This is a genomic window from Solitalea agri (assembly GCF_023914155.1).
In the GTDB taxonomy this organism is placed as follows: domain Bacteria; phylum Bacteroidota; class Bacteroidia; order Sphingobacteriales; family Sphingobacteriaceae; genus Solitalea; species Solitalea agri.
Map to the genome: position 1 here is coordinate 1 of NZ_JAMWYS010000053.1, position 115,343 is coordinate 115,343.

110 protein-coding genes, 5 tRNA genes and 1 pseudogene (1 of these 116 running past the window's edge) are annotated in these 115,343 nt (G+C 37.9%); 50 read left to right on the forward strand and 66 right to left on the reverse strand.

Going from position 1 to position 115,343, the window contains the following annotated elements:
- Positions 1 to 99 precede the first annotated feature (99 nt).
- The 8 genes from NF867_RS14535 to NF867_RS14570 all read right to left on the reverse strand — a co-directional run bounded on the left by NF867_RS14535 (position 100) and on the right by NF867_RS14570 (position 10,972).
- Positions 100 to 600, reverse strand: a complete 501-nt coding sequence (locus tag NF867_RS14535; protein ID WP_252588962.1) for a PEGA domain-containing protein — start codon at positions 598 to 600, stop codon at positions 100 to 102.
- Between the two features lie 691 nt (positions 601 to 1,291).
- Complete coding sequence (locus NF867_RS14540) at positions 1,292 to 2,026, reverse strand: polyprenol monophosphomannose synthase (protein WP_341870051.1); 735 nt, start codon at positions 2,024 to 2,026, stop codon at positions 1,292 to 1,294.
- Between the two features lie 163 nt (positions 2,027 to 2,189).
- Positions 2,190 to 3,602 (reverse strand): peptide MFS transporter, encoded by a 1,413-nt coding sequence (locus NF867_RS14545; protein ID WP_252588965.1) that lies wholly within the window; start codon positions 3,600 to 3,602, stop codon positions 2,190 to 2,192.
- 29 nt (positions 3,603 to 3,631) lie between these two features.
- Entirely contained in the window at positions 3,632 to 5,269 is a 1,638-nt protein-coding gene (locus NF867_RS14550) for a peptide MFS transporter (protein WP_256471428.1), read from the reverse strand.
- A gap of 337 nt (positions 5,270 to 5,606) precedes the next feature.
- A complete protein-coding gene (locus NF867_RS14555; protein ID WP_252588969.1) occupies positions 5,607 to 7,778 on the reverse strand; it encodes a S9 family peptidase in 2,172 nt (723 codons plus the stop codon).
- 33 nt (positions 7,779 to 7,811) lie between these two features.
- Positions 7,812 to 8,720 carry a hypothetical protein gene (locus NF867_RS14560; protein WP_252588971.1) on the reverse strand — a complete coding sequence of 303 codons (909 nt, stop codon included), beginning with the start codon at positions 8,718 to 8,720 and terminating at the stop codon, positions 7,812 to 7,814.
- A 143-nt stretch (positions 8,721 to 8,863) separates the two neighbouring features.
- A complete protein-coding gene (locus NF867_RS14565) occupies positions 8,864 to 9,532 on the reverse strand; it encodes a DUF4136 domain-containing protein (RefSeq protein ID WP_252588973.1) in 669 nt (222 codons plus the stop codon).
- A gap of 264 nt (positions 9,533 to 9,796) precedes the next feature.
- Positions 9,797 to 10,972: an acetyl-CoA C-acyltransferase gene (locus NF867_RS14570; protein WP_252588975.1), complete on the reverse strand. Its 1,176-nt coding sequence runs from the start codon at positions 10,970 to 10,972 to the stop codon at positions 9,797 to 9,799.
- Positions 10,973 to 11,190: 218 nt separating this feature from the next.
- Here NF867_RS14570 and NF867_RS14575 point away from each other — a divergent pair, with 218 nt between their 5' ends.
- From NF867_RS14575 to NF867_RS14590, 4 genes are all read left to right on the forward strand, one after another.
- Positions 11,191 to 13,236, forward strand: coding sequence for an HD family phosphohydrolase (locus tag NF867_RS14575; protein ID WP_252589358.1), 2,046 nt, complete (start codon positions 11,191 to 11,193; stop codon positions 13,234 to 13,236).
- 153 nt (positions 13,237 to 13,389) lie between these two features.
- Positions 13,390 to 13,477: transfer RNA gene (locus NF867_RS14580), tRNA-Ser, on the forward strand.
- Positions 13,478 to 13,488: 11 nt separating this feature from the next.
- Positions 13,489 to 13,565 (forward strand) — tRNA-Pro (locus tag NF867_RS14585).
- Positions 13,566 to 13,595: 30 nt separating this feature from the next.
- Positions 13,596 to 13,669: transfer RNA gene (locus NF867_RS14590), tRNA-Pro, on the forward strand.
- 220 nt (positions 13,670 to 13,889) lie between these two features.
- Here NF867_RS14590 and NF867_RS14595 read toward each other — a convergent pair.
- From NF867_RS14595 to NF867_RS14620, 6 genes are all read right to left on the reverse strand, one after another.
- Positions 13,890 to 14,285 (reverse strand): hypothetical protein, encoded by a 396-nt coding sequence (locus NF867_RS14595; RefSeq protein WP_252588977.1) that lies wholly within the window; start codon positions 14,283 to 14,285, stop codon positions 13,890 to 13,892.
- A gap of 150 nt (positions 14,286 to 14,435) precedes the next feature.
- The gene (locus NF867_RS14600; protein WP_252588979.1) at positions 14,436 to 14,987 is read right to left on the reverse strand and encodes a cupin domain-containing protein; all 552 of its coding nucleotides are present in this window, start codon (positions 14,985 to 14,987) and stop codon (positions 14,436 to 14,438) included.
- Positions 14,988 to 15,374: 387 nt separating this feature from the next.
- Complete coding sequence (locus NF867_RS14605; protein ID WP_252588981.1) at positions 15,375 to 15,842, reverse strand: GNAT family N-acetyltransferase; 468 nt, start codon at positions 15,840 to 15,842, stop codon at positions 15,375 to 15,377.
- A gap of 115 nt (positions 15,843 to 15,957) precedes the next feature.
- Positions 15,958 to 16,428: a GNAT family N-acetyltransferase gene (locus NF867_RS14610; protein WP_252588984.1), complete on the reverse strand. Its 471-nt coding sequence runs from the start codon at positions 16,426 to 16,428 to the stop codon at positions 15,958 to 15,960.
- A 305-nt stretch (positions 16,429 to 16,733) separates the two neighbouring features.
- On the reverse strand, positions 16,734 to 17,507 hold the full coding sequence (locus NF867_RS14615) for a leucine-rich repeat domain-containing protein (RefSeq protein WP_252588986.1): 774 nt from the start codon (positions 17,505 to 17,507) through the stop codon (positions 16,734 to 16,736).
- A gap of 209 nt (positions 17,508 to 17,716) precedes the next feature.
- Positions 17,717 to 18,688, reverse strand: a complete 972-nt coding sequence (locus NF867_RS14620) for a GlxA family transcriptional regulator (RefSeq protein WP_252588989.1) — start codon at positions 18,686 to 18,688, stop codon at positions 17,717 to 17,719.
- A 126-nt stretch (positions 18,689 to 18,814) separates the two neighbouring features.
- On the opposite strand from NF867_RS14620, the gene NF867_RS14625 reads away from it, so the two are divergent.
- The 5 genes from NF867_RS14625 (at position 18,815) to NF867_RS14645 (ending at position 21,498) form a co-directional block, all read left to right on the forward strand.
- On the forward strand, positions 18,815 to 19,246 hold the full coding sequence (locus NF867_RS14625) for a VOC family protein (protein WP_252588991.1): 432 nt from the start codon (positions 18,815 to 18,817) through the stop codon (positions 19,244 to 19,246).
- A gap of 10 nt (positions 19,247 to 19,256) precedes the next feature.
- Entirely contained in the window at positions 19,257 to 19,652 is a 396-nt protein-coding gene (locus NF867_RS14630) for a DoxX family protein (protein ID WP_252588992.1), read from the forward strand.
- A 4-nt stretch (positions 19,653 to 19,656) separates the two neighbouring features.
- Complete coding sequence (locus NF867_RS14635) at positions 19,657 to 20,199, forward strand: SRPBCC family protein (RefSeq protein WP_252588995.1); 543 nt, start codon at positions 19,657 to 19,659, stop codon at positions 20,197 to 20,199.
- A 4-nt stretch (positions 20,200 to 20,203) separates the two neighbouring features.
- The gene (locus NF867_RS14640; protein ID WP_252588996.1) at positions 20,204 to 20,791 is read left to right on the forward strand and encodes a DUF4287 domain-containing protein; all 588 of its coding nucleotides are present in this window, start codon (positions 20,204 to 20,206) and stop codon (positions 20,789 to 20,791) included.
- A 317-nt stretch (positions 20,792 to 21,108) separates the two neighbouring features.
- Positions 21,109 to 21,498 (forward strand): MFS transporter, encoded by a 390-nt coding sequence (locus NF867_RS14645; protein ID WP_252588997.1) that lies wholly within the window; start codon positions 21,109 to 21,111, stop codon positions 21,496 to 21,498.
- 377 nt (positions 21,499 to 21,875) lie between these two features.
- Here the strand turns inward: NF867_RS14645 and NF867_RS14650 are convergent, their stop codons facing one another.
- The 8 genes from NF867_RS14650 to cobA all read right to left on the reverse strand — a co-directional run bounded on the left by NF867_RS14650 (position 21,876) and on the right by cobA (position 31,461).
- Positions 21,876 to 23,312, reverse strand: coding sequence for a TolC family protein (locus NF867_RS14650; protein WP_252588999.1), 1,437 nt, complete (start codon positions 23,310 to 23,312; stop codon positions 21,876 to 21,878).
- A gap of 10 nt (positions 23,313 to 23,322) precedes the next feature.
- Complete coding sequence (locus NF867_RS14655) at positions 23,323 to 26,535, reverse strand: efflux RND transporter permease subunit (protein ID WP_252589001.1); 3,213 nt, start codon at positions 26,533 to 26,535, stop codon at positions 23,323 to 23,325.
- 25 nt (positions 26,536 to 26,560) lie between these two features.
- A complete protein-coding gene (locus NF867_RS14660) occupies positions 26,561 to 27,646 on the reverse strand; it encodes an efflux RND transporter periplasmic adaptor subunit (RefSeq protein ID WP_252589003.1) in 1,086 nt (361 codons plus the stop codon).
- A gap of 865 nt (positions 27,647 to 28,511) precedes the next feature.
- Positions 28,512 to 28,760 carry a hypothetical protein gene (locus tag NF867_RS14665; protein WP_252589006.1) on the reverse strand — a complete coding sequence of 83 codons (249 nt, stop codon included), beginning with the start codon at positions 28,758 to 28,760 and terminating at the stop codon, positions 28,512 to 28,514.
- A 147-nt stretch (positions 28,761 to 28,907) separates the two neighbouring features.
- Entirely contained in the window at positions 28,908 to 29,507 is a 600-nt protein-coding gene (locus NF867_RS14670) for an NTP transferase domain-containing protein (RefSeq protein ID WP_252589007.1), read from the reverse strand.
- Positions 29,488 to 29,967 (reverse strand): cyclic pyranopterin monophosphate synthase MoaC, encoded by a 480-nt coding sequence (gene moaC, locus NF867_RS14675; protein WP_252589010.1) that lies wholly within the window; start codon positions 29,965 to 29,967, stop codon positions 29,488 to 29,490. The genes NF867_RS14670 and moaC overlap by 20 nt, the downstream gene beginning before the upstream one ends.
- 17 nt (positions 29,968 to 29,984) lie before the next feature.
- The gene (locus NF867_RS14680) at positions 29,985 to 30,680 is read right to left on the reverse strand and encodes a Crp/Fnr family transcriptional regulator (RefSeq protein WP_252589012.1); all 696 of its coding nucleotides are present in this window, start codon (positions 30,678 to 30,680) and stop codon (positions 29,985 to 29,987) included.
- A 49-nt stretch (positions 30,681 to 30,729) separates the two neighbouring features.
- Entirely contained in the window at positions 30,730 to 31,461 is a 732-nt protein-coding gene (cobA, locus tag NF867_RS14685; RefSeq protein WP_252589016.1) for a uroporphyrinogen-III C-methyltransferase, read from the reverse strand.
- Positions 31,462 to 31,777: 316 nt separating this feature from the next.
- Between cobA and nirB the strand changes: the two genes are divergently transcribed.
- The 7 genes from nirB (at position 31,778) to NF867_RS14720 (ending at position 43,445) form a co-directional block, all read left to right on the forward strand.
- Positions 31,778 to 34,282 carry a nitrite reductase large subunit NirB gene (gene nirB, locus NF867_RS14690; protein ID WP_252589018.1) on the forward strand — a complete coding sequence of 835 codons (2,505 nt, stop codon included), beginning with the start codon at positions 31,778 to 31,780 and terminating at the stop codon, positions 34,280 to 34,282.
- A 30-nt stretch (positions 34,283 to 34,312) separates the two neighbouring features.
- A complete protein-coding gene (gene nirD / locus NF867_RS14695; protein ID WP_252589020.1) occupies positions 34,313 to 34,669 on the forward strand; it encodes a nitrite reductase small subunit NirD in 357 nt (118 codons plus the stop codon).
- Between the two features lie 94 nt (positions 34,670 to 34,763).
- Positions 34,764 to 36,305, forward strand: a complete 1,542-nt coding sequence (locus NF867_RS14700) for an alginate export family protein (protein ID WP_252589023.1) — start codon at positions 34,764 to 34,766, stop codon at positions 36,303 to 36,305.
- 33 nt (positions 36,306 to 36,338) lie between these two features.
- The gene (locus NF867_RS14705) at positions 36,339 to 37,655 is read left to right on the forward strand and encodes an MFS transporter (protein ID WP_252589026.1); all 1,317 of its coding nucleotides are present in this window, start codon (positions 36,339 to 36,341) and stop codon (positions 37,653 to 37,655) included.
- A gap of 20 nt (positions 37,656 to 37,675) precedes the next feature.
- The gene (locus tag NF867_RS14710; protein ID WP_252589028.1) at positions 37,676 to 41,188 is read left to right on the forward strand and encodes a nitrate reductase; all 3,513 of its coding nucleotides are present in this window, start codon (positions 37,676 to 37,678) and stop codon (positions 41,186 to 41,188) included.
- A gap of 1 nt (position 41,189) precedes the next feature.
- On the forward strand, positions 41,190 to 42,662 hold the full coding sequence (locus NF867_RS14715) for a rubredoxin domain-containing protein (RefSeq protein WP_252589031.1): 1,473 nt from the start codon (positions 41,190 to 41,192) through the stop codon (positions 42,660 to 42,662).
- A 60-nt stretch (positions 42,663 to 42,722) separates the two neighbouring features.
- Positions 42,723 to 43,445, forward strand: a complete 723-nt coding sequence (locus NF867_RS14720; RefSeq protein ID WP_252589033.1) for a carboxypeptidase-like regulatory domain-containing protein — start codon at positions 42,723 to 42,725, stop codon at positions 43,443 to 43,445.
- Positions 43,446 to 43,533: 88 nt separating this feature from the next.
- Here the strand turns inward: NF867_RS14720 and NF867_RS14725 are convergent, their stop codons facing one another.
- Positions 43,534 to 44,508: a PorP/SprF family type IX secretion system membrane protein gene (locus NF867_RS14725; protein ID WP_252589035.1), complete on the reverse strand. Its 975-nt coding sequence runs from the start codon at positions 44,506 to 44,508 to the stop codon at positions 43,534 to 43,536.
- A gap of 330 nt (positions 44,509 to 44,838) precedes the next feature.
- On the opposite strand from NF867_RS14725, the gene NF867_RS14730 reads away from it, so the two are divergent.
- The 9 genes from NF867_RS14730 (at position 44,839) to NF867_RS14770 (ending at position 54,314) form a co-directional block, all read left to right on the forward strand.
- A complete protein-coding gene (locus NF867_RS14730; RefSeq protein ID WP_014679131.1) occupies positions 44,839 to 45,087 on the forward strand; it encodes a type B 50S ribosomal protein L31 in 249 nt (82 codons plus the stop codon).
- A gap of 65 nt (positions 45,088 to 45,152) precedes the next feature.
- Entirely contained in the window at positions 45,153 to 46,334 is a 1,182-nt protein-coding gene (locus tag NF867_RS14735; RefSeq protein WP_252589038.1) for a putative sugar nucleotidyl transferase, read from the forward strand.
- An 8-nt stretch (positions 46,335 to 46,342) separates the two neighbouring features.
- Positions 46,343 to 47,119 carry a triose-phosphate isomerase gene (tpiA, locus tag NF867_RS14740; protein ID WP_252589041.1) on the forward strand — a complete coding sequence of 259 codons (777 nt, stop codon included), beginning with the start codon at positions 46,343 to 46,345 and terminating at the stop codon, positions 47,117 to 47,119.
- A 125-nt stretch (positions 47,120 to 47,244) separates the two neighbouring features.
- Positions 47,245 to 48,102, forward strand: a complete 858-nt coding sequence (gene prmA, locus NF867_RS14745; RefSeq protein ID WP_252589044.1) for a 50S ribosomal protein L11 methyltransferase — start codon at positions 47,245 to 47,247, stop codon at positions 48,100 to 48,102.
- Between the two features lie 127 nt (positions 48,103 to 48,229).
- Complete coding sequence (locus NF867_RS14750) at positions 48,230 to 49,591, forward strand: UDP-N-acetylmuramate--L-alanine ligase (RefSeq protein ID WP_252589047.1); 1,362 nt, start codon at positions 48,230 to 48,232, stop codon at positions 49,589 to 49,591.
- A gap of 187 nt (positions 49,592 to 49,778) precedes the next feature.
- A complete protein-coding gene (locus NF867_RS14755) occupies positions 49,779 to 52,328 on the forward strand; it encodes an FtsK/SpoIIIE family DNA translocase (RefSeq protein WP_252589050.1) in 2,550 nt (849 codons plus the stop codon).
- Positions 52,329 to 52,407: 79 nt separating this feature from the next.
- Entirely contained in the window at positions 52,408 to 53,061 is a 654-nt protein-coding gene (gene lolA1 / locus NF867_RS14760) for an outer membrane lipoprotein periplasmic chaperone LolA1 (RefSeq protein ID WP_252589053.1), read from the forward strand.
- A gap of 133 nt (positions 53,062 to 53,194) precedes the next feature.
- Complete coding sequence (locus NF867_RS14765; RefSeq protein ID WP_252589056.1) at positions 53,195 to 53,470, forward strand: hypothetical protein; 276 nt, start codon at positions 53,195 to 53,197, stop codon at positions 53,468 to 53,470.
- 82 nt (positions 53,471 to 53,552) lie between these two features.
- The gene (locus tag NF867_RS14770; protein ID WP_252589059.1) at positions 53,553 to 54,314 is read left to right on the forward strand and encodes an MBL fold metallo-hydrolase; all 762 of its coding nucleotides are present in this window, start codon (positions 53,553 to 53,555) and stop codon (positions 54,312 to 54,314) included.
- 7 nt (positions 54,315 to 54,321) lie between these two features.
- Here NF867_RS14770 and NF867_RS14775 read toward each other — a convergent pair whose 3' ends face one another.
- The 3 genes from NF867_RS14775 to NF867_RS14785 form a co-directional block, all read right to left on the reverse strand.
- Positions 54,322 to 54,909 carry a DUF4468 domain-containing protein gene (locus NF867_RS14775; protein ID WP_252589062.1) on the reverse strand — a complete coding sequence of 196 codons (588 nt, stop codon included), beginning with the start codon at positions 54,907 to 54,909 and terminating at the stop codon, positions 54,322 to 54,324.
- A gap of 2 nt (positions 54,910 to 54,911) precedes the next feature.
- Positions 54,912 to 55,319 (reverse strand): hypothetical protein, encoded by a 408-nt coding sequence (locus NF867_RS14780; RefSeq protein WP_252589064.1) that lies wholly within the window; start codon positions 55,317 to 55,319, stop codon positions 54,912 to 54,914.
- Positions 55,320 to 55,384: 65 nt separating this feature from the next.
- Complete coding sequence (locus NF867_RS14785) at positions 55,385 to 55,681, reverse strand: cupin domain-containing protein (protein ID WP_252589067.1); 297 nt, start codon at positions 55,679 to 55,681, stop codon at positions 55,385 to 55,387.
- Between the two features lie 141 nt (positions 55,682 to 55,822).
- Between NF867_RS14785 and NF867_RS14790 the strand changes: the two genes are divergently transcribed.
- The gene (locus tag NF867_RS14790; protein WP_252589070.1) at positions 55,823 to 56,335 is read left to right on the forward strand and encodes an antitoxin Xre/MbcA/ParS toxin-binding domain-containing protein; all 513 of its coding nucleotides are present in this window, start codon (positions 55,823 to 55,825) and stop codon (positions 56,333 to 56,335) included.
- A gap of 24 nt (positions 56,336 to 56,359) precedes the next feature.
- The gene (locus NF867_RS14795) at positions 56,360 to 56,788 is read left to right on the forward strand and encodes an RES family NAD+ phosphorylase (RefSeq protein WP_252589073.1); all 429 of its coding nucleotides are present in this window, start codon (positions 56,360 to 56,362) and stop codon (positions 56,786 to 56,788) included.
- A gap of 100 nt (positions 56,789 to 56,888) precedes the next feature.
- On the opposite strand, the gene NF867_RS14800 is transcribed toward NF867_RS14795, so the two are convergent.
- The 13 genes from NF867_RS14800 to NF867_RS14860 all read right to left on the reverse strand — a co-directional run bounded on the left by NF867_RS14800 (position 56,889) and on the right by NF867_RS14860 (position 69,639).
- Complete coding sequence (locus tag NF867_RS14800) at positions 56,889 to 60,077, reverse strand: efflux RND transporter permease subunit (RefSeq protein ID WP_252589076.1); 3,189 nt, start codon at positions 60,075 to 60,077, stop codon at positions 56,889 to 56,891.
- 222 nt (positions 60,078 to 60,299) lie between these two features.
- Positions 60,300 to 61,361, reverse strand: a complete 1,062-nt coding sequence (locus NF867_RS14805) for an efflux RND transporter periplasmic adaptor subunit (RefSeq protein ID WP_252589079.1) — start codon at positions 61,359 to 61,361, stop codon at positions 60,300 to 60,302.
- A gap of 7 nt (positions 61,362 to 61,368) precedes the next feature.
- On the reverse strand, positions 61,369 to 62,724 hold the full coding sequence (locus tag NF867_RS14810) for a TolC family protein (protein WP_252589082.1): 1,356 nt from the start codon (positions 62,722 to 62,724) through the stop codon (positions 61,369 to 61,371).
- Between the two features lie 7 nt (positions 62,725 to 62,731).
- On the reverse strand, positions 62,732 to 63,334 hold the full coding sequence (locus tag NF867_RS14815; RefSeq protein ID WP_252589085.1) for a TetR/AcrR family transcriptional regulator: 603 nt from the start codon (positions 63,332 to 63,334) through the stop codon (positions 62,732 to 62,734).
- Positions 63,335 to 63,343: 9 nt separating this feature from the next.
- On the reverse strand, positions 63,344 to 63,964 hold the full coding sequence (locus tag NF867_RS14820; protein WP_252589089.1) for a TetR/AcrR family transcriptional regulator: 621 nt from the start codon (positions 63,962 to 63,964) through the stop codon (positions 63,344 to 63,346).
- Positions 63,965 to 64,434: 470 nt separating this feature from the next.
- Complete coding sequence (locus NF867_RS14825; RefSeq protein WP_252589092.1) at positions 64,435 to 64,788, reverse strand: hypothetical protein; 354 nt, start codon at positions 64,786 to 64,788, stop codon at positions 64,435 to 64,437.
- Positions 64,789 to 64,872: 84 nt separating this feature from the next.
- Entirely contained in the window at positions 64,873 to 65,478 is a 606-nt protein-coding gene (locus NF867_RS14830; RefSeq protein WP_252589095.1) for a TetR/AcrR family transcriptional regulator, read from the reverse strand.
- 91 nt (positions 65,479 to 65,569) lie between these two features.
- Positions 65,570 to 66,685 (reverse strand): threonine synthase, encoded by a 1,116-nt coding sequence (locus tag NF867_RS14835; protein WP_252589098.1) that lies wholly within the window; start codon positions 66,683 to 66,685, stop codon positions 65,570 to 65,572.
- Between the two features lie 29 nt (positions 66,686 to 66,714).
- Positions 66,715 to 67,368: an alpha/beta hydrolase family protein gene (locus NF867_RS14840; protein ID WP_252589101.1), complete on the reverse strand. Its 654-nt coding sequence runs from the start codon at positions 67,366 to 67,368 to the stop codon at positions 66,715 to 66,717.
- A 14-nt stretch (positions 67,369 to 67,382) separates the two neighbouring features.
- Positions 67,383 to 67,748, reverse strand: a complete 366-nt coding sequence (locus NF867_RS14845) for a RidA family protein (RefSeq protein ID WP_252589103.1) — start codon at positions 67,746 to 67,748, stop codon at positions 67,383 to 67,385.
- Positions 67,749 to 67,768: 20 nt separating this feature from the next.
- Positions 67,769 to 68,230 carry a pantetheine-phosphate adenylyltransferase gene (coaD, locus tag NF867_RS14850; protein ID WP_252589106.1) on the reverse strand — a complete coding sequence of 154 codons (462 nt, stop codon included), beginning with the start codon at positions 68,228 to 68,230 and terminating at the stop codon, positions 67,769 to 67,771.
- 21 nt (positions 68,231 to 68,251) lie between these two features.
- Positions 68,252 to 68,809, reverse strand: coding sequence for an RsmD family RNA methyltransferase (locus tag NF867_RS14855; RefSeq protein WP_252589109.1), 558 nt, complete (start codon positions 68,807 to 68,809; stop codon positions 68,252 to 68,254).
- Positions 68,800 to 69,639: a DUF3822 family protein gene (locus NF867_RS14860; protein ID WP_252589112.1), complete on the reverse strand. Its 840-nt coding sequence runs from the start codon at positions 69,637 to 69,639 to the stop codon at positions 68,800 to 68,802. The genes NF867_RS14855 and NF867_RS14860 overlap by 10 nt, the downstream gene beginning before the upstream one ends.
- Before the next feature lie 201 nt (positions 69,640 to 69,840).
- Here NF867_RS14860 and NF867_RS14865 point away from each other — a divergent pair, with 201 nt between their 5' ends.
- Both NF867_RS14865 and NF867_RS14870 read left to right on the forward strand, forming a co-directional pair.
- Entirely contained in the window at positions 69,841 to 71,253 is a 1,413-nt protein-coding gene (locus tag NF867_RS14865; protein WP_252589116.1) for an ATP-dependent DNA helicase, read from the forward strand.
- A gap of 26 nt (positions 71,254 to 71,279) precedes the next feature.
- Positions 71,280 to 72,119, forward strand: a complete 840-nt coding sequence (locus tag NF867_RS14870) for a cyanophycinase (protein WP_252589119.1) — start codon at positions 71,280 to 71,282, stop codon at positions 72,117 to 72,119.
- Positions 72,120 to 72,167: 48 nt separating this feature from the next.
- Here the strand turns inward: NF867_RS14870 and NF867_RS14875 are convergent, their stop codons facing one another.
- Positions 72,168 to 74,057, reverse strand: a complete 1,890-nt coding sequence (locus NF867_RS14875; protein WP_252589121.1) for a beta-N-acetylhexosaminidase — start codon at positions 74,055 to 74,057, stop codon at positions 72,168 to 72,170.
- 212 nt (positions 74,058 to 74,269) lie between these two features.
- On the opposite strand from NF867_RS14875, the gene NF867_RS14880 reads away from it, so the two are divergent.
- On the forward strand, positions 74,270 to 74,686 hold the full coding sequence (locus NF867_RS14880; protein ID WP_252589123.1) for a hypothetical protein: 417 nt from the start codon (positions 74,270 to 74,272) through the stop codon (positions 74,684 to 74,686).
- A 9-nt stretch (positions 74,687 to 74,695) separates the two neighbouring features.
- On the opposite strand, the gene NF867_RS14885 is transcribed toward NF867_RS14880, so the two are convergent.
- The gene (locus tag NF867_RS14885; RefSeq protein WP_252589125.1) at positions 74,696 to 75,253 is read right to left on the reverse strand and encodes a hypothetical protein; all 558 of its coding nucleotides are present in this window, start codon (positions 75,251 to 75,253) and stop codon (positions 74,696 to 74,698) included.
- A 64-nt stretch (positions 75,254 to 75,317) separates the two neighbouring features.
- On the opposite strand from NF867_RS14885, the gene NF867_RS14890 reads away from it, so the two are divergent.
- A complete protein-coding gene (locus NF867_RS14890) occupies positions 75,318 to 75,866 on the forward strand; it encodes a DUF937 domain-containing protein (RefSeq protein WP_252589127.1) in 549 nt (182 codons plus the stop codon).
- 58 nt (positions 75,867 to 75,924) lie between these two features.
- Here NF867_RS14890 and NF867_RS14895 read toward each other — a convergent pair whose 3' ends face one another.
- Positions 75,925 to 76,515, reverse strand: coding sequence for a DUF4230 domain-containing protein (locus NF867_RS14895; RefSeq protein ID WP_252589129.1), 591 nt, complete (start codon positions 76,513 to 76,515; stop codon positions 75,925 to 75,927).
- Positions 76,516 to 76,746: 231 nt separating this feature from the next.
- Between NF867_RS14895 and NF867_RS14900 the strand changes: the two genes are divergently transcribed.
- The 3 genes from NF867_RS14900 to NF867_RS14910 all read left to right on the forward strand — a co-directional run bounded on the left by NF867_RS14900 (position 76,747) and on the right by NF867_RS14910 (position 77,522).
- Positions 76,747 to 76,829, forward strand: a tRNA-Leu gene (locus NF867_RS14900).
- Between the two features lie 72 nt (positions 76,830 to 76,901).
- Positions 76,902 to 76,983 (forward strand) — tRNA-Leu (locus NF867_RS14905).
- Between the two features lie 122 nt (positions 76,984 to 77,105).
- On the forward strand, positions 77,106 to 77,522 hold the full coding sequence (locus tag NF867_RS14910; RefSeq protein WP_252589130.1) for an EamA family transporter: 417 nt from the start codon (positions 77,106 to 77,108) through the stop codon (positions 77,520 to 77,522).
- Positions 77,523 to 77,543: 21 nt separating this feature from the next.
- On the opposite strand, the gene NF867_RS14915 is transcribed toward NF867_RS14910, so the two are convergent.
- The 3 genes from NF867_RS14915 to NF867_RS14925 form a co-directional block, all read right to left on the reverse strand.
- Positions 77,544 to 78,266 carry a TonB family protein gene (locus NF867_RS14915; RefSeq protein ID WP_252589132.1) on the reverse strand — a complete coding sequence of 241 codons (723 nt, stop codon included), beginning with the start codon at positions 78,264 to 78,266 and terminating at the stop codon, positions 77,544 to 77,546.
- Between the two features lie 178 nt (positions 78,267 to 78,444).
- On the reverse strand, positions 78,445 to 78,630 hold the full coding sequence (locus NF867_RS14920; RefSeq protein ID WP_252589134.1) for a CsbD family protein: 186 nt from the start codon (positions 78,628 to 78,630) through the stop codon (positions 78,445 to 78,447).
- Positions 78,631 to 78,827: 197 nt separating this feature from the next.
- Complete coding sequence (locus NF867_RS14925; protein ID WP_252589136.1) at positions 78,828 to 79,433, reverse strand: NUDIX hydrolase; 606 nt, start codon at positions 79,431 to 79,433, stop codon at positions 78,828 to 78,830.
- Between NF867_RS14925 and pyrE the strand changes: the two genes are divergently transcribed.
- On the forward strand, positions 79,432 to 80,073 hold the full coding sequence (gene pyrE / locus NF867_RS14930) for an orotate phosphoribosyltransferase (RefSeq protein ID WP_252589138.1): 642 nt from the start codon (positions 79,432 to 79,434) through the stop codon (positions 80,071 to 80,073). The two genes, NF867_RS14925 and pyrE, sit on opposite strands and share 2 nt — an antisense overlap.
- Before the next feature lie 77 nt (positions 80,074 to 80,150).
- Here the strand turns inward: pyrE and NF867_RS14935 are convergent, their stop codons facing one another.
- The gene (locus NF867_RS14935) at positions 80,151 to 81,641 is read right to left on the reverse strand and encodes a S8 family peptidase (RefSeq protein WP_252589140.1); all 1,491 of its coding nucleotides are present in this window, start codon (positions 81,639 to 81,641) and stop codon (positions 80,151 to 80,153) included.
- Positions 81,642 to 81,913: 272 nt separating this feature from the next.
- Between NF867_RS14935 and clpB the strand changes: the two genes are divergently transcribed.
- Positions 81,914 to 84,529, forward strand: coding sequence for an ATP-dependent chaperone ClpB (gene clpB / locus NF867_RS14940; RefSeq protein WP_252589142.1), 2,616 nt, complete (start codon positions 81,914 to 81,916; stop codon positions 84,527 to 84,529).
- A 74-nt stretch (positions 84,530 to 84,603) separates the two neighbouring features.
- Here clpB and NF867_RS14945 read toward each other — a convergent pair whose 3' ends face one another.
- A complete protein-coding gene (locus tag NF867_RS14945) occupies positions 84,604 to 85,734 on the reverse strand; it encodes a hypothetical protein (protein ID WP_252589143.1) in 1,131 nt (376 codons plus the stop codon).
- Positions 85,735 to 85,859: 125 nt separating this feature from the next.
- On the opposite strand from NF867_RS14945, the gene NF867_RS14950 reads away from it, so the two are divergent.
- The 11 genes from NF867_RS14950 to NF867_RS15000 all read left to right on the forward strand — a co-directional run bounded on the left by NF867_RS14950 (position 85,860) and on the right by NF867_RS15000 (position 95,312).
- Positions 85,860 to 86,519 (forward strand): heme exporter protein CcmB, encoded by a 660-nt coding sequence (locus NF867_RS14950; protein WP_252589144.1) that lies wholly within the window; start codon positions 85,860 to 85,862, stop codon positions 86,517 to 86,519.
- 62 nt (positions 86,520 to 86,581) lie between these two features.
- Positions 86,582 to 87,244 carry a cytochrome c biogenesis protein CcsA gene (gene ccsA / locus NF867_RS14955; RefSeq protein WP_252589145.1) on the forward strand — a complete coding sequence of 221 codons (663 nt, stop codon included), beginning with the start codon at positions 86,582 to 86,584 and terminating at the stop codon, positions 87,242 to 87,244.
- 41 nt (positions 87,245 to 87,285) lie between these two features.
- Positions 87,286 to 87,510, forward strand: coding sequence for a CcmD family protein (locus tag NF867_RS14960; protein WP_252589147.1), 225 nt, complete (start codon positions 87,286 to 87,288; stop codon positions 87,508 to 87,510).
- Between the two features lie 291 nt (positions 87,511 to 87,801).
- A complete protein-coding gene (locus NF867_RS14965) occupies positions 87,802 to 89,238 on the forward strand; it encodes a Glu/Leu/Phe/Val family dehydrogenase (protein ID WP_252589149.1) in 1,437 nt (478 codons plus the stop codon).
- Positions 89,239 to 89,456: 218 nt separating this feature from the next.
- Complete coding sequence (locus NF867_RS14970; RefSeq protein ID WP_252589151.1) at positions 89,457 to 89,873, forward strand: cytochrome c maturation protein CcmE domain-containing protein; 417 nt, start codon at positions 89,457 to 89,459, stop codon at positions 89,871 to 89,873.
- Positions 89,874 to 89,947: 74 nt separating this feature from the next.
- Positions 89,948 to 92,479: a heme lyase CcmF/NrfE family subunit gene (locus NF867_RS14975; RefSeq protein WP_252589157.1), complete on the forward strand. Its 2,532-nt coding sequence runs from the start codon at positions 89,948 to 89,950 to the stop codon at positions 92,477 to 92,479.
- A 107-nt stretch (positions 92,480 to 92,586) separates the two neighbouring features.
- The gene (locus NF867_RS14980) at positions 92,587 to 93,354 is read left to right on the forward strand and encodes a Rossmann-like and DUF2520 domain-containing protein (RefSeq protein WP_252589159.1); all 768 of its coding nucleotides are present in this window, start codon (positions 92,587 to 92,589) and stop codon (positions 93,352 to 93,354) included.
- A 34-nt stretch (positions 93,355 to 93,388) separates the two neighbouring features.
- The gene (locus NF867_RS14985; protein WP_252589161.1) at positions 93,389 to 93,721 is read left to right on the forward strand and encodes a 2Fe-2S iron-sulfur cluster-binding protein; all 333 of its coding nucleotides are present in this window, start codon (positions 93,389 to 93,391) and stop codon (positions 93,719 to 93,721) included.
- Positions 93,722 to 93,760: 39 nt separating this feature from the next.
- On the forward strand, positions 93,761 to 94,003 hold the full coding sequence (gene iscX, locus NF867_RS14990) for a Fe-S cluster assembly protein IscX (protein ID WP_252589163.1): 243 nt from the start codon (positions 93,761 to 93,763) through the stop codon (positions 94,001 to 94,003).
- A 123-nt stretch (positions 94,004 to 94,126) separates the two neighbouring features.
- Positions 94,127 to 94,648, forward strand: coding sequence for a KdsC family phosphatase (locus NF867_RS14995; protein WP_252589165.1), 522 nt, complete (start codon positions 94,127 to 94,129; stop codon positions 94,646 to 94,648).
- A 94-nt stretch (positions 94,649 to 94,742) separates the two neighbouring features.
- Positions 94,743 to 95,312, forward strand: a complete 570-nt coding sequence (locus tag NF867_RS15000) for a Maf family protein (RefSeq protein ID WP_252589167.1) — start codon at positions 94,743 to 94,745, stop codon at positions 95,310 to 95,312.
- On the opposite strand, the gene NF867_RS15005 is transcribed toward NF867_RS15000, so the two are convergent.
- From NF867_RS15005 to NF867_RS15025, 5 genes are all read right to left on the reverse strand, one after another.
- On the reverse strand, positions 95,305 to 96,243 hold the full coding sequence (locus NF867_RS15005) for a Ppx/GppA phosphatase family protein (RefSeq protein ID WP_252589169.1): 939 nt from the start codon (positions 96,241 to 96,243) through the stop codon (positions 95,305 to 95,307). The genes NF867_RS15000 and NF867_RS15005 overlap by 8 nt on opposite strands.
- A gap of 106 nt (positions 96,244 to 96,349) precedes the next feature.
- Positions 96,350 to 96,889: a PH domain-containing protein gene (locus NF867_RS15010; RefSeq protein ID WP_252589171.1), complete on the reverse strand. Its 540-nt coding sequence runs from the start codon at positions 96,887 to 96,889 to the stop codon at positions 96,350 to 96,352.
- Positions 96,890 to 96,894: 5 nt separating this feature from the next.
- Positions 96,895 to 98,211, reverse strand: coding sequence for an ABC transporter permease (locus NF867_RS15015; RefSeq protein ID WP_252589173.1), 1,317 nt, complete (start codon positions 98,209 to 98,211; stop codon positions 96,895 to 96,897).
- A gap of 18 nt (positions 98,212 to 98,229) precedes the next feature.
- The gene (locus tag NF867_RS15020; protein WP_252589175.1) at positions 98,230 to 99,165 is read right to left on the reverse strand and encodes an ABC transporter ATP-binding protein; all 936 of its coding nucleotides are present in this window, start codon (positions 99,163 to 99,165) and stop codon (positions 98,230 to 98,232) included.
- Between the two features lie 151 nt (positions 99,166 to 99,316).
- Positions 99,317 to 100,237 carry a DUF6624 domain-containing protein gene (locus NF867_RS15025; protein WP_252589177.1) on the reverse strand — a complete coding sequence of 307 codons (921 nt, stop codon included), beginning with the start codon at positions 100,235 to 100,237 and terminating at the stop codon, positions 99,317 to 99,319.
- Between the two features lie 174 nt (positions 100,238 to 100,411).
- Here NF867_RS15025 and NF867_RS15030 point away from each other — a divergent pair, with 174 nt between their 5' ends.
- Positions 100,412 to 101,470 (forward strand): acyltransferase family protein, encoded by a 1,059-nt coding sequence (locus tag NF867_RS15030; RefSeq protein WP_252589179.1) that lies wholly within the window; start codon positions 100,412 to 100,414, stop codon positions 101,468 to 101,470.
- 70 nt (positions 101,471 to 101,540) lie between these two features.
- Here NF867_RS15030 and dnaJ read toward each other — a convergent pair whose 3' ends face one another.
- The 5 genes from dnaJ to NF867_RS15055 all read right to left on the reverse strand — a co-directional run bounded on the left by dnaJ (position 101,541) and on the right by NF867_RS15055 (position 105,437).
- Positions 101,541 to 102,704, reverse strand: coding sequence for a molecular chaperone DnaJ (gene dnaJ, locus NF867_RS15035; RefSeq protein ID WP_252589181.1), 1,164 nt, complete (start codon positions 102,702 to 102,704; stop codon positions 101,541 to 101,543).
- A 4-nt stretch (positions 102,705 to 102,708) separates the two neighbouring features.
- Positions 102,709 to 103,278 (reverse strand): nucleotide exchange factor GrpE, encoded by a 570-nt coding sequence (locus NF867_RS15040; RefSeq protein WP_252589183.1) that lies wholly within the window; start codon positions 103,276 to 103,278, stop codon positions 102,709 to 102,711.
- Positions 103,279 to 103,411: 133 nt separating this feature from the next.
- A complete protein-coding gene (locus NF867_RS15045) occupies positions 103,412 to 104,095 on the reverse strand; it encodes a cell division ATP-binding protein FtsE (protein ID WP_252589185.1) in 684 nt (227 codons plus the stop codon).
- Positions 104,095 to 104,298, reverse strand: a complete 204-nt coding sequence (locus tag NF867_RS15050; RefSeq protein ID WP_252589188.1) for a fructose-6-phosphate aldolase — start codon at positions 104,296 to 104,298, stop codon at positions 104,095 to 104,097. The genes NF867_RS15045 and NF867_RS15050 overlap by 1 nt, the downstream gene beginning before the upstream one ends.
- 113 nt (positions 104,299 to 104,411) lie before the next feature.
- Complete coding sequence (locus NF867_RS15055; RefSeq protein ID WP_252589190.1) at positions 104,412 to 105,437, reverse strand: acyl-CoA reductase; 1,026 nt, start codon at positions 105,435 to 105,437, stop codon at positions 104,412 to 104,414.
- A gap of 86 nt (positions 105,438 to 105,523) precedes the next feature.
- Here NF867_RS15055 and NF867_RS15060 point away from each other — a divergent pair, with 86 nt between their 5' ends.
- Entirely contained in the window at positions 105,524 to 105,874 is a 351-nt protein-coding gene (locus tag NF867_RS15060; RefSeq protein WP_252589192.1) for a 4Fe-4S dicluster domain-containing protein, read from the forward strand.
- A gap of 94 nt (positions 105,875 to 105,968) precedes the next feature.
- Positions 105,969 to 106,802 carry a C40 family peptidase gene (locus NF867_RS15065; protein ID WP_341870053.1) on the forward strand — a complete coding sequence of 278 codons (834 nt, stop codon included), beginning with the start codon at positions 105,969 to 105,971 and terminating at the stop codon, positions 106,800 to 106,802.
- Between the two features lie 34 nt (positions 106,803 to 106,836).
- Here the strand turns inward: NF867_RS15065 and NF867_RS15070 are convergent, their stop codons facing one another.
- The 9 genes and pseudogenes from NF867_RS15070 to hisB form a co-directional block, all read right to left on the reverse strand.
- Positions 106,837 to 107,568: a class II glutamine amidotransferase gene (locus NF867_RS15070; RefSeq protein ID WP_252589194.1), complete on the reverse strand. Its 732-nt coding sequence runs from the start codon at positions 107,566 to 107,568 to the stop codon at positions 106,837 to 106,839.
- Positions 107,569 to 107,712: 144 nt separating this feature from the next.
- On the reverse strand, positions 107,713 to 110,247 hold the full coding sequence (locus NF867_RS15075; protein WP_252589196.1) for a family 20 glycosylhydrolase: 2,535 nt from the start codon (positions 110,245 to 110,247) through the stop codon (positions 107,713 to 107,715).
- Between the two features lie 102 nt (positions 110,248 to 110,349).
- Complete coding sequence (locus tag NF867_RS15080) at positions 110,350 to 111,261, reverse strand: WD40 repeat domain-containing protein (protein ID WP_252589198.1); 912 nt, start codon at positions 111,259 to 111,261, stop codon at positions 110,350 to 110,352.
- 198 nt (positions 111,262 to 111,459) lie between these two features.
- The gene (hisIE, locus tag NF867_RS15085; protein WP_252589199.1) at positions 111,460 to 112,047 is read right to left on the reverse strand and encodes a bifunctional phosphoribosyl-AMP cyclohydrolase/phosphoribosyl-ATP diphosphatase HisIE; all 588 of its coding nucleotides are present in this window, start codon (positions 112,045 to 112,047) and stop codon (positions 111,460 to 111,462) included.
- A gap of 55 nt (positions 112,048 to 112,102) precedes the next feature.
- The gene (hisF, locus tag NF867_RS15090) at positions 112,103 to 112,885 is read right to left on the reverse strand and encodes an imidazole glycerol phosphate synthase subunit HisF (protein ID WP_252589360.1); all 783 of its coding nucleotides are present in this window, start codon (positions 112,883 to 112,885) and stop codon (positions 112,103 to 112,105) included.
- A 21-nt stretch (positions 112,886 to 112,906) separates the two neighbouring features.
- A pseudogene (locus tag NF867_RS15095) lies at positions 112,907 to 113,251 on the reverse strand (endonuclease domain-containing protein); the annotation flags it as partial.
- 42 nt (positions 113,252 to 113,293) lie between these two features.
- The gene (locus NF867_RS15100) at positions 113,294 to 114,043 is read right to left on the reverse strand and encodes a 1-(5-phosphoribosyl)-5-[(5-phosphoribosylamino)methylideneamino]imidazole-4-carboxamide isomerase (protein ID WP_252589200.1); all 750 of its coding nucleotides are present in this window, start codon (positions 114,041 to 114,043) and stop codon (positions 113,294 to 113,296) included.
- Between the two features lie 34 nt (positions 114,044 to 114,077).
- Entirely contained in the window at positions 114,078 to 114,722 is a 645-nt protein-coding gene (gene hisH, locus NF867_RS15105; protein WP_252589361.1) for an imidazole glycerol phosphate synthase subunit HisH, read from the reverse strand.
- A gap of 60 nt (positions 114,723 to 114,782) precedes the next feature.
- Positions 114,783 to 115,343, reverse strand: partial view of a bifunctional histidinol-phosphatase/imidazoleglycerol-phosphate dehydratase HisB gene (hisB, locus tag NF867_RS15110; protein ID WP_252589202.1) — the end only. It continues 636 nt past the right edge of the window; the window shows 561 of its 1,197 coding nt (coding positions 637–1,197); its start codon lies off the right edge, out of view; its stop codon occupies positions 114,783 to 114,785.

A 115,343-nucleotide genomic window follows, 5' to 3' on the forward strand; every position in this document is an offset into this window, starting at 1 on the left:
CAAATCCTGCTTTAACTTGTTGATAACCCCTGAAAATAGAAAGAGGCCGTCCTTTTGAGACAGCCTCATTTTTATTAAATCATTGGAATCAACAGATTATTATTTGTCGATTTGTACTAAATGGTTTTTCCACTCTGCAGGAATATCAGATAATGCATAAACTTTTAATTGGCTGTCTTCTGTACTTGCCAATGTTTTAATTAAAGTTTCGTTAACGAACTCTGTTTCTAACCTGTACATAGCTCCTGTTGCAGGATCGACAATTAACATACCAATTAAGCCTCCAAATACGATGTTGCCAAAATACCAACCATTAAGTTTGAATTCAACAGGAACTATTTTAGGGTCATAACCAGGTTTTTCAAGTTTCACTTGATACCGAGCTTTGCCAAAAAAGCCACTTCCTGATTTTAGTTTTAAATTTGCAGGAGTTTGTCCTGTGTAAATTTCAATACCTTTTTTGTCTGTTATTGAAACTTTGGCTTCGCTTGGAGTACTGTTAATAGAGATAGGATAGCTACTTCTACTTACTATACTTGCACAACTGGTAGAAAGAAAGATACTACCTGAAAGAATAACGTAGGTAAGATTTTTTTTCAATTTAATTGATTTTAGATTTGTGCCTACTCCTGTTTTGGTCTTTTTTCGGCATATTCCGACCTCTATGGGATTGAGTTCTCCAAAGTCGGATCGACAGTAAAAACGATAAGATTCATTTAAAGTAAATGGATTTTACCGATCTGAGATTATTCAAATTGCCCACAACGAACGACACCTATAGAAGTTGTGGTTGAAACACCACTTCTTTAGGTCATCAAGGCGTAAAGATATTGATTCCTCTTTAAGATTAAAATTAAGTATGGATTTTTAATAATTATTTGAGGTTCATGCATAGGCCAATCAAATGGCTACATTAAAAATTCAATTATCAATAGTAAAATAAAAAAGATATTAAAGGCTATTCTTAAGAATTTAAAGTTGTAACGGGATGAATAAAAAAACAATAAAATTAAAGCAGTCGAGAGTTGATTGAACAATTTTGGACGTCACTTGTAAAATTGAAACTCTGCCACAGAGCTGTGAGTGGCAGGTGTTTTTAGATTGTTTTTGAACTGGAAAATAAATATAGCGCTCATTAGCTATCTCATATAGCGCAACAAAACGACTATAAGCAAGCTGTTTATTAGTCAATAAATACTGATTTGCTAAAATCTCATGATCAATCAGATGAGTGGTTCATTTATACTTTTGTAGCAGAAATTTAAACTCGTACTTCTAAAATCTTACTTTACTAGGCTTGCTTATATTTCTTAAACCAGCTTCTTAATTTAAGTTGTATAACTCCCATAATAGCTTCCCTGAAAATCTTCGGGCTCATTTTGGAAGTTCCTGCAGTCCGATCGGTAAAAATAATGGGTACTTCTACCAGTTTAAAGCCATGTTTAACAGCTGTAAATTTCATTTCTATTTGGAAGGCGTAACCAATGAATTTGATCTTATTCAATTCAATGGTTTCTAAAACCTTTCTGCGGTAACATTTAAATCCTGCGGTATAATCATGGATCTCAACGCCGGTAATCACACGGCAATAGCGGGAAGCAAAATATGACATTAGAACACGTCCCATTGGCCAGTTAACCACATTTACTCCGGTAATGTACCTTGAGCCAACGGCCACATCAGCTCCACCAACACAAGCCTCGCGCAAACGAACCAAGTCTTCGGGATTGTGAGAGAAATCGCAGTCCATCTCAAAAATGTAATCATACTTACGTTTTAGTGCCCAGTTAAAGCCATGAATGTAAGCAGTTCCTAATCCGAGTTTACCTTTACGTTCTTCCAGGAACAGGCGCTCCGGAAACTCTTTCTGCAGCTGTTTTACAATATCTGCAGTTCCGTCAGGCGAGCCATCATCAATGATTAAAACATGAAAAGGAAAATCTAATGAGAACACTTTGCGAATCATTCGTTCTACGTTCTCTATTTCATTATAAGTTGGAATTATGACGATGCTATCTGAAAACACTGCTAATTGATTTGGAATGCGAATATACTTTTAAGAAGTATTAAAACGGAATTTCGATTTAAATATTACTGTAAGTTTTACATGATGAAGCGTCCATGGCTCAATAAAAAAGCCCTTTCTTCATTAGAAAGGGCTTCATATAAAATAAAATTCCGTATGAATATTAATGAACGCCGTGCATCATTTTGATGATCGCTTTGTAAATCAGGAATAATACACCCGCAGCACCTAATGACATAAACATTAATAACATGAAGAAGTCATTAAGGTTGTTGATAGCAAATCCAAAGAATTCGGTGACTTTGCCTGGCTCAGGATAATAACCGCTTAATACACCTGCAAATTTGTTTGCAGCTGCGTTAGCAAGGAACCAAACAGCCATCATCAACGAAGCAAATTTGGCAGGAGCTAATTTATTTACCATTGATAAACCAATAGGAGATAAGCATAACTCTCCAAAGGTGTGCATAGCATACATACCCACTAACCACATCATGCTTACTTTAGTAGTTGAAGCTACATCTTTTACACCAAATGCGATGTATAAATAACCTACAGAAAGTAATAAAAGACCGATTGCCATTTTCAAAGGAGAAGATGGTTCCATACCTTTTTTACCTAAATAAGTCCACAGCATGGCAAATAAAGGAGCACAAGAGATTACAAAGAATGCATTAACTGATTGGAACCAGCTTGCAGGAATAGTATATCCAAATAATACACGGTTGGTTTGTTCTTCAGCAAAGAAGTTCAAAGAAGCACCTGCTTGTTCAAATGCTGCCCAGAAGAATACTACGAAGAACGATAAAATGAAGATAACCGCAATTCGTTGAATTTCTATAGAAGTAAGTGGCGCATCTTTTTTTACAGTTCCATCAGCCGATTTAACAGCTTGAGTAGGTTTTCCGCCAATTGCCGCTCCATCAGGAGTAACAATGTATCTGTCTTTTAAGAAATGGAACATGATTAAGCCCAGCACCATGCCAATACCTGCAACCAGGAAGCCCCATTTAAAATCTGCAGCAGAACCAGTATCTCCAACAAAACCACAAGCTAAAGGAGCAATGAATGCACCTAAGTTGATACCCATGTAGAAAATGGTGTATGCAGAGTCTTTTCGGCTGTCCTGAGGCTCATATAATTGGCCCACCATTGTTGAAATGTTTGGCTTAAAGAAACCGTTACCTAAAATTAAAAATCCTAAACCTGCATATAAAAATGGAGTGAACATGGCTGGATCGGAGTAATAATGTCCAGAGAAGAACATCAATAACTGACCAATGGCCATTAAAATACCTCCCACCATGATGGAACGACGGTTACCCCAGTATCGGTCGGCAACATACCCCCCGATAAGAGGAGTAAGGTATACCAATGAGGTGTAGTTACCATACAATGCTGAAGCAGCCTGTTTATCAAATAATAATGCTTTTGTTAAAAATAGTGTTAGCAATGCGCGGTTACCATAATAGCTAAAGCGCTCCCACATTTCAGTGCCAAACAATACATACAAGCCTTTGGGATGCCCAGAGGTTGCTTTTTGCTCTGCTGGAGCAATTGATGGATTTTGATTCATTTCTGTATTATTAATGTGCTATATTAAGATTAAGAGTGTTGATTGATAATGTTTCGTAACCATTTGAGCATCATTGCGATAGCTAAAGCGGCTACAATACAAGATGCGAAATTTACAAAGAAATACCACGCTTTGTTGTCATATTTATCCCACATGCTTGCCAATACTCCTGATAGTTTATTGCCAATGGATGTGGCTAAAAACCATCCTCCCATCATCAATGAAGTTAAGCGTGGAGGACTTACTTTGGAAACTAATGATAAGCCAATTGGACTTAAACATAATTCTCCAATGGTAACTACAGCATAGGTGCCTATTAGCCACCATGCTGATGTTTTTTCAGTAGTTATATCAGTGCTGAGTACCGCTGCCACCATTACTAAGGTTGATAGTCCGGTAATGACCAATCCCCATCCAATCTTTGCTGGAGTTGATGGTTCTTTGCCTTTTCGTTTTAAAAATCCAAAGAATGAAATAACTACAGGTGTTAGAATAACTATAAAGAAAGGGTTAATTGATTGGAAAATCTCTGTTGAAACAAGATCTAGTTTTTGACCCTCCTGGGGCCACTTATCTTTTGATAGATTCTGAAAATAAGGGTCAGGAGATAAAACATTTTGTTTATGCCCATTCAACATTACTGGTCGGAAATAAGCATCATATTTTGGAAATGAATCAACTTTGCTGTCCAGTTCTTGAATCATTCCAAACGGTTTGGCAAGGGGCGCAACTTTCGGAGAAATTGAGCGATCTGTATGGGTTTCAGCATAGAACGTTAGAGCTGAAGCATTTTGCTTGAATACAGCCCAAAATACTATGACCACAACAAATACTGCTAACAGAGCTGAAATTTGTTGTTTATCACTTTTATCAGCTTTCCACCAGATGGTGAAATAATAAATAATTACCGGTATACATCCGAAAATAAAGGCATCTGTTGAATCTGAACCCAAAATATTACCTGGAATAGCGATCCAAGCTAAAGCTCCGACTACTATAACCGGCAAGAATACGAAAAGCAGAACTTTAGATACAGGGATGTCATTAGGGTTGGCCGGTTTAATTATATCAGCCTCCTTAATGTGTTTGGTTCCTGCTAAGAACCATGCCAAGCCAATAAACATTCCAATACCGGCAGCAGCAAAGGCATAACCCCAACCATAGGCGTTACGCATATAGGCAGCCACAAAATTGCATATAAAAGCTCCAATGTTAATACCCATATAAAACAGGTTATAACCTGCGTCCTTATTGCCTTTAAATTCTTCGGTTGAATATAAATTACCTAAGAGGGTAGAAATATTGGGTTTAAAGAAACCGTTTCCGATAATGATAAGCAAAAGGGAGCTCCACATGGCGGTATAACCAGGAATGGCTAATCCAAGGTAGCCCATACCCATTAAAGTGCCACCAATTAAAATTGATTTGCGATAACCCAGTAAACGATCAGCTAATAACCCCCCTAAAAAAGGTGTAAGATAGACTAAACCTAAATAGGTGCCTACAATATCAGAAGCTTCTGCCCGATGAAGGCCCATACCTCCTTTAGGATCCATGAGATATAGTGCCAGAATACCCAGCATTAAGTAATACCCAAATCGTTCCCACATTTCTGTAAAAAACAGAACCCTCAGCCCTTTTGGGTGGGCAGATTTATTAATCGGCATCTTTCGGTTAATTGGCTTTTATATTTTATTCTTTTATTGATTGGTTTAGAGGGAAAAGATTTTCCCAAAGCTGCTAAAGTAAAAATATTTTTCTGTTATGGAAATGATTCAAACGCAAGAAATGGTTTTGGATGGTTGTATTTTGTTTTAAGCGCTGATAATCAATGTTTTGATTTATTAAAAGGAGTCGGCTTTTGTTAGGATGGATTGTTTGTTGTGGTTGTATATCAGGTAGTTATTACACTGTTACAGAACTCTAGCTTGAATAAGTATGTTGTTACAAATCAAAAAAAGCACGCGATGAGCGTGCTTTTCTGTCGTAAAGTGTGAATATTTTCTACAAGTTTTTAAGGATGAAATCAACCATCATCGTTTGTAACTGATAGCGATATCTAACACCATGGTGTTCATTTGGATAGTAAAAGCTTTCGAACTGTTTATTCTTTTTGATCAATGCCAATGACATTTCAGCAGAATTTTGGAAATGAACGTTATCATCAAACGTACCATGAATCATCAGGAATTTACCCTTTAATTTGTCGGCGTAATTGATAGGTGAGTTATCATCATAGCCTGAAGGATTTTCTTGAGGAGTTCTTAAGAAACGTTCTGTATAAATGCTGTCATAAAATCTCCATGATGTTACCGGTGCACCGGCAATAGCCATTTTAAATACATCGGCACCGCGAGTGATCGCTAATGAAGCCATATAGCCTCCAAAGCTCCATCCATAATAACCAATGCGAGAAGCATCAACGTATGACTGGGTCCCTAACCATTTGGCCGCATCAATCTGATCCTGAATTTCAAATTTACCTAGTTGTAGATAAGTTGATTTTTTGAATGCAGCTCCACGTGCACCTGTTCCGCGGTTGTCCATACAGAAAACGATATAACCTTTATCGGCTAACATTTGGAACCAAATATCACCACTATTCCATCCATCAAGTACTTGCTGACTGCCAGGGCCTCCATAAGCGTACATAAACACAGGGTACTTTTTAGTCGCATCGAAGTTTGACGGTTTAATAACCCATGCGTTTAGTTTTATTCCATCAGGCATTGGAACTTCAATAAATTGCTTACCTGAATAGTTAAAACCTGCCAGTTGGCTATTCAACTTCGTGTTCTCTTCTAAAACACGTAGCTGTTTGCCTGTTTTATCTTTTAAGCTGAAAACTGCTGGGGTATTAGCATTACTGTATGAGTTGATGAAGTAAGAAAAATCAGCGCTAAAGGTGGCGTTGTTAGTACCTTCTGCGGTGGTTAATTTCTTTTTGCCACTTCCGTCAAGCTTAATAGAATAAATTTCTCTTTTGGTTGCCGACGTTTCTGCTGATTGGAAATAAATGGTTTTAGTTTTTTCATCAATTCCATACAACGAGGTAACTTCCCATGGTCCTTTTGTGATCTGACGAATTAGTTTTCCGGTTAAATCATATAAATAAATATGACGGTAGCCGTCTTGTTCGGTGGTAGTAATAAACGATTTATTATCACTTAAGAAGGTTAAATCATTGGTTACTTCCACGTAGCTTTTATCTGTTTCTGTAAAAATAGACTTAGTGGCTCCAGTTTGAGCATTTGCCAATAGGTACTCTAATTTATCCTGATGACGGTTCATGCGAAGCACACAAAGTGTATTTGCATCATTGGTCCATTTAATACGTGGAATGTACTGATCTTTTTCAGGACCAACATCAACAGTAGTGGTTGTTCCAGTTGCTAAGTCAAATACATGAATGCTAACAATTGAGTTTTTCTCTCCCGCTTTTGGGTATTTATAGCGATATTCTTCAGGGTATAAACCGTTATAAACCGGAATGCTAATTTCCGGTACTTCAGTTTCATCGAATTTATAATAGGCTATTTTTTTACCATCAGGCGACCAGAAGAAAGCTCTTGCAAACTCAAACTCCTCTTCATAAACCCAGTCAGTGCCCCCGTTAATGATCTTATTTTTTATACCATCGTTGGTGATTTTTTTCTCTTCTCCGCTAACAAGGTCTTTAATGAAGATGTTGTTGTCGCGAACGAATGCGATTTTTGAGGCATCAGGTGAGAAATTAGCGTATTTCTGCTTACCGCCTTCTGAAACAGCTGTTAATGTTTTGGTATTTCGATCTAAAATATAATTGTTGATCAAATTAGAACGGCGATAAACAGGTTCGGTTTCAGTTGCTATCAATACCTTGTTTTCATCGTTACTGAAGGAATAGTCATCCAACTTAAGGTCTTTGCCCTTATATTTCAGCTGACTGCTTTTCAGAACGGTATCTTTTACTAACCCTGTAGCATATTCGTATTTCAAAACATAGTTATCGTTTTTGGTTTTGTCATTAACCAATGATGAATATGTTTTTCCATCTTTCATTGAGTTGAGCCCAAAAACGCCTCCCGCAACAAAGCTGCGTTTAACGTAAATGTCCTCCAGCGTTATTGACTTTTTTTGTGCAATACCTGCTAGCGGCACTAAAAACAAGAGTACCGGTGAAATAATTTTCTTCATACTAATTATTAACAGTTTATTGGATAGGGATTGTTAGTTTTTTCCTCGTTTGGCAGGTGTGCCCTGCGGGTTGGCTAATTTTTTAGGGTCATTAAATAACTCATCGGCCACTGAGGCCTCATTGGTTAAATTAATGTTATTCATATAAACCCATTTTCCTTTTTCATATTTAAGGCCATCATATGACAGATCTGGTCCATAATATTCATAATGCCCTGTTTTGCTTTTGTCAGATGGGACAAGGTGGTCGAAAACGATCCATTTTTTTGATGGTATATATTTTAACATCATTGAGGCCGATTTGCTATACTCAAATACCATCCGGTTAAGATGTTTGCCTGTACTATCTTGTAAAACAGGAGCTCCCATTGTAATCTTTCCTTCAGAAATTGTTAACGGTTCAATAACCCGCATCGATGATTTTTGGTCATTACCTTTCCATCCCAATAATAGATACGGATCGTTGGAGTTGGATGGAGGTATAATTTGATAGTATTGAGCGCCAACCCAGTTTTCGTTTGAAGTTATAGTATCAGATAGATTGTTAATAAAATCAGTATAATCTTTTAACGGATAAAGCTCCAGCTGTTTTGGGTTGTTCATTTGGATGGCCCCATAATAGCGGTAAGTTCCATCATCATTAGCAAATAACCAACTGAATATTCTGAATTTATTTTCAGGATCTTTCGTGATAGCAATAGTTTTAAGTGAATCGAAAGGGTAATTGTACGATCCGGGGAGCTTGAGCGCTGTTACAAGGGTTTTAATAAAGTTGTAAGTAGAATTACGGCGTTCCAGTTCATTTTCTCCGTTTATTGACTGGGCATCAATCGTTCTTAATGTCTTCTCGTATTCTTTAAGTTTTTCCACTGTTTTTGATTGACCAGATACGATTGTAAAGGTTAAACAAAAACAGGCAATTAAGATTATGCTCTTTTTCATCTGGATTTAATCAGCCTCAAATATAATTAATGAGGCAAATACCAGCTTTAAACTTTCTATTGTCACAAAAATAATAACAAACTATAAGCGAAAAGGCCAATCAAACACTGATAGGCCTTTATTTATTAATTGATAAATTGGTTCTATTTAGCTTTAGCTACAGGTGATACAACTCCGTCACTACTCATTTTAGCAACAATAATATTGGCAAATTCGGTGGCTGCTTTATCCAGGTTATCTGGGTTTAGGGTTGACGATTGACCTGACCAAACCAATTTTTCTGTATTTAAATCATACAAATTGGTTTCGATATAATATGTTTTGTCGGTGGTGTAATATCCTGGATCGTACATGGCGCCCATTCCACCATAATACCCCCAAAAGTTACCATAATATGGGCCCGGGGCATAAGTTGTTCCAGGAACATAACGGTTTTCTGAATCTTGTTTTACCAAAGCAATGGAAACAATGCCATCACATCCGGCCTCTTTAAATTTTTGAATTAATTGATCTCTTGTTAAGTCTTTGTTTCTGGTCATGTCAGGCGGGAATACATTGGTACTTTGAGTAACCTTAGACCCGGTTTTTGCAAGGGCAGCTGCCATTTTGTTTTCAACAGTTGTTTTGGCGGCAAGATCTTTCCCTAAAGCAACAATGAATATGTTTTTAAAGTTTTTAGCAGTAGCGTCTTTATCTTTCCAGGTGGCGGTTACCTGTGTAGCAGGGGAACATGAATTTAACAAAACAATAGCAGAGAGGATGAGTGTTAGGCACCTTGTACCAACACTTTTGAGCGCGTAATTTTTGATCATAAGTCTATTAGTATAGATTTCTAATATTGAGCATTTAGAGTTTTAAACAAATAGCTGATAACTAAGTGTCTATATTAAATATATATAAAATCTATCAAAAGGTTAGTTATAGTTTAGAATTTTATTTTACAGTTTGATAAAATAGGTGAGAAGTGAGTTGTAGCTAGTTAAGGTACTCTGAAAGTAATTGATTGTTAAGGTTTTAAAACAATGAAAGCCGATCTTTTAGAATCAGCTTTCATTGTTTTTATCTTTTTGCAGCAATTAGCTCAAGTTTTCAATTACGATAGCAGAAGCTCCACCACCGCCATTGCAAATTCCGGCTACACCGATTTTTCCTTTTTGTTGCTTCAACACTGAAAGTAAGGTGATCACAATTCGTGCTCCCGACATACCAATAGGGTGGCCTAAAGCAACAGCGCCTCCGTTGATATTAACTTTTGCAGGATCGATATTTAGCTCGCGATTATTTGCTACTGAAACAACGGCAAAAGCCTCATTGATTTCAAATGCATCAACCGACTTGATATCAATAGTAGCTTTTGAAAGCGCACGAGGGATTGCTTTAGCAGGAGCAGTGGTAAACCATTCAGGTGCTTGCTGAGCATCTGCAAAAGAAACAATACGGGCAAGTGGTTTAATACCTAATTCTTTGGCTTTATCAGCACTCATCAATACAACGGCTGCGGCACCATCATTAATGCTCGATGCATTTGCCGCTGTAACCGTACCGTCTTTTTTGAAAACCGGGCGCAAACCAGGAATCTTATCAAATTTAACAGCCTTAGGCTCTTCGTCTTCACTAACTATGGTAACTCCTCCTTTGCCTTCAATTTCAACAGGAACGATTTCGTCTTTAAATAAGCCTTTTTCCTGCGCGTTTAATGCACGTTTGTACGATTCAATGGCAAAGTTATCCTGGTCTTCACGGGAAATATTGCATTCCGTAGCACATAGTTCAGCAGCGCTACCCATATGATAATCCTTGTAAACATCCCACAATCCGTCTTTAATCATTGAGTCAATCACCTGCTGATTTCCTAAGCGGTATCCCTGGCGAGCTTTGTCGAGGTAATAAGGTGCATTGCTCATGCTTTCCATACCGCCGGCTACCATAATATCGTTATCGCCGTTCATGATCGATTGTGCAGCCAGCATAATAGCTTTGGTACCTGATGCACAAACTTTATTTACACTGGTTGCAGGTAGGTAAGGTAGTCCTGCAAATATGGCGGCCTGTGTAGCTGGCGCTTGTCCCAGGTTAGCCGAAAGAACATTACCCATAATAACTTCCTGCACTTGTTCAGGCTTAATTCCGGCACGTTCTACTGCTGCTTTAATAGCAATGGCGCCCAGTTTGGTGGCCGATAATGATGATAAACTGCCTCCCAGGCTTCCAATAGGAGTACGGGCTACAGAAACTATAACAACTTCTTTCATGCTAATTATAAGGTTATATTGATTGTTAAGAGCTGCAATTTAGACAAATTTTGTGGATCTAAAATTGCAAATTAAAAGCCTAAAAAAGCCTTTTGGACATATATTCGCAATATTGTGTTATTTTGTACTAATTTTTATTTATTCATTCACAGGTGATCATTAATAGTAAAATACTCCGATTGTTTAGGGTTAAACATGCAGAATTGTACCATATTTTTATGTTGCTTGTTTGTGTGTTAGTGGTGGTAATTATTCTTCCCAAGGAAAAAAGATTTAAGTACGAATTTGAAAAAGGAAAGGTGTGGATGCACCCTGACCTTATCTCTCCATTTAACTATGCGATTGAGAAGTCAACAGTAGAACTGGAAAAAGATAAAAAAGAAGCTACCGAAGCAGTTTTGCCAGTTTATAAATTTGATGATAAAGTAACCGCCGTTGAACAAGAGGCTTTTAAAGTTGATTTTGATACGAAGTGGAAGTCGAAGTTTCCTGGAAATACGAATAGGGCAAAAAACTTTAAAGCAGGGATTGATCTGATTGACGAGTTTTATAAGCAAGGTATTATTCAGCTTAATAATCACTACCAGAAGAAAAAGAATGCTGATTACTATCTTACTATCGTTCAGAATAATGTAGTAATGAGTACCAGTTCATCGGCACTTTACACTGCTTCAAGGGCCCTAGATCAGGCTAAAATTGCCATTCATAAAAACAAGGACCTGGAATTTTCTTTTTTAATTGATATCATTCAGGACCACCTGCAGCCTAATGTTATTTTTGATGAAAATCTTACTCTTAAGCTGGAGCAAGAAGCCGTTGAGAGCGTTTCGCTATACAGGGGGATGGTGCAGAAAGGAGAGTTGATTATTGCTCACAGGGATGTAGTTACCGACGATGTTTATAACAAGATTGAATCGCTTCGTAAAGAATACGAACAAACAGGTTTGTTTTCAGGAAGCCGTCGAATAGTAGCACTAGGACAGTTAATTGTGGTGAGTATTACCTTGTCGTTGCTGATGGTTTTTTTATTCTTGTTTAGAAAAGACCTTTATTACGACTATCGCCAACTTTCGCTTATCCTGGTAATCGTATCAGGAATGCTCATCACCCTGTCGTGGGCCATAAAAGTTGAGTTGCCAAGCCTATATTATATCCCTTATTGTGTTGTTCCAATTATTATCAGGTTGCTATTTGATGCACGTTTAGCACTTAATATTCATATTCTGGTTGTTATGATTGCAGGCTTTTTTGTACCTAACGGGTTTGAGTTCGCCTTCTATCAAATCACTGCAGGAATGACCGCCATTTATAGTATTCAGAATCTGTTGAGACGATCACAGTACCTGGTTTCGGCATTTTTAATATTGTTGACTTATTTAGTTTGCTTTGCCGGTATATCTTTTATTCATGAAGGCAGTTTTTCTAAAATTGATTTCATGGATTTTGCTCCATTTGTGCTAAGCGTATTGCTGTCTTTATTGGCCTATCCGATGATCTATGTATTTGAGAAACTGTTTGGAGTTACTTCGGATATTACTTTAATGGAGCTTTCTAATACCAATAATCCTTTGCTGCGTGAGTTGGCCTTTAAAGCTCCCGGAACATTTCAACATTCTATGCAGGTGGCTAATTTAGCCGAAGCAGCTATTTATAAAATTGGTGGGAATGCACTACTGGTGCGTACAGGTGCCTTGTATCATGATATTGGAAAGATGCGGGCACCAAACTATTTCGTCGAAAATCAGAAGAAAACAGGTAATCCGCATGATGAGTTAACGTACGAAGAAAGTGCTCAAATCATCATTAGGCATGTTACTGATGGAGTGGAGATTGCGCAAAAGAATAATATTCCGGAGCCGATAATTGATTTTATCAGAACGCACCATGGAAATACCCGTGTCGATTATTTTTATCAGTCGTTTCTTAAAAACTTCCCTGATAGGATTTTTGATGAGCAGATCTTTCGTTATCCGGGACCTATTCCGTTTTCAAAGGAAACAGGTGTTTTAATGTTGGCAGATTCGGTAGAAGCAGCCTCACGAGCGCTGAAAGATCCTGACGCCCGGAGTATAGATAACCTGGTGGATAAAATAGTGAATTATAAACTCGACCAGCAACAATTGGTGAATACCGATATCACCTTAAAAGATATCGAAACCATTAAGCAAATGTTTAAGCAAATGCTGATGGGTATCTATCATGTAAGGGTAGAATATCAAAGTGTAGGGGTTAAAATACCCGAAAAACCCTTTGTAGAGTCATAATTGAAAGGATTTTGAAAAAAATAATTGGCTGAAAGTGAGCTAGTGAGCTCAAATGGCCGAAAATTATTTGAAAAAGTTTTTGGTGGGAATATCTTATTTCTATATTTGCAGTCCCGTTACGAAACGGAGTTCTTAAATAAGTTTTCGAAAGCAGGTGAGGTGCCTGAGAGGCCGAAAGGAACGGTTTGCTAAACCGTCGTACGCCAAAAGTGTACCGAGGGTTCGAATCCCTCCCTCACCGCTTAATGTTTTCGGGGTGTAGCGTAGCCCGGTATCGCGCCACATTTGGGATGTGGAGGTCGTAGGTTCGAATCCTGCCACCCCGACCAGAAAACTTTAAGACAACGTTAGTAACGCCTCGGGGTGTAGCGTAGCCCGGTATCGCGCCACATTTGGGATGTGGAGGTCGTAGGTTCGAATCCTGCCACCCCGACGGAAAAGAAAAGCTCAATCATGCAAATGATTGAGCTTTTTTGTTTTTTATGATTTTTGAACAATATCGCAGTCCTTTTATCCGGGGACACAGATCCTCGTAATTATTTACGGTTTGACGAGACGACGAGCTTAACTCTTTGGACAATAAATGGATGTTTTTGAGTCATAAACTCAAAGCAGTATTTCGCACGCGTTGCAAACGCGCGTAGGGGAAGGCATCATTTTATACACTTAGTCAGTCCATCTTTCCAAGCATAATAACAGCTTTGACTAAAAAGAGCTTCTAAATTCGATGTATTGATCCATGGATATTGGTCCAAAAGTGTTTTTTTTAACTTTTCTTTTAACTCGTTATTAGAAATTGTTTGGTTGACGTCATACAATTCAGTTAAAGTGTTATAAACAAAGTCGTGTCCTTTGTGCATGGCTTGTCTGCATATCGTGTCGTAATCGTTAAGTTCTTGTAATGTCAAGAATCGGTATTTCTTTTTTAATCTGTCTTGTATTGGTTGAAGCCAATTCTTACCAAATTCCATGGCTAACTTCAAGCCGTCATTTAAAATAACAGATTCTGAAGTATCTGAATTATTGAAGAGTTTGGAGAACAAATTCATCGAATTAGATTTGAATGATTCTGACTAATGTTTTTCATTTAAAGGCAATGTAATAATAAACCGATTTCTTATCTCAGAGCTTCAGTTTTTGATTTGAGGCTAAACGTTTTTCGCCTTTATCCATCAAGTTGGGTGACTTATTGTTTTAATTTAATCAAGATATTCTTTGTATGTCGGCTTATAGCCTAGCAAATAAGCAAATGGAGTGAGCAGGATAAATGCTATTTTCTGAACTACAAATGGAGGTTTTGAAAGTCGGAAAACATCTGAGTATTTATTTGCCATTAAAGCCACTTGCAAAATATTCGGCATTCCGTTTTCGTTTGTCTTCCCATTGTTCGCAAGTCCGACTCCCGTTTCAAGCAAATTGTCGGTATTCATTGCAGGCTGAACTTTCCAATTCACTATCGTTTTGTTATTGGAGTTATTCCACATCGAATGAACCTTGTTTGCAGGGATATGAAGCGAGTTACCTTCTTTCAAAACTAGTAGTTGACCATCAATGCGCACGGTTAATTCGCCTGAAAGAACAGTAAAGTCCTCAACTTGATAAGGATGATAGTGAGCAGGTGGTTCTTTGGATCGTTCATTATAGGTTGTTTCCATCTCCAAAAGTTCTCCATTGGTATCATTGCCTGATTGCAAAAATTTAATGTCTTGCCCTGTTTTTGGATTGCGAATTATTTTATCCTTAAAAGCCATGTTAAAATTGATAGATTGAGTTTGCCTAATTTAAAAAGATATCAATTGTTTTCAATAGGGGTTCTTAATTGACAAATGGATGCCAATAATAATTTTGGGTTTTGAGTTCGGGTGGGTTTCTGAGTATCCCCGTCTGAAGACCTCTGTATTATTTGCAGTCTTTTGTCTCGCTTCGCTAAGACTTGCGACAACTAAGGAGTCTCAGACTCTAAACGGAACTTCGCACGTGTTGCAAACGCGCACGAGCGGGGGGGAGTTACCCGAAGGCGGCGGTTTTGAGCCACTACACTGTCTTGTACAAAAGTTTACGGGGTATATAAATGTTTCTATTCGGACTGTTTTACGACTGCTAGCGGTAGGCATACTTTTCGTCCTGGGTTGGGTCGTTTAAAGCTCTTTTTTCATCACTACGATGTCCTTGCCGCCCAAAGCAATTCTTTCCATTGGATTCCAAGCAAGTCGCTTGTAGAGGTTCTCTGCTGTATGCGTAAATAAGTAAATGTTTTCAAGTCCAAGGTCTTTTGCCTGGTCTTGAATGTGCTTACAAATTAATGCTCCTAATCCTTTTCCTCTGACGTCTGGCTTTGTGTAAACTAATGCTAACCAATTTTTGTAAATTTTAAATCGTGGTTCTCTTTCTAGCAGTCCAACGTGGTTGTATAGTCCGCCTGTTGCAATTGGTTTGTTGTCAAGTGTCATTAAAACTTGAAACTCGTAATTGTCTGCCGAAAGTTTTTTAATTCTTTCAATTGTCGTCTGAACAGGGATGTTCCACTCATTAAAATACCAGTCTGCAATAAATTGGATGTTTTCATTATCCTCAGGTGTAATTAGTTGATATTTTATGTCATTCATAATTCAAGTGTCTGTTGAAGTTTGGTCGTTTATGTTTGCCACTAGCAGTTCGGGCTTTTGTGCTTAATATGTCATGTTTTCTTGTTGTCAATTTAATGTGTCAAAGTGAAAATACTTAAATCGGGGTTTTCTTTGTCAGAAGCTTGATTGAATGGTGATTGTCCTTGTGAGTAGAAGCAACTATTTTTGTAAACTTCAAAGTCTGAAAAACATAGTTAATGACTGTTCTTGCGGCCTCTTTCATTATTCCTTGTCTTTGAAATTTTGTCAAAAGCTCATATCCAATTTCACAGCTGGCTTTATTGTTTGAAAAGTTAAATAGACAAATTGTTCCCACAAACGTTTTAGTGTTTGTCAAGGTAATTGCCCAATAAACAGAGTTGTTCTTTTGAATATTCTCATTAACCGTTTGGATAAAATTTTTTGCGTCTTCAGTAGTTTTACTGGGTTGCCTGTTTAAATACTTATTTATTTCTGGGTCTGAACGCAAAGAAAGGATATCCTTATGATCATCAGTTGTCAACTGTCTAAGCGTTAGCCTTTCGGTTGTCAAAATTGGAAATGAAGCAAAGTCAATCATCGTCATTCTGCCGTATCTTTTTATGTTGTGAGTATCGTCGTCTTACGGCTAACGTTCCTGCTACAGGCAGAGCCGGATTGATAAGAAATGTCCGAGTCTTACAGAGTAGTTGAAACTTTGTTTCGTTAAATTAGTTAGTTCTTGTGATAAGCCAAAACAAAGTTTTGGCAGGGTAATTTATTATACTGCACCCTCTATTCAACGCACCCGGCTTTGCATGGAGTTTTGTCTGTTTATCCCAATCTTCAAAAGCTTATTAACTATTTAATGAGTTGTTGTTCCGGTTGTAACAGCTAGCTGTCGCTTTTCTTTCACCATTCCTTTCCCTCAATGAGCCCATCATTGTCCCAATCCCAATCCACAAAAAAGCCTGCAGTAAGTTTAGGATGTTCATTTATTTTTTCTCTGATTAACACAGGAATTTTAGTAGTGGTGTCAAAACGTTCTAAGTTTACCAATTCCAGCAGAATGTCATAAGAATTATCTGATACGGTGGTGTTCGTAAGGTCTAGGTGTTTTAGCTTTTTTAGGTTTATAAATGGTCTTAGTGAGTTTAATCGTAGTTTTTTAGGCGAAAATTGATTGCCATTTAAAGCAAGTCCAATTAGGTTAACGCATTGTCCTATACTTTCGTAATTACTTACTTTAAAACTATTTGAAATACTTAACAGCTCTAAGTTTTCCAAATATTGAACTGGACTGATATCTATTAATTTATTACAAGAATCCAAGTGGAGAAAGTCTAACCTTGCTAAATTTTTTAATGGAGAAATATCCGTAACTGAAGATGACCAGAGATTGAGTCTTTTCAAATTTTTCATTTCACATATTGCCTCTAAAAAATCTTGGTCAACATGGTGTCGTATTGAAATTGCTTGAACTGTATCCAACTTGGGCAAAACTTCAATCCATCTCTTTGTTAGTTCTTTTCGATAGTTAAGCTTTACTTCTTTTGAGAAGTCGACAGGAAACAGTGATATCGTTAAATTTTCGGCTAAGTATACATTTTCCGTTATTTCTTGAGCAGAAATGTATTCTGGACTTTCCTTTTTGTTGAACAAATTTAATTTGAATCGATCTTCCATAAAGTGTCAGCTAACTAGTTGATACATGCATTCCAGGTGCATGTAAATTCTGTTTGCGGAATGTTTTTTAGTTTGATAGCAATAAATTTAGGATCTCAGTCCTCCAAAATAATGGTTTTGTCCGGCTATTCAAATCTCTATGCTTATACGATTTTTTATGCGTTATTCTTTTTTAGGGAGTTTCGGGCTAAATCTAATTCATCCTAAAATCACTTTTTATATTTATCCCGGTACTCTAAAGGTGTTAGTCCGTTGATTTTTTTGAACAATTCCCTAAAGGTTTGACTGTCAAAATAGCCCACATCCAGCATAATTTCATCCACTGATTTTCGGCCTATTTCCAACGCTTTTTTACTTGCTTCAATGCGCACTTTTTGCAAGTACTCTAAAATCGAACAATGGGTGGCTTTTTTAAACCTTCTTTCGAATGTTCGCCTTGTTAAAAAGAACTTTTCCGACAAGTCATCAACCGTAATCTTTTCAGCATAGTTATTTTCAATAAATTCCTGTGCTTTTAAAACTTCCTGATCACTATGCTCCTTTAAACCATTAAACACTATAAATGGTGTTTGAACCATTTTATCGAGGTTTACCACAAAGTATTTGGCAATTAAAATGGCATATTCACGGCTAACATATTTTTCGACCAAAAAAAGCAGCAGATTCCAATAGGCATTGCTGCCACCGCTTGAATATAAACCGTTTTGCTCAACAATGATCTTCTCGTCAATAAGCGTAACATTGGGATAGTAAAACCTGAATTCGTTGGCATATTGCCAGTGTGTTGTACATTTTTTGTCCTTCAACAGCCCGGTAAAGGCCAACATAAAAGCACCCGTGCAAAGCGATGCTACTTCTGCATTCTGTTTGTATTGCTTTATGATCCAATCAACAAAAAAACGGTTGTAGTGGCTACTACTCAACATATCGCCCTTTATTGCCGGAATGATGATTAAATCTGTTTTAGTGATTTCATTGGTAGTTGCATCATTCTTAATGGTCAGTAAACCGTCTTCAAGAGTCATTTCACTTGTTTCGCCAATAATCTGTATTTCAAAAAGTTCTTTCTTATTCTCTGCCTTATACAACTCGTTTACTTTTCTAAAAACAGCCCTTGCATCCACAATAGAAGCATAATTGGCGTTCTTCAGCGATAAAATGGAAATGTGTTTTTTCTGCATCTAACTTCCTGTTTAACGTAAAGATACAAATCATACTTGTCGCAAATGCCTTTACAATTATGTCGTATTTACACATAAATAAAAAGGGAATAGCCATCTATCTTTATGTAAGCAAATAAAGCAAACATGCGTAGTACAGATATCTATTTACACTTTAATGGAAACAGTGAGATGGCTTTTTCATTTTACAGATCAATTTTCGGAGGGGAGTTTATAGCGGCACAACGATACAAAGATGTTCCGGGTGGTGATAAGATGAATGAGGATGACCAGGAGAAAATGATGCATATTTCATTAAAAATTACGCCTTACACCACTTTAATGGCATCGGATATTGTGAATAAGGATGACAGCAATTTTGTTGCTGGCAATAACTTTCACATTTGCCTGCATGCCGAAAATGAAAAGGATGCTGATAAATTATTTAATGCTTTATCCAACGAAGGCAAGATTGAAATGCCAATGAACAAGACCTTTTGGGGGGCTTATTTTGGGATGTGCCAAGACAAATTTGGCATTCAATGGATGATCAATTTTACTTATCCGCAAACAAACTAAAACTTAAAAAATGGGAACGCAACATGTAAAAACCAAAGTCAGGCTTTGGGTGGGAAGAGTATTGCAATTATTTACTTCCTTATTCCTTTTGTTTGATGCAATAATGAAAATTATCAAGCATCCTAAATATGTGGAAGGAACCCTGCAATTGGGTTTACCTGAGAGTTGCATCCAGGTACTGGGCTTTTATTTATTGCTTAGTACGATGCTCTATATTCAGTCGAGAACGAGGGTGCTTGGCGGTTTATTTTTAACTGCTTATTTAGGAGGGGCTGCCGCTATTAGCTATGCAGCTCAAAGTGGAGGGCATTCGTATTTATTCCCGATCGTTTTTACAACGATGATATGGATCGCAGAATATTTACAGGATGACCAATTGAAATCGGTTTTACCACTAAAAAAATAAGAAGATGAACACCATAGTAATTATTCTTTCATTAATCGCCACTCTGGTATTAACGCTCTTTGTGCTGGCATTGGTGGCTCCCAAAAGTTATTCGCTAAAGCGACAGGTAATTGTTGATCAGCCTGTTCATGTGGTTTTTAATTATCTAAAGCATCTGAAAAACCAGGACTATTTCAACAAATGGGTAATGATGGATGCTGACTTAAGAAAACAGTTTAGGGGCGAAGATGGGAACGTTGGGTTTGTTTACGCCTGGCAAGGAAACAAGCAGGCGGGTGTAGGAGAGCAGGAGATAAAACGAATTGAGGAAAATAAACTCGTTGAGGTGGAAGTACGCTTTGAGAAGCCGATGAAAGGTATTGCAAGAACTCCGTTCAGCACCGAAGAAGTTTCTCAAAATCAAACAAAAGTTACCTGGGAGATGAGCAGCACGATGAAGTATCCCTCAAACATCATTTTATTATTTATGAATATGGATAAAATGTTGGGCAAAGATATTCAGGCAAGCTTGGAGCTATTGAAACTCAATTTAGAACCTAAAAGTTAACTCCATGTCATTTGAAGCATATCTAGAAAATATCAAAGCCAAAACAGGCAAAACGCCGGAAGATTTTATGCAGCTTGCCGAGAAACTGGGGTTTATAGAAAATGGCGAAGTAAAACCAACTGTAAAAGCAGGGGAAATCGTTGCCTGGCTCAAAAATGATTTTAACCTGGGCCACGGACATGCAATGGCGATTTACAGTGTTTTTAAAGGTTTGAAGGAGCAACTCCAAGATACCGAGGGGACTTTAGGCAAACATTTTACCGGTGAAAAAGAAAAATGGAGGACTGTTTATGATGCGCTTATTAAAAAGATAAATGCCTTTGGGAATGACATTTCAATAGCCCCTGTAGCGAGTTATATCAGCTTGCTGAGTGGCGACCGGAAGTTTGCCATTGTTCAAATTACCAAAGACAGGATGGATATTGGTATCAAATTGAAAAATCAAGCTCCCACCGATCGCTTTGAAAATGCAGGAAATTGGAACGCAATAATGACGCATAAGGTGTCGATCATTACCTCAAAAGAACTAGACAAAGAGCTTTATTCCTGGTTGCAAAAAGCCTACGAACAGAATGTGCCTAAGAATGAGTGAAATAGATAGGATATGCGCCTGGCTTGCGCGTTTGCAACGTGCGAAATAACAGCGACCAAACAATAAAGTTCGAACATCTGTAGACTGTTCGAGCTTTATTGTTTTAAAACAAAAATTGTATTTTCGGCAACCAACTACCTATTACAGATGTCTGATAAGTATAAAATCAATAATAAAGGAAGGGTTTATTTTATTACCTGTGCTGTGATGGATCGATTTAAAAACCTAATGCAGTATTTCGCACGGATTGCAAACGCACGCGAGCGGGGAAGTAGTCTGATAATATAAAAAATATAGAATAATTAAATTTAGAATATATGGATGATTTCATGATTGCGATTGTATTGTTGCTTGTAACAACGTTTATTTCACGTACCATTAGTGAAAAAGCAACTAAAAAGTTAGATCAAATTAAAAAGGCCGAATTAATTGATCTATTTTCAAATGGTCGGATTTATGCCTTTGGTATATTGATAGGTATTGTTGTACTATTCTTTCTCAGTACAAAATTCAATTTACTTGACCCGCTTATTGCTTATATTATTTATATAGTTTCAATACTTGTTTTTCTTATTGTGACAAGCATAATTTCTTACAGAAAACTTAAAGCAAATGATTTTCCGGGCACTTATATAAAATCCTATTTGCTCTCAACTTCATTAAGATTTATAGGATTTGTGATTTTCTTTACGATGATAAAATATTAAAGAAAGGCTTAGTATAATTACCAAAACAAAACCACCTTTTATGTAGAGGGTGGTTTTGTTGCTTATAAGTACAACATAATTGGCTGTAGGAATGCGGACCTCTGTTTGCTTGAAGTATATTATAATTTCCCTCCTGATTTCCATCATTTTTAGAAGGCAAAATATTTAATTTGAAAGGATTAACATTTTTAATAGCACTTGTTATAATATTAATTTAACCATTTGGAGGTCTTTAAGACCGGGATAAAGCTGATGGAAAGGATTGGTTGATATTGTGTTATTAGAGTAATAGAATCGAATTAAAAAAATAAAAACACCAATAGCCGATCGCTCGGCTATTGGTTAACTATGTTATGTTTATAATGAAGACGATTTGGTTAGTTCCAACCACCACCCAATGCCTGATAAATATTTACCATTGCATTCATTTGTTGTTTCTTGGTTTCAATAAGCTCTAATTTAGCTTCCAGAGCATCGCGTTGGGTCATTAATACCTCCAAGTAATCGGCTCTGGCCGCGCGGAACAGGTCATTTGAAATGTCGATGGACTGTGTCAGTTCACTTACCTGCTTGGTTTTTAAATCATAACTCTTCTGCGAATTGCTGATGTTGGCCATTTGATTGGCAACTTCTACATAAGCGTTCAAGATGGTTCGCTCGTAGTTATAAACAGCCTGTATTTGCTCAGCATTAGCCTTGGTGTATTCAGCTTTTATACCGTTTCTATTGATCAAAGGAGCAACCAATTCACCTGCCAAAGAATAAAGCATTGATTCAGGGAATTTAACCAGGTAACCCGGATCAAATGCCTGCAAGCCAATAGATGCAGAGATGCCTAATGATGGATAAAACTCTGCACGTGCAGCTTTAACATCCAATTTAGCAGCTGCTAACGCCAGTTCAGCCTGTTTAACATCGGGGCGGTTAGCTAACAATTGCGATGGAACACCGGCATGGATCTCAGATGGAACCAGGTCATTGAAGTTTGTTGAACTTCTCACAATAGGTTGAGGGAAGCGTCCTAACAGGAAATTGATCTTGTTTTCTGTTTCTGTGATCTGTTGCTGGATGTTGAATTGTAAACTTTGGGTGTTTAACACTTCTGCGCTAAACTTACGAACTGCCAATTCGGTCACTCTGCTTGCTTCTTTTTGAGCTTTAACAACCTCCAATGCATTGTTTTGCAATTCGATGTTCTGTTTTACAATGGCTAACTGATTATCCAACGCCAGTAACTCATAGTACGAATTGGCAATTTCTGCAACAAGGTTGGTTACTACAAAGTTTTTGCCCTCTACACTTGACAGGTAACGGCTCACCGCTGCCTTTTTAGCATTGTGCAGCTTATGCCAAACGTCAACTTCCCAATTGCCATAAACACCTAATAAGTAATCAGGAAGCGGGTCAGGCATTTCTCTGCCGGGAGTAATTTCTGTGGAAGCATCACCTGCTCCCTGACTGGTATACCTGCCCACCTTTTCAAGGCCAACACCTGCACGAACGCCCACCGATGGCAATAACTGACCTTGTTTTAACCTGATCTCGCTTTTGGCAATCTCCAATTCCTGTAAGGTGATCTGCAATTCCTGGTTACGGGTCAGCGCTGTGTCGATTAGGTTGTTGAGATTCGGATCGGTAAAAAAGGTTTTCCAACGGATCTTTCCCGAATTCAAGGTGTCTGCCGAATTGCTGCCATAACTACCCGGCGTTTGTTTATTCTCGGTCTTTTGAATTTCCTTCGGAATATTACAGCTCACGAGGGCAACACAAAAACCGGCCAGGCTTAATCCTAAATATATTTTTTGTTTAAACATTACTTTCAATTTATCGGTCTAACAGTTGGCCTTCAATTCCAGCCATATGGCTGTCTGTTAATTTGTTTTCAATTTCTTCGGTTAAAGGCTGCTCTTCTTCAATTCTGATCAGTTTATGTCTTTCAGCTATTTTACCAAAGAGGTAGTACAAGCCCGGAATTACAATTACTCCGAAAATGGTTCCGAACAACATACCTCCGGCAGCTGCCGAACCAATTGTTCTGTTTCCTACTTTACCAGGCCCCGTTGCCATCACCAATGGAATTAGTCCGGCGATGAATGCAAACGAAGTCATTAGGATAGGTCGGAACCTTGCTTTAGCACCTTCCAAAGCTGCTTTTTTCACCGAAAATCCTTCACTGTGTTTTTGTACTGCAAACTCAACGATCAGTACGGCATTTTTACCTAACAAACCGATAAGCATTACCATGGCCACCTGTGCATAAATGTTATTTTCCAATCCGAATAATTTTAAGAATAAGAATGCTCCAAAAATCCCTGCAGGTAATGATAAGATCACTGATAATGGAAGGATGAAACTTTCGTATTGAGCCGCAAGAATCAGGTAAACGAAGCCCAAACAGATCAGGAAGATATAGATAGCTTCGTTTCCTCTTGATACCTCATCTTTAGAAATACCTGCCCAGTCGATACCGAAACCTCTTGGTAATGTTTTGGCAGCAACTTCAGTAATTGCTTTAATAGCTTCACCACTACTGTAGCCCGGTGCAGAAGAACCACTGATCTCTGACGCGTTATACATGTTATGACGGGTGATCTCTGATAATCCGTATACTTTTTCCATTTTCATGAAAGCCGAGTACGGAACCATTTCACCCTTGTCGTTTTTAACATAAAGCTTTAAGATATCTTGTGGCAATGCTCTGTATTGAGGGGATGCCTGAACAATTACTTTATACTGACGGTCGTATTTGATAAAACTGGTTTCGTAGTTACTGCCGATCAATGTAGAAAGTGTGTTCATGGCATTGTCGATGGTAACACCTTTTTGCTGTGCAATGTCATTGTCAATGCGTAACATGTATTGAGGGAAACTGGCACTGTAGAAGGTAAATACCGACGACAATTCAGGGCGCTTGTTCAATTCTTTAACAAATTCCTGACTTACGGTTTCCATTTTTTTATAGTCACCACTTCCGGCTTTATCCAATAAACGCAATTCGAAACCGCCTGCCGCTCCATAACCCGGAACTGCTGGTGGTTGGAAGAATTCTATTGTAGCTCCTGAAATATCTTTCGACTTTTCTTCCAGTTCATCGATCACATCCTTGGCGGAATTCTTACGACTGCTCCAATCTTTTAAGTTGATCAAACAGGTACCAGCGTTAGCTCCTGTACCTTCGGTCAGGATCTCATAACCCGCCAATGATGAAACAGATTGTACCCCTTCAATGCCTTCAGCAATTTTCTGTAGTTTTTCTGCAATCTGATTGGTTCTTTCCAGCGATGATCCCGGAGGTGTTTGGATAACGGCATACACCATTCCCTGGTCCTCGTTAGGGATAAAGCCTGATGGTACATCGTTATTTAAAAACCAAATACCGGCACAGAAGGCCACTAAAGCTCCTGTGGTTACCATACGACGGGTTACCACTTTGTTCAACAGGGTTTGGTAACGACCGGTAAGTCTTTCAAACCATTTGTTAAATCCGTTTAATACTTTATCAACAGGAGTTTTCTTTTTGGCTTTACCATGGTTGTTTTTCAGCATAATGGCACAAAGGGCAGGTGTTAACGTAAGCGCCACCAAACCCGAAAGGACAATTGCCGTTGACATGGTAATGGAGAACTGGCGGTAGAAAATACCCACTGGTCCCGACATGAATGCCACTGGAATAAACACTGCCGCCATTACAAAGGTGATGGCGATGATGGCTCCGCTGATCTCACGCATAGCCCGTTGTGTTGCTTTGAGCGGAGAAAGGTGGTAGGTTTCCATGTTGGCGTGTACCGCCTCAATTACTACAATCGCATTATCCACCACAATACCGATTGCGAGTACTAAGGCGAACAGCGTGATAAGGTTAAGCGTAATGCCGAAGAACTGCATGAACATGAACGTACCAATAAGTGATACAGGTACGGCAATAGCAGGGATAATGGTTGATCGCCAGTCGCCTAAGAAAATGAATACTACTAAACCCACCAAAATGAAGGCTTCAACCAGGGTATGAATTACTTTTTCAATAGAGGCATCTAAGAACTTAGAAACGTCGTAACTGATCTCATAATCCAAACCTTTAGGGAAATCATTTGCCTTAAGTTCGGCCATTTTTGCCTTAACATCTTCAATAACCTGGGTAGCGTTACTACCATAGGCTTGTTTAATAACGATAGCCGCCGATGCTTTTCCATTAAGGTTCGAGTACAAATCGTACATCGAACTGCTGAACTCAACATCAGCAACATCTTTTAATCGTAAGAGTTCACCGTTTGAACTCGCACGTACTACGATGTTTTCGTATCCTTCTTTGTTACTGTATCGGCCTGGATATTTCAATACATACTCAAAAGCCTGTGAGCGTTTACCTGAGCTTTCACCTGTTTTACCTGGAGATGCCTCAAGACTCTGCTCATCCAAGGCTTTCATCACCTCATCGGTTGAAATTTTATAAGCCAGCATGCGGTCAGGTTTCAGCCAAATACGCATTGCGTATTCGCGGTTACCCAAAATATCGGCAAAACCAACGCCGTCAACCCGTTTCAATTCCGATAAAATATTGATATCGGCATAGTTGAAAAGGAAGTTTTGGTTCATTTTAGGATCCTTGCTGTACAAGTTGATGTACATCAGCATGTTCGATTCCTCACGGCTGATCTTAACACCTTCACGAATTACCAAGGGCGGAAGCTTATTGGTAACCGCAGCTACACGATTTTGTACGTTAAGTGAAGCTTGATTGGGATCGGTACCCAAGTTGAAAATCACCTGGATAGATGCTTCACCATCGTTACCAGCGTCGGAAGTGATGTATTTCATTCCCGGTACGCCGTTTAGTGCTCTTTCCAAAGGAATTACAACCGATTTGATCAGGAGCTCGTTATTAGCACCAGGGTATTCGGCAGTGATATTCACCTTTGGTGGCGAAATAGAAGGGAACTGAGTTACCGGTAATTTGGTGATGGCCAGCCCACCAATAAATACGATAATCAGTGATATTACAATTGAAAGGACGGGCCTTTGTATGAACTTATTGAACATAAAACTAATTTTAGCGGTTAAAACACTATTCTGCTTTCAGTTTAAGTTGATTGATCACCTCTTTTGGATCTTCAAATTTTGAAGCGATCTTGTCATCATCTTTCACTTTCTGAACGCCTTCCAACAAAATTTTGTCGTCTGATTTTAATCCATCACCCACAATGTACAGGTCAGGGAGCTCTGAGGCTACCGTAATTTCTCTCGATTTTACCGTATTGTTTTTATCCACAATGAATACATATTTTTTATCCTGAATCTCATAAGTAGCCTTTTGAGGAATTACAAGCGCGTTTTTAATAGGTACCACCATTTGCACTTTTCCGGTTTCACCGTTTTTAAGCAATTGCTTAGGGTTAGCGAATCTTGCTCTGAAAGCAATGTTTCCTGTTTCGTTGTCAAACTCGCTCTCAACGGTCTCTACTTCCCCTTTTGTGCTCAACATTTCATTGTTGGCCAGAATAAGGCTAACTTTTTGTTTTTGGCCTTTGTTTACGGTGCTCTGATAGTTTAAATATTCCGGTTCAGAAACATTGAAGTAAGAAAACACCTGACTGTTATCTGATAAACTGGTCAATAATTCACCCTCATCAATAAGACTTCCCAGTTTTAATGGAATGCGGTCAATTGTTCCGTCGAATGGAGCACGGATTTCAGTGAATGAAAGATGCAGTTTGGCCAATGCTGTTTCAGCGTTTGCCTGATCTAACTTGGCCTTAGCCATAGCCAGTTCATTTTTAGAAACAATATTTTTATCAGCAAGAGCTTGGGTGTTGGCTAGTTCAATTTCAGCAGCTTTGGTTTCTGCCTGTGCCTTTTTCAACTCCGCTTCATACATTGTTGGCATGATACGGAATAATAGCTGACCGGCTTTTACTGATTGCCCTTCGTCAACATAAATGTTTTGTAAATAGCCCTTTTCCTGTGCCCTTAATTCGATATTACGTACCGATTTGATTTGCGATACATATTCTTTAGTAAAGGAAGTGTCAATCGTTAGCGGACTGGTAATGGCAAAAGTGCCTGCCTCTTCTTTTTCTTCTTCTTTCTTTTGTTTGCAACTAGTGTTGTAAAGTAAAGCACTAAAACCTGCAAGCATTACAATTCTCTTCATTATAAGTAATCTTAATTCGGGTGATAAAAAATGATTTTTTAAAGTGTTAATCAGAAAGAGGCTCGGCAGATGTACTAAACGGATTCTACGATTTCTTTCAACGGGCAAAGAAAAAGTTGCTTTATGAAGTTTTTATGAAGTAAGGGGAGTATTAGGAGTTGTTGTTTATTGATTTTTATAACAATGGGATGTGAAATTGGAGTGGGCTTAAATTGATAAGAATATTTGCTCAGGCCAACTAACTTTCATCTGTTGTGGTTAAGCAAACGATAAATACTTAAATTGGGCAGGGAAATTATTACATAATTATAAGGAGACAAACTTAGTATAGACTATTCAAATGATACATTCAACACTAAAAGAACGGCTGAAAATTTATGTAAACACTACGACCAAATGCTTGATGGGTCTAGTTTTGTTGTCCGTAATTGCAGTGTTGATTGCTTTTCTTAGTTTAAACGTAGGTATTGGCATGTTTATGCTTTCGCTAATTTTTGTTTTTGGATTCTTCCACCTACATCTTGCTAAAAGCCTAATTCCCCAAAGTAGCAAGCTTATCTTTTACATCCTTCCAGTTATTATTTTGTCTGTTTTACTGCTAACATTCAAGGTCATAGTAAATACGACAATAAACTATGGTTGTCTGAATCAAATTCCAGAAATGATGATGCTTTTGAATTATATACTCTATACAATATGGTCAGGAATTTTTTTGTGGGAGATCTATATAGCCCTAATTCAGAAATGTTTTTAATTTTCACATAATGGAATGTAGTCTCTGAAAAATGTTTGTCCTCTTGGTCGCCCACGCGTTAGCGTATGCAAGTAAGATCTGCTGGAGGAGTCGTTTTTTGATATGGAAGAGTTAATCGTAAATAAAGAAATCATCAAAGTAGAATTCCAGATCACTTTCTTCTTCATCAAACATCATTTTTCTATTTTTAATTTCTAAGAACTCGTCCTCTTCGAGCATGTTTCCCTCACCATCTAGAATTTTGTACTTAGTACAGTTCGAGACATCATTATCATCTATCGAATCCTGGGCATCTTCAAGTGTTGAATATTCAAATTGTTCAACCAGTTTTTCCCTGTTAAAATATTGAAGTTTGTACATGTCGAGATATTTTAAATTCTAGTTTTTAAGCTATCATGTTTAAAATAAATCGTTCCTTGTAACTTAGTTATTAAGAAATGGATAAGAAATTGTTTTGCAAGAGTATCTCTTGTTACAGGTCTGGATAGACTGTGATTCCCGAAGAATTTACCCTAATATTTTTAATGCATCATCGCGGTCTTCAGGGGTGTTAGCATTCATTTGTTCAAGAGGAGAGGAGCTGGTCAGTAATTCAATGGTAGTGTTTAACAAGGTTTTTCGTGGGCAATTTAATCCGGCTTCAAAATTCTCTTTCAATAGGTGCAAGGCCCTTGGCTCCCAAATAGCAATTAAAGGTTCAGGTAAATTATTTATGGGGCTGATAAAGGAAGTGGCACTTTTATGAATATTGCGACTGCTGATTAATTCACGCAGGGTTTTGTCGGTCAATAGTGGCAGATCACAGGCGATAACCAACCAGGCTGCATCCGGATGTTTTAGATGAGCGCTGATCAATCCTACGCTTGGTCCGTCACCATCAATCCCATCAATAATTATTGGATAATGTTCTTCAAACAGTGAAATCTGATCTTTTCGACATGAAAGAAAAGTGTTTTCTACAAGGGGACGCAATAAGTTGAACAAATAAAGCCACTGCGGAGTGTTATCATGGTAAGAAATTGAAAACTTGTCAGTTTTCATGCGTTTGCTATAGCCACCACAAAGTATCAGCGCATACAATGGGCTTTTATTTTCGTTTAAAGTCACTTTTGCCTCCTGTTTTGCTTAATAGTCGTGTTTCTTTAATGATCATCTCATGTGAAAAAGCCTTGCACATGTCGTAAATGGTTAGGGCGGCAATGCTTGCTCCAGTCAATGCTTCCATTTCAACGCCGGTTTTTCCGGTAGTTTTTACCGTACAATTTATTACTGCTTCGTTGTCTTCTAAAACTATATTGATCTTACAGTTTTCGATTAATAAAGTATGGCACAAGGGAATCAGATCAGGTGTTTTTTTGGCTGCCATTATTCCAGCAATTATTGCCGATTGAAAAACTGCCCCCTTTTTTGAAATAATTTCGCCGTTGGTAAAGTGAGTAAGCACCTCTTCGGGCAGATACACTCTTGCCTGTGCTGTGGCAATGCGAGTTGTTATTTGTTTGCTCTCAATATCAACAATGGTTACCTGGTTGTTCTCGTCTAAATGGGTGAAAGTTTTCGCGCTCATGCTTTTGAGAGTTTAGTTTACTTAGATTCTTGTTCAACGATTTTTTGCAGATGTACTGCATTGATTATCGCAATTCGTTTGTCTACAACATTTACGGCGTTTTCGGCAATAAGGTCATTCATAACCCTAAAGGCTGTTTCATATGTTGTTCCGGCAAAAGAGGCAATATCCTGACGGCTTAATGTGGCGTCTAAAAATTGGTCCCCATCTAAACCAAAGGTTTCCATTAAAGAAAGCAAACAACTGGCTACTCGTCCTTTTACCGACATATGCGCCAGGTTTTTCATTCTTTTTTCTGATTCCTGTAGCTCATTTGAGTAAAACATCATCAATTCGAACATTAAATTCGAATTAACCCTTAATGATGACAGAAAAAACTCTTTTTCTATGAAACACACAGTGGTAGGCTCCAGGGCAGTAGCCGAAACCGGATAATGATTTTCTTTACCGATTCCACGATGGCCAAAAATGCCTCCCGATTTGGCGAAACGGATAATTAACTCCTTGTCTTCTCCCCATTTTTGATGCACCTTTACTTTTCCTTTGTAAATAAAGTAAATCCCTTTTACCTCATCGCCTTCATTGAAAATAAGCTCACCTTTTTTATAATCCAGGTTTTTTTTATTGTTTTCAACTGCCGGAAGCCAGTCTTTTATGCATAGTGAGCACAAAAAACAGCTTTTTACATCACAAACATCCTTGCTTTTTTTCATTTATAAGCTAATTTCTTCATCCAAGCGATTAATATACAATGAAAATCGGCTATACTGCAAATTCGGTCTCTATTTTGGTTACTTCTCCAATAATAATTAATGCTGGATGTGTTATTTTATGTTCTTTGGCTAATATTTCAAGATCTTTTACAGGTCCTTTAACAATTTTAGTATAAGGTAAGGAGGCATGCTGTATTAAAGCGGCCGGCATATCGCCTTTGTCGCAATTGATACATTCTTTAATAATATTGGGAAGGTTTTTCATCCCCATATAAATGACAATGGTGGTATTGCTTTGCATGGCCAGTTGAATATCTCTGGATAATGTGCCGTCTTTTTTTGTGCCGGTAATGATCCAAATTCCTTCGCTAATCCCCCGGTGGGTTAAGGTTATATCCGATAATCCTACAGCCAGCATACTGGTAATGCCTGGGATATAACTAGTCTTAATTCCATTTTGACGGGCAAAGATGATTTCTTCCATGCCACGGCCAAAAACAAAAGGATCTCCACCTTTTAAACGTACCACTAGTTTGTTATCGACCGCCTTTTCTTTTATAAGCTCATGAATTCGCTCCTGAGGAGTGTACTCTTTATACGGAGGTTTGCCTACATAAATTTTTTCGCAGTTAGCTGAAGCATGGTCTAATAATGCCTGGTTTATGAGGTTGTCGTATAAAATTACATCTGCTTTTTTTAAAATATTCACCGCTTTTAGTGTAATTAGGTCCGGATCGCCCGGTCCTGCACCAATAATTACTAATTCTGCTCTTAAATTCATGTGTTTTTTATGTTTTTTATTGAAAATTTCGCACAATATCTCTTTTGTTTAAAGTGTTTTCGATTTTTTAGTTAAAAATTTAATCAGTTTGTTCTAATTATTTGGCTAAAATAGGATGTTAAAATATTTTATTTCATTTTTTATGATTTTAAATATAAATTATTCTATTTTTACAATATAAAACTGGTTTAAAAAATGTTTTGTGTCATAAAATGTTTAAGTTTGATACTTTATGTTGAATAAAAATTAATTATTTATGAAATAAGAGTTAATTTTTAGATAAAATTTCATTATTAACCACGAAAAACAGCTAAATATGACTGAGAATTATACTAAAAATATAGTAATTGTTGGAAATGGGATGGTTGGATATAAGTTTTGTGAGAAATTATTGGCCAAAAATGAAAAGTTTAATCTTATTGTGTTTGGTGAAGAACCTAGAGTTGCTTACGACCGGGTTCATTTAAGCGAATTTTTCTCCGGTAAGTCGGCTGATGATTTAAGCATGGCCGACGTTAATTGGTACATTGATAATAATATTACCCTCCACTTAGGTGATCCGATCAAGGAAATCAACCGGGAAACACAAACCATCTACTCTTTTAAAGGTCTCGTTCAATCCTATGATTATTTAGTGTTAGCAACCGGTTCGGCTCCATTTGTTCCAACTATTCCAGGTATCGATAAAAAAGGTGTTTTTGTATATCGTACCATAGAAGACCTGGAGGCGATGACAAGCTATGCCGAATTTGCCCAAAAAGGAGTAGTGATGGGTGGTGGGCTTTTAGGTTTAGAAGCAGCAAAAGCCTTGATCGATCTTGGTTTGAAAGAAACTCATGTGGTAGAGTTCGCTCCTCGCTTAATGCCAAGACAAATTGATCAGAACGGTAGCAAACTACTTCAACATAAATTAAAAGAAATAGGCTTACAGGTTCATCTTAATGTTAATACTTCCAAAATTTTAGGTGAAGAACAAATTACAGGGTTGCAGTTTGCCGACGATACAACCATGAGTTTCGATATGCTCGTCATTTCTGCCGGAATCCGTCCACGTGATGAACTGGCCAGACAATCTGGTTTGGAATTAGGTCCGCGAGGAGGAATTGTGGTAAATGAATGCATGCAAACATCGGATGAAAAGATTTTTGCAATCGGCGAGTGTGCATTGTTTGATGGAATGATTTATGGCTTGGTAGCGCCAGGATATGAAATGGCCGAGATCGTGGCTTCGTATTTATGTAACATCGATAAAAAGTTCAAAGGTTACGACATGAGCACCAAGCTTAAATTAATTGGTGTTGACGTGGCGAGCTTTGGCGATCCGTTTATTTGTGAGCCCGATTGTAAAACCATCTCCTTCGAAGATTCTAATAAAGGTGTTTATAAACGCATTAACATGACCCATGATGGCAAGCACCTTTTGGGTGGTGTGCTTGTAGGTGATGCCGAGGCTTATAATATGTTACTGCAGACGGTAAACAACAAAATTGTATTGCCGCCAAACCCTGAAGATTTAATTCTTGGCGCCCGTGGTGGTGCAGCTTCGGAGGGAGCTGGTGTAATGAGTTTGCCAGATGATGCATTGATTTGTTCTTGCGAAGCGGTTACCAAAGGGGCGATCTGTTCAGCGGTGATGGATCAGGATATTACGACTATTGAGGGCATGAAGAAATGCACCAAAGCAGGTACCGGTTGTGGTGGATGTGTTCCAATGGTGAAAGACCTGATCAATGGAACGCTTAAAGAAAATGGTAAATATGTTAAAAATGTTATTTGCGAACACTTTAATTTCTCACGCCAGGAGTTACTCGATCTTATCAAAATAAATAATATTAAAAGTTATGACGAAGTGCTCGATACATTTGGTAAGGGTGATGGCTGTGAAGTATGTAAGCCTGCCGTTGCGAGTATTTTAGCAAGTCTTTGGAATGACTTGATCTTAAAGCAAGCCACTATTCAAGATAGTAACGACCGCTTTTTGGCTAATATTCAAAAAGGTGGAACTTATTCGGTGGTTCCTCGTATTGCCGGCGGTGAAATAACGCCTGATAAATTAATTGTAATTGGTGAGGTAGCTAAAGAATTTGGTCTCTACACAAAAATTACAGGAGGTCAGCGTATCGATTTGTTTGGGGCTCACCTAAATGATTTGCCATTGATTTGGGAAAAGTTAACAGCTGCAGGTTTCGAAAGTGGCCATGCTTACGGCAAATCTTTGCGTACCGTGAAAAGCTGTGTTGGAAGCACTTGGTGCCGTTTTGGTTTGCATGACAGCGTTTCATTTGCTATCGAAATTGAAAACCGTTACAAAGGACTTCGTTCTCCTCATAAATTAAAAGGTGGAGTATCAGGATGTATCCGCGAATGTGCCGAAGCTCAATCAAAAGACTTTGGAATTATTGCTACCGAAAAGGGCTGGAACCTATATGTATGCGGTAACGGTGGTTCTAAACCACAGCATGCTCAATTGTTGGCAGCCGATATCGACAGTGAAACCTGTATCAAATACCTTGATAGATTCTTAATGTTCTACATTAAAACAGCCGATCCTTTAACCCGCACAGCTACCTGGCTGAATAAAATGGAGGGAGGCATGAGCTACCTGAAAAATGTTGTGGTAAACGACAGTTTGGCTATTGGCGAAGAGCTTGAAGCCGAAATGGACACGCTGATTAAAAACTACAAATGTGAGTGGCTTGAGGTGGTTGAAAATGATGAGATGAAGAAAAAGTTCAACCATTTTGTGAATGCTCCTGAAGAAAAAGATCCATCAGTTTCTTTTCAGCCAATGAGAGACCAGATCATGGCAACTCAATGGTAATTCATATTTCGCTAACTAAAAATTACTACTATGACCGAAGACGTATTAACAGCCTGTGAATGGATTATGGTGTGTGATGCCAAAGACATTCCTGAAAACGGAGGGGCTTGTGTTAAAGTTGAAGATGAACAAATAGCCATTTTCAATTTTGCCAGAAGAAACGAGTGGTATGCAACTCAAAATTTATGCCCTCACAAACAACAAATGGTGCTTTCGAGAGGAATGATCGGAAGCTCCGGCGATAGCTGCGAACCAAAAGTAGCTTGCCCGTTTCATAAAAACACTTTTTCGCTTCAAACCGGAAAATGCCTAAGTAATGATGAGTATGAGATAAAAGTGTATCCGGTGAAGGTTGAGAACGGGAAAGTGTTTGTGAGTTTAGAGTGAAGGTCTGATGAAAAGAAAATCCCCAACAAAGAATTGCAGTCTTTGCTAGGGAAATAAGTTTCAAGATCTGTTAATTACTTAAAACCAGTGTCAAATGTATTTAAAAAATAAATTATTTGCAGTCGTTTTTACACTATTCCTTATTTTTTCATTAGCAAATAGTGTTCATGCTCAATTGTCGATAAACGCACAAATTAGAGCCCGCGCCGAATACCGAAACGGCTTCTCCAATCTTCTACCTACCAGCGCTCAATCTGCCGATTTTATCTCTCAACGTACCCGTTTAGGATTTGGATATCGATGGAATTTCCTTGTATTAGGCGGATCCCTGCAGGATGTACGTGTATGGGGTCAGGACGCTTCTTCAATAAGCAATTCCGATGGTAATAAACTGATGCTGCATGAAGGTTGGGCCGAAGTGATCTTAGCTAATAAAGACGATTCAACCAACCAGTTTAAACTCATCGACTACCTGTCATTTAAAATTGGGCGTCAAGAGTTGATTTACGATGACTCACGTTTAATAGGAAACCTCGATTGGATGCAACAGGCACGTCGTTTTGATATGGCTTTGTTAAAAGCGGTTCATAAAGGTTGGCAATTGGATTTGGGTTATGCCTATAATCAAAATTCAGAGAAAACGTCAGGTAACTATTATGTTCCTGGGAATGTTCCTCAATACGTCAAAAATGATCATGGTGTGTTAGTGCCAACTCCCGAAGGGATGGTTCCCCTGACAAATAGTTTAGGCAACAGTGATGCCAGTGGAAATCCAACTTATACCAACCCGCCAACTACCAACGGTGGTTCACAGGATTATAAGAAGTTTATAAGTGTTTATCTAAGCAAGTCGGTTAAAAATACCAAGCTTTCAGCACTGTTCTTTAATGATAAGTTTGGAAAATACCGCTCATCGAGTGTTGAAACCAATGGGGGCTTAGTTTACGGGCGTTATTTTGATGTTGACGGAAACTCTAGCCGATATACCTATGGGCTGATGGCGATACAGTCAATTCCAATTGCCGCCAACAAAAGTTCTGTTAAGCTTCAGTTGAATTATTATGAGCAATCGGGGCATGACCGGGATGCGAAAAAGCTAAGTGCTTACCATTACAGTGCTTTTGCAACATACAATAAAGGCAAATTCAGTGCTGGTCCCGGTTACGATTATTTATCGGGTAATAAAACATCTATAGCGGCAGATGAAAATAGTCGGTTCGATCCATTGTACGGCACGCCTCATAAGTTCTGGGGCTATATGGATTATTTCTATGCAGGGTCAGGATCTCCTCCTCAGGGTTTAAAAAACGCTTACCTGAAAAGTAAGTTTACCAATAAGTTTTACTCACTGGCTTTAGATTACCACCACTTTGCAGTCGCCAATGAACTGGCCGCAACAACTCAAAAATCGCTAGGTGATGAGTTTGATTTTACCGCAAGTTGTACCCTGAATAAGTTTACAACCCTCGATTTCGGATACTCAATGATGTTTGCAACCAATGCCATGGCATATGCTAAAGGGCAATCGCCCGCAGTGCCGGTCACGAACTTCGATAAAACGGCGCAATGGGCCTATCTGTCGGTAACTATTAAACCTGAGTTTTTATTTACCAAACAATCTCCCTCCAAACTTTAATCCTCCCAACTACTCACCTAAAACGAAATCAACATGGAAAACTTCAACACAAAACCACTGACAAAACTGAATATATTTTCCTTCAAAGGCGTTCAAATGCGAACGTTCCATATCACCTGGTTAACCTTCTTTGTTTGTTTCTTTGGTTGGTTTGGTTTGGCTCCTTTAATGCCAACTATTCGTACCGACTTAGGTTTATCCAAAGCACAGGTTGGTAATACGATCATTGCTGCAGTATCGGCAACCATTTTTGCCCGTTTAATTATCGGAAGGCTTTGTGATACTTGGGGACCGCGAAAAACCTACACCACCTTGTTGATCATCGGCTCAATTCCGGTGACCTTGGTTGGTTTATCCGATTCATACACTACCTTTTTGCTGTTTAGATTGGCCATTGGTGTTATTGGTGCCTCATTTGTAATTACTCAATTTCACACTTCTATCATGTTCGCTCCTAAAATTAAAGGCACTGTAAATGCGGTTGCCGGTGGCTGGGGTAATTTAGGGGGAGGAATAACCAATATGTTAATGCCATTGATCTTTGCTATGATCGTTGGCTTCGGATATACTCCCTCACAATCGTGGAGGTATGCAATGATTTTTCCTGGATTGTTGCTGTTGGTGATGGCCTACGTGTATTATAATTATACTGTTGATACGCCCGAAGGTAATTTCAGTGATATAAACAGAGAACGTAAAGTAAACGCTAAAACCGATTGGAGCATTTTGGCTGATTGGAGAGTTTGGTCGTTGGCCCTGGCTTATGGTGTTTGCTTTGGGATGGAGATTACTTTCGATGGAGTGGCAGCTCTTCACTTTACTGATTCGTTTCATCTTTCACAAGCTTCAGCTGGTTTTTGGGCAGGCATATTTGGTTTTATGAATCTATTCGCCCGTGCATTGGGTGGCATTGCGGCTGATAAAGTGAATTTGAAATACGGTATCCGAGGTAAAGGTATTTTGCTTGCGGGTTTACTCCTTTTAGAAGGAACCGGAATTATCCTGTTCGCACAAGCCGGATCATTGGTAATGGCCATTGTTTCGATGTTGGGCTTTGCCATGTTCCTCAAAATGGCTAACGGGGCAACCTATTCTATTACCCCTTTTGTGAACGAAAAGAATGTGGGCTTGGTAAGCGGGATAGTTGGTGCTGGTGGAAATGTTGGAGGTATGCTGTTCGGGTTTCTGTTTAAATCAGAGTCGATTACCTACGAACAGGCCTTTGTATACATTGGTTACACGGTTATTGCGGTAGCCTGTTTAGTACTGATTACACGCTTTGCTAAACCTAAGGTTAGCGAAGATTATGTTTTGGACGGAAAAATGGCTGCTGCGCTACAAAATAATTGATCATTTAATTCGGGGGTATTATGTCGGCTAAGAAGAAAACCGCCTTTGAAACTACCTGCTGCTACTGTGGTACAGGCTGTGGGATACTTGCTCATACTGATCAAAAAGGTAAAGTGGGTGTAGAAGGAAACCCTGAACACCCGGTAAACAAAGGGATGCTTTGCAGCAAGGGAATGAATCTGCATTACACGGTAAACGATTGTTCTGATAGGTTACTTTTTCCTCAGATGCGGTTCAATAAGAATATGCCTTTGCAAAAGGTGAGCTGGGATGATGCCCTCAATCGTACCGCGGCGGTCTTTAAAACGTTTATTCAAAAATATGGTCCCGATTCGGTTGCATTTTACGTTTCCGGACAATGTTTAACCGAAGAATACTACGTAATTAACAAGCTTATTAAAGGCTTTATTGGCAGTAACAACATCGACACCAACTCCCGTTTATGCATGAGTAGTGCTGTTGTTGGTTACAAAATGGCTTTAGGAGAGGATAGCGTTCCTGTTTGTTATGATGACATTGAGCAAGCCGACTGCTTTTTTGTAACCGGCGCTAATCCGGCCTGGTGCCATCCAATTATCTGGCGCAGGGTAGAGGCGCACAAAGCAGCTAATCCACATGTGAAAATAATTGTTGTTGATCCACGCAAAACCGACAGTTGCTCGATCGCAGATATTCATTTGCAAATAAACCCGGGAACCGATGTGACCTTGAATAATGCGATCGGCCGTCTTTTAATCGAAAATGGTAAAATCGATCAGCAGTTTATTGACGATCATTCCGAGGGATTTGCCCGCTACAAAGAACAAGTGTTTATAAGGACTGTTGAAGAAGCAGCCTTAATTTGTGGTGTTGATGCAAGAGATATTATTAAAACAGCACGATACATCGGGGCTTCCAAAGGATTTTTAACCATGTGGACGATGGGCCTTAACCAAAGTTCAATTGGGGTAAATAAAAACCTTAGCCTGATCAACCTTAATCTAATAACCGGACATATTGGGAAACCAGGCTCCGGTCCGTTTTCTCTTACCGGTCAACCCAATGCAATGGGTGGACGAGAGGTAGGAGGATTATCAAACTTATTACCTGCTCATCGTAATCTGAATAATCCGTTGCACCGAAACGAAATACAAGCGTTTTGGGGAGGTACAACCATTTCGGAAAAGCCGGGTTTAACTGCTACCGAGATGTTTGAGGCCCTTGAGAAAGGTACCTTAAAAGCAATTTGGATTATCTGTACTAACCCGTTGGTAAGCTTGCCGGATGTTCGGCAAGCTGAACGGGCTTTGAAAAATGCCAAATATGTGGTTGTTCAGGAGGTAAGCAGCAAACCTGAAACGTTAAGTTATGCCGATGTAATTCTTCCGGCAGCGGCATGGCTCGAAAAGGAAGGCACGATGACCAATTCGGAACGTCGCATCAGCCATCTGGCAAAACTTATTGATCCTCCGGAAGAAGCTTTGCCTGATAGGGAAATTATCTGTCGTTTTGCACAGAAAATGGGTTTTAAAGGTTTCGACTTTGAAAACGATGCAGCAGTTTATGATGAACATGCTGCATTGACTGCCGGTACTTCAATAGATGTTTCGGGCCTTAATTATGAATTGATAAAAGGATTAAAAACGGTGCAATGGCCGTTTCCGAAAGGAGCAACACAGTCGGAGTCTAAGCGCCTATTCGAAGACCATCTTTTTTTAACGCCTTCAAAGAAAGCCATTATTCATTCGGTGGAAGACGCAATTATGAGCGAAAAACCGGATGATGATTATCCGCTTATTCTTACTACAGGCAGAACCCGTGATCAGTGGCATACCATGAGTAAAACGGGCAAGGTGAATAAGTTGAAACAGCATTTGGCAAAACCTCTGCTCGAAATTCATCCCGAAGATGCCGCTGATTTGAACATTCAAGAAGGAGATATTGTATTGGTTAACTCCCGAAGAGGGGAGGTGCGTATTGCTGCAACCCTAACCAATTCAATGAAGAAAGGCGTAGTGTTTTTGCCAATGCATTGGGGAAAAGTTTTGAATAGCGATTTAAACAGGGCCAATAATCTGACCAATAATCTGCTCGACCCTATTTCTAAAGAACCTGATTTTAAATTCTGTGCCGTTAAGGTTGTCAAATATGTTAAACCTAAACAACGTATCGTAGTTATTGGTGCAGGTGCTGGTGCTTTTGGTTTTGTTAAGTCCTATCGGGAGCTCAATAAAACGGATGAGATTGTGATTTTCAGTGCTGAGAAATTCCCTTTTTATAACCGTGTTATGCTTCCCGATTATATTTCGGGGGCGCAAAGTTGGGAGCAGCTGATAAAAATGCCAGAGCATGAAGAAGCTAACTACCTCATCGATTTCAGAAAAGGCGTTAGCGTTAAGCATATTGATAGAATTAATAAAGTTGTAACCGATTCGGAAGGAAAGGTTACTGATTATGATGTTTTGCTGGTGGCGACCGGCAGCAGAGCAACCGTTCCTAAAAATCTCCCAGATCTCGGAGGGGTATTTACCATGAGGAGCAGAACAGATGCTGATAATTTCATGAACTATCTGCCACCCGGAGGGCAGGTTGTAATTGTTGGCGGTGGTTTACTCGGATTAGAACTTGCAGCTTCTCTTAGTGAAATCAATATTAAGCCTACTGTTATTCAGCGTAGCTCACGCTTTCTTGACCGACAACTTGATGTCACTGGAAGCATGGTTTTGCATGAGGAGATGATCGATCAGGGTTGTGATATTTATTATAACGATGAGGTTCAGGTGATAAATGGACAAACCGACGTAACTGGCATCAGACTGAAAAGTGGCAGGACAATTAAATGTGATGCGATTGTGTTTGCTATTGGCACTACACCAAACATTGAGCTGATAAAAGAATGTGGATTGGAGCATAAACGCGGTGTTATTGTTAACGAACGCATGCAAACCTCGGATGAAAATATATTTGCCATTGGAGAAATTGCCGAGTTCAATAACATGCTATACGGCATTACCGCAGCAGCTGAGCAACAAGCAGAGATAGTTGCCAAATATCTGAATGGTGATATTACCAGCTTTTACGAGGGTACCCTGCTAATGAACATCATCAAAGTGCATGGGTTTGACCTGTGCAGCATGGGTATCATTGAATGTCCAAACAATAGCGATTACGAAGAAATTGTGTTTAAAGACCTTGCAAAGAGGTATTATAAAAAATGCATTATTCATGATGATAAGCTGGTCGGGGCTATTTTAATAGGTGATAAGAATGAGTTTTTAGAGTACAAAGGTTTAATCGCCAACCGTACAGAGCTTAGTGAAAAACGATTGACACTATTGAGAAGTGGCAAAACAGCAGAGCCAGTAATTGGTAAACTGGTGTGTAGTTGCAATAGCGTGGGGGCCGGTAATATTCAACAGCAAATTAAAAAGGGTTGTTTAACACTTAAGGAAATTTGTTCAGCTACCGGGGCTGGAACCGGCTGTGGTTCTTGTCGCCCGCAGGTTCAGCAAATTTTAGATGAAGAATTGTCTCAAATAGCAATGGAGGTGTAAGATGGCAAGCAAGAAAAGTACAGTGAAAATTAATTTGCCCGGTGGAATTCTTTCTGCCGGGGAATTGAAAACGATTGTCAAAGCCGCTGAAGCTGCCGGAGTAAAGGAGGTGCAGATGAGTGTGAGGCAACAGCTTTATCTCACCTTACCGCATTCACGCATTCCTGATATTGTTGCCGAGCTTGATAACTCGGGACTGTTTTATGAAATTGATTTTGACGACTATCCTAATATTGTAAGTTCTTACGTTACTGATGAGCTGTTCAACCAACCCGATTGGCTTACAGAAGGAGTGTATGCGGATGTGTTGGATTCGTTCGACTATAAGCCTCAGCTTAAGATTAACCTGGTAGACAGTACCCAAACACTTGTTCCTTTTTTTACCGGTAATATCAACTTCATTTCGAGCACAACTCCTCATTACTGGCACTTGTTTATTCGCTTTCCAAAGGTGTCAGTGAACTATCAATGGGAAGGTTTGGTATATACAGATGATATTTCGAAACTGGCCAAAACAATAGAGCTATCAATTTTAGATAATAAAGAGCTCTTTTACGAAAAAGCCAATGCCAATGGTGAACTGTTGCAATCAATGGTTGCCGATAAGAAGGAGTTTGCCTTTCGTAAAGCCAATGAAGAGCTTTATTTGCCTGAATTTGCGCTGCCCTATTACGAAGGGTTTAATGGTTACGGCAAAAAAATTTGGTTGGGCATTTATCGTCGTGATGAACTGTTTTCGGTGGAATTTTTAAAAGATGTTTGTGCCATTTGTCTTAAAACCAAAGTCGGACGGATTTACACCACACCATGGAAATCAATCATTATCAAAGGAATTGAGCGTGAAGACCAAAAGTATTGGAGTTATATTTTAGGTAAGCATCAAATTAATGTACGTCATGCCTCTAATGAATTGAATTGGCAGGTAGAAGACCTTTCGGCCGAAGGACTTACCATCAAAAAATACCTTTCACGCAGATTCGATAGTATTGATCTGAAAACCTATGGATTGTGTTTTGCCATAAAAACACAGCCACGTACAGGTTTGTTCGGCTCCATAGTAATTAAAAAACTGCATAACGTTCGGAAAACCAAAACCAAGACTTCTGACCGGTTTGATATTTTATATACACCTAACTTTAACGCTAATTCAAAGAATTATATCGGTTATAAAAGTCGTGTGCTTTTAACCGATTTGGATGAGTATTTGGCTGAATTATGCAGGCAGTATTATGAGGAAAAAGGTTTGTTTAATGAGTCTGCATATGATTTTAAACTTGAGGAGTCTAAAACGGAAGAATCGGAAGAGTTAAGAAAAGTATATCAATGCGAAAATTGCCTTACCGTTTATGACGAGGTTTATGGTGATGAATTAAACAATGTTGCCCCTGGTACAGCCTTTGATAAATTGGCTGATTCTTATTGTTGTCCAACTTGTGAGTCTTCCAAAACAGCGTTTATGCTCACATTTATTTAAGAGACAGAGTTTTACTTCGGATTTTGTATTTTAGGAGTAGCAACATATTCTCTAAATTTTATGAAGTCTCTACTCTGTTTTTTAGCTGTTTTACTGGTTTATGGTTGTGGTAAATCGGAAGATTCGAACGGCGGCGTTCTGAATAGTAATTTAAGTGCTTCCGTTAAGCTTTTTGATGAGTTAGGTAATCCACAAACCCCTCCTGATGGTGTTGTAATGACCCTTAACAACGTACATCCCAAACGTTCAGGAACTTCTGACAGAAGTGGAAATTGCCAAATTTTAAGTGTGTCACCTGGTAAATACGATATCTTCTTTAGTAAATCAGGATATGATACTTTTAGGCTTTATCAGTTTGAATACAAACAGCGTCAAAATACTATTGATGATATTAAGCTTTCTCAATTCTCTACAACCCTTGTTAGTAATCTTAAAGTAACGTTTAATTCTTCAAGTCAGAAATACGCAATAGAAGGAGTCATTGCCCCGATTACGGCTGATGACAGATGGATACGGTTGTTTTTGGGCGACAATAACGTTTCTTCACTAGATTACACCTATTCACCATCGGTTCCCGTGATTGTAAATAATGGCGCTTTTAAAATTGAAGTCAGTAAAAGTGATGTTTTATTATGGGATGTTGTGGAAAATGGGAAGTTTTATGTGATTGCCTATGGAGCACCTGCTGTTTCAACTCATTTTAGAAGTCCAAGTACCAAGAAAGAGGTCTATCTTGCACTGTCTTCAACAGGATCTAATATTGCTGAGGGAATATTGGAATAGGTTACTACTAGGTTTTACGATTTGAACTTCTTATGTACCAATGAGTTTTTCTTTCCAAACAAGTTAATAGGTACTGAATTTTTCGAGGCTAAAAATACCTAGGTGTAAGCATCCTGATTTTCTTTGGAATAAAGGAATAGCCTAAGGAAATTTCATGAGTGCCATAATTGTAGTTCTTGAACTCCGAAAGCGAAAAATCATAAGCATATCCTATTCGTAAACGATCAGTGGCATATACTTCAATTAATGCTGCAATTGCGTTGTTCATGCTTAAATCACTTTGCAAATTGTCTCTACCTAAAAACATTACACCAGTGCGGTAAGAAGCTCCGATCCATAATCTGTCATAAAGCATTAAGAATGTGTTGATGTCAAGCGTTGATGGCGCATTTTTTTCTACTTTGAATAAAGCAGATGGTTTTAAGAGCAATGATTTGTTTAATGGAATTAAACAGCCTGCAGTTAAATAAATATTCGGATATTTTGTAGGAACCAATATGGATGGGTCTTTTGTGTAGCTCATGTACTGACTGATGATATTATCGGCCGAAAGTCCACCGTAAAACCGATCGGTAGTGTAAAATAAGCCAGCTCTTAAATCCGGAACCACCACACTTTGTTTGGTTAATGGTACCGAAGGGTCGGTTGGATTGTTTGGGTCTAATAGGCTTCCGTCAATTGAATACTGTGCTATTCCTATTCCAAGTCCAAATGCGAGCCTGCCGGTTTCGCTCACTCTTAAACGATAGGCATAATTCAGATAACCGGCAAGAGTACTCTCTGCTCCAAGCTTATCACCTATAACACTCAAAGCCAAGCCCACATTGTTATTATTAGCGATAGCGTCTAAAGCAAAAGTAAACGTTTCAGGGTTTCCCTCTAAACCTCCGGTCCATTGCGAACGGAAAAACATGTGCATATTCAGCTGCTCCCGGTAGCCGGCATATGCCGGATTAATATAAATGCCATTAAACATATATTGGCTAAACTGGGCATCTGATTGTGCAAAAAGATGTACCTGAATTACTATTAGGAGGGGTAATATTAACAATCCTTTTTTCATGACAGGTGTCTGATAAATATTGTTAAGCAAGCAATAAGCAATACAGTTAATTGTATAAGGTATGGGGTGAACGGTAAATCAGCTCGAATGAAATAATGCTCGTTAATAGAAGGAAAGTATAAGCAAGCAAGCTGTTAAAGATGCAGGGAATCTTTTTTCAGTATGAATTTACTTTTTTTTATGGCAAGAATCAAGAAATCAAAGTTTAGCTTCGTGGCATTAAATAATGGTACCCAATCTATTACTATTGAAGAATATTTTATTAATTTTAATTTGCACAATAAGTAGTGAGTGCCTATATTTGCACCTCATTTAAAATTAAGTGCGAAGATGAAAGCTGATATCCACCCAAAAAATTATAGATTAGTAGTATTTAAGGATATGTCGTGCGATTACGCATTCCTTACCAAATCAACAGTTGATACTCGCGATACCATCGTTTGGGAAGATGGAAACGAATATCCTTTAGTTAAATTAGAGATCTCTGATAAATCTCACCCGTTCTATACTGGTAAGATGAAACTGGTTGATACTGCAGGTCGTATCGATAAATTCAAAAACCGTTACGCTAAAAAATAGTTTCGGTTTACACGATATAAAAAAGTCTGTTGAAGAACTCAGCAGACTTTTTTTATTTTTGGCCAATGCGAAACTACATTTTGTTCGATGATGTTGATATTCGTCGACAATTACTACCATTAACATTTACCCGTCCTATTGCCGAACTGCGCGTTGGTGTATTAACTATCCGTGAAAAGTGGGAGCATTACCTTAATCAATCCATTAGCAGTTTTACTGAGCCATATCTTCAAGAAAAGTTTCCACTTGTTGTAGCTGAAGAAAATATCCTGATAAATGCTTCAGTAATTCCTAACGCAGCTCTGATTGATCAACTTAAGCAATTAAGGAAAGGGGAGTCGATTGTTAGAAATAACATATTGGTTGCCCGATGCGTTTCAAAAGAACAGTTTTCTACTGCTAATGATATAGATGAACATAAGAATGAGATCTTATCTGATTTCGATAGCGTACAGTTCCCGGAGGATATCTTTTTGCTGAATGATAAAGAGCTTAGAAATGATTTTGTTGCTATAGCAAAAAATAGAAGTTCAGCTCCAATTCCCGCAGGAACTCAAGTATTGGGCAGTGATTTATTTATTGAGGAAGGCGCCAGGATTAATTTCGCGTTTATTAATACCCAAACTGGTCCTGTTTATATTGGTAAAGATGTTGAGATTATGGAGGGTGCGATGATTCGTGGTCCTTTTGCCGCTTGCAGTGGCTCTGTGGTTAAAATGGGCGCCAAAATTTATGGAGCAACTACTTTGGGTCCTAATACTGTAGTGGGAGGCGAGCTTAAAAATTGTGTATTTATTGCTAATTCAAATAAAGGTCATGAAGGCTATCTGGGTGATTCGGTTATTGGCGAATGGTGTAATTTGGGGGCCGATACCAATAACTCTAACCTGAAAAATAATTTCGGAAATGTAAAGGTTTGGAATTATTCCAAAGGTCAATTACGTGCCACTGATTTGCAAAAACACGGTGTGATAATGGGTGATCATGTGAAAACGGCTATTAATACAGTGTTAAATACGGGAACTGTTATTGGAATAGGTTGTAATATTGCAACAATCGGTTTTCCTCCTAAATTTGTAAGCGATTTTAGCTGGTTGCAGGGTGAAGTAAATGCTGAGTTTGATTTTGAAAAATTCTGCAAGGGGGCCTCTATGATGATGAAAACAAAAAAAAGCGAGTTCAATGCAATTGAAAGATGTATACTTGAATTCGTTTTTACGCAAACACGAACACACAAACTATTCTAATTTAAATAATGAGACAGAAAATTGTTGCCGGAAACTGGAAAATGAATAACGATTTAAAAGAATCGTTAAAATTGTTCTCGGAAGTTGCCAATATGGTTACTGATGAGGCTAACAATGATGCAGTTGTGATTGTATCAGCTCCGTTTACCAATATTTATGCACTTGATCAGTGGAGAAGCGGATCAAATATTCATGATAAAATTAAACTTGCCGGGCAAAATTGCTGCTGGGAAGAATCAGGTGCTTATACAGGTGAAGTATCTGCTAAAATGTTAAAATCAATTGGTGCCGAATATGTGATTTTGGGTCACTCTGAGCGTCGCCAGTATTTTGCTGAAAGCAATGCGCAATTAGCTAAAAAGGTTGATTTAGCATTAAAGCATGAATTAACTCCAATATTTTGTGTAGGTGAAACCTTGCAGGAACGTGAAGAGGGAATTCATTTCGACGTTATTAAAGCTCAATTAAAAGAAGGTTTGTATCATTTAATTAAAAGTGTATTTAAAACGGTTGTTATTGCTTATGAACCGGTTTGGGCTATTGGAACAGGCTTAACGGCAACTCCTGAACAGGCTCAGGAAGTACACGCTTATATCCGTCAGTTAATTGCAGAAGGTTATGATGATGAAACTGCTCAAAGCGTAAGTATCTTATATGGTGGAAGCTGTAATCCTTCAAATGCTGCAACATTGTTCTCTCAAACCGATATTGACGGCGGTTTAATTGGAGGAGCCTCATTAAAATCGAGGGACTTTACCGATATTATCAAGACATTTAATTCATAATTAATTATATAATTAAATCACTGGTTCTGACTTAAAACAACAAGTTGGAACCAGTGATTTTATTTTTGTTTATATCAGCAAGATGAATATCTTGTGAGCAATTAAACTTTGACCTCAAAATTTAAATGATGCTCTCCATATCCATGAACTACTTCGAACTAGTTTTCTCGGTTAACGATCCTGAAGGGTTTGTTAAAGATTTGTTAATAGCCGAATTGTCAGAAATAGCGTTCGACACATTCGAAGACACCGATAAAGGATTTAAGGCTTATATTCCGGCCAATAAATTTGACGAAACTGTTTTAAAAGATCAATTGGCCCATTATGCCGAGCAATTCCAGTTTTCGTACAAGATAAATGAAATTGAACACAAGAACTGGAACGAAGTGTGGGAAAGCAACTTCGAACCGGTATCGGTAGGTGATAAGCTCCACATCAGAGCAACTTTCCATCCATCTAAATCTGAAGAGTTTCCTTTAGAAATTGTTATCGACCCTAAAATGGCTTTTGGTACAGGCCACCACGAAACCACGTATTTAATGTCGGAGTTTTTACTTCAAACCGAAGTAGAAGGTAAGAAGGTGCTTGATATGGGTTGTGGCTCAGGTATATTGGCTATTCTGGCTTCTAAGTTAGGAGCCGAAGAGCTACTGGCTGTTGATATTGATCCGGTTTGTGTGTCGAGCACTGTTGAAAATGCTCAGCTAAATGAAACCGATAATATTACTGCTGAGCAGGGAGATATTGATGAGGTTAACGATTCTGGATTTGAACTGATCCTGGCAAATATTAACCGCAATATTCTGATCAAGCACATGGCCCGTTATGCCGAAATGCTGCAAGATGAAGGTGAACTGATCATGAGTGGTTTTTACGAAACCCCTGATTTGGCCATTATCCAGGAAGAAGCGGCGAAATATGACCTTAAATACATAAGTCATTATACCCGAAATAACTGGGTTGCAGCTAAGTTTGTGAAATAGGTTTTTTCCTTATATTTTATTTATTGACAAACAGAACTTGCAAGGGATCGTTGCTTGTATTTCTTCTCTTGCTTTTGTATAAATAAATCCGAATTTCGCTCGCATAAATTACAATTCCGGCAAAAACATGAACGTACATTTTATTTCAATAGGAGGGAGTGCTATGCACAACCTTGCCATTGCATTACATAAAAAAGGATACAAAGTTACGGGGACAGACGATGAGGTTTTTGAACCTTCAAAATCTCGATTGGCAAGCCATGGGTTGCTTCCAGAAAATATGGGCTGGCAACCTGATTTAATTACTTCGGAACTGGACGCGGTAATCTTGGGCATGCATGCGCGTGCTGATAATCCGGAGTTGATTAAAGCAAAAGAACTGGGACTTAAAATCTATTCCTATCCCGAATACATTTACGAGCAGTCAAAAGATAAAACACGTGTGGTTATTGGTGGTAGTCATGGTAAAACAACCATAACAGCCATGATCCTGCATGTTTTACATCAGTGTAATATAGATTGTGATTACCTGGTAGGAGCACAGTTAGCGGGCTTTGATACAATGGTGCGTATTACAGAAGCTGCTCCGATAATTATTATCGAAGGAGATGAATACTTGTCGTCACCTATTGATCGTCGTCCTAAGTTTCATTTGTATAAGGCCAATTTGGCTATTTTAAGTGGTATTGCCTGGGATCATATCAACGTTTTCCCAACTTTTGAGAATTACGTAGAGCAGTTCAAAATATTTTTAGATACCATTCAGCCTGGTGGATATTTAGCCTATTGCGAATTGGATAGTGAGCTGAAGAAATTGGTAGAAAACTATCCAAATGCGAATTTTGAAAAGGTAGGTTATGGCCTGCCTTCTTATGAAGTTGTTAACGGGCTTACTTCTTTAAATACGGATGAAGGGAAAATAGCGATTGAAGTTTTCGGGGAACATAACCTGATGAACTTAAACGGTGCCCGTTTGATTTGTAATAAACTGGGCGTAAGCAATGCGGATTTCTATCAGGCAATTTCGAGTTTTAAAGGTGCAGCAAAACGCTTAGAGTTGGTTGCTAAAAACAACGAAACAGCGGTTTATAAAGATTTTGCGCATTCACCATCAAAATTAAAAGCAACAACAGCAGCCATGAAGGCACAGTTTACTGATCGTAAACTTATTGCGGCAATGGAACTTCATACATTCAGCAGTTTGAATAAATCGTTTTTGCAAGAGTATGATGGAGCAATGGCTGCTGCTGATGTAGCCTTAGTCTACTTTAATCATCATACTATTGAACATAAAAAACTGGAACCTATTACCGAAGAACAAGTAAAAGATGCCTTTAATTCTGCTAATGTGCAGGTTTTTACTAATTCACAAAAGCTTGAAGAGTACTTACTGGCACAAAACTGGGCAAATACCAATTTGTTGTTGATGAGTTCAGGCAATTTTGATGGTATTGATTTTAAAGAGTTGGCTGATAAAGTGCTTAGCTAATTTGTTGATGATAGTATATAATGCCTTATAATTAACAGTTTATTATAAGGCATTATCTGGAATAACCAACTTTACCACATCTCTATTTCTCTTTGGTGAGCTATAAATTAAAAAGGCTGATTTCTTTACCAAAAATCTATTTGACACTTTAGGCTGGCTCGTTATCTTTGAGAGATATATTTTTCTGATGCAAGAACGTACTAATCGTTTTAGAAACGAAACCAATGAACCTCAGGCTGAGAAAATTAGCCAAAAACCAAAGATCAAGTATCCTCCAAAACAAGAGGAGGAAAAGAAGCCATTTTTTAGTTTACCTGAGGTTAATCCGAAGCTGATTAAAATAACTGGATTGTTTATGCTGATTATGTCAGTATACTTTCTGGTAGCTTTTACTTCGTATGTTTTGACATGGGGAGAGGATCAGAGCGTAGTAATGAAAATGTCGTGGAGTAAAATTTTTGCTCCTCAGGAAAATCCGGTGGAAAACTGGATGGGGTTATGGGGTGCCATGATAGCCCATCAGTTCATCTATAAATGGTTTGGCGTTGCATCTTTTGTTTTTGTCTTTGTGTTTTTTGTAGTTGGATATCGGTTGCTGTTTAAAGTTGCGGTGTTTCCAATTATCAGATCGTTAGCCTACGCGTTCTTCTTCCTGGTATTTCTTTCTTTATTTGCCGGTTATATTAATAGTTTTTTCAACCCAATGCCTCATTTTCTTGAAGGGGTTTTTGGATATCAGTTGAACGTTTGGTTAGGGGCTACCTTGGGCAAAACAGGTATTCTTGGAGTGCTGATTTTTGCAGCGTTGGTGTTTGTAATTATCGCCTTCAATCCTGATTTTTCACCGAAAAAGAAACCAGTTCTTGCTCCGGAAGCAGAACCAATCAGAAAAAATAAATTCGATGATTTAATGCAGGAGGAAGAAATCGATTTTACTCCTCGTCGTGAGTATTCTTCAACTAATGGGCCGATAAAACCAAATTTGGCTTATTTGGAAGAGGAGCTTACTCCTGAAGTTAAAACTATTGAATTCGCCACTAATAACGCTATTGAATTTGAGTCTGAACCGGTTGTTAATGAACCTGTTGAAATAGAGCTTCCTCCAATTCAAAGGCCTGAAGCTCCAGTTGAAGTTCCTGTTGATTCTGTGGAGGATGACTTGGAGTTTAGTGTTGAGCATACCGAAGAAGAAAAGTTAGCGCAAGATTTAGTAAGCCAACACGGTGAATTCGATCCTACTTTAGATCTGGCCTCTTATAAGTATCCTACCATTGAATTATTAGATAATCACGGATCCAATAAAATTCATGTTGATCAGCAAGAACTAGAGGCTAATAAAAACAAAATTGTAGATACGCTAGGTCATTATGGAATTGAGATCGATAAGATCAAAGCCACCATTGGTCCAACGGTAACTTTATATGAGATCATTCCGGCTCCCGGAGTTCGTATTTCAAAAATTAAAAACCTTGAAGACGATATTGCTTTAAGCTTGGCCGCTTTAGGTATTCGTATCATTGCGCCTATTCCAGGCAAAGGAACCATTGGTATTGAAGTGCCAAATCAACATCCTGAACTGGTTGCAATGCGTTCGGTTATGGCTACTGAAAAGTTCCAGGCATCAAATATGGATCTGCCGGTAGCTTTAGGAAAAACCATTTCAAACGAGGTGTTTATTGCCGATTTGGCAAAAATGCCTCACTTATTGATGGCCGGGGCAACAGGGCAGGGTAAATCAGTGGGTATCAACGCGCTGATTTCTTCACTGTTATATAAGAAACATCCTTCTCAATTAAAATTCGTTTTTGTAGACCCTAAAAAGGTTGAGTTAACGCTTTATAAAAAGATCGAGCGCCATTTCCTTGCTAAACTGCCAGGAGAAGGTGATGCGATTATTACCGATACGAAGAAAGTGGTAAATACGCTTAATTCGCTCTGTATTGAGATGGATAATCGATATGAGCTGCTTAAAGATGCCGGTGTTCGTAACCTAAAGGAATACAATCAGAAGTTTGTTTCAAGAAGATTAAATCCAGAAAACGGCCATCGTTATTTGCCATACATCGTTTTGGTTATTGATGAGTTTGCTGATTTGATCATGACGGCAGGTAAAGAAGTGGAAACTCCGATAGCCCGTTTGGCGCAATTAGCCCGTGCTATTGGTATTCACCTTGTTATTGCCACTCAACGTCCATCTGTAAACGTTATTACAGGTATTATAAAGGCCAATTTTCCGGCTCGTTTAGCATTTAGAGTAACTGCAAAAATCGATTCGCGGACTATTTTAGATGCAGGTGGGGCAGATCAGTTGATTGGTCGTGGTGATATGTTGTTTTCTACAGGCGCTGATTTAATTCGCTTGCAATGTGCGTTTCTTGATACTCCCGAGGTTGAAAAGATTTGTGAATACATTGGCTCACAACGTGGTTACACCAGTGCATACGAATTACCTGAGTATGTGGGTGAAGATGGTGAAGGCTCAGTTAAAGACTTTGATCCAAGTGATCGTGATGCATTGTTTGAAGATGCCGCACGTTTGGTGGTAATTCATCAACAAGGGTCAACCTCATTAATCCAACGTAAATTAAAATTGGGCTATAACCGTGCTGGTCGAATTATTGATCAATTAGAGGCTGCTGGAATTGTTGGTCCGTTTGAGGGTAGCAAGGCTAGAGAGGTGCTATATCCCGACGAATATTCTTTAGAACAATACCTCAATAATTTAAACGGAAAATAACAAGAATAGTTAAATTTGCAGTCCGTTTTAAACGGCACGACTTGTGATAAGTCTATATATCGATAGAATAAATTAAATAATGAAAAAGACATTCTTTACTTCAGCTTTGGCGATGATTATTTCGGTAGCCGCGTTCGCTCAATCGCCAGCTGAAAAACAAGCAAAAGACATTTTAACTGGTGTAAGTGCTAAATACCGCTCTTTCGATGGCATTAAAACTGATTTTTCATACACACTTGAAAATCCTTCAGAAAAAATCAATGAAACTCAGAATGGTACCTTGTACATCAAACAAAAAACCAATAAGTACAAAGTAATTTTGGGTGGAACAGAACTGTTCAGTGATGGTAAGCTTTCGTATACCTACTTAAAAGATTCGAAAGAGATGCAAATCAATAACCTGGAGAAAAATGGAGAGGGCCTAAACCCTGCTCAAATTTTTACCATTTATGAGAAAGGTTTTAAATACATTTTAAAAGGTGAAAAGAAAGAGGGTGCCAATATGCTTCAATTGATAGATCTGGTTCCTTTGGCTTCTAAGCAGTTTTCTAAAATTGAGCTTTCGGTTGATAAAAAACTTAAGCAGTTAAAGCAAATTAAGATTTTTGATAAAAACGGAAATCGCTACACGTATAAAGTAAAAACATTTGTACAAAATCCGAAAGTTGACGATTCATTCTTTGCTTTCGATAAGAAAAAATATCCGGGGGTAGATGTTGTTGATTTGCGATAATCGTAAATTGTAAATAACACGATATTTGATCCCAAATGCTATTTTAGCATTTGGGATTGTTTTTGTTTATAAGTAGTGGGCGGTGAATAGCTTGTTCACTTGATTTTGAATTCTTTTATCTTGACACTGTTTCATGCTAAGTATAACTAATCATACACTCGAAAAACTGGAAACCTTGTTGCGTGACCTCGAATATAAGGTGCGTTACGAGAAAGGAAATTTTAAATCGGGTGCGTGCTTACTACAGTCAACTAAAGTGGTGGTTGTTAATAAGTTTATCACTCTTGAGCAGAAGATCAATGCGTTGGTAGAAATTGTAAAGCAGGTGAAAGCGGATGAAAGTTTGCTTGATGACAAACAAAAGGTTTTTTATCTGAGTCTTAAACAAATTAAATTGGAATTGGATTAAGTAGATGGGTGTTGTTTGTTTCGAGTTAGATGTTTGCGGATAGAGATATATTACACCTGGCTCATAACCGAAATTTGAACGAATGAAAATAACTTTTCTCGGAACCGGAACATCGCAGGGGGTACCTGTAATTGCATGTGATTGTTCTGTATGTACCTCTACGGACAAGTATGATAAACGCTTGCGTTCTTCCGTTTTAATTGAATGGAATGATACTACTGTGGTTATAGATTGCGGTCCTGATTTTCGTTACCAAATGTTACGGGCAGGGGTTAGGAAACTGGATGCTATTGTTTTTACCCACGAACATAAAGATCACATAGCGGGTTTAGATGATGTTAGGGCATTCAATTTTAAACATAATAGGGAAATGGATGTGTTTGCTGCTCCAAGAGTTCAGGAAGCCGTGATCAGGGAGTTTGCCTATGTTTTCGCTTCTATTAAGTATCCGGGTATTCCTAAAGTTAATTTGGTAGAAATAGGAAATAAGCCTTTCAATGTTCACGGTCTTGAATTTATACCTATTGAGGTGATGCATTATAAACTACCAGTTTTTGGATTCAGAATAGGCGATTTTTCATATATAACCGATATGAAAACCATTAAGGAAGAGGAAAAGGATAAATTAAAAGGCTCAAAAGTTTTAGTGTTGAATGCATTACAGCGTGATAGTCATGTGTCGCATTTAACTTTGGATGAAGCCATTGAATTGGCAAAAGAGATCAATGCTGAACAAACCTATTTCACTCATATCAGTCATCGATTAGGTAAGCATGTTGATGTAGAAAATGAATTACCGGCAGGAATTGATCTTGCCTATGATGGCCTAGTGCTTTCGCTCTAAATTTGCCCTACTCTAAATGTGGTCCTCGTTGATATGATTCATCAGAAGTTGGTTCCATAACAGCATTAAATGAGTCGAGCTGTTGGTTTATTAATTTATAAAACTGCTTAACTCTACGGGTATAGTCGGTGCTTCGTTTGTTCTTCAAATAGTTTGAATAATCCTCTTCAATGTTGATCATGGCTGCTGAATTAGAGGTGTATTGCGATTTCTCATATAGCTTTCCTCCAAAACGATCAATTTTATAAGCATAAGCATTTTCATAAAGATCAATATGGATTTTATATTCAATAATCACCGTGTTCAGATTGTATAGATCCATTTGACTGAATTCCAAAAAGCCTTTAGCCTCTATCAGGCTATCAGTACGGTTAGTCTCACTAAAGGTTTTATTTTGAGCAGGGAAGGTCTTCAATATCCAATGCTTTGCACGTGCAAACAAGGTGTCTTTTGAAACTCCATTTACAAACACCGTATCTGAATACACCACCTTTTGATGCTGCATTGGAAGCTCCAGTTGTTGGGAATGGGCCTTTGGCGATGAAATGAAATAAAATGAACATAAAAGTAAAGAGAACAATAAGCGTGTTTTCATTTTTATTGTCTTAGTTTTTTAAATACCATTGGTCCCGAGTTACCTTGTTCATCTTTATATATTCCTCTTAGCGTATTTCCATCAGTACTGAGCTCTAAAATATGTTCGCCGGAAAGGGCCCATCCCGGAATGGCTTTGGTCACCTTAACTTTGTAATCTATTTTATTGCCTGTTATGCTTCCTTCGCCAATCTCAACCATCGGAGTTCCTTTAAACTCCAAATAATGAGCCACTTTTATTTTGTTTCCCTCTTGCGAGAAAATTGCATAACAATGTTTGAAATTACTTGAATTTGAATCAGCCCAAAGTCCGGTGATATTGGTAGTAGGAGAAGTTGGATTGGTAAATGCCACTACCGAAAATAATCCACCCAAAAACAAGAGTGGAAAAAGGACTTTAATGAACTTCATATTTCGAACGTTGAAGCTCCTAAAATAGAAATTCTTTAAAGAAATTTAAAAGAGTAGTTTTATACTCAACCTTGTGTTAAAAAGCATACTGAATCTTCTAATGCTTCAACCGAATGCATGATTTCAACCGGTATATCGGTGTAGTCATATCTCGAAAGTTCTAAGTTCTTGTCGTTTTCTTTATAAACAACTTTCCCGTTAACCACCGTTAATCGGCTGGGCAGATGTGCCTTGTGTTCTTTTAGAATCATTCCTTTTTTAAATGTGACCACCAAGACCCTGAAATTTTCACCGGCATGCAGGGCGCCTGCCATAGGGTGAGTGGATGATTCGAGTTTGTGAAGCAAATCTTTAATAATCATAGTCTTAAGTATGAATATCTGCTTCAAGATACAAACAAATAACTTAAGAATGATTCTATAAAAGGGTGAAAAAAATTGTGAAAAAATTCTTAATTTGTAAGAAAAAATGTAACTTGTTTAGGTTCTCAAATTGAAAGTCATATGGAAAGAAAGCCAAAAAGTAATGCTCCAGCTCATTATAAAACTCCTGATGAAGAAGCAATTTCTATGGTAGCCGAAGAATTGGTGGCTTATGAAATTAATGCTGAAGATTTACTGAAAACCATTCATGAGAAAATCCATGATAAAGGCTACTATGTTTTAAGGCTTTCGCAGGATGGTTTACCAATTGAACGACTTTTTGATTTGATAAGAATTGCCGGCTTAACTCAAAAGGAAACAGAGCACATTTTTGATTCTTCTTTTAGAACTTTTAATCTTTATCGTAAAGAGCAAAAGCAATTAAATGTTTCTGATTCTGAACGGCTTTTAAAGCTTATTGATTTATGGGGAAACGGCTTTGATACTTTTGGCAGCTATGAAAAGTTTAATAAATGGATGCGTCAGCCATCTTATGGTTTATACGGAGAAATTCCACTTACCATTTTAAATGCCATTTCAGGTATTGATGAAGTTAATAAAGAACTTAACCGTATTAAAACCGGCGATTTTTAATATTCATATCTATCTTCATTTTTAATGAACATTTACCGAATTAGTCGAAGTCCGGTTATAAATGATACTAGTGGAGAAGGTCGGTGGAACATAGTTGGCTCTTATGTTAAATATGCTTCTGAGAGCAGAGCTTTAGCTTGCATGGAAAACCTTGTTCATATGGGTGGAATTCTTCCGAGTGCCAACTATTATTTGCTTACCATTGAGTTGCCGGAAAATTATTCATGTAAAGAATTGAAGGAAGGTCAGCTTCCCAATAACTGGCGTAATAATCCTTATTATACTCGAAGATTAGGAAATGATTGGTATGAAGCCAACGAATCGCTTATTTTAAAGGTACCTTCATGTGGTATGCCTGAAGAATATAACTTTCTTATAAATGCTAAGCATGAACAATTTCAACAGGTAGCTTTTAAAACTATACCATTTGCTTTTGATTTCAGGGTATTTTGATCCATCTCATCAGAAGATACTCACTTCTATTTTCTTATAAAAAAAGGCCCCTCCTGAAAACAGGAGAGACCCAACTAACCACTTAAACTAAAGAAAACTATTAATGAATAACTAAATCATCCTCGTATGTATGCTTATGAAGTTGATTTTTCGTGTCTTCCTCTTCATATAACTGCTCAATGATGTGATTATTGCCTTTGTTGGCTCCAATTTTAGTCAAGAACATATCAATGATCTTATAAACCACCGGAACCACAATTAAGGTTAAGAACATAGAGCTGATCAAACCACCGATAATTACCCAAGCTAAACCATTTTTAATGGCAGCAGTACCACCCGTTGCTAAAGCTAACGGAAGCATACCAATCACCATGGCGATGGTAGTCATCAGAATTGGACGTAAACGTGCATTGTTGGCATCAATAAGAGCCTGATCGGTTGATTTACCTTCGGCTTTGGCCTGATTAGCAAAGTCGACGATAAGGATCGCGTTTTTCGCCACCAAACCAATTAACATAATAATACCCATGATCGAGAAAATGTTCAGCGTGTTATTGGTCAATGCAAGTGCTAAAAGTGCACCGATCAATGCCAAGGGAATAGAGAACATCACCACAAAAGGATAAACATAACTATCATACAAGGCAACCATGATCAGGTAAACCATCACAATAGAAATCAATAAGGCAATTCCTAAAGTACTGAATGAGTCACCCTGGTTTTCTGCATCACCACCCATGATAAAGGTTACACCCGTTGGCTTAGCCATTTTATCAAGTTTTGCTTTTAACTCGGCGATAATTGTTCCTGACGGACGACCTACTACCTGTCCCTGAACAGAAACAGAAGTACTTTTATCACGACGTTCTAAACGACTTGGGCCAGAAGCTTCGGCAATTGAAGCAAACTGCGATAGTTTTACAGGTTGCTGTTTATTATTCACAAAAGTGATGTTGGCAACATCCTCAATGCTCTTACGGTTAAAGTCGTCAAAGCGAACATTGATATCGTATTCATATTCACCCTGGCTAAATTTAGCATCTGTATTACCGCTGAAAGCCATTTGCATGGTAGCACCAACAGCATCCATTGATAATCCAAGTGAGGCCATTTTATCACGGTCTACCTGTACGTTAATCTCAGGGTTTCCTTCTTCAACCGAAAGCTTAATGTCTTTAGAACCCTTAATATTCTTCAGTTCAGCCATGGATGTTTTAGCAAAAGCCATAACGCTGTCTAGATCGGCACCCATAACCACCACTTCAACAGGAGCACGGTTCGCAGTACCCAATAATCCAACAGGAGTAGTTTTTACTTTTACACCCTGGAGCTCAGCTAAAAGTTCGTTTTTAAGTTTGGCTGCGTAAATATCAGATGGATCTTTACGTTCCTTGGCATCAACCAACATTACAGTAATTTCTGATTTATATGCGGTTGCCTGGGTTACCCCAAAACCATCTTCACTGCTTTGGCCTACCGTTGTGATCATCGACATTACTTCTTTTTTAGAAGCAATCAATTGCTCTGCCTTTGCAGTAACTTTATTCATTTGCTCAACAGAAGCATCTTTAGGTAGCTCCAATTGAACAATAAACTGACCACGGTCGCCCTGAGCGATGAACTCACCTCCGATATAGCCTTTGCTCACCAGCATAAATGAACCGATCAATAAGGCAATGGCCACACCAATAGTTCTGCGTTTATGATTTAAGGCCCACTCTAAGATACTGGTTACCCAAGCGGTAAACGTATTCAATTGATCCTCGAACCAAAGAATAAAACGTCCAAATGCAGTCTTTTTAGTTAAATGTTCCAGCTTACCGAAACGTGACGAAAGTAATGGAATAACCGTAAATGAAGTAAATAAGCTCAGCATGGTGGCAATCATTACTACCACACAAAACTCACGCAAGATCTTCGATACTAATTCATTGGTTAATGAAATAGGTAAGAACACCACCACAATTACAAGTGTGATAGAGGTAACCGTAAACCCGATTTCCTTTACACCTTCAAAAGCAGCTTTAACACGGTTTTTACCCATTTCCATATGGCGATAGATATTCTCCAACACTACAATGGCATCATCTACGAGGATACCCACTACAAGTGATAGACCCATTAACGACATGAGGTTCAATGAGAAACCCATCATCTTCATACCAATGAAAGTTGCAACTAATGATGCTGGAATTGAGATCATTACGATCAGCGCGTTACGAATGCTATGTAAGAACAACAGCATTACCGCAGCTACCAGTACAATGGCCAGAATTAAATCGTGAATAACCGAATCAGCAGCTTCCAACGTAAAGTCGGATGTATCATTGGCTATTTTGATCTTCAGGTTATCTTTTGCGTAATCTTTTTCAATTTGGGCAATTGCTTTCTTTACACCTTTACTAACGTTTACGGCGTTGGCATCTGTTTGCTTTTGAATTTGAATTGCAATGGCACCTTGACGATCAACACGGGCCAGTTTGTCGGCATCTTTTTGAGCATCCTGAACATCGGCAATATCGCTTAAACGAACCTGAGCGCCATCCGGTGAGTTATAAACCACCATATTACGCAGCTGATCAACCGTTTTAAATTTACCAGCCAGACGGATCAATACCTGGTTATCAGTGTTTTTGATCTTACCTGTAGGGAAATCAAGGTTTGCTCCTTTAATAGCCTGGGTTACTTGTAAAATTGAAAGGTTATAGGCTTTCAAACGGTCAGCGTTAATGCTTACCTGAATTTCGCGAGCCTGACCACCAATAAGGTTTACCTGGGCAACCCCTTGAATACGCGATAAAGCCGGTTGAATGCGCTTGTCCATCAAATCGTAAAGCTCAGCACCATCCATTTTAGCTGTTGCTGCTAGTGTCATGATAGGCAAATCATCCAGGGAGAACTTGTTCAAACCCGGAGTCTTGGCATCATCAGGTAATTTAGATAGAATGGCGTTTACCTTACGTTGTGCTTCTTGTAAGCCAATATCAGCATTGGCATTACTGGTCAATTCAACGGTAACAATAGATACACCTTCTACCGAACGAGAGGTGATCTTCTTAATATTTTCCATAGATGCTACCGCATCTTCAATTTTTTTGGTAACCGTATTTTCTACCTCATTAGGAGATGCTCCCGGATAAACAGTAGAAATGGTTAGTGTAGGCGAGGAGAACTTAGGCAACAATTCGTAGTTTAACGAAAAGTAGCTAAGCAAACCCATTAGGGCGAGTACGGTAAAGATTACCACCACTAAGGTTGGCCTTTTTATGGATACTTCTGTAATTTTCATCTAAAAATTAGATTTGAGATATGAGATATCTGATATAAGATATCAACAACTCGTGCTTGTTTTTTAATATGTTGTATCTGCGACAAACTCCCATGTGCTTGTCATCTTAAGAGATGCAACATTCCTGGATTTTAACCACTTTTGGGTTATGCTACGATAGCTAGCAGGATTCTGTTGCATGATAACAAGTTTATAGTCGGAGTAGGACTTGATTCTTATTCTTTATTTTTGCACCTCTACTTTGGTTCCTTCGTTTAGGTTAATCTGTCCGCTTGTAATTACGGTTTCACCTTCGTTTAAACCATTTTCTACTACCACTTTGTCGCCCATAATTTGTCCGGCAACAACTTTACGCAGTTTGGCAACACCATTTTCCTCAACAAATACCTGATTGCTGTTTACACCACCAACAAATGCACCACGAGGAATAAGAATGCCGGGTGTTGATTGTAACCCGCTGAAGTTTGCTGTGCCATACATCCCAGCTTTAATTTGTTGATCTTTTAAGTTGGTTACTTCAATCTCAACAGGGTAGTTCAAGGTGTTATCACCTTTAGCCGCAATGAATGTGATCTTTCCAGTGTAATTAGCTCCTGCAAACACTTTACATTCAACATTCACGTTAGCATTTAATTTTAAGTTCACCACTTGTGTTTCAGGAACGGTTACATTCAATTTTAAAGTTGATACGTCTACGATGTCGAACAATTTGGTTCCAGGAGAAAGGTATGAGCCTAGCTCAACGTATTTTTTATTGATAACTCCAGAAATTGGCGCTTTAATTTGGGTATCAGTCATTTTACGACGAGCAGTTACCATACGACTTTCGGCCTGTCTGATCTGGAAGTTCACATCATCTACTTGTTTTTGAGTTACACCACCGCTTTGAAGTGCGCTTTCGTAACGCTCACGGTCTTTTCTTAACTGATCTAAAGTAGTTTGAGCAGCCTGAACATCAGCATTTAAGATCTCACCGTCAATACGAGCAATCACTTGGCCTTTGCTAACGAAGCTTCCTTCGTCAACCAATAATGAGGTGATACGACCAGAGTTTTCAGATACAAATGATAATTCGCGAACTGGAGCAAAAGTGCCGTTAGCCACAAAATTGCGTGCAAATACGGTCTTAGTTACTTTTTCGGCCTGCACCGGAATTACTGCTGCTCCTTGTTGAACAATGGCAGTTTTTTCCTCGTTCGACTTTTTATTTGAGTTTAGCTTCCAGCTAATCAACGCAAATGCTGCAATAATAACAGCTCCGTATATGAAGTATTTCTTGTTCATTATATTCTTAGTTTAAAAGCGTTCTTAAATTTCCGTTTGATTTAATTAGTTCTATTTCAGCTATTTTGTAGTTGAGTAATGCTTGTGAGTAATTATTTTGAGCTTCTGTTAATGATACTTCTGCTGCTAATAAATCGGTTAAATCAGCCAAACCCAGGTTGTAATTATTTTGACTCGATTTATAAACCTCTTCTGCTAAAGCCACATTCTCTTTTTGAGAAGCAATGGTGTTAATACTGTTTTTTAACTGAATTTTAGAATTTTCGTAAGCCATGTTTAACGAAAGCTTAGTGTATTCTTTTGATTTGTCTAATTGCTTAATGCTCACATTGGTTTGATTTACTTTTGAGCGGCGGGCGAAACCATCGAAAATTGGAATACGAACCTTAAGGCCAACAGAAGACATGTCGAACCAGTTAGCACTACCACCTGATTTATAAAGATCAAATTCATTGCTCATACCATTGTATGAGTAGTTGGCAAACAATGATACTGTAGGATAGTATTCTGAAATATTAGCTTTCTTCTGAAGCTGCAATAATTCACTTTGCTTATCCAATAACTTGTACTCTGTGCGATTGTTAATGTTAAACTGATCAAGGGCCAAAGTCGCAGCCGATTGGCTTTCAATGGTTTTTAAATCGAGTTTAGGTAATGCAATTGTTTGCTCAATAGGCATTCCCATTGCATATTTCAATTGATTGGTTTGTAAAGTAATGGTATTAGTAAGTTCTACCCGTTGCGTGTTTAAGTTGGTTAGGTTTACCTTAATTCGATCGAGATCAACCTTTTTTGCCAAACCGTTTTGATATTGTGCGGTAGTAGTTTTTACCAATTGTTCAACACGTTTAATATTTGCATCAACAACATCTATTTTTTGCTGAGCCACCAAAACAGCATAGTAAAGTTTAGAAACACTTTGCAGCACTTCTTCTTCGCTCATTGCAGTACTCAAACGATAATAATCTTCACTTTTCTTAGCGGCTTTCAAGCCAGTGAACACCTGTTGGTTGAATAATTGTTGATTTAACTCAACACCTGCATTAGCATTGTAGGTGGTGCCGGCTTCAACTGCCATTACAGATCCTGGTTTGCCGATGATCTCACCAGGCAGCACCATTTGTTGCTTGATCACGTTATCGGTAAAGCTCGCATTAGCGTTAATCTGTGGAAGTGCCTGCGCTCTGATCTCATCAGTCTTGTAGCGGCCGCTTTCTTCATTTAGTTTGGTTGAAGCCAATTTTTGGTTATTGGCTAAAGCATAACTTAAGCAGTCTTTAAGACTTAGCTCAGCGTTTTGAGCATTTGCCTTAATGGTTAAAATGCTTAGGGTAAGCAGTAATATTCCTGTTAATCGTTTCATTTATTTATTATGCTTCTTTGATATAGTGTTCTATTAATTCACGTCCTTCGATGGTTGCAATGCCCAGCATAAAATGCTCGGTGTGTACCAGTGCTACTTCTCTTAATTTTTTTTGCTTTAAAACGCTGTTCTCTGGGTCAAACAAGGCATCAATTTCCAACAGCCTTAATTCGGTCATGATTTCCCGATTAATATCATCTTTGAACCAGCCCTCTTTAATTCCTCGTTCTATGTTGTCACGTATCGTGTTTTTAAGAATATAGTTTCTGAAGAACGTGGCTTCCTTCCAGCATTCGGGATGATATTTTTTGATATCGTATGTAAAGCTTGGGTTAATGGCTAGTGCCAACTGCTCAATATATTTCAGTGCGATATAGTTTTCTTCAACAGCATCATTCGCCTCAACCTTACACTTATCTAATGCGCTTTGATAATTCACCAAAATCTGACTCATTAACTGATTTACAATTGATGATTTATCCTTGTATTGCTCATAAATGGTACGTTTTGATATCCCGGCTTTCGCTGAAATATCATCCATACTAATACTCTTTACTCCATAAGCAGTAAAAAGCTTTTCGGCTGTTTGTATAATTTTCTCTTTTACCATGGTTAGGGCTTAGTTGGAGTTTTTATGCGCATTAACAAAAAGCTCGGTTAGTAATCGCGACTTTCTGTTTATTTCTTTTAAAAGAGCTTCATCGAGTATTTGCGAGCAGGTTCCCGGAGTGATGAAGCTAAATCGAATACCTTTCAGTAAATCGATATATAAATCAGCTTGTTCTTCGGGATTAGTTACCTTAAGCTCGCCGGTTTGGTTTGCTCGCTCTAAAAGAGCTGCAACGAATTTTTTTTCACGTTTAATTGCTGTGGCCGCAATTTCATCCAATGAGTTTTTGTTCCCTTCCAAAAAGTTTCTGTTCAATCCCATGTTGTAAAAAAACTTCATGAAAAAATCATGGCGAACTGCGATAAGGTTGAAGAGCGCCTTTTCAACCGTTTTGGAATGATTGGCCTCACATTCAATCTCGAGGAAGTAAGTGTTCAGGATTTTTTCCAGAACTGCTTTCAATAAACTTGCTTTATCAGGGAAATAGTAATAGATCAGCGCTTTCGATAAGCGCAAGTCATCCGCTATTTCATTCATTGTTGTTTTCGAAGGGCCAAAATGAGCAAAGCGTTTCAGCGCTGCATCAACAATCAGCTCTTGCTTATCATCATGTACTTCAATTTGACTCATTTACTTTCTGACTTTTTGAAATTATAAGTCAAAAATACAACAAGGAAACTTTATCTTCCAAAAATGTTTCCATTTGTAACGAAGTATTTACTGTTTGACTATTTAGGTTGAAAAGTCAAATGAGGTTAGATTTTAGATTGAAGATCTAATTGAAGTACAAATTAAGAAGTACAAAGTACAAAGGAAGGTTAGATTTTGGATTTTAGGTTGAAGTACAAAGTGGGATGTACAAAGTACAAAGGAAGGTTAGATTTAGGATTGAAGATTTTAGAATTAAGATTTTAGATTGAAGTACAAATTAAGAAGTACAAAGTACAAAGTACAAAGGGAGGTTAGATTTTGGAATTTAGGAGGAAGTACAAATTTTAGTAGGAAGTACAAGGACCCGCTCTGAAGTAATTTATTAATAAGGTTGAAATGAAAAAGTTGCACGTCGCGAACTTTTGGCAAGCCTGTTAGGCACAGTATTTCTATTTAGAGTTATTAAGTTCTTCGTCCAAGAAACCAAATGTTAAATACCTATTTCTTGATGCACTGTATAATCTTTCTGCAGTTTCAAGCGCGTCATCAAGTGAGTCAAAGGTCTGAATTTCCTTTCCATATAAATCATCCGGTTCAATATAGGAAAAATTATAAATACTCTCTATTTCATTACTATCATCAAAAACTTCATGAACAATCAATTTGAATTCGTCTTTGTCTCTATCAATTGAGATCCATCGAAAGCCTGAGTATTCTGGAAATTCAATTCTTCCAATAAATTGCTCAATTGTCTTGTCAGGACGTAAGTAAGAACTTAATTGACTTTCTAATAAGTATTTCATGTTTCTTTCTATGTGGTTGCCACTAAGTTGTACTAGCCGTAATAGAGCCGCGGAAATCTAAAATCGTACTTCTAAAATCTAACTTCATTCGGCTTTTAGTCCTCTGATGATCAAGTCGGAAAGAAGTTCTTGTTTTTCGAGGATAGTATTGAACAATTCATCATCAGGTTGAGGTGAATTATTGTATTCAAGTACTACAAAGCGGATTCCTAGTAAGGCATCAAAGATGAGAGCTTCGGTTTTCTCCGGATTGTCAATTTTAAACTCACCAGATTGGATTCCCTGGGATAAAATATTGGTTAAAAATGATTTTTCTTTGGCTCTGATAGCTGAAAACGAATTTTGCTTTTGAGCAAAACTTTCGCGGTTATAGCTTTTATTGAATTCAAGTAGGATGTAGTATTTTTTGATGAACTCGTGTCGTTTTCGTAAATAAAGACTTAATGCTTCGGCACTAGAGGCCGATTGCTCAATTTCATGTTTTATTTCTTCAGCGTGTGCTTCAAACAGCTGATTGATAACGGCTGAGTATAGGGCGTTTTTATCGGGGAAATAATAGTATAACAAAGCTTTCGACATGGCGAGATCGTCGGCAATTTCGTTCATAGTGGTTTTTGACAACCCGTAATGTGCAAAACGTTTTAAGGCAACTTCAAGTATACGATCTCTTTTCTTGTCGTGGTTTTCCATTTAAAGCTTTTGTAAATATGTTTTCCGGCTCGAAGATAGGATTCTTAGTTCATAGCTCATAGCAATTAGCCAATAGCTAGAAGCTAATAGGCTATTTTAAAATCTTCAATATTTTATCGGTTGATTTTAGTCCATGGCCGGTAAATAATGAAACTACCAGCTCTGTTGGTTGTTCGGCAAGGTATTTTCTCAAACCGGCAATGGTAGCTGCGGATGTTGGTTCGATGTAATAACCCATTTTTCCACAGTAGAGCAAAGCGTTTTCGATTTCATCTTCCGTTACTGAATAGAATTTTCCTTTGGTCTCTCGCACCATTTTTAACAACTGATTGCCCCTTACCGGAGTAGCAATAGCTATTCCTTCGGCTAAGGTATGTTCGGTTGGCACTTCATTGTAAGTATTCAAACTCTTATCAAATGCTTGCGAAAGGGGAGGACAGGCTTCAGCCTGTATAGCGATGATTTTAGGAAGTTTATTAATAATTCCAGCCTTTAGTAAATCATTGAACCCAATATAGCAGCCAATTAAAAGGGTCCCATTTCCGGCGGGTACCACAACCGCATCAGGGGCTGTCCAACCCAATTGTTCGCAAACTTCGTAAGCAAAGGTTTTGGTTCCCTGGTAAAAGAACGGGTTATAGCAATGGCTGGCATAAAAAGTGGAGTCAGCGGCCTTAAAGGCAGCTGCAGCTGTATCTTCTCTGCTGCCGGGTACACGTTCAATTTCGGCCCCATACATACGCATTTGAGCTATTTTGGCTTCAGCAGTATCGGCAGGGAGATAAATTCGGCAATCAACATTGGCTTTTGCAGCATAAGCAGCTATAGCGCAGCCTGCATTTCCAGAAGAATCTTGAATTACCTTTTTGATACCCAATTCTTTAACAAAACTCATTAATACGGTAGCACCACGGTCTTTGTAAGAGCCGGTGCTGAAAAGTTGTTCTTGTTTAATGTAGGCTTGTTTACCGTCAAAATCAATGGGTAATAGAGGCGTGAAACCTTCTTCAAAACTGACAATTGAATTTTCGTTGGTAATAGGTAAAGCTTCCAGATAGCGCCATAAATTCGGTTTTCGATCCTTAATTTTTTCCAGATCAAACTTTGCTTCAAACTCCAAATCCAATAAATGGCCAGCATTACTACGCCAACGCGGAATGTTAACAGGATATTTTTTGCCGGTTACAGAACAGATAAATTGAAGCATGGAATAAAGTTAGATTTTAGAGTTATGAATTACGAATTGTTGGTTAGAATTTCAGTTAGTATTGTTGTGATTTCTTCATGCTTATTAAAAACCATAAAATGACCTCCTTTTTTAATCGTAAAGTCGGCTGAAGCAGATTGATAAGGTAAAATTAAATCACTTGTTCCATGAATATGAATGATATCTTTTGATGGACTTTCATGCTGCCAGGTCAATACTTTATCAATGGCCCAACGCATAAAGTTAGTGCTTGTATCGCTTAAAATATCTTTGAACAGTTGCCGCTCTTCTAAAGATTGTAAACCGAATAATTTAAATGAAAACCAATTTGCCGATTTTAACATCGGAGTAGGGATGATTTTGTGCAATCTAAGTTTACCTGCAAATCTTAAAAGCAAAGGTAGTTCAGTATGCGTTTTAATACTTGAAATGAGAACTGCTTTTTGAGGATTGATGATTTTTAAAAGCTCCGTTAAAATAATTCCGCCAAATGACAATCCCACTAAATTAAAAGGCTGATTTTGGTCAATCTGACTGCTTAAACGTTTCGCATAATCAGCGATCGATTCTCGTTCTAACGGTTCAATCCAATTAATATGCTTGATTTGAAAATGAGCAGGGAAAGATAAATTGCTGAAAACTCTTTTGTCGGCACCTAGACCACTAATGAAATAAACATTCACGGTTTAAGGCAAAATTAAATCGCTGCAATAGCCTCAATTTCTACCTTATAACCAAAATGCAAAGCCGGAACAGGTACAATACTGCGTGCTGGTTTGTTTTCAGGTCCAAAAAACTCTGCATAAGCAGCATTTACTGCGGGCCAGTCATTTACATCCGAAATGTAAACAGTCGTTTTTACAATTTTTTCTTTGCTGCTTCCTCCAGCTTCGGCAATAGCTAAAACCCTTTCCAAGGCGATTTTTACCTGTTCTGCCAATGGTGTTTCGGATGGAAAGCCGGTTGGTAATTGACCAGAAATAAAAACGAACTGGTTTGCTGCTACACCTTGGTTGTAATGGCCACCAGGAGTGGGAACATCTGAAGAAAAAATAGGTATCATAAGATTAGTTTAATTGGAATCTATAAAAACGTCATCGCCTCCTTAGGCACAAAAGCGCTAACGTCGCCATTGTTTCTTAAAATATCACGAACAATGGTTGAACTAATCGCCGAATATTCAGGCTTGCTTAAAATGAAAATGGTTTCTATTTCAGGTTTCATGACTGCGTTAATTTGGGCGATAGCACGCTCATATTCAAAGTCGGCAACCGAACGTATACCTCTGATCATATACTGAGCGTCTAACTCCTTGCAAAAATCAACAGTTAGTCCTTGGTAGGTTCTAATTTCAATTTTCGGATCACCATTAAAAACGGCATGTAGAATTTCCTGACGCTTTTCGGGAGATAAAAATGTGGGTTTCGAACTGTTTAAACCAATGCCAATAACCACCTTGTCGAATAAAGGCATTGCTCGTTTAACAATATCGAGATGCGCAATGGTAATTGGATCAAAAGAGCCTGGAAATAAAGCTATTTTCATTGTATGTTGATTATTCGATGTTTAAGAATTCTCCTGATTTGTTTCAGATATTTCAAAAAAGCTAAAAGTCGATTGCCCGTATTTCCTGTTCCATGAAAAATTGGGTTGATTATCCAAATTTATCTGTGAAGCATGTTCTATTACCAAAAGTCCATCCGCTTTTAATAAGTTTTTTTCGAAAACTTTTGCGGCAATTCGTTCCGGGTTGGGCATATCATACGGTGGATCGGCAAAGATCAAATCGTATTGAACATTTTCTAAGTCTAAATATTTAAATACATCCGCTTTATAAGTTTTTATGGCAGAAAGCTGATGCTGGGCCGCTGTACGTTTAATGTATTCAACGCAGCCAGGGAATTTATCAACTGAAGTTACCGAAGGACAACCTCTTGAAGCCAGTTCAAACGATATATTTCCGGTACCGGCAAAAAGATCCAGTGCATTAATTTCATCGAAATTAAAACGGTTGAACAAAATATTAAAAAGCGACTCTTTCGAAATGTCGGTGGTTGGGCGAACCGGAAGATTTTTAGGTGCCTGCAACCGAATACCCTTTAGTTTGCCGCTAATTATGCGCATAATTCGATATTAAGCAATGAATAAAAACGGTGCTGCGGAATTTGCGTCATCGACTTGCTGAAATACAAGTCTTTTGAAAGCTCACCAAAGTTAACACGGCGAAAATGCTCATGTATCAGATTGTAAGTTTCATCACCAGGACGAATCGCCCCTAATAAAAACACGTGCAAATCTTTAGGATCAATTCCTAAGGTATTGCAAACATAAAGTGGGAAATAAATGAACTCCTCCACTGATTTATATTCAAAACGATTATAAAGCTGCAGTTTGCCATTATCGAAAACGGCTAGCTGAATACAGTTTTTAACAACATGTATATATAAAAGTTGTTTTTCAGTGTGATTGCTTTGTCGGATCAAGCCTTCCAGCAATGGGGTTCCTTCAAAATAAATCAATGCTCCTACAAAATACTTATTGATCGTTTGCTGAATCTGCTCATTAAGTGTAAAGATTTGTTTTGCATTTAGCGAGACGATGTCATTGGTCATTACCCGCCCTTCCATTTTGCTGAAATTCAATGAAGCATAGTCGTTAAGATTTCTCTGCTCAAAATATTCATTGGGTATAATGGTATGCTCATTTGAAGGTACAATAACCCTGATTTTTGCAAAAGGCAGTTTTAATAATTGATCGTTACTGATTTCCTGGTCATAAGTAAATGGTTTCAGGTTTTCATGATTCGCCAAGACCACATAACGTTCATTAATCGGATCATAGATACAATAATTTAACCCTGTTTCTGTAAACTTTACAGTCAGATGGTATTTGGAACTTAGTTTAACTTTAAACGATTTATCTACTATTTTAAATTGCTGAAGGTTCTGCTGCATATTTTTAGGGCAATTCTGACAAAAGTACAATTAAAGTACAAAGTAAGAAGGACAAAGTGGAAAGTGCAAAGGACAATGTATGATTTCGGATTTAAGATTTTAGATTGAAAGTACATCTACAATCTTACATCTAAAATCGTACATCATTAAATCGTCCTTCTAAAATTATACTTCTACCTTCGTACTCTAATAAAACCATTAATGCTCGATTCAGCTATTTTAGAAAAAGTATTTCCTCATCAACCAACTTTTCAACAACAGGAGTTATTCAGGGACCTTGACGAGTTTCTACGCAGACGTAGCAATAATTCAGTGTTTATTGTAAAGGGATATGCAGGAACCGGGAAAACGACGGTGGTTAGCGCCTTGGTAAAACTACTACCTATGTATAAGCTGAAATCGGTTTTACTGGCTCCAACAGGTCGTGCTGCCAAAGTAATTAGTTCATATGCTGGTAAGGAAGCATTTACCATTCATAAAAAGATCTACCGTAAACGTGATGCAACCAGTCCTGTTTCGGGCTTTGCCAGAGGGATAAATCCACATACTGATACCATTTTTATAGTTGACGAGGCTTCGATGATCTCCAACCAACAAATGGATGGTCCTGATCTTTATGGTCAAAACCTACTTACCGACTTATTAGAATATGTTTTTAATCAAAAGAACTGCAAGCTTATTCTGGTAGGGGATACCGCTCAGCTTCCGCCTGTGGGTTTAAACCACAGTCCAGCTTTAGATAAGGAATATTTGCAGCAGCAATATGACTTAGAGATCAAAGATGTTGAGCTTACCGAGGTGCTTCGTCAGCAACAACAATCTGGAATTTTAGAGAATGCCACCCGAATTCGGGAGTTGATAAGAGATGAAATCGAAACCTTTCCGCAGATAGTTACCAAAGGCTATACTGACACCTATAGAATGACAGGAGAGCGTATGGTGGAAGGACTTAATTACGCTTATGATAAGTATGGCATTGAGGATTCACTGATTATTACCCGTTCAAATAAGGGCGCCAATTTATTTAATCAACAAATAAGAGGAAGAATACTTTTCAGAGAAGAAGAGATTTCTACCGGTGATTACCTGATGGTGGTTAAGAACAATTATTTCTGGCTACCGGATGAATCTAACCATGCTTTTATAGCCAATGGAGATATTGCCCGAATTAGAAGGATTAAAGGGACCTCCGAGTTATACGGTTTCCGATTTGCCGAAGTAACGCTAGAATTTCCTGATTATCCCGATGAGCCAGAGCTTACCTGCAAAATTTTATTGGATACACTAACATCTGAAACACCCAATTTGAATTATAATGACAGTAAACGCTTGTATGAGGCCGTAAGTGAGGATTATAAGCATATAACCAACAAACGCGATAGATCTCAAAAGCTCAAGGAAGATCCGTATTACAACGCCTTACAAGTAAAATTTGCTTACGCTGTAACTTGTCATAAAGCACAAGGCGGGCAATGGAAAGCGGTTTTTGTTGATCAGGGTTATTTAACGGAGGAAATGGTCAATACAGATTTCTTAAGATGGTTATATACAGCAGTCAGCCGGTCGACACAGGAATTATTTTTTGTAAATTTTAGCGATCAGTTTTTTGAGTAAAGGTTAATAAACTTTATTTTTAGTTTATGAAGAAAGAAAGTTTATTAGTCATTGCATTATTAACCTTGTTAAGTTTTGGCGGTAACGCACAAACGACACAACCTAAAGGAAAGCTATTTATCATTGGCGGAGGTAAACGCTCCGGAGCCTTAATTGATCGGATGATCACAGAGGCAGGTCTTAGTAAAACCGACTACGTAGCTATTTTACCATTAGCCAGTGAAGAACCTGACTCGGCATATTATTTTGCCAAACAACAATTTGAAAAGGCAGGATTAAAGACGGTTAATTTCAACTTTACAGCAGTTAAATCATTAAGCAATATAGCTGTTGATTCTATTGCTAAAGCAAAACTCATTTATCTGCCAGGTGGCGATCAAATTCGGTTTATGAGTTTACTGTCTGGAACCCAAATAAAAGAGGCCATTACTGAAGCCTATTTCAATGGATCAATGGTTGCGGGAACCAGTGCAGGAGCAGCGGTAATGAGTAAAGAGATGATAACAGGCAATGAGTTGCTACATACCGATTACGAATCAACAGCCCAATCGATTGAAGGCGAGAATATAGAAATCAAAGAGGGTTTAGGGTTGTTGCCGATGGCAATTATCGATCAGCATTTTTTAATCAGAAGTCGGCATAACCGATTGTTAAGCGTGGTTGTTGAGTACCCAGCTAAAAAAGCCATTGGCATTGATGAGTCAACGGCAATTTTGGTGAAAAACGGATGGGCTGAAGTTGTTGGTGATTCACAGGTATTGGTTTATAAGAATCCAACCAAATCAAAATCACTTCAAAATCATAAATTAGGTGCCAGGGGGATATTGTTAGATATTTACCTGCCTGGTGAAAAGTTTGCATTGTAATTTCAATTTGATTGGTGATACAGTTCGGATTTATAGTTATCAATAATCTCAATTTGACTGTCTCATTCGTTTTTCAAGGTCTTTCATCTTTAAACTCACAACTCTCCCAATGGGTTTACCGTTACGGTAGGTTATAGCTTTAAATGTATCAGCTCCTTTGGGAATTTCCAAGGGCTGTGAATATAGTGGATAGAAATTATCAGGATCGGGGCCTTCAAATGAATAATAAATGGTTAATCCTTCAACCTCAGTATTTACGCTGATCAAATAATTCCCCTGATTATTTTTATTAACTTTTATGACCGGGTCGAATGAGCTGCGAGAATAATTGATTTCGGCATTGTCAAAGCGTTTGAAATGGATTTCCATCCGATGTACAAAATCATTCCAGTTTCTGCTCTCCTGTGGCGACCAAAATACTTCTGAAAGTGCAAATGCTCGTGGCCAAACCATATATTCAAGATGGCGTGTATTCGGAATGTTTTCAGTCCATACATTTGCTTGTCCACCTAAAATGAATTTTTTATCAATGCCTTCAGGAACAGGGTTTAAGCTATAGGAAGCACTAAGCCTGTTAACCGAATAAGTTTTGTATTCAACATCTGGGTCACCTTGATATAAATCCAGGTAACAATATTTATCAGGAGTCATAATGACATTATGCCCCAGATTTGCTGCATCTACACCTCCCTTTAATCCCCGCCACGACATAACGGTAGCTTCCGGAGCTAAGCCTCCTTCCAAAATTTCATCCCAGCCAATCATTCGTTTACCTTTACTAATGATCAGCTGTTCCATGCGATGAATAAAGTAACTCTGCAGGCCTTCCAAGGTTGAGATGCTATCGGTTTTCATACGAGCTTTACATTTTGGACATTTTTCCCAGAATCCTTTGTAACATTCATCGCCTCCAATGTGTATGTACTTACCCGGAAACATAGCAGCTACTTCTGTTAACACCGAATCCATTAACTCAAATGAGCACTCATTGCCAACGCAAAGTGAATTTTCAATTTTCTTGTAAAACTTGTCACCTACATTCGGTTTAAAATTGCCTCCAAAACACGATAATTCAGGGTAGGCCGCCAAAGCAGCTAATGCATGCCCCGGCACATCAATTTCGGGTAAGACCGAAATATTGCAGGCTGCGGCATAATCAACAATTTCTTTTACATCTTCCTTGGTGTAAAATCCTCCATAGGTAGATGCTTCATTATCGTCTTGCGGACTTTGCGTCCACCATTCTCCCATACGCGGAGCCCGCCAGGCACCAACACTGGTTAGCCTTGGGAAACTTTTTATTTCAATGCGCCATCCCTGATCATCAGTCAAGTGCCAATGAAAGACATTGTATTTATACCTCGCCATATTATCGAGGTATTTTTTTATATACTCTTTAGAGAAGAAGTGTCGGCAAACATCCAGCGACATTCCTCTCCATCCAAAACGTGGGTAATCAATAATTTCGGCACAAGGTATTGACAGATTTTGATTAGGCTTAGCTTTTACAGCCATAATTTCTGGAGGGAAAAGCTGAACTAAACTTTGCATCCCATAGAATAATCCGGCAGCTGTGTTAGCAGTTAATTCGATGCAGTTGGTATGTATTTGTAACCGGTAGCCTTCATTTCCAATGGTAGAATCAGGCAGTCCGGATATATAAAAACGAATTGATTTCTCTTTACCTAAAAACTGGTTTTCGTGAATGAGAATATGTTGGTTTCCGGTGGAAGTCGCAACTGTTTCTTTAAAAAATGTCGCGACAGATTTGCTGCTATCGTTATTGTAAACCAATAAAACATTAGGAGTTAGGAGAAAATTCCCCGGAAAGGTTTTAGCAGAAACTGGTTTGGGAATAATATTAATTAATGAATCCTGTGCTTTGGAAACGGCACAAATCATACCCATTAATACAATCAGCAAAAGTTTTTTGAACATCCGGAAAATCTTCTTTTGGTTTACGAGGTCCGAAAATAGCGATTTTTTGCCTTGAATCATTCTAAGGATTGTCTTTATACATGTAGCCTCTGTTTACTTATAGAGTAATCTAATAAGGATAACTAATTCGTTATTAATTAACAATCACGTATTTGTACTTATAAATAAAATACTTAACTTAAATACTTTTGACAGTACAACCATCAATAACTATGAAACTAATAAGATATCTTTCTGCAGTTATCATACTCTATTCAATATTGATTTTTGGCGGATGTTATAAAGCGAAAAGGCATGAAATAAAATTGCCCGAAACTGTTTATATAACTTCTTTGCTTTCTAAAGGAAAGGACAATTTTATTTTAAGTAATGTTAAATGGGACAATTACTCTCAAAATCATTATGTATTAAATATTGATTTGAAGAATATTCCGATCAAACTTAAGGAGAACAACCTGTCGAGTGTTTACCTGATGAAAAAGTTGGAGGATAATACTTTTTCTCGGTATAAACTCGATGACAACCTATTTGATTTCGAATTTAGGGAAGATCAACTTGTTGTGTATTGTAATATTGTAAAGGAAACAAAGATGGAGGGAGATATTTTAAGTTTTGAAGTAAACCCCTAAAAAAAATAATTATAGAAGTTTGTTTAATAGTTTTTTTCCTCTTGAATGGATCCCTGCGGATCCATTTTTCATTAAAAAAATAATTTGCGAGCTTAATTCCTCCTTGATCCAATCATATCGGCTACTTAGGTTGTACAATGCTTCCATTGAAAATGCAATAACAGCAGTACGTGTTTTGTTATTTATCAGCCATTCGAATAAAGTTTCAATGATGTGTTCAAAATCCATTGCTTCAAGCATTGTTCTTATTCTTTGATCATACTTGTTGCCCGACAAATGGCGTGTATATTCCTGGGCTATTTTCGCATAATGCCTTTTACAGCTTTCATTCTGCACTTCCTTAAACCTGCTGAAAAAATAAGGCAGCGAAGGTAAAAACATTGACTGGTGACTAAACGCAATTTGTTCAAGTATCCAGGATGCTCTGAATCCAGTTTCTTTATCGTTTGAAAAAGTTAAGTTAATGAGGTCGTTAACAGAAACGTTATTTTTTATAAGTTCTGAAGTGATTTTGAGTACTTCTTTTTTGGTAAGGGTTTTAGAAATTCTCTTTGTAAGCTCTTCCATCGTTAAATTCTGCTGTACAAAAATCGAAAACAATCCTTAACTTCATAACCCTAAATTTAAAGTTATGCTCGACAATCTTTTAAACCTTGTGAAGCAATATGCAGGAGATGCAATTGTTCAAAATCCTGACGTTCCGAACGAACATAATGAAGCCGCAATAGAGACTGCGTCAGGTTCAATATTCAGCAGCTTACAGAGTCAGGTGTCTGGCGGAGGATTATCTAATGTTTTAAGCATGTTTACTGGTGGCGGTGGACAAAATAGCTCGGTTACTAGTAATGCGATGGCAAGCGTTGCCGGTTCATTAATGGAGAAATTTAATCTTGACCCATCAAAAGCACAGGGTATAGCAGCTACATTGGTTCCACAAGTTTTAAGTGGTTTGGTAAGTAAAACAAACGACCCCAATGATTCGAGTTTTAATATCAATGGGATCTTTAGTTCGTTAAGCGGAGGTAAAACTGACGGAGTTAATTTTGATGATGTACTTACTAAGCTAAAGGGGAGTGATGGTAAGTTTTCACTCGATGATATTACCGGGCTCTTTAATCAACAAGGAGGAGATCAAGGTGGCGGTATAATGGACAAACTCAAAGGCTTGTTTGGCAGTTAATCAAGATTAGGTAGAGATACTATAATTATGATAAAGCAGAATGATTCGTTGTTCTGCTTTATTTTTTATACTGATATATTACTTTTTTATAGCCAAATGCTTCAAAAAAAGGAGTTAACACTTTTTGGGCACTTATTTTTGTTTGATCTAAAATTCCGGCTTTGAGAGCTGTTGCACCTAATTGCGCTTCAGCACTTTTGTAGGCTTCATCAACCAATTCAGCCTCTACCAAAAAAGCATAATTCGTTTGATAAACTTTGGAATTTTTATGGTCGATCTTATAATAACAAAGCTCTGGTTGGGGTAAACGGATTGTTAGAACAGTGTCTGAAACAGTAATGTCATCCTTAGTAACCTTGGTTAAATCAATGCACCCGACAGCTTCACCACTAACAATCAATAAGGCTTTTGGGTCGGGCAGCCACTGACGGATTATTTCATGTTCAACAATGTCTTTGAATTTGTAACGAACTAATTCCAGTTTTCCCAATGATTCAATTTTGTCGAGGATGACGTGATGTACAGTGGTAGAAGAGGTGTCGTTTTTTCCACAGGTTCTCATTGTAAGCACACCTAAAATCAGAACCACCACCCATGGGAAAATGCGTACAAAATCTGAACGTTGTTTTTTCTTTTCAATGTAACTCATTCTTAAATTTAAAATTTAAGATGTTTAAACGGTAATTTATGGGTGGGTTTTTTAGTGTCAAATGGTATTTTTTTCAATTATTTTGTTTTGAGGTGTTTTGACAACTAATTGATAAATAGTTTTTTGAGTTTATTTAAAAAGAAGTGAGCTGGAAATACCCGGCAAATCATAATACAGATTGCATGAAAGTGTTTTTCAAATAGCTGGGAGTTTATATATTTGCAACCCCACGCGCGGATGGCGAAATTGGTAGACGCACCATCTTGAGGGGGTGGCGCCCGCAGGGCGTGTGAGTTCGAATCTCATTCCGCGCACAATTAATTTTAGAATTTAGAATTACAATTGCAGATTTCTAAAATTTCATTCCTAAATCTAAAGTTATTACCGCCCAGGTGGCGAAATTGGTAAACGTTGCGGTCTCAGAAGCCGTTGGGAATACCCTTGCGAGTTCGAGTCTCGCCCTGGGCACAAGATTAAAACAAAAAAAAACACCTGTAAGTATATGATTTACAGGTGTTTTTTATTTCCCCTATCCTAATAATCCATTCTTTCTTTTCCTATTTTTAGTAAACTATAACCTTAATTCAGTTATGTGGATATTCTACGCCTTGTTATCGGCTTTGTTCGCTTCGCTCACTGCACTATTTGCCAAACTGGGGATTGTCAATGTGAATTCAAACCTGGCAACTGCAATCAGAACTATTGTAGTATTAATAATGATATGGTTGATCGTTTTTGCAAGGGGAGAGGTTAAAGGTATGCCAGATATCTCAAAGAAAACCCTGTTTTTTCTTGTTATTTCAGGAATTACAACAGGGTTGTCGTGGATATTTTACTTTAAAGCATTACAATTAGGTCAAGTTTCGCAGGTAACAATTATTGATAAGTCGAGCCTGGCACTTACCATATTGTTGTCGGCGTTTTTTTTAGGTGAAACGTTAACAATTAAAACATTAATCGGTGCGGCTTTAATTATTGCCGGAACACTCGTAATTGTATTAAAATAAGTTTTAAATCAATGGTTAACACTATTGTAACCTAAAAACAATTGGAAGTAAATAATTGAAATTTACCTTTTCGCCATCATGAATTCCAGGTTCCCAACTTGGAAGTGAATTAACCACCCGTAGTGCTTCTGTGTCGAGATCGGTAGTTAGTCCCTGCTTAATACGAGCATTAATGATTTGGCCATTTGGATTGACAACAAATTGAACCAAAACCTTTCCTTCAATTCCCAATCTGCGCGACACGGAAGGATATTTAAGGTTACGACTCAAAAAATTAAGTAGGGTATTAGTTCCTCCCGGAAATTCAGGTCTTTTATGAAAAACAGTATGGTTCTTTTCAGCGCCGGTAGAATCATAACAGTGGCCTTCAACCAACGAATCGAGCTTATAAATATCTTTACGTTTTAACTGCCCCCCTTTGTAATAAGTCGATACAGTTCCATCGAACTTATTCTCATAATAGTTTACAACTTCTTTAAGTTCCCCATTATCAAACCAATATTGGCATTTACCACTGAGAATCGCTTTTTTCATATTAGAAAAAGATTCTTCCATTTTAGGTTTGCCGCTGATATAGGAGATTTTTCTGATCCCGGCGATTGAGTCGCTCATAATTATTTCCTGCTTATAAGTAGCAAGAGATTCATTTTCAACTTCTTTGTAATCATTGTTCAGGTACTTAACCTGTGCAAATGCTCCAAAACTTAATAATAGAAATGAGGGCAATAACAATAAGTTTTTCACGGTATAGTATGTGTTTAAGTGATTAATTGCTGTATATACTTCAATATTAAGAAAAATAACTAACAGGAAGATTGTTGATTCATAAAAAAGCAAGTCGTTATCTGGAAAAACAGCTATAAAAACAAACAGGAATCGATTCCTATCAATTCCTGTTTGTGTGATATTAGAGTGATTGTTGTTAAAGACTCTTGATCCATTTTACAAGTTCATCACGGTTTTTACCTAGTTTTTGTTGCAGACGACCAAGAAGTTCATCTTGTTTCCCTTCTTCGTATCTTAAATCATCTTCTGTTAATTCAGCATAAGATTGTTTGATCTTTCCTTTGATTTCATTCCATTTTCCTTTTAACTCTAAGGTGTCCATAACATTAAAATTTAGTTAACATTAATTGAATTAAGTAAAATTGGTATCAAATCTTATTAATGAGTTTTTCATTAAATGGCAAATATTCATGCCAGCAAATAGCAAACGCTAGATTATAGGTGATTAAGCATTAAACGGAGACAAATAGTAAATTTAACAGCTTGATTTAGTGGAATTTTTACCTCAGGAATTATCAATTATCCCAAATTCGTCAGCAAATCTTTGATGGCAGGATATGTGTTGCTTTTAACCATGTCGAAATTATCATTGCTAACCCAAACAACCTCCATAATATCCTCTTCTGTTTGAGGAACAAGTTGCTGATTTCCATCATAGTTCATTGAAAACCAGTATGTTCTTTTTAAAACCACTTCGTCTTTCAACTTATACATATGGTAGGTAGAAGGAAGTTCCTGGCCAACAGAACTGATCGTAACACCACATTCTTCTTCAACTTCACGAATAGCACACTCAACAATCGATTCATTTTTCTCAAGTTTGCCCTTAGGTAAATCCCATTTATTTAAACGATAAATGAATAGATATTCATCATTTTTATTTTTAACCAAGCCTCCGGCCGCCTCTATATAGCGGAATTTTCTTGTTAAATTTTTCAATGCACGTTCCGGAGATTCAGTTTCTAATACTATTGCTTTTGGTGAATCACCTCGTAAAATTTTTTCTATCTCAAAGGTTATATTATCTTCATTTACAGTAAATATTATTGTATCTTTTGGTAAACCATCGGGTTGAATGATAAAAAGGGGTGTGTCCTTAATATAAATTATATACCTTTGCGCCATGTCTTTAAAGAATGAATCCGCTGTAAAGATTGCAGAGTTTCTACTGCAAATTAAAGCAATAAAATTGCAACCCGATAATCCATTCACTTGGACTTCGGGCTGGAAGTCGCCTATTTACTGTGATAACCGTGTGTCGTTATCGCATCCAAGTGTTCGTACGTACATCCGTCAGCAGCTAACAAGTCTCGTTAATGAAGAATTTGGTTCTGTTGGTGCCATTGCAGGGGTAGCCACCGCAGGTATTCCTCAAGGAGTTTTAGTAGCGCAAGATTTAGGGTTACCATTTGCGTATGTTCGCTCAGAAGCTAAAAAGCACGGAATGGGCAATATGATTGAGGGTGAGTTAAAACCTGGAGAACGCGTTGTCGTAGTTGAAGATTTGATTTCAACAGGAAAAAGCTCATTGGCTGCCGTTGAAGCTTTACGTGCCGCAGGCTGCGATGTTGCTGGTTTGGTATCTATTTTTAATTATGGTTTTGCTCAATCTGAAGAAGCATTTAAAGAAGCAAAATGTGTTTTTCATAGCTTGAGTAATTACAATGTTTTAATTGAAACCGCTTTGAAAAATGGTTTCATTGCTGAGTCGCAATTAGAAAACCTTAGCCAGTGGAGAGAAAACCCGTCACAATGGGGGCAATAATCGGTTTTAAATAATTTCAATATAAAACAAGGGCCAAAGTTTAATCTTTGGCCCTTGTTTTTAGTAAATAAACTGTTTTATAGGTCGACCGCTTTTCCGGCATTTACCCTTCCACTGCCGAAATAATCATCTTTTCCGGGTTTTCCTTTGTCATCTGCTGATCGTTTTAAGATTGATTCAACCTGCGCAGGAGAAATGTTGCCATTGTATTTGCCAACAATTAACGCTGCAACTCCTGCGGCGTGTGGCGTAGCCATACTTGTGCCTCCACTCCAATACCATGAATTGTTGCCTGTGCTAAATACCAAATCGAAGGCATAGCAAGGGGCTCCAATAACCACAGAGCAATTTCCGGTAACAGATGGATAAATATCTCCTCCCGGAGCCGCAAGGCTCACCCCCGAAGTACCAAAGTTGGTGTAAGTGGTCGGCACATCTAAATCAGTAGCAAAATTCTTAGCCCAGCCAATAGGCGATGAAGCGGAAATGCTGATCACATGCGAGCAATTGGATGGGTAATGCTCCAGATCTTTTGAATGATTAAAGTCGATAGCCTCATTTCCTGCGGCGGCAATTAGGGTTACTCCTTTTTGATAAGCATAAGTGGTTACCCGGTTCATGGCAACTAAAAGTTGTTGAATCTCATTAGTTTCATTTATAACACCATCAGCTGTTTTTTCTTGTAAATGATGAGGGATAATTACTCCAAGGCTCATGTTAATAACATTAGCGCCATTATCGGCAGCATAAATTATTCCTTGCATTAGCCATGAAAAATCACCTGAACCTGAATCTCTTAATACTTTAACAAGCATTAATTTGGCTTCGGGAGCTACTCCAATAACACCAAAAGCATTATCTGCAGCAGCAATTGTTCCGGCAACATGTGTTCCGTGGCTAAATGGACTGGCTGATGCGAATGCCAATGTTTCTCCCGGAACAAAGTTTTGGCTGATACCAAGATTGATATTTGGAGCAAGGTCCGGATGATCCAAGTCAAAACCTCCGTCTAATACTGCAACAGTGGCTCCGTTTCCTTTGTATCCTTTCGCCCAGGCTTCTTTAGCATCAATAGCTAACATTCCCCACTCTAACGGAAAGTAAAAATCATCATCGGGTGAAGGAAAACCTGTATGTGATTCGGAAGAAAGATCTTGAGAAACTACATTTTCATTAGGATCAAACCATTGGGCCCTGATATCGTGGATCACAGCCTGTACACCTTTGATCTTCGAGGCCTTGCTAATAAAATCCGAGTCATCAGAGCTTACAAAGGCAAGCCCGATTTTATTCAGCTTTCCATTAAATTTTCCTCCAGATTTTTGAATTTCACTCTCAATATCAGCGGGTAAGCTATTAGTGCTTTGCGCAATTACGATGAAATTATTTGTGAATTCATAAGCTTGAGAAGAACTTTTTCCGGCTGATAATGATTGTAGTTGATTGTTTTGCTTGGTGACATTAAGTGCATTGTTTTTCTGAACTTCATCTTGTTTAGAACATCCAAACAATAAGCTTGCAAGTAACATTCCGCTTAGAATGTGTTGAGAGAGAGCATGAATTTTCATAAAGAGAGTTTTTAGAGTTTTATAGGTAATATTTAAGGTTTATTAGGTTAATAAATCTACTTAAATACTTTAATAAAATAAACGACAGAATGAATTCTTTAATAAAAGTATTGATGTTTAGCCTTTATTTATCTGAAAAAAAATCAGGTTTTTTAAAGATTGATGCGACAATTTGTCGTATGTATTTTGTTTTTACTGAAAGTTTTTCTGATTAACTTTAATTCCCCCATTTGGATAATTCTTTGATGAAGCTTTGTTTGAGGATTTAACTTATGAATTTTAACAACTTCACAATTAAAGCACAGGAAGCGGTAAATAAAGCTTCCGAGATTGCAATGGGCTTTCAACAGCAATCCATTGAGTCAGCACATTTACTTAAAGGAATTCTTTCGGTGGATGAAAACATTGCCACTTATCTTCTTAAAAAATTAAACGTAAATATTCAGCGTCTTGAGACGGGATTGGATGAACAGATACAATCGTTTCCCAAGGTTTCCGGCAGTGGTCTTTATTTGTCAAACGACGCCACAAAGGCATTGCAAAAGGCAAATGCTTATTTAAAAGAGTTTAACGATGAGTTTGTTTCCATAGAACATATTTTGTTGGGAATTTTAAGCGGGAATGATAAAACCGCTGTTCTTTTAAAAGATCTGGGAGTAAATGAGAAGGATCTTAAAAAAGCGATTAACCAGCTTAGAGGCGGCAGTCGGGTTACTGACCAAAATGCAGAGGCAACATATAATGCGCTAAATAAATATGCCAAAAACCTGAACGAAATGGCCCAACAGGGCAAACTCGATCCGGTAATTGGTCGAGATGAAGAAATTCGTCGTGTAATACAAATCCTATCCCGCCGAACTAAAAACAATCCAATACTTATCGGGGAGCCTGGTGTGGGTAAAACCGCCATAGCCGAAGGTATTGCTCATCGGATTGTTAATGGCGATGTTCCTGAAAATCTTAAAACAAAAACGATTTTCTCTTTGGATATGGGAGCCCTGATTGCAGGTGCCAAATACAAAGGCGAGTTCGAAGAGCGCTTGAAAGCGGTGGTTAAAGAGGTGCAGGGTTCCGATGGTGAGATCATCATGTTTATTGATGAGATTCACACACTTGTGGGAGCCGGTGCTTCTGAAGGAGCAATGGATGCCGCTAATATTTTAAAACCAGCCTTGGCTCGCGGTGAACTGCGTTCTGTTGGGGCTACTACACTGAATGAATATCAGAAGTACTTTGAAAAGGATAAAGCCTTGGAACGTCGTTTTCAAAAAGTGATGGTTGAAGAACCAAATAGGGAAGATGCTATTTCAATTTTGCGTGGTATTAAGGAACGGTATGAGTCGCATCATAAAGTTCGTATCAAAGATGAAGCGATAATTGCTTCAGTTGAACTTTCGCAACGTTATATTTCTGATCGATTTTTACCTGATAAGGCTATCGACTTAATGGATGAAGCTGCGGCAAAATTAAGGTTGGAAATGGATTCAAAACCCGAAGCATTGGATGAGTTGGATCGTAAGATTATGCAGCTCGAAATTGAAAGGGAGGCTATTAAACGTGAAAACGATGAGCCTAAACTTGCTCGATTGAATGAAGAAATAGCAAATTTAAGTGAGCAACGTAATGATTTGAAGGCCAAATGGCAAGGTGAAAAAGATCTGGTAGAGGAAGTTCAAACCAAAAAGAAAGACCTTGAGAGTTATAAACTGGCGGTAGAGCAAGCCAAACGTAATGGTGATTTTGCCTATGCTTCGGAATTGCAGTATGGAAAATTACCTGAAACCGAAAAACAAATTGAAGAGCTGAATCAAAAGCTCGATGAAATGCAAAATGGCCAACGAATGCTAAAAGAAGAAGTTAATGCTGATGATATTGCAGGTGTGGTGGCTCGATGGACGGGTATTCCGGTTAATAAACTGGTTGAAAGTGAGAAGCAGAAGCTGTTAAATCTTGAAGAAGAGTTGCATAAACGTGTGGCCGGACAAGAAGAAGCAATTGAGGCAGTAGCAGATGCAATCAGGAGGAGTAGGGCCGGTTTACAGGATCGTAATCGCCCGATCGGTTCATTTATTTTCCTAGGAACCACAGGTGTTGGTAAAACAGAGTTAGCCAAAGCTTTAGCCGAAATTTTGTTCAATGACGAACATAACATGGTTCGTATAGATATGTCCGAATATCAGGAGCGTCACGCTGTTTCTCGCTTGATTGGTGCTCCTCCGGGATATGTTGGGTACGATGAAGGTGGGCAATTAACGGAAGCCGTTCGTCGTCGCCCATATTCGGTTATTTTACTTGATGAGATCGAAAAAGCTCATCCGGATGTGTTCAATATTCTATTGCAGGTGCTAGATGATGGTCGTTTAACAGACAATAAAGGCCGAGTGGTTGATTTTAAAAATGCGCTTATCATCATGACCTCAAATATTGGTTCTCAAATCATTCAGGAAAGTTTCCTGGAAATGGATGAGTTCAATAAGGACGAAATAATAGCCAGAACTAAAAATGAGGTTTTCGAACTGATGAAGAAAAGTGTTCGTCCTGAATTTTTAAACCGAATAGATGAAGTGGTGATGTTTACACCATTGGACAGAGATGAAATCGGGAAGATCGTTCGTATTCAGTTCGCAAGTGTACAACGTACTTTACGTGAAATTGGAATTGAAATGGAAGCAACAGATGATGCTTTGGATTGGTTGGCACAATTAGGTTATGATCCACAGTTTGGTGCACGTCCGTTAAAACGGGTAATGCAGAAACGGATTTTGAATGAGCTTTCCAAACAAATTTTGTCGGGAAAGGTTCAAAAGGAATCAAAAATTAAACTCGATATGTTTGATAATCAGTTTGTTTTTTATAACACCAATGAAAGTGAAACTGCAAAATCATAAGAGATTTATAAACAAAGAAGTCCGGCCATGCCGGACTTCTTTGTTTATGTAATGTTTTGTTAATTCTGATCGATTTATTCAAATGAATTCAAACGCTGTGGGGTTTGGAGCATAATCGATTGGAAACTATCCAGGATCAGTTGCATTTCGTCCTGAACTCGCTTAATGCGCCAAGCCTTAAATTGATCCTTAGTCTGGCGATTCTTTTCTTTTTCCTCGTCAATATCGGTAATTGTTTCCTCACTAATCACTTTACCGTTTTGGCTTAAGGTCGATTTTATCTTAAAATCATAAAACCGGTATTGATATACTTTACCTTTTACACGAACCTCTGTTTTATAATCCATTTTGATCTTACAGTTCTTGTTTTGCGGTAATTGGTCTTCAAACGCATTAGTACCATGTCCGTTGAAATATCCTAATGTTTGATTAATGCTATCGGCTACCGATGTTTTAAAAGTAGGATAACGATCATTCAACGGTGCAAACCAAGCCGAAAACCATTCCTCACTATTTTTTTTCAGTAATGATTCTTTTAAATCCGTTGAATCGGCACCAGAAATCTCAAACCAACCCTTTATTTCTTGAGGTTTTTCTCCTTTAGCCAATGCCTTTTTGGTAGAATCCGTGGCTTTTATATTTTTCTTAGCAGAAGCTTTTTTTAATGAATCCAGTTGCTTAGGCGAAAGCTTAAGCTTACCCTTTTTTGAAAGAGAGTCAAGAGAACCGGTTTTCTTTAAAGAAGTAGATTTCTTATTAAGAGAGTCTACAGGCTTTTTTAAACCTTTTCCAGCGACTTTCTTAGTCGAGTCTACACCAATTACTGTTTTCTTTACCGCAGTTTTTTTCGTTGAGTCAATACCTGCGAATGCTTTCTTTACAGCAGCTTTCTTTAACGAATCAGCTGGTTTGGCTGTTTTTTTTGTTGCAATAGCCTTTTTGCTTAATGAGTCCGTTACCTTTGTTGCTGAGGCCTTAGTCGTTTTTTTTGCCAATGAGTCAACGTGTTTCGATGCTTTTTGAGCAGAGGTTTTCTTTAACGAATCTTGCGCTGTTGTTTTTTTCGTAGTTTGGTTTTTTGCTGTAGAATCGGTAGTCGTTGTAGTTTTCTTTACTGTTGATTTTGGGGTTGTTTTAGTTGGTGCTTTTTGAGCCTCAACTACAATCGGTAATAGGAAACAAATAAAGAAGAGCAGTTTTTTCATTCTAAGTATGGTTCAATTTTTTTTCGCAAAATAATATAAATTCTTTGATTACGGGCATTCTCTGACATTCGTCATTTTTCAGATTGACCTTAATTCAATACTTTTGAACCGTTTTCATTTATTTAATGACTTTATACTCCCAAGTTCAATCACTTATTAAAAAAGAATTAGTGCTCGAGTGGCGCTCTAAATATGCCATTAACGGTATTTTGCTGTATATAGCGGCAACGGTCTTTATTTGTTATCAATCCTTTAAAAAGGTAGAGCCTGTAACCTGGAACGCCCTTTTTTGGATCATAATGCTCTTTGCTGCAATTAATGCCGTGGCTAAAAGCTTTATGAATGAAAGCAAGGGGCGTCAGTTGTACTATTATACTTTGGTTAGTCCGCAGGCCATAATCATATCTAAGATCATTTATAACTTTTTGCTGATGATCGTGTTGTCGGTAATTGCATTGTTCTTTTACAATGTTGTTTTTGGCAATTCAATAGGTGATGTTCCATTATACCTGGTAAGTGTATTGCTAGGAAGCTTGAGTTTTGCCACTTCATTTACAATGATTTCGGCAATTGCCTCTAAAGCGGGTAACAATGCAACCCTTATGGCCGTATTGAGTTTCCCGGTCGTAATTCCTGTTTTAATGGCAATTATCAAACTTTCTAAAAATGCCATGGATGGGCTCGATCGTTCGGTCAGTGTTGATGAAATGATGCTTTTGCTGGGTATTAATGTAATTATATCAGCCACATCTTTATTGCTCTTTCCGTATCTTTGGCGCGAATAAATTAGTTTAAATTCTACCGGAAGATGATCAATGGGTCATCTTTCATAATAAAATAATACTATATGACGAAGAATTGGTGGAAACTACTAGCTGTAGTGTTTATCATTTATACAATTATTGCAGGTTTACTTTTTAAAGTGCCGCATTTAGCCATTTTACATGAATCTATCCGTAATCTATATTTTCATGTGCCAATGTGGTTTACCATGACTATGTTATTCTTGTCCTCTGTTATTTACAGTATTAAGTATTTGAAAAGCGGTAATGAACAGGATGATCTTAGAGCTGTTGAATTTGCAAACGTAGGATTGATATTTGGGATTTTGGGCTTATTTACGGGGTCATTATGGGCAAAATTTACCTGGGGTACCTGGTGGACCACCGATCCCAAACTAAATTCAGCGTTGATAGCGATCCTTATTTATTTAGCTTATTTGGTTTTAAGAGGATCTTTAGATGAAGAACAAAAACGGGCACGGATTGGGGCTGTCTACAATATTTTTGCTTTCCCGGTTATGATCGTTCTAGTTTTTGTATTGCCGCGTATGACGGATTCTTTACATCCGGGGAATGGCGGAAACCCAGGTTTTGGTAATTATGATCTTGATTCAAATATGCGTCTGGTGTTTTATCCGGCTTGCATGGGATGGATTTTACTCGGCTTTTGGATTGCCCAGATTCGTTTCAGAATGCGGAAAATGGAAAACTATTTCCTTTCAAAATAAATTAAAACGAAGCTCTCTTAAATCTTAAATAATACACGAAAATGAAAAAATACATTTTGAGCCTGGTTTTAATATTAGTTTCTATTGCCTCATTTGCTCAAAACAATGGTACGGTTGAAATGGCCGATGAAATGCGCGGTTCGGGAAAAATTTATGTGGTTATAGGTGTAATGACTATCATTTTTATAGGCATTGCCTTTTATCTTTTCTCTATCGACAAAAAACTTACGAAACTCGAAAAAGATCACAATCAGTTAAGTAAATAAAACTGATTGTAATCTTTCGTTTCTATAATATCCTGTGCCATTTTTTAGCATCAATACCTCTACCTATTATGCAAGTTTCATATAAGGATATAAAGCGTTATTTGAAGGTCGGTTTTAAGATTGTTGATGAGAAAATTGAAAAACAAGCTGTTGTTATTTAAAATAAAGTAGTTTAAATCGCTGATTGATTATCAGGTCGTAATCCTTTGATTATAAATGAGTCAAATGCTTAAGTATTTATTGCTGAAGTGTTTGGCTTTCTTTATTTTTAATAGACCAATCAATCAGTTTATGGCAAAGCAATCTATCAAAATGCCATCTCATGAAATAAGTTTCTGGGATGATGTGTGTGCCTATTTTAATCACGCTGCCTCGTTCACCAATCATCCCAAAGATATTCTTGAAATGATTCGTAAGTGCACAAGCATTTATGCATTTCAATTTCCTATTCGAAAAGGAGATGGTTTTGAGTTGATTTCCGCCTGGCGTGTTGAACATTCGCACCATGAACTGCCTACTAAAGGAGGTATCCGCTATAGTGAATTTGTAAATGAAGATGAGGTAAAAGCTTTGGCAGCATTGATGACTTACAAATGTGCCATTGTAAATGTTCCTTTTGGCGGAGCAAAAGGAGGTGTTAAAATAAATCCAAAGAATTATACCGAGCGAGAATTGGAAAACATTACCCGTCGCTACACTTCGGAACTTATCAAAAAGAACTTTATTGGCCCTGGTATAGATGTTCCTGCCCCCGATTACGGAACAGGCGAACGTGAAATGTCATGGATTGTTGATACCTATCAGGCCTATAACCCAGGGCAAATTGACTCAAATGGCTGCGTTACCGGGAAACCCTTGGCGCAGTATGGTATCGCCGGACGGAGAGAAGCCACTGGAAGAGGCGTTTCTTTTGCAGCCCGGGAATGTGTAAATGTGGCCGAGGATATGAAGAAGTTGAAATTGTCGTCGGGGATGGAGGGTAAACGGGTGATTGTTCAGGGCTTAGGAAATGTGGGTTATTATTCGGCAAAATTCATTCAGGAATTAGGGGGGATCATCGTCGGTCTTTGCGAGTATGAAGGTGCTATTTATGATTCAAAGGGATTAGATGTGGATGAGGTTGTGAAGCATCGAAAAGAAACCGGGTCAATTTTGAACTATAAAAAAGCTAAGAATTTTAAAAACAGCAACGAAGGCTTAGAGCAGGAATGTGATATTTTAGTACCTGCAGCTTTAGAAAATCAGCTGCATGATGGAAATATTAAAGAGATAAAAGCTAAAATAATTGTAGAGGGGGCAAATGGTCCGACAACCCCGGATGCTGCCGCTGCATTTATTAAAGCAGGAGGTCTTATAGTCCCCGATATGTACGCTAATGCGGGCGGGGTAACAGTTTCCTATTTCGAATGGTTAAAGAATCTTTCACATGTTTCTTTTGGTCGAATGAACAGACGGTTTGAAGAAAATGCTGCCCGAAATATGGTTGATATGATAGAACGATTGACAGGCCAGTCTATTAGCCCTGATCAACGTAGACTTATTGTAAAGGGAGCTTCAGAGCTTGAATTAGTTAATTCAGGCTTAGAAGAAACCATGGTTGATGCTTACCATGAAATCAGGGAGATTAAAATGGCCGATAAAAAAATTAACGATCTGCGGGTAGCAGCCTTTGTTTGTGCTATCAACAAAGTGGCTACATCGTACAAGAATCTTGGCATTTTTCCATAAAAATATTATTGGTTGCTTTAATTGTAGGTAATTAAAAATCTGATTATCAGTTTATTATTTGTATATTTTAATAATCATTAGGTGATGATCAATTGCCCAAACTCATTATTTTGATCTATTGATCATCAATAAAATCTATGTAACAAAAATCCCTATTTAGTCGGTTTGGGAAGCAAAAAAGCATATCTTTGCGGAACTTTTTAAATCATTGATTATTAATGAAAAAGACACATATAGTTGGGATTGTTATCATTGCCGTTGCCATTGCGATCATTGTATCAACCTATGGCAATTCGAGTACTTATGCTACGTTTGCTGAGGCCAAAGAAACTACTAAAGAACTGCATGTAGTTAGTCATTTGGTTAAAGAAAAGCCACAACATTATGACCCGATTAAAGACGCCAATTATTTCAGTTTTTATGCTGTTGATAACAAAGGTGTTGAGTGTAAGGTGGTTTTCTTCGGAACAAAACCTCAAGATTTTGAAAAGTCGGAGCAAATTGTACTAACCGGAGGAATGGTTGGTAGCGAGTTTCATGCTTCGAAAATATTGATGAAATGTCCTTCTAAATATACCGATCAGGGTAGTGATTTGAAGGAGTTTTCTTCGGCCCCAAAATCAACTTCATTATAATTAAAAGGTAAGAATCGTGTAGACGCTGCACTCTTACATTTCTTTTTTGCAAAGTATAAGTTCTTAGATTCTAGATGGATATTCAATTCGTAGGAGAACACCTGCTTCCGGGTAAATTAGGCCAGTTTTTTATTGTCCTGGCTTTTGGAGCCTCACTTTTATCAACCATTGCATATTATTTTCAAACGGTAAAAGACAAGAATGATTTGTCATGGCGACAAATAGCTCGTTGGTCTTTCCGTATTCAATCTGTTGCGGTAATTGGTATTATCGCTTCGTTGTTTTATATCATCTACAATCATTATTTCGAATATAATTACGCTTGGTCGCATTCATCGAAAACCCTTCCGGTGGAGTATATGATCTCGTGTTTTTGGGAAGGACAGGAGGGTAGCTTCCTGCTGTGGGCATTTTGGCAGGTAGTAATAGGTAATATTATTATGCGTACCGCCAAAGACTGGGAAGATAGCGTTATGACAGTTATCGGTCTTTCTCAGGCCTTTATTATTTCGATGTTATTGGGAGTTGAGTTCTTCGGTCACCGTGTTGGAAGTTCTCCGTTCATTTTGCTACGTGAAGCAATGCATGATGCTCCAATATTTAAGGACCCTGAATACTTAGTTAAATATATTACCGACGGTAAAGGCCTGAATCCTTTGCTTCAGAATTACTGGATGGTGATTCACCCACCTACATTATTTTTTGGTTTTGCTTCAATGGTGGCTCCTTTTGCGTATGCAATCGCAGGTTTATGGACAAAACGTATTAATGAATGGACGAAACCAGCGATTCCTTGGGCGCTTGCTGCTTCAATGGTACTAGGTGCTGGTATTATTATGGGTGCTTTCTGGGCGTATGAAGCACTGAATTTTGGTGGTTTCTGGGCTTGGGATCCAGTTGAAAATGCATCATTGATTCCATGGTTAACCATGATTTCAGCGGTGCATGTACTTATTATTTTTAAAAATACGGGCCACTCATATTTCACTGCTTTATTCTTAACGCTGATCAGCTATATCCTGGTTTTATACGCTTCGTTTTTAACAAGAAGCGGTATTTTAGGAGAAACATCTGTTCATGCATTTACCGATTTAGGTATGATGGGGCAGCTGGTAACTTATCTGCTTGTATTTTTAGTAATTAGCATCGTTTTAATAATCATCCGATGGAAAAAAATGCCATTCACAGAAAAGGAAGAAAGCATTTATTCTCGTGAGTTTTGGATGTTTATTGGGGCCCTTGTAATGACATTGTCATGTCTACAGGTAATTGGTTTTACTTCTGTGCCGGTAATTAATAAAATCTTAGGAACCAATATCGCTCCACCCCTCGAGCCGGTAGCATTTTATAACCAATGGCAAATGCCATTTGCCATTTTGGTAGCTGTGCTTTTAGGCTTCTCACAATTTATGAAATACAAGAAGTCTGATACTGCCAAGTTTTGGATCAGCACCGGGGTTTCATTGGTAATGAGTATCATCATCACAGCGATTATTGCTTACTTTACCTTATTCAGCGGACTGAAAACTGTTTATGGGAACGCATTTAATGGCAGTGAAAACTTTAACTGGATGTTTGTAGTGCTCATCTTTGCTGCGGTTTTTGGTGTTCTGGCCAATTTAAATGTATTAAGTGATGCCATAAAAGGGAAGTTTAAGTTAACAGGTTCGGCAATTGCACACATTGGCTTCGGCTTAATGCTTATTGGAGCTGTTGTTGCCGCTTCTCAGAATAAAGTGATTTCAATAAATACATCGGGCTTCGACTATGGTTCACAGTTCGATGCAAAAAATAAACGCGAGAATATCCTTTTATGGAAAAATGAACCAATGAAGATCAGTAATTATACGGTTACTTATCTTGGCGATTCGACTAAAGGGGTCAATACCTATTATCGTGTAAATTATAAGGTGCTTGACGAGAAGAACAATGTAAAGGAAAGCTTTGATTTGTATCCGTTAGGACAGCAAAATCCGACTATGGGTTTAGTAGCTTCTCCTGATACCCGTCATTATTTAACGCATGATATTTACACTCACGTAAGCTCTGTACCTAAAAAAGAAACGGATGAAGAGCATATGGAACACCAAGGGCATAATGATGATGAAGAGTACGAAAAACCTGTTACCTATAAAGTAAGCATTGGCGATACCATTACTTTTGACGAAGGAAAGGTGATCGTTAAAGGAATTAACAGAAATGCTCAATTAAAAGATATTCCGCTTTCAGAAAATGATCTTGCCATTGGTATAATGCTGGATGTGGTGTCGAATGATGATCATAAAGTAACTCCTGTTGAACCGGTTTACCTGATCAAGAACAATGCTGTTTTTAGCTTTGCCAAAAAAATGGATGAATTCGGGTTGAAATTTAAGTTTGTTAATATTCTTCCAAACGAGCATAAGTTTGAAGTGGTCATGCTTAAAAAACCGGGCAAACAAAAAGATTACATCATTATGAAAGCCATTGTGTTCCCTTACATTAACTTGTTATGGAGTGGAACCATTATTATGGTTATCGGTTTTGCATTTGCTATTAGTCGCCGTGTAAAAGAACTAAGGGCAACTTCTCAAGGAAAAGATAAAAAAGATAAGCAATTGGCATAACTGAAAATATTTTCGGGGAATGAGCGGAGATAAGGGTTGACAAAACTTTTATCTCTGCTCTTTTAATTTCAAGTAGGCGCATCTCAAAATAATTATAGCATAACAGTATGAAAATAGCGTTTCTAGGTGCCGGAAATGTGGCGACAAATATGGCACTTGCGTTTAAAAATGCAGGTTTAGATCTTGTTCAGGTTTATAATCATCGTATCGAGAGTGCTAGTGAATTAGCTGCTAAGTTAGGCTGTAATGCTACCGATAGTATTGCTGATTTAAACCCAGATGCCGATTGTTATATTATTGCTATAAAAGATGATGCGATTCAAGGTCTTGCAATTCAGCTCGAATTAAGAGGTAAGTTGGTGGTGCATACTTCTGGCAGTGTTTCAATGGAGGTACTGAAACCTGCTTCCAGCAGAGTTGGTGTTTTGTATCCTTTACAAACCTTTTCTAAGCAACGCTTGCTTGACTTTACAACAATTCCTTTTTTTATTGAAGCAGGTGATTCACACTCTTTATCAATAATTGAAAGTCTGGCGAGACGTGTTTCCCAATCGGTTATCGTTACCAGTTATGAACAACGTAAAATATTGCATTTGTCTGCTGTGTTTGCTTGTAACTTCGTCAATCATTTATATGACCTTTCTGTAGGCTTATTAGCCGAGCATAATTTAAGTTTTGAGGCTTTGCAACCACTGATATTAGAAACGGCATTAAAAATACAATCCATTAGTCCGCATGAGGGGCAAACTGGTCCGGCCCGTAGAAATGACCAGGAGGTTATGACCAAACATTTACAATTATTGTCAAACAATCCGCCCCTCCAATATATTTATCAATTATTATCCGATAGTATTGTTAAATCTTTTCACAAATAACAGTGCTATAATTACATTTTTTTAATTTTGGCGTATGAACGTTTATAAAGTAAAATTTAATTTCGAAGAGAAAGGGAAAGAACCGCTAGAGCTTTCAATTGCTGAAGGTGAATCGGTTTTAGACGTTGCTCTCGATAATGATATTGAACTCCAGCATAATTGTGGTGGTGTGTGTGGTTGCAGTACCTGCCATTTGTATGTTGTTAATGGCATGGAGAATATTCAGGAAATTTCAGATAAAGAAGAAGACTTTATCGATCGTGCAGTAAATCCGCGTATTAACTCTCGCCTAGGTTGTCAGTGTGTGATAATTGATGGCAACATTGAGGTGCTTGTGCCTGATCAATCAGGCTTTATGGGTCATTAATTAAGGTTTTAAATTCATTTAAGGATATTTTAGATTAACATGAAAGACGAAAAATTTGCTTTACCAATTCATTGGAAAGATTACGAAGATATAGCAATGGGGTTATACGAAAAATTCGGCGATGACTTTGATGAGTCGAGAATTTACCGTATTCGTTTTACTGATCTAATGGAGTGGGTATTATCTATTCCACATTTCAGCGGGAAGAAAGAAGAGTGTAACGAAGGTCATTTGGAGCAAATTCAAAGTGCCTGGGTTTACGAGTGGAGAGACAATCAATAATAAATTTGAGAATTTGAAAATGTGGAAATTTGAAAATGAATGTTCACGAACAGATAACATTCATTTTAATTTCCAGCAAAGTCATTTTCAAATTTTCAAATTCCCGAATTTTAAAATTAACTAATGAGCTTTCTACCTAAACTAAAAGATATTACCACCTTTATTTTTGATGTTGATGGTGTTTTGACCGATGGGTCGGTATTAGTAACCGAAGATGGACATCACCTGCGCAGCTTTAATATTAAAGATGGTTATGCATTGCAATTGGCCATAAAAAAGGGTTATAATGTAGTGATTATATCTGGTGCAACTTCAGAAGGTGTCCGTAAACGGTTAGAAGGATTGGGCATTAAGGATATTTTTTTAGGTACAGGTAAGAAGATCGAGGTTTTTGACAAACTATTGCTGGATAAAGGGATTTCTACTGAACAGGTTTTGTACGTGGGTGATGATATACCCGACTATGTAGTAATGCAGCAGGTAGCCATCGCCGCTTGTCCTAATGACGCAGCTTCCGAAATACAGCAAATTTCAAATTACATTTCCCCACTCAATGGGGGCAAAGGCTGTGTTCGCGATGTGATTGAAAAGGTAATGAAAGTGCAGGGCAAGTGGATGGATGATCAACAGGGGTTCGTTTGGTAGGCTAAAAGCGTTTCGGTATAATTGGTGATTTTCTGATCCCAATCTTTTTCAAGAGTATAATTTATTATTCATAAGCACAAGCATTATATAATCTGTGAAATCATCTCTTAATATTATTCTGGCTTCAAAATCGCCTCGCCGTCAGGAACTGCTTAAGCTTATGGGCTTTGACTTCAAGGTAGTTTTAAAAGACGTTGATGAATCTTATCCGTCTAACCTGAAACCCGAAGATGTAGCTGTATTTATTGCAGAAAAGAAAGCTCGTGCATTTGATGATAGTATTACCAATGAAGTGGTGATTACCTCCGATACGATTGTTTGTGTTGATGGTCAGATTTTGGGAAAACCAGGCAATAGGGAAGAGGCAATCCAGATGGTTAATATGCTTTCGGGGACTACACATGATGTTATTACAGGAGTCTCTATTTTAAGAAATCATCATATCATTTCGTTTTATGATGTTACCCGCGTAAGTTTTGAGAAACTCACCGACGAAGAAGCCGCTTTTTATATCGATACTTATCAGCCCTACGATAAAGCAGGAGCTTACGGCATACAAGAATGGATCGGAATGAATAAGATCTCTCGTATAGAAGGTTCTTATACCAATGTGATGGGTTTACCCACCGAGAAATTATATAAGCATTTAATGGCGCTTAATTAACAGGTTTTACCTCTCTTGCCATTTCTGATATTACTCCTTCTTTCAAGGCATAGGTGGATAAATGCATTCTCGTGGCGCCTAATTTCCTTCGAACATAATTAGTTAGAATAGCAGCAACCACAATCATATCCACACGCATGGAAATTATGCCTGGTGTTTGCAAACGTTGTTTATGGGTAGAATGGATTAGTTGCTCATAGATCGCTTCAAATTCACTCATGTTAAACTCATATGTGGTGAGCTCGTCTATCAATGCAGGAGTATGAAAACGATGACCTATCATATCGGCAAAAGTTTCAAAAGAACCTGCTGAACCAATGATCTGATCAATTTTAATGGCATCAGCTGCGGAGAATAAGCTGGCTAGGGTTTCTTCAAAATAAGCTTCTAACTCCTGGATTTCACTACTTGTGATAGGATCACTTAAATGGAATTTTTGAATCAATCTCGAAGCGCCGATTTCGAAACTTTGCTTCCAGAACATTTGCTGATCATCACAAATAATAAACTCCACACTCCCTCCACCAATATCAATTATTAGTGATTTGTGGTTATGAAGTTCTATTGCTTCTTTTACTCCCAAATAGATGAACTCAGCCTCTCTGTCTCCATCAATAATTTCAACGTCGTAGCCTGTTATTTCTTTAACTTTTAGGGCGAAATCATTTCCATTTTTAGCATTACGCAGGGCAGAAGTGCCAATAATCTTTAATGCTTCAACCTGATGGGCAATGATCTTTTCTTCAAAATGTTTTACTGCTTTTATCCCCCTTTCAAAAGCAGAGTCAACGATCACGCGTTTATTAATACCCCCTTCGCCCAATTTAACCGGAATGTTCTCTTTATACACTTCAGCCATAAAGCCGTTTTTTAATTCAGCTATTAAAAGGTGAAAAGTATTGGTTCCCATATCGATTACGGCGAGTCTCATTGATAATAAACTATTGATGGTGATTACTGGTTTTTGAACGGTTGAACAAATATAAGTAACAAGAGAGAGAAAAAATGTTCGACTGGTTTATTTTTGGAGTTTTTTATTATCTGGACTTGCAAAGATCATGGAATCTTTCACAAGTATCATTTATAGCTATACTCTTAGCAAAGTCCATTTGTTCATCAGGTGTTACCACTATTTTGCCACTTGTACTTGTTTCAATTAAAACAAAGTTTTTCCGTTGTGTAGCATACCATCGCATGGAGCCAAATAATGAATTACTAAACCATCCGGTATAGCCAAAAAGCCCTCCGTTACCAAATGTTCTTATCGTAAAACCCATTTCAGCTTTAGTAACTAGATTGACTTTTAGAAATATTCTTCGTTCAATTTTTAGTTTTCCAATAGGCCGTTTGATGATCAAAAAAGAATCATCAACTAAATATTCCGTAGGGTGATAAAGATATAGTCCAATGAATAGGATCAATAGGCCTGACCCCATAAGTAAACCGGTGGGTTTATCTACATTGATAAACTCCTCACCGGTTAAAAGAATTAGTATAATTATGCCAATAAATAGAATTCCAGATATAGCTGTGATAATTTTAGAAGCTAAATCTAAAGAAGCCTTAAATGATTTCATTGTTATTATTTATAAAACAACCACTTTCCTAGCTCTTTCCAGCTTGCTTTTTTACCATACATCAATATTCCGGTACGATAAATGCGTGCCGCCAGCCAAACGGTACCAAAGAAACCAGCGATCAATAACGCCATTGAAAGTGCCAGTTCCCAAGGTGCTACACCATATGGAATACGAACCATCATTACTACTGGCGAAAAGAATGGGATCATCGACATCCAGAATGATATAGGGCTATCGGGATTGTTTACCACAAAATTCACCGAAAAAATAAAAGCAAAAATAAGCGGTAAGGTTACAGGTAGCATGAATTGCTGGGTTTCCGTTTCATTGTCCACAGCTGAACCTATGGCTGCAAAAATCGCACTGTACAATAAATATCCTCCAAGGAAATAAAATAAAAAGCAACCCAATATCATACCGAATGGAATGGTGTTTAATGCATCAAAAATTTTTGCAGCAGGATTATCCGGTTGTTGGGCTTTAATACTTGCACCCGGCTGTTTCTGCATTTGCTCTATTTTATGTTTTGCATCTGCAGGCATTAAGGCTTTCATTGCAACCGATCCAATGGTACTAGTAAGTATCACCCATAATAAAAACTGGGTAAGACCAACAAGTGCCACTCCGATGATTTTGCCCATCATTAATTGAAAGGGCTTAACCGATGAAATGATAACTTCAATAATACGATTGGTTTTTTCCTCAATTACCCCACGCATCACCTGAACCCCATATAAGAAAATGAACATATAGATAAGAATAGAGGCTGCCATACCTACACCAAAAGCAGCTCCTGAACTTCCGGCTTCTTCACCTTTTTCAGTTAATTTTTTGGTATCAATAGAGATATTGGTTTTTAAATTATCCAACACTTTTTGATCAATACCGGCTTCTGTGAGCTTCCGGTCTCGGATAACGTTCTCGAGCTGATTTTCAATATCAGAACTAAATCCAAGTCCTGCTTGTTTTTTTGCCATCAGCTCAATATGCAGCGGTTGATCACCTTCAAATTTTGGAATATACAACAGGTAAGTGTTATCGCCTGATTTAACAATTTTTTTGGCCTCTTCAATGGAGGCGTCCAGGTACGAAAACCTTATGGTTTTATCTTCTTTTAGCTTGTTCTTGAAAATGCCGCTATCATCAATAACAATTACATTTCTAGGCCCGCTTAATTCATCACCTTTGATCACCAGCGCAAAAATACCGGCATACATCAGCATTATTAATAAAGGAACTAAAATGGTTAAAATAATAAATGATTTTTTACGCACACGGGTTAAGTATTCGCGGCTAACAATAAGTAATATTTTGTTCATAATAGGTTCTGGGGTTAATTATTGAAGTTCTTCTGGTAAAATACCACCTGTTTCCTTTACTTTCGAAACGAAAATATCATGCATACTCGGAATAATTTCTTCCAGACCTTCAATACTAATATGCGGTATTAAAAACTGTAACAGATCATTTGCTGAATTGCCATTTTTAAGTTTAACTGTAATCTGTTGATGTAAGTCATCGGTCGAATGCCCAATCATTTCATAAACAGAATTAGCGCTTCCATTTAAATAGGGTAAATTTCCGTTGTAGGTTACTTTGTATGAATTACTACGGTAGTTATACCTGATTTCATTTACTTTCCCGTCGAGTATTTTATGTGATTTGTTGATCAGGACTATCGAATCGCAGAGCTCTTCAACAGATTCCATACGGTGGGTTGAAAAAATGATGGTGGTACCCTGCTTGTTTAATTCAAGAATTTCGCGGGTGATGATATCAACATTTATTGGGTCGAATCCTGAAAACGGTTCATCGAGAATTAACAACTCGGGTTTGTGCATTACTGTTGCCACAAACTGAACCTTTTGTTGCATTCCTTTAGAAAGCTCTTCAACCTTTTTATGCCACCAATTTTGTATTTCAAGCTTTTCGAACCAGTATTTAGCTCTGTTAAGCGCTTCGGCACGACTTAAATCTTTCAATTGAGCAAGATAAAGCACTTGTTCCCCAATCTCCATTTTTTTATACAAACCACGTTCTTCGGGCAGATAACCAATCTTGGAAATGTGTTTAGGAGATAACTTCTCTCCGTTGAAATATATTTCTCCACTATCAGGTGCGGTAATTTGATTAATAATTCGAATCAGAGATGTTTTTCCGGCACCATTCGGGCCTAAAAGCCCAAACACGCTCCCTTTTTCAATTTCTATACTAACTCCGCTTAGCGCAGTATGATTAGCATATTGTTTTACGATGTTTCGTATGCTTAACATTTAGGATGATTTAAAAGTATGAATTTAAGGAAAATAAGATAGGATAGACGATTATTTAAAGTTTTGTAAGGTAATCTATTATTAAATTTTTGTTACAAATAGAAAAGGTTGTCTATGTTACAGACAACCTTTTTTACTATTAGAAAATGCCTTAATAACTTAAGCCGTATGATTTTAAATAGTCATTCAGGGGCTGAAGACCAATTTCGGCCCTAAGCTGATTTACTTTTGACGGATCTTCTATAGGTTGTAAGAAGTAAGTTCCTTTGTTATCCAATCCTACCTGGGTTCCATAAATCTGTTTCTTGCCTTGTTTTATGGCCATAATATCATCGATGATAGCCATTTGTTCAAGGGTTGCGAAATCTTCTTTAACTGCTTTTTTAAATAAAGGGAGGTATTTTTTTTGAGTGTATAAACTCGCAAACTTCAATAAGATGAATTGAGCATCTCGTCCTTTTTTTCCAACCACATTTTGACCCACCCAGCCAAGAGATTTCCATAAGTCGGTGATGATATCTTTATAAAGTGAATCTTTAACTGCAACAGCCTTGTTCAATTTTGCAAAGGCAAGAGTGTTTTTTGGATCATGATGCTTTAAACTATCTAATTTTCCATGCCAGTAAACCAAATTGTCATGAATAGTATCTAGTTGCTTTTTTAAGGAGTGATCTAAGTTTGCCTCTGTTTTATCAGAATTCACTTTTACAATTTTAGTTAGGTTTGGCCAACGTGCGTCTAAATGAATCGGGGTAAATGCTGGGTCGTTGATCAGTTTATCATAATCGCTAAAATTGCCTTGTTTAGCCATTTTATACAAATGAAAGAAAGCCGAATCTGGAGTGAAGTTCATCGACCAGGCTTTGGCTGCGTTATAGCGGTCTTTTAATGTGCTTCGATAACTGTTTACACGAAACGCCCAGGTATAAGCATAGGTCGATTTTTTATATTCCTTGATTTTGTATAAAGAATCAGCCACTTTAAGCAATGACTGATACGTTTCTGATTGTGCGTTTACAAAAGAAACGTGGAGGATTAGGAAAGCAATTGTTGAAAAATAAAATTTCCTCATAAATCGGCCTCAAATGGGTTTATATTTAACACTACAGAGAAAGCGAAATATAATTTTGATGGTCGTCAAATATAATATATTATTCAAAAAATAAATTATGCCTATAAGAAAATAAATTTCAAGAAAGTAATTTGCAAATTAATCCATAGCACACCATGCATTATTTAATTATCGATGGGAAAACAGCGTATTTATAGTTTAGATGCAGTTAGAGGAGTATCTGCTCTTCTAATTGTTTTTTATCATGTTTCAGTATGGCAGCATCGGAGTTTAATTGATGGCGGAACCTATTTTACTCAGAAATTAGGTCTTTATATGGTCGAACTTTTTTATCTCTTGAGTGGTGTTAGTATGGGATATATTTACCTGGAAAAGTTTACCTCTCTAAAGCTTTCAGAACTTAAGATTTTTTACATTAAACGGTACTTCCGCATAGCACCATTGTACTTTTTACTTTGTTTACTATCCATATGGGTATACTCAAGAGCGTTCAATGAAGATTTGTTAATAAAACTATTAGCCAATTTCAGTCTTTTGTTTGGAGTTGTAAATCCAAGCCTTTCGTTAGTAACAGGTGGCTGGTCAATTGGAGTGGAGTTTTTCTTTTATCTGTTTTTCCCATTTATGGTTTGCTGGGCCCAGAAAAGCAAAACCGGAAACCTGTTCATTTTATTTTTGCTGATAACTTGCACTATAATAACCGCAGTAAAAGTGAGTAATTATCCAACCTTGCCATCGGCATGGAGTATTTATTCTTATCCCTTAAATCACTTTTTGTTTTTCTGGCTAGGGGTTCTGATAGCAAGAATCAAGTCGCTTAATAATCATTGGGGATACCTTGCTGTCGGTGTATTACTTTTAAGCTTTTCAGGATTTCTTGTTAACCCGATTAAGGATTATACTGTTGGGTTAGTGACAGGGTTAAATAGAGTTTTGCTTTCGGTAAGTGTATTCCTGATCGTACTTTATTTTTATTTAAAAGTTCAATTTAAAGCCGAATGGCTGAATCATTGGAGCGATTGGCTGGCCTCTGTTAGCTTTTCGGTTTATTTACTTCATCCGTTTATTTATTTGTTTCTAAATAAATATCTTATTCAACATCAGCTTAAGTTAACGTTTTGGCAAAATTTACTGATAGTTTTAATTGCCACAGTTTTACTCGGAAGGTTGGTTTATTATTACGAAAAGTATTTTGTGAAATTGGGCAATAAACTATCAGCTGGTATAAAATGAGTTTGATTATAAAAGAAAACCCTTTTGCCTAAACAAAAGGGTTTAAAGTATGTGCGAAAGACTTTAATACCTATTCAAAGAATTCTTTCATTTTTTCGAAAAAGCTCTTCTCGTTTTTGCCTGGATTCGGCTTAAAATTTGGAGATTCTTTTAGTTTCTCCAGCATAGCTTTTTCTTCTGTCGAAAGTGCTTTTGGAGTCCAAATATTTACATGTACCAATTGGTCTCCTCTGCTATAACTGTTTACTTCTTTAATACCCTTGCCTTTTAATCGTAAAATTTTACCGGCTTGGGTTCCTGGTTCAATCTTAATTCTAGCCTTACCATCAATGGTTGGAATTTCTACTGAAGTTCCCAATGCAGCATCAATAAAGCTTAAATACAGATCAAAAACAATGTTATTGCCGTCGCGTTTTAAGGTTTCGTGCTCAATTTCTTCAATCAAAATAATCAAATCACCTGGCATTCCACCACGTGGTGCAGCGTTACCTTTGCCACTTAATGATAATTGCATACCATCACTAACACCGGCCGGAATATTGATTTTTAAGGTTTCTTCGCCTCTCACAACACCCTCGCCGTGACAAGATGTACAGCGGTCAGTAATAATTTGGCCTTCTCCATGACAGGTAGGACAGGTGCTTGTAGTAGCCATTTGTCCTAAAATGGTGTTGGTTACACGACGAACGCTACCATTACCACCACAAGTAGAACAAGTTTTGAACGAAGAACCCCCTTTAGCGCCACTGCCATTACAAGTAGAACAGCTTACCTGTTTCTGTACTTTAATGGTTTTCTCAACGCCATTGGCAATCTCTTCCAGTGTAAGTTTTACTTTAATACGAAGGTTAGAGCCTCTTGGTACTCGGCGTCCACCGCTACGAGCGCCACCTCCGCCACCAAAGAAACTTTCAAAAGGATGCGCACCGCCGAAAATATCTCCAAACTGGCTGAAAATATCATCCATGTTCATGCTGCCACCACCATAACCACCTTGCCCACCTGCAGCACTTGCTCTGTGGCCAAATTGGTCGTAGCGTTGACGTTTCTCAGCGTTACTTAGTATTTCATAAGCTTCAGCAGCTTCTTTAAAGTTGTCTTCAGCTTGTTTATCACCTGGGTTTTTATCCGGATGATATTTGATAGCCATCTTTCGGTAGGCTTTCTTTATTTCATCAGCAGTTGCTGACTTAGAAACACCTAAAATATCGTAGTAATCTCTCTTAGTTGACATGCGCTTATGCTCCTACAACAACTTTTGCATAACGAATAACTTTATCTTGAAGGAAATATCCTTTCTCAACCACATCAATGATCTTCCCCTTCATGTCATCAGTAGGAGCAGGAATATTGGTGATTGCCTCATGCAATTCAGCGTCAAATGGTTGGCCGATAGCTTCCATTTCTTTTACGCCTTGCTGCAATAAGGTATTTTTAAATTTATTGGCGATAAGTTTAATACCTTCCAGTACGGCATCATCTTCACGGCCTTCAAATGATTTTAAAGCCCGGTCGAAATCATCCATAACAGGTAACATCGATTTAATTACATCTTTACCTGCAGTTTGAATCAGTTCTACTCGCTCTTTAGAGGTGCGGCGGCGGAAATTGTCAAATTCTGCATATAAGCGCAAATATTTTTCATTCGCCAAATCCAACTCGTCTTTTAATACTTTTTCAGGAGAAGCAATTTCTTCGGCTACTGCCATACTTTCCTGAACTTCCGCTGCATCTGCAGTATTGTCAATAAATTCTTCGTGCACCTGATTATCTTTATTCTCCATATTTTTCTTCTTACTCTTCAACATATCTCAAGTTGATTGATAAGTTTATAAACTAAATGCCCTTGGTCAAAAATGTTGCCAATGCCATAAACCCGACACGCTGTCAGGTTCATAATACGCAAATGGTCAATAGTTCAGTTTTAACCGGCTATTATTGTTAAAGTGTTAAAACGGCATTATCTATCAATTTTCCACTTTCACATTTAATAATGCGTTGAGGAAACTTAGCGATAGTATAATGATCATGAGTGGCCATTAATACAGCGGTACCGGCTTCGCTGATCTTTTTCAATAGCAATAAGATTTCTGCTGAAATATCTGGGTCGAGGTTTCCGGTTGGTTCATCGGCTAAAATAACTTCCGGATGATTAAGCAATGCACGTGCAATAACAATACGTTGCTGCTCTCCTCCCGATAGTTCATGAGGATATTTCTTTAGCTTAGAACGCATTCCCACATTATCCAATGATTCAAGAATACGGTCTTGCATTGATTTGTCATTGTTCCAGCCGGTAGCACGTAAAACAAACTGAAGGTTTTGCTCAACGGTACGGTCGGTTAATAGCTGAAAATCCTGGAAAACGATACCCAATTTTCGACGTAAAAATGGAACTTCACTGTCCTTTATAGTTTTTAAATTAAAGCCCGCAACCATTCCCTGTCCTTGGTGCATATGCAAATCAGCATATAAGATCTTCAATAAACTGCTTTTACCACTTCCGGTAGAACCAATTAAGTATACAAATTCGCCTTTATCAATGTTCAAAGTAACATTCGATAAAACCAGATGCTTTTGCTGGTAAACGTCTACGTTATCAAGTTTTATTACGTTTTGGATCATCAGATTTCGAGTTTTACTATTTTTCCGAAAGGTAAGTCTTTAACAAGGTTTAAAATATAGTCCTGCTTATCACTTAAGCCAATCTTTTCCAGTGATTTTTCAGGTCGATCGACACGAAAATAAGCTAAAAGAGTAAACTTATCATCACGCAGTTGAATATAATCCGGAATTTTGGCTACGCCTTTAACTTTTAAAATGTACAAGGTATGCGTTATTTAAAGGTTGTCTCAAAAATAAAAATTCAAATTAGAATTGATTCGAAAAATGTCAAACTGATTATTTCTCTGTTTAGAAGCACGCTTCCCAATTGTTAATTTTACAAGGTTAATAAAAATTGCATCGTATCCATTCCATCAGCATAATCCCATAGTCCAGGTTGTTGAGCCTGGCCAAAAGGAATACTTCCTTCAAAGTGTCCATTTTTGCTTACCACACATTGAATTTGTTCGGCATCAGTTTTTAAACGCTTTGCAAGAGCTTCTGAATTAGAGTACACCTCGTAATGCAAAGCAGAAATAGGAGAGGTATAGGAAGGGTTTTCGCTTAACATTAGAAAATGATTTTCGAAAAAAGGAATTCGGTTCATCATTAATAGTGTTAAGTTATAATCGAAATTATTGGCGTATTTATGAATGTTGATAATAGGCTTATATGATTCAATGCCTTCAAAAAAGGCGTTAAAGCTATAATTTTCAGGGATGTAAAGTTTTGAAACGTTTCGGCAACCCAGTCCAAAATACCAAAAAATATCCTTGCCTAATTCATTGAAATCCTCTGCTGTTTCAGTGCCATTTAAAATAGCCACCGAGTTCCTGTTTTTGCGAATAATGTTCGGAACCTTACCGAAATAATATTCAAAGTATCTCGAGCTGTTGTTACTTCCGGTAGCAATTACAGCATCAAAACCATTCAGCCTTTCTACAAACTCAAAACTTTCGGCATAAGCAGGTTCTATTTCCACCAACTTTTTTAAGATATGAGGAATTAGCTTATTGTCATTTGATGAAAGCTTTAGCTGCGCTTTATGTCCTGCAACCAGTACACACAATACGTCATGAAATCCTACCAGTGGAATATTTCCTGCAAGGATAAGACCTACTGTTTTAGATGTTCTCCTTTGATCAAATTGCGCATTATAGGCATTAAGCCATTTTTTTAAACTATTTTCAGAAAGAGACCTGCCAATTGCAGAAACCGCTTCATGGGTATATTCAGGGATAAACCAGCCATTATGAAATTGCGCACTATTTATTAATGCATTAAGTTCATCAGTAGGATTGTTTAGATATTCACCAAGTGAGGTGAATGCCTTTACAGTGTCATTAATTGAAAGTTGCGGCATATTTATTGATATTTTTCGAAACGAAATCGCGCTTGAAATGTTATATTTGCAGCAAAATTAAGAAAACCCGTCTAAGTTTTAACTATATGGCAATTAAGATCACTGAAGAATGCATTAACTGCGGGGCCTGTGAGCCGGAATGCCCAAATAATGCCATTTACGATGCAGGTGCCTCTTGGAAATTTTCCGAAGGTACTGAATTAAAAGGTTTAATAGATTTCGGAGATGGAACTTCACTTGATGCAGAGGCTTTGCAAACGCCAATTTCTGATGAAGTGTACTACATCGTTCCTGATAAATGTACAGAGTGCGTTGGATTTCACGATGAGCCTCAGTGCGCAGCGGTTTGTCCGGTTGATTGCTGTGTGGATGATGAAGATGTTCGCGAAACTCAGGAAGAGCTTATGGCTAAAAAAGAATGGCTGCACGCTGAATAACTTTCAGTTCAATTATTCATTCTGATAAAATTTTTGAAAGGGAAACAACATACAGTTTCCCTTTTCTTATTTTTGCTAATCTAAAGTCAATAAAATGATGACTGACGCAACAAACTATCAGGGAGACCTTTTACAGGTTCGTTCCGAAAAAATAGCTCCATTTGGAATTTGCAATTTAAGTGTGATTCCGGTAAGGGCTGAAGCAAGTGATAAAAGCGAAATTGTATCACAATTGCTTTTTGGTGAAACTGTTGAGGTGTTAGAACAACGTGATAATTGGACTCGTGTTAAGGTTTTGTATGATGATTATGAAGGATGGATCAGTACAAAGCAATTCTTTGGTTTGGACAAGGAAGAACTGAATGAGATTAACAATAGACAAAGTTTTGTATGTACCTCACCATTTAATTTTCTCACAAACGCTTTAGGGCATTCACATTATCTTTCACCTGGGTCAACATTGCCTTTATTTAGAGGAGATTCGGTGTTTTTAGGTGATGAAAAGTATTATTTCAAAGGAAAAGCTTATGTAACCGATAGTTTCCCTCGTAAGAACATGGAAAGCTTGTTTAAAATGTTCTTAAATGCTCCTTATTTATGGGGTGGCCGGTCTATTTTAGGTATCGATTGCTCAGGTTTCACTCAGGTATGTTTTAAGATTTTGGGAGTAAAATTAAAACGAGACGCCAATCAGCAGGCAGAACAAGGTGATTTGGTAAGTTTTATTACAGAAGGAAAATTGGGCGATCTGGCGTTTTTTGATAATGCAGAAGGAAGAATAACTCATGTGGGTATTTTGCTGAATAACCATCAGATTATTCATGCTTCAGGTAAAGTTCGTATCGATTCAATCGATCATCAGGGAATATTCAATAATGATACACAGCAATACACTCACAAGCTACGGATTATTAAACGTTTGATCTGAAACGAAACATTTAAATACAGGTGATTAATAAAGATTACTTGTTTATAGTGATGTGTTTTCGAAACTGGTCAATACGTTCAGCGGAAGGTTTTAAGTGCAGAAAAATATAATTGGGAAGCTTTTCCCAATGCTCATTATCTAAAGGCTCAGAGGCTATAACCACTGAGCCTTCATTTTTTTTCATCCATAAGGTATAATACTCTTCAAAGCGTTTCGCACGCTCCTTGTTCCGGTCGTTGTAAATACGCCAGGCAAACAGTTCATGGGTATTCATTAACATACCAGTTAGCGAACTGAATTCATATTTATTTGCCAAAACATTCAGCGAGTTAAAAATTCCCTGTGATGAGGTGTTTTCGGCCTTGTCAATCAATTCTTTCAAAAATAGCTCAGTATCTGTAACACCTGTATCAATAGCGTCATCCATTAAAGAGTGAACACTTCCATTATGGCAAAATGCAAACGAGTGGTATAAAAAAGGGTGGGAACGTTTCTCGTCAATTTCAAGGTCCTTCGATGCTTTTCGGTTATGTGCAATAAATAAGTTTGATTGGACATTTTCAATAATCAGCCTATACGAACTATCCCACGAATGTTCTTTGTCACGTTTATGAATTTCGAGCTGGCCATTTTTAACAAAGGCGATTCCACAGCCATCATTATGTTCACCGTGCGTATCAGGGTCTTCTGCCATTTTGCCGCTTTTCGAAAGGTAATGCATCGAATAAGGGCAAAGCAACATTTCATCATAAATTGATGTTGGCATTAAACTAACTTTTGCGAGCATACGACACATACTATAAGTTAATATTTTTGCGCCTGTAAAGCAAGTGTGGATAAAATGACAATTCGCTAACGACATAATTTGATGCAATGCTGTTAGCGAATTGAAAGCTTGTTAGTATGTTGGTTATGGACGAACTATCTTAATTGAGTTTCCTGAACGGCCTTCGTCATTAAATACTTTTAGAATAACTGTTCCTTTGTATGGAATTGGCTCTGTATATGTTTTACTTTGTAGAGTTGGTTCAGTACCGTCAGTTGTATAGCGTATAGTGAAACCTGGTAATTGAACATTGGCTGCAATTTTACCGTCAATAATTGCTGCTCCTGCCGTTGGAATACGATAAACGAAACCGCCTGCATATTGGTTTAATCGCGGTAACTCTCTTTTGCCAATTACGTTTACAAATTCCGACCAGGCTTGCTGATATTGAGCTGCTGCCTTTTCAGGGTTGGTTTCGGTAGCCCAATCAGGATCTTTTGCCCAAGCTCTTTCGGCAACTGCCAAAAGTTTAGGGAACAATAAGTACTCAAAACGTTTCGGTGATTTGATCATTTCACTCCATAAAGGTGCCTGAATACCTACAATATTTTTTTTGCCAGCTTCAGTTAATGGGGTTTTTCCTTTAATGATTTCTTTGTTTAAGGGCTCACCTCGATCATCCTCCTTCATGTTTTTTATGTAATCAAAAGGAATAAAATCGAAAGGTTTGTTAATATCGACATATCCACCCCAGTTTTGGCCAATTTCATCAAAACTTTTATTATAGGCTAGATCGAGGTAGAAATTAGTAACACAAGTTAGTACCACTTTATATCCAGCGTTGGCCAAACGATAAGCTAAGTCTTCATTGCCTGTTCCAGGGACATTGTTCCAAACATCGGTGTGGAAGTTTTCGTTAGCAAAATCAGGATTGGCAATGTAATGGCTTCCTGCTTCATTTCTAACTTTACGCATTCCTATTTCTTCCCAGCCTGATAAATATAACTGACGTTTTTTAAGCAAATCATTCACATTGCCGAAATAGTAGTACCAAAGATCATCAGTGTTTTTTATGTCACTATTTTTCTCCATTAAACTTTTAACTGCCGGTGATTTGGTCCAAACGCCACGAGGAACTTCGTCTCCGCCAAAATGAACAGATGTTAATGGTGCACCTGCTTCGGCATACATTTTAGCGAGTTCATCAACAACAGTTGCGAGGAATTTATAGGTTGAAGGTAACGCCACGTTCATCACGTTGTCGTTCCAGTGTTGCACCGAACGGTACACCGATTCATCATTCAAATCACGTAAAAGAAATTCTTCGGCTTCTGCTTTTTTACCTTCTCGCATTAAACGCTCATATCTGGCATCCATTGACTTAATAGCTGCGCGAGCATGACCGGGCGTTTCTATTTCTGGAATTACGGCAATATGACGAGCGTTTGCGTATTTTAAAATCTCGATGAAATCTGCTTTAGTGTAAAAGCCACTGCCTGAGGTATTTGTAATATCAGCTCCTGAGCCATAAGAGGGTACTATATTCTTTTTATCGTCCAGCGTATGACCGCGTTTGGCACCTACTTCAGTAAGTTCAGGTAACGCCGGTATTTCGATGCGCCAACCTTCATCGTCACTGAAATGAAAATGCAAGGTGTTTATTTTATAAAGGGCAAGGGCGTCAATCAATTTCAACACTTCTTGCTTTTGCTGAAAATTGCGCGCTACATCCATCATAAAGCCTCTGAAGCCAAAACGAGGCCCATCAGTAACTTCTACTCCTTTAATAAGTATTTCTGTGTGTTTACCTTTCCAATATTTAGCATCTATTAAGATTTTTAATGATTGCAATCCATAGAAAGCTCCAGTTTGAGTTGAAGCCGAAATGGTTATGTTTTCATTGGATACTGATAACCTATAAGCCTCTTTGCCCAGGTTTGGATCAACATTGAGAACAATTCCTTTGCCTTTATCAATGGTTTCTACTTTTAAGCTTTTGTTCAAAACAGAAGCTAGATCATTGCTGAATAGATTGGCTTCGTTAGCAAAGTCTTTTGGAGAAAAAATAATCGTGTTTGGGGTAATGGCAAAAGAAGCGTTTGTTTCGGTGTAACTTACTGGGGTTGGAAATATTTTAGTGAGTTTTGCTTCAGGGATATTTTTAATAACCTGGTTATCTTTAAATGCAGCAGATGAAATGGTCAGTTCTTTAGCTGTTCTATCAACAATAGAGCTGAACTCAAAATCTTTTATATCATAACCTTTTTCGGGTTCATCATTCCAAACCAGGTAAAAGCCCGATAATGCTTCGCTGAAATTATCCATTTCGCGATTGGTGGTCAAACCGATCTTTTGAGTCGCACCAGATTCTATTTCTTTAAATTTATCAGTGGGAATTAATTTGTGAAAATCACCATTCACCAATGATGCAGTTATTTCAGGTGCTTCAATTTTTGAAATATTGCCGTTATAATAAATCGTCCAACCGGTTGATGGAAATACTTGATTGCTGTGATTGGTAAAGACTAGTTCAAACTTTGAGGATCTTCTGGGTTGATCGTTTTCAATTAAAATGAGCTTTAATGCTAACTTATTTACATCGAAATGTTTGTTTTGGGCCAACGAATTACACGTAACAGCCAACAGTACCATAATGTAGGCGAATAATTTTTTTATCATATGGAGTGAGTGATCAACGTTTATTAAAACGTGAAAATGGTTAAACTATTTGCTATTAGTGGGTAAATAGACTGATTTTTACCAATAACTAAAAAAATAATTTTAAAAACTCACTTGCCAAATCATTACCAGTTTATCATCACTCACGGATATTAAATCTTCATTATATGTATTCCAAACAAGTTTATTAACTGATTTACTATGACTTGCCTCTTTGGTAAGATCAAGTTTCTTGTATAGTTTGAAATCAGTCGCACTCCATATTTTAATACTTTTATCCATACTAGCCGTAGCAAAACAAGGTTGAGTAGGGTGAAATGCTATATGATTAATGGCGTACATATGGGCTGGAATATTGACCTGTAAACCATAATCCAATGTGTTCCATATTTTAAGCTGTGCATCGCGAGATCCTGAAATTAAATAAGAGCCATCGGGTGCATATTGCAAGGAAAAGACTGGCATGGTATGGCCTGTTATTTCTTTCAGTAATGAGAAGTCGTCCATATCATAGATACGGATAACATTGTCTTTACCTGCAACGGCCATTTGCTTCTCATCCGGACGAATTGCAATTGCTCTTATGGTTTGATCAGAGGCTTTAAATGAATAGATCTTCTGATAAGTGTCCAACGACCAGATGCCAATACATCCATCTTCAGAAGCGGTATAAAGCTGATTTAAACGCTTCGAGGATTTTATATCGAAGACAGGTGAGGAATGGAAAGCTAAAACAGCAGCAACCTTTTGTTCTTCAAAATCGAACACTGAAACTTTGCCGCTTCGTTCACCAACCACTAAAATATTTTTGCCAAATGAAGGAGCATGCAAGGCATAAATAGAACTCTGAACCGGCATTAAAACCTTTACAAACGCCATTTTTTTTAAGCTCCACTCTACAACACCCAGATCATTGCCTCCGGTGAAGAAAATATGTTCCTTTTGAGAATTTTCAACAGTGAAAATCGGATTCCGATGGCCGGGTAAAAGGGCTTTGAGGGTTATTTCGGGCATGTTGGTTAGCAATTAGCAATTAGTTTTTAGCTGTTAGCATTTAGTTTTTGGCTTTTAGCTTTTAGCATTGGGTTTATCAGGCTAATAGCTAATTGAAAAAAACTAAGGGCTAAAAACAAGAGTTATTAGCCCAAAAAAGTTTATTCGTCTATCAATCTAATAGCAAAATGCTAATAGCTATAGTCAAATGGCCAACAGCTATTTATGTCTTTTTTCTAAATTTTCGGCAATTTCTTTAAGCGATAAGCCTTTTTCGCGTAGCAAAACTATTAAATGAAATACTAAGTCGGAAGCTTCATTGATTAAATCTTCCTGTGTTTCATTAAGCGCCGCAATTACGGTTTCAACACCTTCTTCACCGACTTTCTGCGCAATTTTATTTAAGCCTTTTTGTCGTAGCTTGTTAACATACGATCCTTCCACTGGGTTTTCGAACCGATCCTTAACAATGTTTTCAAGTTCAAAAATGAAATTTTGATTGTAGTCCGTAAAGAAACAACTTCTTGAACCGGTGTGACAGGTAGGGCCAACAGGATTGGCTTTGATCAATATCGTGTCATTATCACAATCTTCGTGAATACTGATCACATTTAAGAAATTTCCACTTTCCTCACCTTTGGTCCATAAGCGGTTTTTAGAACGAGAGAAGAATGTTACGCGGTTTTCTGCTTTGGTTTTTTCGTAAGCCTCGGCATTCATATAGCCAAGCATTAAAACTTCAAGTGTTTGATTATCCTGAATAACGGCAGGAACGAGTCCGTTTATATCTTTAGTAAAGTCTATCATATTTAGTTTCTCCTTCCACAGGAGCTTATTCGTTAAATGTAGTTTTTAGGTGAATTTACCTAACAATTATTCCTTGCTTCCTTAATTCGGCTTTTAAATCAGGGATCAGGATTTCGCCATAGTGAAACACTGATGCTGCCAATGCCGCATCAACATTTGTTTTGTTAAATACCTCAGCAAAATGCTCCATATTTCCCGCGCCACCCGAGGCGATCAATGGAATGGTTAACCACTGATTGATCTCTCCTAATAGCTCGCAATCGAAACCGTTTTTCGTACCATCATGGTCCATGCTCGTTAAAAGAATTTCTCCGGCCCCGCGATCTTGTACTTCTTTGATCCAACTTTGGGTCTGCAGTTCGGTAGGTAAACGACCGCCGTTCAAATGAACAATATGTCCGTAGTTAAGTCGTTTGGTATCAACAGCCACCACTATAAACTGGCTTCCAAAGTTGTCGGCAAACGAGTTAATTAATTGCGGATTGCGAACGGCCGCAGAATTAACAGACACTTTATCAGCACCGGCATTTAATAAAACATCGGCATCTGCCAATTCATTGATGCCTCCTCCGATAGTAAATGGGATGTTAATATTTCGGGCAATGTTTTTTACGAGTTCTGCAAGGGTTTTTCGTTTTTCATGCGTTGCTGTTATGTCCAGGAAAACCAGTTCATCAGCTCCTTGTTCCGAATATTGAATAGCCAGTTCAACAGGATCACCGGCATCGCGTAACTCAACGAAATTTACTCCTTTAACGGTTCGACCATCTTTTACATCTAAACAAGGGATAATACGTTTGGCAAGGCCTCCCCCGGCCCCTCCTAAAGGAGGGGAGATTGTACCTGCTAATTCATCAATAATTCTATCTATCACTTTTTCAGTTTGTTTTATTACTTCATTATTTGTAAATCGTATTGTTCTAATTCCATTAAATAAAAGCTCCTTATCTCGTTCTTGATCATATAAAACTTGTTCAGGAGTATAGTGAATAGAACCATCTACTTCAATAATTAATCGAGCCGAGTGACAATAAAAATCTGCAATGAAATTGGCAATAGGATGTTGGCGTCGAAACTTAACTCCTAATTGATTCTTTGCCAGGAAATTCCAGAGAACAGATTCTGCTTCAGTAGGACTATTTCTATGCTTTTTAGCATTAATGAAATTTATCCCCTGAGCCCCCATAAACATTTTGTTTTTCATGCGGTAAGAATAGTAAAGTCCCCTTTAGGGGATTTAGGGGGCTTATAACGCCACCAATGACTGCAAATTCCAGCGTTTGATTTCTTCCACACTTATTTTGCCTTCGTAAATAGCTTTACCTACAACTGCAGCTTCGCACTTAATTTCTTTTAATTCCTCTAAATCATGTATAGCGCTAACGCCTCCTGAAGCAATTAATTTGATGAATGGCTTATGTTCGAGGAGCTTTTTGTACAGATCAATACCACTTCCGGTAAGTTTGCCATCTTTAGCGATATCGGTACATAAAAAGCGGAAAAAGCCAAGGTTAGTACAACGGTCAACGTAGTCCATCAGTTTAATTGGAGAAGATTCCATCCAACCAGAATATTTGATCACCTCATCCAAAACATCAATTGCTACAACAACCTGGTCGGAGCATTTATATTGCCCGCATACTTCTTTACTTAGTTTTTCCAGAAAAGTAGGGTCAGTTATTGCCTGCGTGCCTACTATTACACGGTGAAAACCAATGGTCAATAATTCTTTTACCTTATCTATGCTTCGCACCCCACCACCGTACTGTACTTTTATATCATATTTTTTAATGGCGTTCAAAACGTACTGCTGATTGCTAAAGTCGCCTTTAGCTCCATTTAAATCGATAATATGAACAAACTGAGTTCCTGCTGAAATGTATTTTTCAAGCATCTCTTCCAGGCTGACATCATAAACGGTTTTATCGTCGTATTTGCCTTCGCGTAGGCGAACAACCTTTTTGTCCAGGATGTCGATTGCTGGTATAACGTACATGATTAAGTTTTTTGTGTTTAAGAAATTCTGTTAGTTACAATTGAGCAAAGTTCAGTAAAAGCTGCTCACCTGCTTTTCCCGATTTTTCGGGGTGAAACTGAACTCCAAAATAATTATTTTTTTGAATTGAAGAAGCGTAAGTTAATCCGTAATTAGTTGTGGCTAAGCTATATTGGTTTGTGTGCTCGAGGTAAAAGGAGTGGACAAAGTAAAAATAACTATTTTCTTCTATACCTCTGAAAAGCGTTGAGTTATCCAATGCATTAACCTTATTCCATCCCATATGAGGTATTTTTAACCGGCTATCAGTAAATTTCAATGTATTAATCGGAATGATATCCAGTAACGAAGTTTCACCTTCCTCAGAAAAAGAAGAAAGTAGCTGCATACCTAAACAAATGCCTAAAACAGGCTTTGATGTCTGTTTTATCAATGGGATTAAACCGGTGGCATTTAGCTGTTTCATTGCCGGACTAGCATGTCCCACTCCCGGAATTATATAACGTTCGCAGGTTTCAAAATCTGATACACTGTTGATAACTTTGTAGCTGATACTCAAGCGGTCAAGTGCACAGCAAAGTGAAAAAATATTTCCGGCTCCGTAGTTAATGATGCCGATCCCCCCAGCCCCCTTAAAGAGGGAAGAGGTTACTACTAGTTGTTCTTTTATTTCTTCAATCACTTTTTCTGAAATTTATAATCATTAAGTAGTCAAAAGCCCCCATCAGGGGGTAGGGGGTTATAACACTCCTTTTGTACTTGGCAACGAAAGATTATTTGCATCTCTTTTAACTGCCATTTTTATTGCTTTTGCAAAGGCTTTAAAAATAGCTTCAATTTTATGATGCTCGTTCTGGCCCTCGGCTTTAATATTTAAGTTACTTCGGGATGCATCAGAAAATGATTTGAAGAAATGGAAAAACATTTCCGTTGGCATTTCACCCACTTTTTCACGCTTAAAATCGGCATCCCAAACAATCCAGTTTCTGCCTCCAAAGTCAATTGCTGCTTGAGCCAGGCAATCATCCATGGGTAAGCAAAAGCCGTAACGTTCCATACCTCGTTTATCGGTTAACACCTTTGCAAAGGCTTCGCCAAGTGCAATTCCGGTATCTTCGATGGTATGGTGTTCATCGATGTGCAAATCACCGATGGTTTTAATTTTTAAATCGATAGAGCCATGGCGGGCAATTTGTTCTAGCATATGATCGAAAAAATGGATGCCTGTAGAAATATCAGCTTTGCCGGTTCCATCTAAATTTAATTCTATAGTGATATCGGTTTCTTTGGTTTTACGCTC

What these genes read in the sequence shown, in the direction of transcription:
- NF867_RS14545 (WP_252588965.1), bottom strand. Translation starts at nt 3,602, where the DNA reads ATGAATCAAAATCCATCAATTGCTCCAGCAGAGCAAAAAGCAACCTCT.
- NF867_RS14550 (WP_256471428.1), bottom strand. Translation starts at nt 5,269, where the DNA reads ATGCCGATTAATAAATCTGCCCACCCAAAAGGGCTGAGGGTTCTGTTT.
- NF867_RS14555 (WP_252588969.1), bottom strand. Translation starts at nt 7,778, where the DNA reads ATGAAGAAAATTATTTCACCGGTACTCTTGTTTTTAGTGCCGCTAGCA.
- NF867_RS14560 (WP_252588971.1), bottom strand. Translation starts at nt 8,720, where the DNA reads ATGAAAAAGAGCATAATCTTAATTGCCTGTTTTTGTTTAACCTTTACA.
- NF867_RS14565 (WP_252588973.1), bottom strand. Translation starts at nt 9,532, where the DNA reads ATGATCAAAAATTACGCGCTCAAAAGTGTTGGTACAAGGTGCCTAACA.
- NF867_RS14570 (WP_252588975.1), bottom strand. Translation starts at nt 10,972, where the DNA reads ATGAAAGAAGTTGTTATAGTTTCTGTAGCCCGTACTCCTATTGGAAGC.
- NF867_RS14575 (WP_252589358.1), top strand. Translation starts at nt 11,191, where the DNA reads ATGTTGCTTGTTTGTGTGTTAGTGGTGGTAATTATTCTTCCCAAGGAA.
- NF867_RS14595 (WP_252588977.1), bottom strand. Translation starts at nt 14,285, where the DNA reads ATGAATTTGTTCTCCAAACTCTTCAATAATTCAGATACTTCAGAATCT.
- NF867_RS14600 (WP_252588979.1), bottom strand. Translation starts at nt 14,987, where the DNA reads ATGGCTTTTAAGGATAAAATAATTCGCAATCCAAAAACAGGGCAAGAC.
- NF867_RS14605 (WP_252588981.1), bottom strand. Translation starts at nt 15,842, where the DNA reads ATGAATGACATAAAATATCAACTAATTACACCTGAGGATAATGAAAAC.
- NF867_RS14610 (WP_252588984.1), bottom strand. Translation starts at nt 16,428, where the DNA reads ATGACGATGATTGACTTTGCTTCATTTCCAATTTTGACAACCGAAAGG.
- NF867_RS14615 (WP_252588986.1), bottom strand. Translation starts at nt 17,507, where the DNA reads ATGGAAGATCGATTCAAATTAAATTTGTTCAACAAAAAGGAAAGTCCA.
- NF867_RS14620 (WP_252588989.1), bottom strand. Translation starts at nt 18,688, where the DNA reads ATGCAGAAAAAACACATTTCCATTTTATCGCTGAAGAACGCCAATTAT.
- NF867_RS14625 (WP_252588991.1), top strand. Translation starts at nt 18,815, where the DNA reads ATGCGTAGTACAGATATCTATTTACACTTTAATGGAAACAGTGAGATG.
- NF867_RS14630 (WP_252588992.1), top strand. Translation starts at nt 19,257, where the DNA reads ATGGGAACGCAACATGTAAAAACCAAAGTCAGGCTTTGGGTGGGAAGA.
- NF867_RS14635 (WP_252588995.1), top strand. Translation starts at nt 19,657, where the DNA reads ATGAACACCATAGTAATTATTCTTTCATTAATCGCCACTCTGGTATTA.
- NF867_RS14640 (WP_252588996.1), top strand. Translation starts at nt 20,204, where the DNA reads ATGTCATTTGAAGCATATCTAGAAAATATCAAAGCCAAAACAGGCAAA.
- NF867_RS14645 (WP_252588997.1), top strand. Translation starts at nt 21,109, where the DNA reads ATGGATGATTTCATGATTGCGATTGTATTGTTGCTTGTAACAACGTTT.
- NF867_RS14650 (WP_252588999.1), bottom strand. Translation starts at nt 23,312, where the DNA reads ATGTTTAAACAAAAAATATATTTAGGATTAAGCCTGGCCGGTTTTTGT.
- NF867_RS14655 (WP_252589001.1), bottom strand. Translation starts at nt 26,535, where the DNA reads ATGTTCAATAAGTTCATACAAAGGCCCGTCCTTTCAATTGTAATATCA.
- NF867_RS14660 (WP_252589003.1), bottom strand. Translation starts at nt 27,646, where the DNA reads ATGAAGAGAATTGTAATGCTTGCAGGTTTTAGTGCTTTACTTTACAAC.
- NF867_RS14665 (WP_252589006.1), bottom strand. Translation starts at nt 28,760, where the DNA reads ATGTACAAACTTCAATATTTTAACAGGGAAAAACTGGTTGAACAATTT.
- moaC (WP_252589010.1), bottom strand. Translation starts at nt 29,967, where the DNA reads ATGAGCGCGAAAACTTTCACCCATTTAGACGAGAACAACCAGGTAACC.
- NF867_RS14680 (WP_252589012.1), bottom strand. Translation starts at nt 30,680, where the DNA reads ATGAAAAAAAGCAAGGATGTTTGTGATGTAAAAAGCTGTTTTTTGTGC.
- cobA (WP_252589016.1), bottom strand. Translation starts at nt 31,461, where the DNA reads ATGAATTTAAGAGCAGAATTAGTAATTATTGGTGCAGGACCGGGCGAT.
- nirB (WP_252589018.1), top strand. Translation starts at nt 31,778, where the DNA reads ATGACTGAGAATTATACTAAAAATATAGTAATTGTTGGAAATGGGATG.
- nirD (WP_252589020.1), top strand. Translation starts at nt 34,313, where the DNA reads ATGACCGAAGACGTATTAACAGCCTGTGAATGGATTATGGTGTGTGAT.
- NF867_RS14700 (WP_252589023.1), top strand. Translation starts at nt 34,764, where the DNA reads ATGTATTTAAAAAATAAATTATTTGCAGTCGTTTTTACACTATTCCTT.
- NF867_RS14705 (WP_252589026.1), top strand. Translation starts at nt 36,339, where the DNA reads ATGGAAAACTTCAACACAAAACCACTGACAAAACTGAATATATTTTCC.
- NF867_RS14710 (WP_252589028.1), top strand. Translation starts at nt 37,676, where the DNA reads ATGTCGGCTAAGAAGAAAACCGCCTTTGAAACTACCTGCTGCTACTGT.
- NF867_RS14715 (WP_252589031.1), top strand. Translation starts at nt 41,190, where the DNA reads ATGGCAAGCAAGAAAAGTACAGTGAAAATTAATTTGCCCGGTGGAATT.
- NF867_RS14720 (WP_252589033.1), top strand. Translation starts at nt 42,723, where the DNA reads ATGAAGTCTCTACTCTGTTTTTTAGCTGTTTTACTGGTTTATGGTTGT.
- NF867_RS14725 (WP_252589035.1), bottom strand. Translation starts at nt 44,508, where the DNA reads ATGAAAAAAGGATTGTTAATATTACCCCTCCTAATAGTAATTCAGGTA.
- NF867_RS14730 (WP_014679131.1), top strand. Translation starts at nt 44,839, where the DNA reads ATGAAAGCTGATATCCACCCAAAAAATTATAGATTAGTAGTATTTAAG.
- NF867_RS14735 (WP_252589038.1), top strand. Translation starts at nt 45,153, where the DNA reads ATGCGAAACTACATTTTGTTCGATGATGTTGATATTCGTCGACAATTA.
- tpiA (WP_252589041.1), top strand. Translation starts at nt 46,343, where the DNA reads ATGAGACAGAAAATTGTTGCCGGAAACTGGAAAATGAATAACGATTTA.
- prmA (WP_252589044.1), top strand. Translation starts at nt 47,245, where the DNA reads ATGATGCTCTCCATATCCATGAACTACTTCGAACTAGTTTTCTCGGTT.
- NF867_RS14750 (WP_252589047.1), top strand. Translation starts at nt 48,230, where the DNA reads ATGAACGTACATTTTATTTCAATAGGAGGGAGTGCTATGCACAACCTT.
- NF867_RS14755 (WP_252589050.1), top strand. Translation starts at nt 49,779, where the DNA reads ATGCAAGAACGTACTAATCGTTTTAGAAACGAAACCAATGAACCTCAG.
- lolA1 (WP_252589053.1), top strand. Translation starts at nt 52,408, where the DNA reads ATGAAAAAGACATTCTTTACTTCAGCTTTGGCGATGATTATTTCGGTA.
- NF867_RS14765 (WP_252589056.1), top strand. Translation starts at nt 53,195, where the DNA reads ATGCTAAGTATAACTAATCATACACTCGAAAAACTGGAAACCTTGTTG.
- NF867_RS14770 (WP_252589059.1), top strand. Translation starts at nt 53,553, where the DNA reads ATGAAAATAACTTTTCTCGGAACCGGAACATCGCAGGGGGTACCTGTA.
- NF867_RS14775 (WP_252589062.1), bottom strand. Translation starts at nt 54,909, where the DNA reads ATGAAAACACGCTTATTGTTCTCTTTACTTTTATGTTCATTTTATTTC.
- NF867_RS14780 (WP_252589064.1), bottom strand. Translation starts at nt 55,319, where the DNA reads ATGAAGTTCATTAAAGTCCTTTTTCCACTCTTGTTTTTGGGTGGATTA.
- NF867_RS14785 (WP_252589067.1), bottom strand. Translation starts at nt 55,681, where the DNA reads ATGATTATTAAAGATTTGCTTCACAAACTCGAATCATCCACTCACCCT.
- NF867_RS14790 (WP_252589070.1), top strand. Translation starts at nt 55,823, where the DNA reads ATGGAAAGAAAGCCAAAAAGTAATGCTCCAGCTCATTATAAAACTCCT.
- NF867_RS14795 (WP_252589073.1), top strand. Translation starts at nt 56,360, where the DNA reads ATGAACATTTACCGAATTAGTCGAAGTCCGGTTATAAATGATACTAGT.
- NF867_RS14800 (WP_252589076.1), bottom strand. Translation starts at nt 60,077, where the DNA reads ATGAAAATTACAGAAGTATCCATAAAAAGGCCAACCTTAGTGGTGGTA.
- NF867_RS14805 (WP_252589079.1), bottom strand. Translation starts at nt 61,361, where the DNA reads ATGAACAAGAAATACTTCATATACGGAGCTGTTATTATTGCAGCATTT.
- NF867_RS14810 (WP_252589082.1), bottom strand. Translation starts at nt 62,724, where the DNA reads ATGAAACGATTAACAGGAATATTACTGCTTACCCTAAGCATTTTAACC.
- NF867_RS14815 (WP_252589085.1), bottom strand. Translation starts at nt 63,334, where the DNA reads ATGGTAAAAGAGAAAATTATACAAACAGCCGAAAAGCTTTTTACTGCT.
- NF867_RS14820 (WP_252589089.1), bottom strand. Translation starts at nt 63,964, where the DNA reads ATGAGTCAAATTGAAGTACATGATGATAAGCAAGAGCTGATTGTTGAT.
- NF867_RS14825 (WP_252589092.1), bottom strand. Translation starts at nt 64,788, where the DNA reads ATGAAATACTTATTAGAAAGTCAATTAAGTTCTTACTTACGTCCTGAC.
- NF867_RS14830 (WP_252589095.1), bottom strand. Translation starts at nt 65,478, where the DNA reads ATGGAAAACCACGACAAGAAAAGAGATCGTATACTTGAAGTTGCCTTA.
- NF867_RS14835 (WP_252589098.1), bottom strand. Translation starts at nt 66,685, where the DNA reads ATGCTTCAATTTATCTGTTCTGTAACCGGCAAAAAATATCCTGTTAAC.
- NF867_RS14845 (WP_252589103.1), bottom strand. Translation starts at nt 67,748, where the DNA reads ATGATACCTATTTTTTCTTCAGATGTTCCCACTCCTGGTGGCCATTAC.
- coaD (WP_252589106.1), bottom strand. Translation starts at nt 68,230, where the DNA reads ATGAAAATAGCTTTATTTCCAGGCTCTTTTGATCCAATTACCATTGCG.
- NF867_RS14855 (WP_252589109.1), bottom strand. Translation starts at nt 68,809, where the DNA reads ATGCGCATAATTAGCGGCAAACTAAAGGGTATTCGGTTGCAGGCACCT.
- NF867_RS14860 (WP_252589112.1), bottom strand. Translation starts at nt 69,639, where the DNA reads ATGCAGCAGAACCTTCAGCAATTTAAAATAGTAGATAAATCGTTTAAA.
- NF867_RS14865 (WP_252589116.1), top strand. Translation starts at nt 69,841, where the DNA reads ATGCTCGATTCAGCTATTTTAGAAAAAGTATTTCCTCATCAACCAACT.
- NF867_RS14870 (WP_252589119.1), top strand. Translation starts at nt 71,280, where the DNA reads ATGAAGAAAGAAAGTTTATTAGTCATTGCATTATTAACCTTGTTAAGT.
- NF867_RS14875 (WP_252589121.1), bottom strand. Translation starts at nt 74,057, where the DNA reads ATGTTCAAAAAACTTTTGCTGATTGTATTAATGGGTATGATTTGTGCC.
- NF867_RS14880 (WP_252589123.1), top strand. Translation starts at nt 74,270, where the DNA reads ATGAAACTAATAAGATATCTTTCTGCAGTTATCATACTCTATTCAATA.
- NF867_RS14885 (WP_252589125.1), bottom strand. Translation starts at nt 75,253, where the DNA reads ATGGAAGAGCTTACAAAGAGAATTTCTAAAACCCTTACCAAAAAAGAA.
- NF867_RS14890 (WP_252589127.1), top strand. Translation starts at nt 75,318, where the DNA reads ATGCTCGACAATCTTTTAAACCTTGTGAAGCAATATGCAGGAGATGCA.
- NF867_RS14895 (WP_252589129.1), bottom strand. Translation starts at nt 76,515, where the DNA reads ATGAGTTACATTGAAAAGAAAAAACAACGTTCAGATTTTGTACGCATT.
- NF867_RS14910 (WP_252589130.1), top strand. Translation starts at nt 77,106, where the DNA reads ATGTGGATATTCTACGCCTTGTTATCGGCTTTGTTCGCTTCGCTCACT.
- NF867_RS14920 (WP_252589134.1), bottom strand. Translation starts at nt 78,630, where the DNA reads ATGGACACCTTAGAGTTAAAAGGAAAATGGAATGAAATCAAAGGAAAG.
- pyrE (WP_252589138.1), top strand. Translation starts at nt 79,432, where the DNA reads ATGTCTTTAAAGAATGAATCCGCTGTAAAGATTGCAGAGTTTCTACTG.
- NF867_RS14925 (WP_252589136.1), bottom strand. Translation starts at nt 79,433, where the DNA reads ATGGCGCAAAGGTATATAATTTATATTAAGGACACACCCCTTTTTATC.
- NF867_RS14935 (WP_252589140.1), bottom strand. Translation starts at nt 81,641, where the DNA reads ATGAAAATTCATGCTCTCTCTCAACACATTCTAAGCGGAATGTTACTT.
- clpB (WP_252589142.1), top strand. Translation starts at nt 81,914, where the DNA reads ATGAATTTTAACAACTTCACAATTAAAGCACAGGAAGCGGTAAATAAA.
- NF867_RS14945 (WP_252589143.1), bottom strand. Translation starts at nt 85,734, where the DNA reads ATGAAAAAACTGCTCTTCTTTATTTGTTTCCTATTACCGATTGTAGTT.
- NF867_RS14950 (WP_252589144.1), top strand. Translation starts at nt 85,860, where the DNA reads ATGACTTTATACTCCCAAGTTCAATCACTTATTAAAAAAGAATTAGTG.
- ccsA (WP_252589145.1), top strand. Translation starts at nt 86,582, where the DNA reads ATGACGAAGAATTGGTGGAAACTACTAGCTGTAGTGTTTATCATTTAT.
- NF867_RS14960 (WP_252589147.1), top strand. Translation starts at nt 87,286, where the DNA reads ATGAAAAAATACATTTTGAGCCTGGTTTTAATATTAGTTTCTATTGCC.
- NF867_RS14965 (WP_252589149.1), top strand. Translation starts at nt 87,802, where the DNA reads ATGGCAAAGCAATCTATCAAAATGCCATCTCATGAAATAAGTTTCTGG.
- NF867_RS14970 (WP_252589151.1), top strand. Translation starts at nt 89,457, where the DNA reads ATGAAAAAGACACATATAGTTGGGATTGTTATCATTGCCGTTGCCATT.
- NF867_RS14975 (WP_252589157.1), top strand. Translation starts at nt 89,948, where the DNA reads ATGGATATTCAATTCGTAGGAGAACACCTGCTTCCGGGTAAATTAGGC.
- NF867_RS14980 (WP_252589159.1), top strand. Translation starts at nt 92,587, where the DNA reads ATGAAAATAGCGTTTCTAGGTGCCGGAAATGTGGCGACAAATATGGCA.
- NF867_RS14985 (WP_252589161.1), top strand. Translation starts at nt 93,389, where the DNA reads ATGAACGTTTATAAAGTAAAATTTAATTTCGAAGAGAAAGGGAAAGAA.
- iscX (WP_252589163.1), top strand. Translation starts at nt 93,761, where the DNA reads ATGAAAGACGAAAAATTTGCTTTACCAATTCATTGGAAAGATTACGAA.
- NF867_RS14995 (WP_252589165.1), top strand. Translation starts at nt 94,127, where the DNA reads ATGAGCTTTCTACCTAAACTAAAAGATATTACCACCTTTATTTTTGAT.
- NF867_RS15005 (WP_252589169.1), bottom strand. Translation starts at nt 96,243, where the DNA reads ATGAGACTCGCCGTAATCGATATGGGAACCAATACTTTTCACCTTTTA.
- NF867_RS15010 (WP_252589171.1), bottom strand. Translation starts at nt 96,889, where the DNA reads ATGAAATCATTTAAGGCTTCTTTAGATTTAGCTTCTAAAATTATCACA.
- NF867_RS15015 (WP_252589173.1), bottom strand. Translation starts at nt 98,211, where the DNA reads ATGAACAAAATATTACTTATTGTTAGCCGCGAATACTTAACCCGTGTG.
- NF867_RS15020 (WP_252589175.1), bottom strand. Translation starts at nt 99,165, where the DNA reads ATGTTAAGCATACGAAACATCGTAAAACAATATGCTAATCATACTGCG.
- NF867_RS15025 (WP_252589177.1), bottom strand. Translation starts at nt 100,237, where the DNA reads ATGAGGAAATTTTATTTTTCAACAATTGCTTTCCTAATCCTCCACGTT.
- NF867_RS15030 (WP_252589179.1), top strand. Translation starts at nt 100,412, where the DNA reads ATGGGAAAACAGCGTATTTATAGTTTAGATGCAGTTAGAGGAGTATCT.
- dnaJ (WP_252589181.1), bottom strand. Translation starts at nt 102,704, where the DNA reads ATGTCAACTAAGAGAGATTACTACGATATTTTAGGTGTTTCTAAGTCA.
- NF867_RS15040 (WP_252589183.1), bottom strand. Translation starts at nt 103,278, where the DNA reads ATGTTGAAGAGTAAGAAGAAAAATATGGAGAATAAAGATAATCAGGTG.
- NF867_RS15045 (WP_252589185.1), bottom strand. Translation starts at nt 104,095, where the DNA reads ATGATCCAAAACGTAATAAAACTTGATAACGTAGACGTTTACCAGCAA.
- NF867_RS15055 (WP_252589190.1), bottom strand. Translation starts at nt 105,437, where the DNA reads ATGCCGCAACTTTCAATTAATGACACTGTAAAGGCATTCACCTCACTT.
- NF867_RS15060 (WP_252589192.1), top strand. Translation starts at nt 105,524, where the DNA reads ATGGCAATTAAGATCACTGAAGAATGCATTAACTGCGGGGCCTGTGAG.
- NF867_RS15065 (WP_341870053.1), top strand. Translation starts at nt 105,969, where the DNA reads ATGATGACTGACGCAACAAACTATCAGGGAGACCTTTTACAGGTTCGT.
- NF867_RS15070 (WP_252589194.1), bottom strand. Translation starts at nt 107,568, where the DNA reads ATGCCAACATCAATTTATGATGAAATGTTGCTTTGCCCTTATTCGATG.
- NF867_RS15075 (WP_252589196.1), bottom strand. Translation starts at nt 110,247, where the DNA reads ATGATAAAAAAATTATTCGCCTACATTATGGTACTGTTGGCTGTTACG.
- NF867_RS15080 (WP_252589198.1), bottom strand. Translation starts at nt 111,261, where the DNA reads ATGCCCGAAATAACCCTCAAAGCCCTTTTACCCGGCCATCGGAATCCG.
- hisIE (WP_252589199.1), bottom strand. Translation starts at nt 112,047, where the DNA reads ATGATAGACTTTACTAAAGATATAAACGGACTCGTTCCTGCCGTTATT.
- NF867_RS15100 (WP_252589200.1), bottom strand. Translation starts at nt 114,043, where the DNA reads ATGTACGTTATACCAGCAATCGACATCCTGGACAAAAAGGTTGTTCGC.